This is a genomic window from Flavobacterium sp. RHBU_24, from assembly GCF_046613695.1.
Taxonomy (GTDB): domain Bacteria; phylum Bacteroidota; class Bacteroidia; order Flavobacteriales; family Flavobacteriaceae; genus Flavobacterium.
In genome coordinates, this window is sequence record NZ_JBKJHD010000001.1 from 57672 (window position 1) to 172114 (window position 114443).

117 protein-coding genes and 1 tRNA gene (2 of these 118 cut by a window edge) are annotated in these 114443 nt (G+C 42.9%); 62 read left to right on the forward strand and 56 right to left on the reverse strand.

All coding sequences use genetic code 11. The features are described 5' to 3' along the window. On the forward strand, positions 1–2352 hold the 3' portion of the coding sequence (locus tag ACLI09_RS00245) for a hypothetical protein (protein WP_411417565.1). Its footprint begins 1068 nt before the window's first position; 2352 of the gene's 3420 nt are visible here — the last part of the coding sequence; the start codon falls outside the window, past its left edge; it ends in the stop codon at positions 2350–2352. Positions 2353–2533: 181 nt separating this feature from the next. Here the strand turns inward: ACLI09_RS00245 and ACLI09_RS00250 are convergent, their stop codons facing one another. From ACLI09_RS00250 to ACLI09_RS00285, 8 genes are all read right to left on the reverse strand, one after another. After that, positions 2534–4210, reverse strand: coding sequence for a T9SS type A sorting domain-containing protein (locus tag ACLI09_RS00250; protein WP_411417566.1), 1677 nt, complete (start codon positions 4208–4210; stop codon positions 2534–2536). Positions 4211–4225: 15 nt separating this feature from the next. Then, positions 4226–4744: an ankyrin repeat domain-containing protein gene (locus tag ACLI09_RS00255; protein WP_411417567.1), complete on the reverse strand. Its 519-nt coding sequence runs from the start codon at positions 4742–4744 to the stop codon at positions 4226–4228. Between the two features lie 19 nt (positions 4745–4763). Next, on the reverse strand, positions 4764–5306 hold the full coding sequence (locus ACLI09_RS00260; protein WP_411417568.1) for a YceI family protein: 543 nt from the start codon (positions 5304–5306) through the stop codon (positions 4764–4766). Positions 5307–5313: 7 nt separating this feature from the next. Beyond that, positions 5314–5673: a cytochrome c gene (locus ACLI09_RS00265; RefSeq protein WP_411417569.1), complete on the reverse strand. Its 360-nt coding sequence runs from the start codon at positions 5671–5673 to the stop codon at positions 5314–5316. A gap of 11 nt (positions 5674–5684) precedes the next feature. Next, a complete protein-coding gene (locus tag ACLI09_RS00270) occupies positions 5685–6527 on the reverse strand; it encodes a DUF5777 family beta-barrel protein (protein ID WP_411417570.1) in 843 nt (280 codons plus the stop codon). Between the two features lie 22 nt (positions 6528–6549). After that, the gene (locus ACLI09_RS00275) at positions 6550–6936 is read right to left on the reverse strand and encodes an OB-fold protein (RefSeq protein WP_411417571.1); all 387 of its coding nucleotides are present in this window, start codon (positions 6934–6936) and stop codon (positions 6550–6552) included. A gap of 221 nt (positions 6937–7157) precedes the next feature. Further along, on the reverse strand, positions 7158–8126 hold the full coding sequence (locus ACLI09_RS00280; RefSeq protein ID WP_411417572.1) for an OmpA family protein: 969 nt from the start codon (positions 8124–8126) through the stop codon (positions 7158–7160). Positions 8127–8178: 52 nt separating this feature from the next. Further along, a complete protein-coding gene (locus ACLI09_RS00285; protein WP_411417573.1) occupies positions 8179–8940 on the reverse strand; it encodes an exodeoxyribonuclease III in 762 nt (253 codons plus the stop codon). A gap of 306 nt (positions 8941–9246) precedes the next feature. Here ACLI09_RS00285 and ACLI09_RS00290 point away from each other — a divergent pair, with 306 nt between their 5' ends. From ACLI09_RS00290 to ACLI09_RS00300, 3 genes are all read left to right on the forward strand, one after another. Continuing rightward, positions 9247–10032 carry an alpha/beta fold hydrolase gene (locus tag ACLI09_RS00290; protein WP_411417574.1) on the forward strand — a complete coding sequence of 262 codons (786 nt, stop codon included), beginning with the start codon at positions 9247–9249 and terminating at the stop codon, positions 10030–10032. A gap of 94 nt (positions 10033–10126) precedes the next feature. After that, on the forward strand, positions 10127–10846 hold the full coding sequence (locus ACLI09_RS00295; RefSeq protein WP_411417575.1) for a hypothetical protein: 720 nt from the start codon (positions 10127–10129) through the stop codon (positions 10844–10846). Positions 10847–11218: 372 nt separating this feature from the next. Then, entirely contained in the window at positions 11219–12748 is a 1530-nt protein-coding gene (locus tag ACLI09_RS00300) for a discoidin domain-containing protein (RefSeq protein WP_411417576.1), read from the forward strand. Between the two features lie 250 nt (positions 12749–12998). Here the strand turns inward: ACLI09_RS00300 and ACLI09_RS00305 are convergent, their stop codons facing one another. From ACLI09_RS00305 to ACLI09_RS00315, 3 genes are all read right to left on the reverse strand, one after another. Further along, complete coding sequence (locus tag ACLI09_RS00305; RefSeq protein ID WP_411417577.1) at positions 12999–16100, reverse strand: right-handed parallel beta-helix repeat-containing protein; 3102 nt, start codon at positions 16098–16100, stop codon at positions 12999–13001. A gap of 305 nt (positions 16101–16405) precedes the next feature. Beyond that, the gene (locus ACLI09_RS00310; protein ID WP_411418003.1) at positions 16406–17179 is read right to left on the reverse strand and encodes a zinc-dependent peptidase; all 774 of its coding nucleotides are present in this window, start codon (positions 17177–17179) and stop codon (positions 16406–16408) included. Between the two features lie 196 nt (positions 17180–17375). Next, entirely contained in the window at positions 17376–17876 is a 501-nt protein-coding gene (locus ACLI09_RS00315; RefSeq protein ID WP_411417578.1) for a copper resistance protein NlpE, read from the reverse strand. A 152-nt stretch (positions 17877–18028) separates the two neighbouring features. On the opposite strand from ACLI09_RS00315, the gene ACLI09_RS00320 reads away from it, so the two are divergent. The 8 genes from ACLI09_RS00320 to ACLI09_RS00355 all read left to right on the forward strand — a co-directional run bounded on the left by ACLI09_RS00320 (position 18029) and on the right by ACLI09_RS00355 (position 23986). Beyond that, on the forward strand, positions 18029–18436 hold the full coding sequence (locus ACLI09_RS00320; protein ID WP_411417579.1) for a hypothetical protein: 408 nt from the start codon (positions 18029–18031) through the stop codon (positions 18434–18436). Positions 18437–18459: 23 nt separating this feature from the next. Next, a complete protein-coding gene (locus ACLI09_RS00325) occupies positions 18460–18810 on the forward strand; it encodes an arsenate reductase family protein (RefSeq protein WP_411417580.1) in 351 nt (116 codons plus the stop codon). Positions 18811–18973: 163 nt separating this feature from the next. Further along, a complete protein-coding gene (locus ACLI09_RS00330; protein ID WP_411417581.1) occupies positions 18974–19834 on the forward strand; it encodes a YicC/YloC family endoribonuclease in 861 nt (286 codons plus the stop codon). A 91-nt stretch (positions 19835–19925) separates the two neighbouring features. Further along, the gene (gene gmk / locus ACLI09_RS00335) at positions 19926–20516 is read left to right on the forward strand and encodes a guanylate kinase (protein ID WP_411417582.1); all 591 of its coding nucleotides are present in this window, start codon (positions 19926–19928) and stop codon (positions 20514–20516) included. A gap of 60 nt (positions 20517–20576) precedes the next feature. Next, positions 20577–21158, forward strand: coding sequence for a nicotinate (nicotinamide) nucleotide adenylyltransferase (gene nadD, locus ACLI09_RS00340; protein WP_411417583.1), 582 nt, complete (start codon positions 20577–20579; stop codon positions 21156–21158). 29 nt (positions 21159–21187) lie between these two features. Continuing rightward, entirely contained in the window at positions 21188–21670 is a 483-nt protein-coding gene (locus ACLI09_RS00345) for a hypothetical protein (protein ID WP_411417584.1), read from the forward strand. Positions 21671–21977: 307 nt separating this feature from the next. Further along, positions 21978–22973, forward strand: coding sequence for an NAD(P)H-dependent glycerol-3-phosphate dehydrogenase (locus ACLI09_RS00350; RefSeq protein ID WP_411417585.1), 996 nt, complete (start codon positions 21978–21980; stop codon positions 22971–22973). A gap of 23 nt (positions 22974–22996) precedes the next feature. Further along, positions 22997–23986, forward strand: a complete 990-nt coding sequence (locus ACLI09_RS00355) for a TerC/Alx family metal homeostasis membrane protein (RefSeq protein ID WP_411417586.1) — start codon at positions 22997–22999, stop codon at positions 23984–23986. Here the strand turns inward: ACLI09_RS00355 and ACLI09_RS00360 are convergent, their stop codons facing one another. From ACLI09_RS00360 to ACLI09_RS00380, 5 genes are all read right to left on the reverse strand, one after another. Beyond that, complete coding sequence (locus tag ACLI09_RS00360; RefSeq protein ID WP_411417587.1) at positions 23987–24274, reverse strand: hypothetical protein; 288 nt, start codon at positions 24272–24274, stop codon at positions 23987–23989. A gap of 64 nt (positions 24275–24338) precedes the next feature. Continuing rightward, positions 24339–24620, reverse strand: coding sequence for a hypothetical protein (locus ACLI09_RS00365; protein ID WP_411417588.1), 282 nt, complete (start codon positions 24618–24620; stop codon positions 24339–24341). A 14-nt stretch (positions 24621–24634) separates the two neighbouring features. Next, a complete protein-coding gene (locus tag ACLI09_RS00370; RefSeq protein ID WP_411417589.1) occupies positions 24635–25300 on the reverse strand; it encodes a hypothetical protein in 666 nt (221 codons plus the stop codon). Positions 25301–25327: 27 nt separating this feature from the next. Continuing rightward, positions 25328–26302 (reverse strand): YpdA family putative bacillithiol disulfide reductase, encoded by a 975-nt coding sequence (locus tag ACLI09_RS00375; RefSeq protein WP_411417590.1) that lies wholly within the window; start codon positions 26300–26302, stop codon positions 25328–25330. Further along, positions 26293–26763, reverse strand: a complete 471-nt coding sequence (locus ACLI09_RS00380) for a CYTH domain-containing protein (protein WP_411417591.1) — start codon at positions 26761–26763, stop codon at positions 26293–26295. Before ACLI09_RS00380 ends, ACLI09_RS00375 begins: the two co-directional genes overlap by 10 nt. A gap of 273 nt (positions 26764–27036) precedes the next feature. On the opposite strand from ACLI09_RS00380, the gene ACLI09_RS00385 reads away from it, so the two are divergent. Further along, on the forward strand, positions 27037–28089 hold the full coding sequence (locus ACLI09_RS00385; protein WP_411417592.1) for a 2Fe-2S iron-sulfur cluster-binding protein: 1053 nt from the start codon (positions 27037–27039) through the stop codon (positions 28087–28089). A gap of 147 nt (positions 28090–28236) precedes the next feature. Here the strand turns inward: ACLI09_RS00385 and ACLI09_RS00390 are convergent, their stop codons facing one another. Together ACLI09_RS00390 and ACLI09_RS00395 are read right to left on the reverse strand one after the other, a co-directional pair. After that, positions 28237–29310: a glycosyltransferase family 9 protein gene (locus ACLI09_RS00390; RefSeq protein WP_411417593.1), complete on the reverse strand. Its 1074-nt coding sequence runs from the start codon at positions 29308–29310 to the stop codon at positions 28237–28239. Positions 29311–29396: 86 nt separating this feature from the next. Further along, entirely contained in the window at positions 29397–30002 is a 606-nt protein-coding gene (locus ACLI09_RS00395; protein ID WP_411417594.1) for a DUF4254 domain-containing protein, read from the reverse strand. Positions 30003–30065: 63 nt separating this feature from the next. On the opposite strand from ACLI09_RS00395, the gene upp reads away from it, so the two are divergent. The 3 genes from upp to ACLI09_RS00410 are packed head-to-tail and all read left to right on the forward strand — an operon-like array spanning position 30066 to position 31273. Beyond that, the gene (upp, locus tag ACLI09_RS00400; protein ID WP_411417595.1) at positions 30066–30719 is read left to right on the forward strand and encodes a uracil phosphoribosyltransferase; all 654 of its coding nucleotides are present in this window, start codon (positions 30066–30068) and stop codon (positions 30717–30719) included. 42 nt (positions 30720–30761) lie between these two features. After that, positions 30762–30992 (forward strand): hypothetical protein, encoded by a 231-nt coding sequence (locus tag ACLI09_RS00405; RefSeq protein ID WP_411417596.1) that lies wholly within the window; start codon positions 30762–30764, stop codon positions 30990–30992. After that, positions 30983–31273 carry a type II toxin-antitoxin system RelE/ParE family toxin gene (locus ACLI09_RS00410; protein ID WP_411417597.1) on the forward strand — a complete coding sequence of 97 codons (291 nt, stop codon included), beginning with the start codon at positions 30983–30985 and terminating at the stop codon, positions 31271–31273. The genes ACLI09_RS00405 and ACLI09_RS00410 overlap by 10 nt, the downstream gene beginning before the upstream one ends. Before the next feature lie 148 nt (positions 31274–31421). Here the strand turns inward: ACLI09_RS00410 and ACLI09_RS00415 are convergent, their stop codons facing one another. The 3 genes from ACLI09_RS00415 to ACLI09_RS00425 all read right to left on the reverse strand — a co-directional run bounded on the left by ACLI09_RS00415 (position 31422) and on the right by ACLI09_RS00425 (position 33947). After that, entirely contained in the window at positions 31422–31658 is a 237-nt protein-coding gene (locus ACLI09_RS00415; protein ID WP_411417598.1) for a hypothetical protein, read from the reverse strand. Between the two features lie 328 nt (positions 31659–31986). After that, complete coding sequence (locus ACLI09_RS00420; RefSeq protein WP_411417599.1) at positions 31987–32667, reverse strand: response regulator transcription factor; 681 nt, start codon at positions 32665–32667, stop codon at positions 31987–31989. Beyond that, positions 32664–33947: a sensor histidine kinase gene (locus ACLI09_RS00425; protein ID WP_411417600.1), complete on the reverse strand. Its 1284-nt coding sequence runs from the start codon at positions 33945–33947 to the stop codon at positions 32664–32666. The genes ACLI09_RS00420 and ACLI09_RS00425 overlap by 4 nt, the downstream gene beginning before the upstream one ends. A gap of 388 nt (positions 33948–34335) precedes the next feature. Between ACLI09_RS00425 and ACLI09_RS00430 the strand changes: the two genes are divergently transcribed. The 5 genes from ACLI09_RS00430 (at position 34336) to ACLI09_RS00450 (ending at position 38567) form a co-directional block, all read left to right on the forward strand. Continuing rightward, entirely contained in the window at positions 34336–35007 is a 672-nt protein-coding gene (locus ACLI09_RS00430) for a DUF1573 domain-containing protein (protein WP_411417601.1), read from the forward strand. Positions 35008–35110: 103 nt separating this feature from the next. Then, positions 35111–35584, forward strand: a complete 474-nt coding sequence (locus ACLI09_RS00435; RefSeq protein ID WP_411417602.1) for a methylated-DNA--[protein]-cysteine S-methyltransferase — start codon at positions 35111–35113, stop codon at positions 35582–35584. A gap of 288 nt (positions 35585–35872) precedes the next feature. Then, a complete protein-coding gene (locus tag ACLI09_RS00440; protein ID WP_411417603.1) occupies positions 35873–36412 on the forward strand; it encodes a 3-hydroxyanthranilate 3,4-dioxygenase in 540 nt (179 codons plus the stop codon). 64 nt (positions 36413–36476) lie between these two features. After that, positions 36477–37439 carry a DUF6438 domain-containing protein gene (locus ACLI09_RS00445; protein WP_411417604.1) on the forward strand — a complete coding sequence of 321 codons (963 nt, stop codon included), beginning with the start codon at positions 36477–36479 and terminating at the stop codon, positions 37437–37439. 198 nt (positions 37440–37637) lie between these two features. Beyond that, positions 37638–38567 (forward strand): magnesium transporter CorA family protein, encoded by a 930-nt coding sequence (locus ACLI09_RS00450; protein ID WP_411417605.1) that lies wholly within the window; start codon positions 37638–37640, stop codon positions 38565–38567. 353 nt (positions 38568–38920) lie between these two features. On the opposite strand, the gene ACLI09_RS00455 is transcribed toward ACLI09_RS00450, so the two are convergent. The 3 genes from ACLI09_RS00455 to ACLI09_RS00465 are packed head-to-tail and all read right to left on the reverse strand — an operon-like array spanning position 38921 to position 40692. Beyond that, positions 38921–40069 (reverse strand): ATP-binding protein, encoded by a 1149-nt coding sequence (locus ACLI09_RS00455; protein ID WP_411417606.1) that lies wholly within the window; start codon positions 40067–40069, stop codon positions 38921–38923. A 55-nt stretch (positions 40070–40124) separates the two neighbouring features. Continuing rightward, positions 40125–40472: a type II toxin-antitoxin system PemK/MazF family toxin gene (locus tag ACLI09_RS00460; RefSeq protein WP_411417607.1), complete on the reverse strand. Its 348-nt coding sequence runs from the start codon at positions 40470–40472 to the stop codon at positions 40125–40127. Then, a complete protein-coding gene (locus ACLI09_RS00465) occupies positions 40462–40692 on the reverse strand; it encodes a hypothetical protein (RefSeq protein WP_411417608.1) in 231 nt (76 codons plus the stop codon). The genes ACLI09_RS00460 and ACLI09_RS00465 overlap by 11 nt, the downstream gene beginning before the upstream one ends. 320 nt (positions 40693–41012) lie before the next feature. On the opposite strand from ACLI09_RS00465, the gene ACLI09_RS00470 reads away from it, so the two are divergent. The 4 genes from ACLI09_RS00470 (at position 41013) to ACLI09_RS00485 (ending at position 45519) form a co-directional block, all read left to right on the forward strand. Then, the gene (locus tag ACLI09_RS00470; RefSeq protein WP_411417609.1) at positions 41013–42200 is read left to right on the forward strand and encodes a phosphoglycerate kinase; all 1188 of its coding nucleotides are present in this window, start codon (positions 41013–41015) and stop codon (positions 42198–42200) included. A 96-nt stretch (positions 42201–42296) separates the two neighbouring features. Next, on the forward strand, positions 42297–44066 hold the full coding sequence (locus tag ACLI09_RS00475) for a LysM peptidoglycan-binding domain-containing protein (RefSeq protein ID WP_411417610.1): 1770 nt from the start codon (positions 42297–42299) through the stop codon (positions 44064–44066). 20 nt (positions 44067–44086) lie between these two features. Next, on the forward strand, positions 44087–45076 hold the full coding sequence (locus tag ACLI09_RS00480; protein WP_411417611.1) for a DUF4837 family protein: 990 nt from the start codon (positions 44087–44089) through the stop codon (positions 45074–45076). Further along, entirely contained in the window at positions 45073–45519 is a 447-nt protein-coding gene (locus ACLI09_RS00485) for a GNAT family N-acetyltransferase (protein ID WP_411417612.1), read from the forward strand. The genes ACLI09_RS00480 and ACLI09_RS00485 overlap by 4 nt, the downstream gene beginning before the upstream one ends. A gap of 510 nt (positions 45520–46029) precedes the next feature. Here ACLI09_RS00485 and ACLI09_RS00490 read toward each other — a convergent pair. Continuing rightward, positions 46030–46719: a helix-turn-helix transcriptional regulator gene (locus ACLI09_RS00490; protein WP_411417613.1), complete on the reverse strand. Its 690-nt coding sequence runs from the start codon at positions 46717–46719 to the stop codon at positions 46030–46032. Between the two features lie 132 nt (positions 46720–46851). Between ACLI09_RS00490 and ACLI09_RS00495 the strand changes: the two genes are divergently transcribed. Both ACLI09_RS00495 and ACLI09_RS00500 read left to right on the forward strand, forming a co-directional pair. Continuing rightward, entirely contained in the window at positions 46852–47244 is a 393-nt protein-coding gene (locus ACLI09_RS00495; protein WP_411417614.1) for a DoxX family protein, read from the forward strand. Positions 47245–47261: 17 nt separating this feature from the next. Beyond that, positions 47262–48782 (forward strand): T9SS type A sorting domain-containing protein, encoded by a 1521-nt coding sequence (locus ACLI09_RS00500; protein ID WP_411417615.1) that lies wholly within the window; start codon positions 47262–47264, stop codon positions 48780–48782. A gap of 11 nt (positions 48783–48793) precedes the next feature. Here ACLI09_RS00500 and ACLI09_RS00505 read toward each other — a convergent pair whose 3' ends face one another. The 7 genes from ACLI09_RS00505 to ACLI09_RS00535 form a co-directional block, all read right to left on the reverse strand. Continuing rightward, on the reverse strand, positions 48794–51070 hold the full coding sequence (locus ACLI09_RS00505; protein WP_411417616.1) for a helix-turn-helix domain-containing protein: 2277 nt from the start codon (positions 51068–51070) through the stop codon (positions 48794–48796). Between the two features lie 106 nt (positions 51071–51176). Further along, positions 51177–51761 (reverse strand): OmpH family outer membrane protein, encoded by a 585-nt coding sequence (locus ACLI09_RS00510; RefSeq protein ID WP_411417617.1) that lies wholly within the window; start codon positions 51759–51761, stop codon positions 51177–51179. 220 nt (positions 51762–51981) lie between these two features. Further along, entirely contained in the window at positions 51982–52851 is an 870-nt protein-coding gene (locus ACLI09_RS00515) for a class I SAM-dependent methyltransferase (protein ID WP_411417618.1), read from the reverse strand. After that, entirely contained in the window at positions 52851–53321 is a 471-nt protein-coding gene (locus ACLI09_RS00520) for a hypothetical protein (protein ID WP_411417619.1), read from the reverse strand. Before ACLI09_RS00520 ends, ACLI09_RS00515 begins: the two co-directional genes overlap by 1 nt. A gap of 53 nt (positions 53322–53374) precedes the next feature. Further along, entirely contained in the window at positions 53375–55246 is a 1872-nt protein-coding gene (mnmG, locus tag ACLI09_RS00525; RefSeq protein ID WP_411417620.1) for a tRNA uridine-5-carboxymethylaminomethyl(34) synthesis enzyme MnmG, read from the reverse strand. A gap of 135 nt (positions 55247–55381) precedes the next feature. Beyond that, positions 55382–55801 (reverse strand): rRNA maturation RNase YbeY, encoded by a 420-nt coding sequence (gene ybeY, locus ACLI09_RS00530; RefSeq protein WP_411417621.1) that lies wholly within the window; start codon positions 55799–55801, stop codon positions 55382–55384. After that, positions 55794–59192: a hypothetical protein gene (locus ACLI09_RS00535; RefSeq protein ID WP_411417622.1), complete on the reverse strand. Its 3399-nt coding sequence runs from the start codon at positions 59190–59192 to the stop codon at positions 55794–55796. The genes ybeY and ACLI09_RS00535 overlap by 8 nt, the downstream gene beginning before the upstream one ends. Before the next feature lie 203 nt (positions 59193–59395). Here ACLI09_RS00535 and gltX point away from each other — a divergent pair, with 203 nt between their 5' ends. The 3 genes from gltX to ACLI09_RS00550 all read left to right on the forward strand — a co-directional run bounded on the left by gltX (position 59396) and on the right by ACLI09_RS00550 (position 62439). Then, positions 59396–60907: a glutamate--tRNA ligase gene (gene gltX / locus ACLI09_RS00540; RefSeq protein WP_411417623.1), complete on the forward strand. Its 1512-nt coding sequence runs from the start codon at positions 59396–59398 to the stop codon at positions 60905–60907. 132 nt (positions 60908–61039) lie between these two features. Next, the gene (locus ACLI09_RS00545; RefSeq protein WP_411417624.1) at positions 61040–62023 is read left to right on the forward strand and encodes an SPFH domain-containing protein; all 984 of its coding nucleotides are present in this window, start codon (positions 61040–61042) and stop codon (positions 62021–62023) included. 107 nt (positions 62024–62130) lie between these two features. Further along, on the forward strand, positions 62131–62439 hold the full coding sequence (locus tag ACLI09_RS00550; RefSeq protein ID WP_411417625.1) for a hypothetical protein: 309 nt from the start codon (positions 62131–62133) through the stop codon (positions 62437–62439). A gap of 47 nt (positions 62440–62486) precedes the next feature. Here ACLI09_RS00550 and ACLI09_RS00555 read toward each other — a convergent pair whose 3' ends face one another. The 5 genes from ACLI09_RS00555 to ACLI09_RS00575 all read right to left on the reverse strand — a co-directional run bounded on the left by ACLI09_RS00555 (position 62487) and on the right by ACLI09_RS00575 (position 67034). After that, positions 62487–62726: a DUF6327 family protein gene (locus tag ACLI09_RS00555; protein WP_411417626.1), complete on the reverse strand. Its 240-nt coding sequence runs from the start codon at positions 62724–62726 to the stop codon at positions 62487–62489. Positions 62727–62728: 2 nt separating this feature from the next. Next, complete coding sequence (locus ACLI09_RS00560; RefSeq protein ID WP_411417627.1) at positions 62729–63085, reverse strand: competence protein; 357 nt, start codon at positions 63083–63085, stop codon at positions 62729–62731. 20 nt (positions 63086–63105) lie between these two features. Beyond that, a complete protein-coding gene (locus ACLI09_RS00565) occupies positions 63106–63441 on the reverse strand; it encodes a YtxH domain-containing protein (RefSeq protein ID WP_411417628.1) in 336 nt (111 codons plus the stop codon). 403 nt (positions 63442–63844) lie between these two features. Then, positions 63845–65530, reverse strand: a complete 1686-nt coding sequence (locus tag ACLI09_RS00570; RefSeq protein WP_411417629.1) for a glutamine--tRNA ligase/YqeY domain fusion protein — start codon at positions 65528–65530, stop codon at positions 63845–63847. 91 nt (positions 65531–65621) lie between these two features. Beyond that, the gene (locus ACLI09_RS00575; protein ID WP_411417630.1) at positions 65622–67034 is read right to left on the reverse strand and encodes a hypothetical protein; all 1413 of its coding nucleotides are present in this window, start codon (positions 67032–67034) and stop codon (positions 65622–65624) included. A 59-nt stretch (positions 67035–67093) separates the two neighbouring features. Between ACLI09_RS00575 and folB the strand changes: the two genes are divergently transcribed. Beyond that, a complete protein-coding gene (gene folB / locus ACLI09_RS00580) occupies positions 67094–67453 on the forward strand; it encodes a dihydroneopterin aldolase (protein WP_411417631.1) in 360 nt (119 codons plus the stop codon). Between the two features lie 115 nt (positions 67454–67568). Next, positions 67569–67639: transfer RNA gene (locus ACLI09_RS00585), tRNA-Cys, on the forward strand. An 89-nt stretch (positions 67640–67728) separates the two neighbouring features. On the opposite strand, the gene ACLI09_RS00590 is transcribed toward ACLI09_RS00585, so the two are convergent. From ACLI09_RS00590 to ACLI09_RS00600, 3 genes are all read right to left on the reverse strand, one after another. Further along, complete coding sequence (locus tag ACLI09_RS00590; protein ID WP_411417632.1) at positions 67729–68412, reverse strand: LysE family translocator; 684 nt, start codon at positions 68410–68412, stop codon at positions 67729–67731. A gap of 85 nt (positions 68413–68497) precedes the next feature. Continuing rightward, positions 68498–69142: a GIN domain-containing protein gene (locus tag ACLI09_RS00595; RefSeq protein ID WP_411417633.1), complete on the reverse strand. Its 645-nt coding sequence runs from the start codon at positions 69140–69142 to the stop codon at positions 68498–68500. Between the two features lie 132 nt (positions 69143–69274). After that, positions 69275–69946 (reverse strand): head GIN domain-containing protein, encoded by a 672-nt coding sequence (locus ACLI09_RS00600; protein WP_411417634.1) that lies wholly within the window; start codon positions 69944–69946, stop codon positions 69275–69277. Between the two features lie 228 nt (positions 69947–70174). Here ACLI09_RS00600 and ACLI09_RS00605 point away from each other — a divergent pair, with 228 nt between their 5' ends. After that, positions 70175–70612 carry a hypothetical protein gene (locus ACLI09_RS00605; RefSeq protein ID WP_411417635.1) on the forward strand — a complete coding sequence of 146 codons (438 nt, stop codon included), beginning with the start codon at positions 70175–70177 and terminating at the stop codon, positions 70610–70612. 3 nt (positions 70613–70615) lie between these two features. On the opposite strand, the gene rnr is transcribed toward ACLI09_RS00605, so the two are convergent. After that, the gene (rnr, locus tag ACLI09_RS00610) at positions 70616–72802 is read right to left on the reverse strand and encodes a ribonuclease R (protein WP_411417636.1); all 2187 of its coding nucleotides are present in this window, start codon (positions 72800–72802) and stop codon (positions 70616–70618) included. 117 nt (positions 72803–72919) lie between these two features. On the opposite strand from rnr, the gene ACLI09_RS00615 reads away from it, so the two are divergent. Both ACLI09_RS00615 and rpiB read left to right on the forward strand, forming a co-directional pair. After that, positions 72920–73159 carry a DUF2007 domain-containing protein gene (locus ACLI09_RS00615; RefSeq protein ID WP_411417637.1) on the forward strand — a complete coding sequence of 80 codons (240 nt, stop codon included), beginning with the start codon at positions 72920–72922 and terminating at the stop codon, positions 73157–73159. A 613-nt stretch (positions 73160–73772) separates the two neighbouring features. Then, a complete protein-coding gene (gene rpiB / locus ACLI09_RS00620) occupies positions 73773–74204 on the forward strand; it encodes a ribose 5-phosphate isomerase B (protein WP_411417638.1) in 432 nt (143 codons plus the stop codon). A gap of 49 nt (positions 74205–74253) precedes the next feature. Here rpiB and ACLI09_RS00625 read toward each other — a convergent pair whose 3' ends face one another. The 7 genes from ACLI09_RS00625 to ACLI09_RS00655 all read right to left on the reverse strand — a co-directional run bounded on the left by ACLI09_RS00625 (position 74254) and on the right by ACLI09_RS00655 (position 78688). Then, entirely contained in the window at positions 74254–74634 is a 381-nt protein-coding gene (locus tag ACLI09_RS00625) for a PH domain-containing protein (protein ID WP_411417639.1), read from the reverse strand. Between the two features lie 31 nt (positions 74635–74665). After that, positions 74666–75256 carry a TMEM175 family protein gene (locus ACLI09_RS00630; protein ID WP_411417640.1) on the reverse strand — a complete coding sequence of 197 codons (591 nt, stop codon included), beginning with the start codon at positions 75254–75256 and terminating at the stop codon, positions 74666–74668. A 288-nt stretch (positions 75257–75544) separates the two neighbouring features. Next, positions 75545–75862, reverse strand: coding sequence for a type II toxin-antitoxin system RelE/ParE family toxin (locus ACLI09_RS00635; protein WP_411417641.1), 318 nt, complete (start codon positions 75860–75862; stop codon positions 75545–75547). Beyond that, on the reverse strand, positions 75862–76092 hold the full coding sequence (locus ACLI09_RS00640) for a hypothetical protein (protein WP_411417642.1): 231 nt from the start codon (positions 76090–76092) through the stop codon (positions 75862–75864). Before ACLI09_RS00640 ends, ACLI09_RS00635 begins: the two co-directional genes overlap by 1 nt. A 152-nt stretch (positions 76093–76244) precedes the next feature. Then, a complete protein-coding gene (locus ACLI09_RS00645; RefSeq protein WP_411417643.1) occupies positions 76245–76577 on the reverse strand; it encodes a DUF4844 domain-containing protein in 333 nt (110 codons plus the stop codon). A gap of 270 nt (positions 76578–76847) precedes the next feature. After that, positions 76848–77771, reverse strand: a complete 924-nt coding sequence (locus ACLI09_RS00650; RefSeq protein ID WP_411417644.1) for a DNA adenine methylase — start codon at positions 77769–77771, stop codon at positions 76848–76850. Then, positions 77768–78688, reverse strand: coding sequence for a type II restriction endonuclease (locus ACLI09_RS00655; RefSeq protein WP_411417645.1), 921 nt, complete (start codon positions 78686–78688; stop codon positions 77768–77770). The genes ACLI09_RS00650 and ACLI09_RS00655 overlap by 4 nt, the downstream gene beginning before the upstream one ends. Positions 78689–78841: 153 nt before the next feature. Between ACLI09_RS00655 and ACLI09_RS00660 the strand changes: the two genes are divergently transcribed. Both ACLI09_RS00660 and ACLI09_RS00665 read left to right on the forward strand, forming a co-directional pair. Further along, a complete protein-coding gene (locus ACLI09_RS00660; RefSeq protein WP_411417646.1) occupies positions 78842–80962 on the forward strand; it encodes a Tex family protein in 2121 nt (706 codons plus the stop codon). A 106-nt stretch (positions 80963–81068) separates the two neighbouring features. Continuing rightward, the gene (locus ACLI09_RS00665) at positions 81069–81458 is read left to right on the forward strand and encodes a DUF5684 domain-containing protein (RefSeq protein ID WP_411417647.1); all 390 of its coding nucleotides are present in this window, start codon (positions 81069–81071) and stop codon (positions 81456–81458) included. A gap of 145 nt (positions 81459–81603) precedes the next feature. On the opposite strand, the gene ACLI09_RS00670 is transcribed toward ACLI09_RS00665, so the two are convergent. Continuing rightward, positions 81604–81795 (reverse strand): twin-arginine translocase TatA/TatE family subunit, encoded by a 192-nt coding sequence (locus ACLI09_RS00670; protein WP_411417648.1) that lies wholly within the window; start codon positions 81793–81795, stop codon positions 81604–81606. Positions 81796–81988: 193 nt separating this feature from the next. Between ACLI09_RS00670 and ACLI09_RS00675 the strand changes: the two genes are divergently transcribed. The 7 genes from ACLI09_RS00675 to rfbD all read left to right on the forward strand — a co-directional run bounded on the left by ACLI09_RS00675 (position 81989) and on the right by rfbD (position 89527). Then, entirely contained in the window at positions 81989–82855 is an 867-nt protein-coding gene (locus ACLI09_RS00675; RefSeq protein WP_411417649.1) for a murein hydrolase activator EnvC family protein, read from the forward strand. Continuing rightward, complete coding sequence (locus ACLI09_RS00680; RefSeq protein WP_411417650.1) at positions 82855–83205, forward strand: SdpI family protein; 351 nt, start codon at positions 82855–82857, stop codon at positions 83203–83205. The genes ACLI09_RS00675 and ACLI09_RS00680 overlap by 1 nt, the downstream gene beginning before the upstream one ends. 10 nt (positions 83206–83215) lie before the next feature. Further along, positions 83216–84700 (forward strand): GH3 auxin-responsive promoter family protein, encoded by a 1485-nt coding sequence (locus ACLI09_RS00685; RefSeq protein ID WP_411417651.1) that lies wholly within the window; start codon positions 83216–83218, stop codon positions 84698–84700. 8 nt (positions 84701–84708) lie between these two features. Further along, positions 84709–85803 carry a Fic family protein gene (locus tag ACLI09_RS00690; RefSeq protein ID WP_411417652.1) on the forward strand — a complete coding sequence of 365 codons (1095 nt, stop codon included), beginning with the start codon at positions 84709–84711 and terminating at the stop codon, positions 85801–85803. Positions 85804–85993: 190 nt separating this feature from the next. Then, entirely contained in the window at positions 85994–87682 is a 1689-nt protein-coding gene (locus tag ACLI09_RS00695) for a DUF6909 family protein (RefSeq protein WP_411417653.1), read from the forward strand. A 4-nt stretch (positions 87683–87686) separates the two neighbouring features. Beyond that, positions 87687–88670, forward strand: coding sequence for a hypothetical protein (locus tag ACLI09_RS00700; RefSeq protein ID WP_411417654.1), 984 nt, complete (start codon positions 87687–87689; stop codon positions 88668–88670). Between the two features lie 11 nt (positions 88671–88681). After that, positions 88682–89527, forward strand: a complete 846-nt coding sequence (rfbD, locus tag ACLI09_RS00705) for a dTDP-4-dehydrorhamnose reductase (RefSeq protein ID WP_411417655.1) — start codon at positions 88682–88684, stop codon at positions 89525–89527. Between the two features lie 90 nt (positions 89528–89617). On the opposite strand, the gene ACLI09_RS00710 is transcribed toward rfbD, so the two are convergent. Then, the gene (locus tag ACLI09_RS00710; RefSeq protein ID WP_411417656.1) at positions 89618–90568 is read right to left on the reverse strand and encodes a glycosyltransferase family 2 protein; all 951 of its coding nucleotides are present in this window, start codon (positions 90566–90568) and stop codon (positions 89618–89620) included. Positions 90569–90592: 24 nt separating this feature from the next. Beyond that, positions 90593–92083, reverse strand: coding sequence for a glucosyltransferase domain-containing protein (locus ACLI09_RS00715; protein ID WP_411417657.1), 1491 nt, complete (start codon positions 92081–92083; stop codon positions 90593–90595). A gap of 626 nt (positions 92084–92709) precedes the next feature. Between ACLI09_RS00715 and ACLI09_RS00720 the strand changes: the two genes are divergently transcribed. The 8 genes from ACLI09_RS00720 (at position 92710) to ACLI09_RS00755 (ending at position 100115) form a co-directional block, all read left to right on the forward strand. Continuing rightward, positions 92710–93270 carry a hypothetical protein gene (locus ACLI09_RS00720; protein ID WP_411417658.1) on the forward strand — a complete coding sequence of 187 codons (561 nt, stop codon included), beginning with the start codon at positions 92710–92712 and terminating at the stop codon, positions 93268–93270. Between the two features lie 167 nt (positions 93271–93437). Further along, the gene (locus ACLI09_RS00725) at positions 93438–94274 is read left to right on the forward strand and encodes a hypothetical protein (RefSeq protein WP_411417659.1); all 837 of its coding nucleotides are present in this window, start codon (positions 93438–93440) and stop codon (positions 94272–94274) included. Next, on the forward strand, positions 94274–95557 hold the full coding sequence (locus ACLI09_RS00730; protein WP_411417660.1) for a polysaccharide biosynthesis C-terminal domain-containing protein: 1284 nt from the start codon (positions 94274–94276) through the stop codon (positions 95555–95557). Before ACLI09_RS00725 ends, ACLI09_RS00730 begins: the two co-directional genes overlap by 1 nt. Before the next feature lie 25 nt (positions 95558–95582). Next, positions 95583–96125 carry a lipopolysaccharide biosynthesis protein gene (locus ACLI09_RS00735; protein WP_411417661.1) on the forward strand — a complete coding sequence of 181 codons (543 nt, stop codon included), beginning with the start codon at positions 95583–95585 and terminating at the stop codon, positions 96123–96125. Positions 96126–96198: 73 nt separating this feature from the next. Beyond that, positions 96199–96942, forward strand: a complete 744-nt coding sequence (locus ACLI09_RS00740; protein ID WP_411417662.1) for an FkbM family methyltransferase — start codon at positions 96199–96201, stop codon at positions 96940–96942. Beyond that, positions 96942–97754 carry a glycosyltransferase family 2 protein gene (locus ACLI09_RS00745; RefSeq protein WP_411417663.1) on the forward strand — a complete coding sequence of 271 codons (813 nt, stop codon included), beginning with the start codon at positions 96942–96944 and terminating at the stop codon, positions 97752–97754. Before ACLI09_RS00740 ends, ACLI09_RS00745 begins: the two co-directional genes overlap by 1 nt. Continuing rightward, positions 97751–99013 (forward strand): O-antigen ligase family protein, encoded by a 1263-nt coding sequence (locus ACLI09_RS00750; protein ID WP_411417664.1) that lies wholly within the window; start codon positions 97751–97753, stop codon positions 99011–99013. The genes ACLI09_RS00745 and ACLI09_RS00750 overlap by 4 nt, the downstream gene beginning before the upstream one ends. After that, positions 99000–100115, forward strand: a complete 1116-nt coding sequence (locus tag ACLI09_RS00755) for a glycosyltransferase family 4 protein (RefSeq protein WP_411417665.1) — start codon at positions 99000–99002, stop codon at positions 100113–100115. The genes ACLI09_RS00750 and ACLI09_RS00755 overlap by 14 nt, the downstream gene beginning before the upstream one ends. A 7-nt stretch (positions 100116–100122) precedes the next feature. Here the strand turns inward: ACLI09_RS00755 and ACLI09_RS00760 are convergent, their stop codons facing one another. Then, positions 100123–100899, reverse strand: a complete 777-nt coding sequence (locus ACLI09_RS00760; protein ID WP_411417666.1) for a 2OG-Fe(II) oxygenase — start codon at positions 100897–100899, stop codon at positions 100123–100125. A gap of 146 nt (positions 100900–101045) precedes the next feature. Between ACLI09_RS00760 and ACLI09_RS00765 the strand changes: the two genes are divergently transcribed. From ACLI09_RS00765 to purD, 5 genes are read left to right on the forward strand one after another with little or no spacing between them, the layout of a single operon-like run. Continuing rightward, positions 101046–102158, forward strand: a complete 1113-nt coding sequence (locus ACLI09_RS00765) for a DUF1972 domain-containing protein (RefSeq protein WP_411417667.1) — start codon at positions 101046–101048, stop codon at positions 102156–102158. After that, positions 102094–103458, forward strand: coding sequence for an O-antigen ligase family protein (locus ACLI09_RS00770; protein ID WP_411417668.1), 1365 nt, complete (start codon positions 102094–102096; stop codon positions 103456–103458). The genes ACLI09_RS00765 and ACLI09_RS00770 overlap by 65 nt, the downstream gene beginning before the upstream one ends. After that, positions 103403–104386, forward strand: coding sequence for a UDP-glucuronic acid decarboxylase family protein (locus tag ACLI09_RS00775; protein WP_411417669.1), 984 nt, complete (start codon positions 103403–103405; stop codon positions 104384–104386). Before ACLI09_RS00770 ends, ACLI09_RS00775 begins: the two co-directional genes overlap by 56 nt. A gap of 1 nt (position 104387) precedes the next feature. Further along, positions 104388–105755 carry an undecaprenyl-phosphate glucose phosphotransferase gene (locus ACLI09_RS00780; protein ID WP_411417670.1) on the forward strand — a complete coding sequence of 456 codons (1368 nt, stop codon included), beginning with the start codon at positions 104388–104390 and terminating at the stop codon, positions 105753–105755. A gap of 39 nt (positions 105756–105794) precedes the next feature. Next, complete coding sequence (gene purD / locus ACLI09_RS00785) at positions 105795–107066, forward strand: phosphoribosylamine--glycine ligase (RefSeq protein ID WP_411417671.1); 1272 nt, start codon at positions 105795–105797, stop codon at positions 107064–107066. A gap of 19 nt (positions 107067–107085) precedes the next feature. On the opposite strand, the gene ACLI09_RS00790 is transcribed toward purD, so the two are convergent. Beyond that, entirely contained in the window at positions 107086–107331 is a 246-nt protein-coding gene (locus ACLI09_RS00790) for a DUF6341 family protein (RefSeq protein WP_411417672.1), read from the reverse strand. Positions 107332–107378: 47 nt separating this feature from the next. On the opposite strand from ACLI09_RS00790, the gene ACLI09_RS00795 reads away from it, so the two are divergent. After that, on the forward strand, positions 107379–108308 hold the full coding sequence (locus tag ACLI09_RS00795; protein WP_411417673.1) for a DUF6427 family protein: 930 nt from the start codon (positions 107379–107381) through the stop codon (positions 108306–108308). A gap of 183 nt (positions 108309–108491) precedes the next feature. Further along, positions 108492–108995: a DinB family protein gene (locus ACLI09_RS00800; protein WP_411417674.1), complete on the forward strand. Its 504-nt coding sequence runs from the start codon at positions 108492–108494 to the stop codon at positions 108993–108995. A gap of 371 nt (positions 108996–109366) precedes the next feature. Here the strand turns inward: ACLI09_RS00800 and dinB are convergent, their stop codons facing one another. The 3 genes from dinB to dprA form a co-directional block, all read right to left on the reverse strand. Then, positions 109367–110461 carry a DNA polymerase IV gene (gene dinB / locus ACLI09_RS00805; protein WP_411417675.1) on the reverse strand — a complete coding sequence of 365 codons (1095 nt, stop codon included), beginning with the start codon at positions 110459–110461 and terminating at the stop codon, positions 109367–109369. Between the two features lie 128 nt (positions 110462–110589). Continuing rightward, positions 110590–110850: a type II toxin-antitoxin system ParD family antitoxin gene (locus ACLI09_RS00810; protein WP_411417676.1), complete on the reverse strand. Its 261-nt coding sequence runs from the start codon at positions 110848–110850 to the stop codon at positions 110590–110592. A gap of 54 nt (positions 110851–110904) precedes the next feature. Continuing rightward, positions 110905–112008: a DNA-processing protein DprA gene (gene dprA / locus ACLI09_RS00815; protein WP_411417677.1), complete on the reverse strand. Its 1104-nt coding sequence runs from the start codon at positions 112006–112008 to the stop codon at positions 110905–110907. Positions 112009–112106: 98 nt separating this feature from the next. Here dprA and ACLI09_RS00820 point away from each other — a divergent pair, with 98 nt between their 5' ends. From ACLI09_RS00820 to ACLI09_RS00830, 3 genes are all read left to right on the forward strand, one after another. After that, positions 112107–113039: an SPOR domain-containing protein gene (locus ACLI09_RS00820; RefSeq protein WP_411417678.1), complete on the forward strand. Its 933-nt coding sequence runs from the start codon at positions 112107–112109 to the stop codon at positions 113037–113039. Positions 113040–113131: 92 nt separating this feature from the next. Next, on the forward strand, positions 113132–113641 hold the full coding sequence (locus ACLI09_RS00825) for an acyl-CoA thioesterase (RefSeq protein ID WP_411417679.1): 510 nt from the start codon (positions 113132–113134) through the stop codon (positions 113639–113641). 316 nt (positions 113642–113957) lie between these two features. Further along, positions 113958–114443: the 5' portion of a GEVED domain-containing protein gene (locus ACLI09_RS00830; protein WP_411417680.1), read on the forward strand. 3933 nt of this gene lie beyond the right edge of the window; the window shows 486 of its 4419 coding nt (coding positions 1–486); its start codon is at positions 113958–113960; its stop codon lies beyond the right edge, outside the window.

Consider the following 114443-nt stretch of genomic DNA (forward strand, 5'->3'; position numbering starts at 1 on the left):
AGGGAAGAAGACTGGAGCATAGGCGGCTATGTATATAGCGAAAGCGACATGAAAAACCAGCCACTGCAGCAAAACCTGACCACAGAACAGGTAACCGCGCTACAGCAGGCCGGCGATGATACAGCCTTAATGACCGCGCCATCGGCGTACGTAGACAGCTACAGTGAAAATAAAATTCTGTATCGAAAAATTAATCAGGATGGGATTGAAGTATACCAATATTCTACCAACCCTGATGACGAATTGTACAACGTGCGGTTTACGTTGGTAGGTAACAATTTGGGTAACTATATTCTTAGCAACGCTGCCGCGATAGGCAAGATATATGAATATGTTTCACCTGTAAACGGCGTGCCGCAGGGCAATTATGAACCGGTGATACGGCTTACGCCCCCTGCTAAAATCCAGATTGCCACAGTCCTCGGCAAATACAACCCATCCGAAAAGACACTCGTAGATTTTGAGGCCGGCATAAGCAACAACGACATTAACCTGTATTCGCCCATAAACGACGGCAACAACACGGGCCTCGCCGCTAAATTTGACGCAAGGCAGCGCCTCTTTACCAAAGAAACATGGCTGCTGGATGCGTTTGCCAACTACCAGTTTGTGCAAAAGGATTTCCGTACCATAGAGCGGTTATTTAATATCGAGTTCAGCCGCGACTGGAACCTTACCAATATTGTTACTACCGACAATAACCAGAGTTACCTGATAGCGGGTACCCACCTGAAGCTACCCAAAAACGGCCAGGCCACCTACCAGCTTGAAAAGCTTGATTTTGGCAACGCCTTTAGCGGTACGCGGCAGGTGGTTACGGGGCAAATGAACTTTGGCAAACTGCTTGTGCAAAACAACGGCAGCTGGCTGGAAAGCGATGGAGTGTACAGCAAATCGGCGTTTATTCGCAATGAGGCGCTTTCTAAATACCATTTTGGCAAAAACTGGGTGGGAGCGAGCCTGCGCCTTGAAAACAATAAAGAAAAACTAAAAGCCACTAATGCCTACAGCACCTTAAGCCAGAGCTTTACGGAATATGGTGCCTTTATAGGCCGTGGCGACAGCACGAAAGTATATGTAGAGCTGGGCTACCTGCAACGCGCTAACGACAGCCTTGTAGGCGAAAGTCTGGACAGGGTAAATACTTCCCGCTCGTACTACCTTAAATCGCGCCTGCTGAAGACCGACAAGAGCGACCTGAGCCTGTTTGTAAACTACCGCAAGCTAAAATTTACCGACGGCATACAGCAGGACCAGCCGTCGCTCAACTCGCGCCTGTTGTATAACGACCGCTACTGGGACCAGCTTGTACAGGTTACCACCGCTTTTGAAACCCTCTCAGGCACCATTGCCCAGCAGGAGTTCACCTACGTTGAGGTAGCGCCCGGGCAGGGCGTGTACCGCTGGAACGATTATAACAGCAACGGCATACAGGAGCTTCAGGAGTTTGAGGTAGCGCCGTTCCCTGACCAGGCTATTTATGTGCGGGTTTATTTGCCCAACCAGGTGTATATAGGCACCCACCAGAATAAATTCTCTCAGTCCGTTACATTAAATCCGGGGCAGTGGCAGGGAAGCACCGGCTTTAAAAAATTCCTTTCGTACTTTTACGACCAGGCCTCTTATTTGGTAGACCGCAAGATACAGCGCGACGGCAACAATTTTGACCTTAACCCGTTTTCGCAAAGCGAAACTAACCTGCTGGGCCTTAACGAAGCTTTTCGCAACAGCATTTTTTATCATCGAGGCAAGCAAAAGCATTCCGTAACGTATACCTACCTCAACAACCGCAGCAAAACGCTGCTATCAGTAGGCAGCCAGGACAGCCGCATACTGTCGCACCAGTTGCAGTATGCCCACCTGATCCAAAAGATTTGGCTGCTCTCTCTAAACGCGCAAAAGGGCACCTCATCATCAGAGGCAGAAAATTACGGCAGCAAGAATTTTGACATCAATAATTATATCATCGGGCCGAAGGTGTCGTATATCTTTTCGCGCAATGCGAGCTGGGATGTATTTTATGAATTCCAAAATAAGGAAAATACCATAAGTGAAATGGAAAAACTCAACCAGCACCGGTTGGGTACGTCGTTTAACTATGCATCAGAAAAAGGCTTTACCGCTAATGGCGAACTTTCATTATACGACAACAAATATACCGGCAGCCAAACCAGTGCCGCGGGCTACCAGATGCTGCAGGGGCTTACCGCCGGTAAAAACACTACCTGGCGCCTGCTGCTGCAAAAAAACCTTACCCAGTTTTTAGACATTAACGTTAACTACCAGGGCCGAAAGAGCGAAACCAGTAAGGCAGTACACACCGGCAGCGTGCAGCTAAGGGCTTATTTTTAGCAGGCAGAAGCAGTAGCTTCACTAAGGGGTGTAACGATAGCGAGCCTTTACTGCGCAGCCATATGCTTAGATAAAAGTGAAGTTACTCAGCAGCTCAGAAACTCATAAAAACAACAAAGCCGCCCCTTAAGAAAGGGAGCGACTTTGCACCAACCAATATAAGAAAACCTAATATATATACTTATTGTTTTACAACACGTACTGTAGCGGTAGCGCCATTATCGGCAGTTACTTTTACAATATAAGTGCCCGCGCTTAGCTGTGCCATATTTATCTCAGCACTGTTACCCGAGGCTTTTTGTGCCAGTACCTGCTGGCCAAGCAGGTTGTGTACCTGTATTGCTGCAAGGCTGTTATTTGCTGAAATCGTAGCAATGCCGCTTACCGGGTTAGGATAGGCTTTAAGGCCGCTTATGGTAAATGTGGCCGTGCCTGCCGCCGCTGTCGCGGTAACCGCCGTATAGTCGCTTTCGCAGCCGTTAAGGGTTTGGGTTACGTAATATGTAGTGCCGCTTACCAGAGCAGTGGTTGACGGTATTGCAGTATAAGTAGTACCGTTTAAGGTATACCATTGCACAGTACTGCCTATCACGATAGAAATTTGAAGGTCGGCAACTGTTTCTCCGGCATCAAAGGTTTGCGCAGGGGCAGCGCCCGGCCCTGCAGGTATAGGATTTATAGTAACGTTTACCGTACGTATTTCGCTCTCGCAGTTCGCAGGCGTTTGTGTTACATAGTATACACCATTAGTTAAGGTTGCCGTTTGTGCAAGAGGCGTGCCGCTGTTTTCTAAGTACCATTTAAGGTTAGTCCCTGTAGCAACAAGTTCGGCCACGGTTGCGCCTTCACAAAACGACTGGTTCCCGGCTGCCCCGGGCAGTGCGGGAATATCTAAGGTAACTGTTACGGCTTTACGGGTGCTGGTGCAGTTGCCCTGTGTTTGGCTTACATAATAAGTGCCGCTACCTATTGTTGCAAACGATGATATAGGTGTTGTAGCCGAATTACTTTCATACCAGCTTACCGATGCGCCGTCTTGCAGCGTTACAGCAATATCCTGTATGGTAGCGCCGTTGCACAGCGTTTGGGCTATGGCACCCCCAGGCTCCGGTACAGAAGTTACGGTAACAACAACCGGTGTACGCGTACTTTCACACGCGCTTTGCGTTTGAGAAACATAGTAAGTGGCAGAACTTAGGGCGGTAGTACCGGTAAGGGCAGTACCGCCTGTTGCGTTTTGATACCAGCTGAATGTAGCGCCCTCTTCACCCGTAGCAGTTAGCTGGGATACGGTAGCCGGCGAACAAAAAGACTGTGCCTCTGCTGTAGGGGCATTTGGGGCAAGGCAGTTAAACGCCTGGTTTAGTTTATAGCCGCGGTTACTGCCGTGGTTAGAGAGCGAGAAACTTGCACTCGACCCCCTTGCCCAGGCAAAATCAATGTTAGCATCGGTGTAGTTAAACGTAAAATCGCCGGTGCCGCCTGCAAACGCACGGGTAGCAACTATGGTGCGTGTGGTTCCGCTTACAGTGTTGCTTGTTACTGTCCAGTCGTTAGTATCGGTTGAAGGCGCGCTGCCTATTCCGTTTTGGTTTGCGTCTATAAGGGTAGTGCCGTTGTAGTATACCACATCTGTACCGTCCTGCATGCCGCCACCGGTTGCAAATGAGCCAAATTGTAATGCTATCCAGCGGTCTTGTGGGCCAGTAAGGGTAAGGGTAGCCGTAGAAGTACCGCTGTTAAGGTCTACCTTAGCAGTCATGCCCGTGGTAAGGGTAACTGTGCCTGTAGTTTTGCTTTGGGCGAATGCTGCCCCTGCTGTAAAAGCCAGTAAGGCTGTGAGTAATACTTTTTTCATGAGCGTTTTATTTAGTTATTTGAAAAGATTAATGATCTCGGGGTTCTTTGTAAAAAGGGCATGGTCGTAAGGTGAGTGCCCTTCGTGGTCTTTTACCTTGGTATCTGCCTTATACTTTAGCAGCAGGGTGATGATTTCTTTGTTCTCAAACTGCACAGCGTATACTAAAGGCGTTACGCCCGAAGCATCAGCAATATTAGGGTTTGCCTTATTTTCCAGCAGCAGCTTAGTAAGGCCGGCGTTACCCTTTACCACCGCTGCCGCAAGTGCTGTGCCGCTGCTGCTGTTAAAGTTTATGTCTTTTACATTTGCCGCCAGGTACTGTGCCACATGCTCGTTGCCCCTGTAACACGCCAGTATAAGCGGCGAAAAGCCCATAGCGCTTACCGCATTTATGGTATCGTGGTTTTTTACAACCAGCTGTTTCATCTCATCAAGCGTACCGGTGCGGGCGGTATCAAAAACATCCTTGCCCTGCGCCATGCAAAATGCCGGGATGATAACGGTGATGAGGAGTATAACTAATCGTTCCATAGTCCTAAATTTTGAGTGGTTATTTTGTAAGCTGCAGGTTATAGGTTACTTTAATTTTGTCGGCTATTTTTTTGCTAACCACCGCGGGCACTTCTATGTCAAAATCAGCGGGCTTTACATCAAATGCCCCGGTTATAGTTAGCGTATTGCCCTGTTTTGAAACCTTGGCAGGGCCGGTAATATGTTTCGTCTTGCCGTGAAGGGTAAGGTCGCCGGCTACGGTATATGTCTTGGCTTCCGCCGAAATTTTAGAAATATCAAATCCCTCTATCTTCCCCTTAAAGGTAGCTTTTGGGTATTTATCACTCTCAACATAATTTTCATTAAAATGTTCCTCCATCAGGGCAACCTTAAACCGGAAGCCTTTAATAAGGGTAAGCACCGCGATATCGCCCGTTTCGGGTACCACAACCGCCGAAGCCGTTTTGCTTTCGCCGGCCACCTCCTCAAAAGAAGGCACACTGGCTTCAAACCTTATATTACCTGTTTTAGTGGTAAACTTCTGGGCCGCCATAACACTGCTAATTAGCAGGGTTATTAAAATTAAAATATTCTTTTTCATAGCAATTCTAGTTTTCTAATAAGCCATCATTTTCCCATTCTAAGATAATGTCTATCGTACTCTGGGGCATCCTGCCGCTTTGTGGCATTGCGCCGTCTTCGCCGTTTTGCCGCTGTATACGGTCAAGCAATCCGGCATTCTCTACCGCGTCTTTAACCTGGGTATACGTACTCAGCGGCCTGAAGGATGCCGAACCACCGGGTGTATGGCAGCTTACGCAGTTAGCGTCTATTATCGTTTTTACATTAGCGTTGTACGTTACATCGCCATCTATAACCGTGTTGTCTTGTATATCCTCATAGGTTGTAGACTCGCATGAAGCAAGCGCGACCAACAATATGGGGAATAGTATATATCTTTTTATCATTGCTGCAATTTTTAAAATACCCTGTATAAGTTAAACCCAAAGAAAAAATCGCCTTTGCCCCAGTCGCCCGCGGCAGAAGTAAGGTAACCGCTCTCGGTCATGGCCTGCGAATTAGTAAATACCATCTGGAAGATGTGGCCGCCTGTTTCTATATCAAGCCCCACTGATAGTGGATTTTTGTAATAATCTGGCTTATCAAAATTATACGCATATTCCAGGTTTAGCGACATGCGCTTGGTTAGCTTTATGCGGCCACCGGTGCCAAGTGAAAACTGGTCATTGTTTTCCAGTGTAGGTTCATACAGGTTTTTATGTATAAATGAGGGTACCAGCTCCAGCGACAGCGCCTTATTAAACTTGCGTGATATAAGCAGCTGGTGTATATATATAAGCCGGTCTGAAAATTCAAGCCCCGGATATTCGTCTTTTTCAATGAACGAGTTTACATCAATAGTGCTGTAGCCCGCAATATCTACCGGAAAATCGTTACCCTGCCGTGCCAGCCTGTATTTAAGCGAGCCCTCATACATTTTAAGCAGCGTATGGCGTGAAAAGCTTGCCGAAAGCCAGCTGTTTACACCATAAATAGCGCCCAGTTTTGTAGTGGCATTATCCAGCCCGAAAAAAGTATCAAACCCTTTTTCTACCGAACCAAAGCGGTGGGACACCACTACATACCATTCATTAGCCGCAGGCATTTTTGTGGTTTGAAGCGTTATAATTTGCAGGCCCTTAAAAGCCGCTGAAGCATAGCCGTCATCTACCTGTGTAGAGTCGAGTTCGCTAAGGAGGTCGTCCTGCCCATGTGCAAACATTGCACCCAAGAGGCAGGCAATAGATAGTAATCTTTTCATTATATTAGGTGTTATATGGTGCTTATTTAAGGGTACACTGGTCGAGCTTTACCTCGCCAAATAGCTCATCATAGCCTATGCACCTGCCTTTTATGGTAACCTCCTTACCTTCAGGTTCATTCATCTTTTTCTCGAAGCCACAAAACACCCTGTCATTTAGCGTAACAACACTGTCTGCAACGGTAGTTACTATGCCGCTTACCACTATGGTTTTGTTCAGGTACTTAGCATCGGCTGTTTGCTGCGCGGCCTGGTAATCGGCCGTAAGGCTGTCGGCGGTTATGGTATAGGCCGCTTCTTCGCTGTTAACATCACGTGTGCCTTTGTAGAGGTAGCCGTACCAAACATAAGCGCCTGCAAAGGCAGTTATTATAATGACAATCGAAATTATTAAAACCCTATTTTTCATCAACAGTTTGGTATAAAGCCCGTGGCATTGTAATTAAGTTAACGAAATTAACTATTAGCACGAAACATTTAGGAGCTATTGTGTATTGCCACGATGCGGGTTAGTATTTACGGTGTTTGGCTTAGAATTTGAAAAGTTTGATATACACACTCATCGCTATAAAAAACAAGGCTGCCGGAACTATAGTTCCGGCAGCCTTGTTTAATCTGTGTTTTATGCGCCTACTTTACTTCGTTAAGCAGCTTGCTTATTTCGTCAAGTTTCGGCGTAAGTATAATTTCTATACGGCGGTTTTTGCTTTTGCCCTCTGCGGTATCATTGCTGGCTACAGGTGCATACTCGCTGCGGCCGGCGGCCGTAAGGTTTTTAGGGTCTACTTTTTTATTCTCTTTTATAATGTTTACAATGGCCGTTGCGCGCTTGGTACTAAGATCCCAGTTATCAGACACGCCGTTGCCGCCGTTATAGGGCACGTTATCGGTATGGCCTTCTATAAGTACCGATATATCCGGGTTATCGCCTAATACTTTGGCTACTTCAACCACTGCTTTTTTACCTTCGGTGCCTACCGTCCACGACCCGGAGCCAAAGAGTAACTTATTTTCCATGCTAACATATACCTTTCCGTTTTTGTGCTCTACGGTAAGGCCTTTGCCCTCAAAGCTGTTAAGGGCCTTGCTCAGCTTGTCTTTTAGGGCACTCATGCCGGCTTCCTGCGCGGCCATCTTGCTTTCCAGTTCATTTACACGCTCGCTGCGGTCTTTCAGTTCCGCGCTTATTTTGTCAAGTCTTTCCCTTTCGGCTGCCAGGGCTTTTTCTTTTGCCTCAAGCTGGGCAAGCAGTTCGCGGTTCTTTTTTACATTAGCATCAAGGGCGCTGCTGCTGTCTTTTTCAAGTGCTGTATAGCTGGCCTTAAGGTTGTCAAGGCTGGCTTTAGTAGCGGTATAATCGGCCTGTAGCTTATCGCGCTCGGCAATGGCTTTATCCAGTTGGCTTTGCAGGTCTTTGCTTTTCAGGTCAAGTTCATTTTTTTCTTTACTCAGCGCGGCATTCTGGTCGGCAATGTCGCGGCTTTCCTTTTTAAGGTCGGCATATTTGTTTTCAAGGTCCTTGTAAACCTTTTTAGAAACACAGCTGCTGGTAGTAAGCGCAAGTGCCAGTAACCCTGCCGAAATTGTTTTGATGTTCATATTTGTGTAAATTTTTAGTGGTCAACAATTGTTCTTTTTGAGCAAAACCTCTTTAGTCAAACTCTACCAGTATGGGGCAGTGGTCGCTGTGCCTGGCCTCGGGCAATATCACGGCGCGGGTAAGGCGCTCACGCATAGGCTCGGTAGCCAGCGCATAGTCTATACGCCAGCCCTTGTTATTGTTGCGGGCATTGGCGCGGTAGCTCCACCAGCTATAATGGTGGGGGTCTTTATTAAAATGGCGGAAGGTATCTATAAACCCGCTTTTTATAAACCCGTCGAGCCAGGCGCGCTCTTCCGGCAAAAAGCCAGAAACTTTTGCATTGCGTATAGGGTCGTGAATATCTATAGCCTCATGGCAAATGTTATAATCGCCACAGATGATGAGGTTAGGATGCTCCAGCCTTAATGTGTTTATGTATTCCTGAAAATCGGCCATGTATTTAAACTTATGGTCCAGCCTGTCTATGTTAGTGCCGCTGGGCAGGTACAGGCTCATAACGCTAAAGGTATCAAAATCAAGCCGGATGTTGCGGCCTTCAAAATCCATGTGGGGTATGCTGGTACCGTATACTACATTATTAGGCTTGTGCTTGCTAAATATCGCAACGCCGCTATACCCCTTTTTCTGGGCGCTAAACCAGTAGTGGTAGGGGTAACCTGCCTCTTCTATGTGCTGCACGTCTACCTGGTCTACATTGGCCTTGGTTTCCTGAAGGCAGATAATATCCGGGTTGGCCTGCTTTAGCCAGTCTATAAATCCTTTGGTATAGGCGGCGCGTATGCCGTTTACGTTGTATGAAATGATTCTCATTTATGCAATTTGGTTTCCCAAAAATAGTTAAAATTTTTAAAAGAAAAAAATCTTATAAATATCGCGCACAACAGCCTTTGAACTCCCCTCTCCATTACTCCCCGAAAGGGAGGGAGCCAACTGACGGGTACAGTTCGCCAACAAATACTACGACATTGCGGCGAACTCGCACTCAAACATCCGAGTGAAGCTGACCCCTCCTTTTCGGGGAGGGCTGTGGAAGGGATAAATACTAAACCTTTATAAAACATATATGTCTTATGCTATAAAATCTTTAAATTTGTACCTAATGATATACCTTGAAACTTGAAACAACTATCTTACAAAAATATTTCCATAAGCTATACCGATACCGGTAAGGGTGCTTGTATAGTACTACTGCACGGTTTCCTTGAAAACCAAGCCATGTGGGATTTTTTTGTAGAGGAGTACGCTAAAAAATACAGGGTTATAACGCTTGACCTGCTGGGGCATGGTGCAACCGGCTGCCTGGGCTATATTCACACTATGGAAGACCAGGCTGATGCCGTGCATGCCGTATTACAGGAACTGCGCATCCGCAAGGCCATGGTGATGGGGCACAGCATGGGTGGTTATGTGGCGCTGGCTTTTGCCGAATTATATCCTGATGTGGTTAAAGGCCTTTTACTGCAAAACAGCAGCGCCCTTGCCGACAGCGATGAGCGCAAGGCTAACCGCGACCGTGCCGTAATAGCCGTTAAACAAAGCGCTGTTAATTTTGTGCGTATGAGCATTGCCAACCTTTTTAGCGAAGAAAACCGTGAAAAGTATGCACCCGAAATAGAACAGCTTAAGGCCGATGCGGTGCAAACCCCTGTGCAGGGCATAGTGGCCGCGCTTGAAGGGATGAAGATACGCAAAGACCGCGAGGTGCTGCTGCATTTTGCCCCCTATCCTATCCTGCTCGTTTTGGGCAAAAAAGACCAAAGCCTGGTGTACAGCGAGCACGCCCCGCAGGCAGAAGGCACTGCCGTTAAACTTGTTTCCTACCCCTACGGTCACATGGCGCATATAGAAAACCGCGACGATTTACTTAAAGAAACACTGGAATTTTTTAAAGGCGTGAAGTAGTTAATTTAAGAAAGCAGGAATTTTAACGTTTGTGCCAGTTAACTGTTATTTATATTTGGTTAATTTTAAAGGTATTAATCTTAAATGGCGAACAATGTGGTGGGAAACAAATAACCTTAATGATGCCCTTTTGCAAAAAAGGCGTAAAGCAGTTACCGAAGATGCGCTGATGGATTCCGTAAAAAGCATTCTTAACCGTGATGAAGCGGCACGGGACGCCATAAAACAACAGCTGTGCAACGGTGAAGGGACTGATGAAAACCTGTTTGTCTTTGACCTTCTGGAATCAGACAGTATTTTCCATATCAACCAGATTAAGGCTATTTGTATCGATTACCGCCTACGGTTTTTAGGAAGCCATCTGTATAAAAGCGCCATTCCCCACGAAGCTGTCTCGAAAATAAAGCACCTCGAAAAACAACATCGCACTACACTACAGGGTTTTAAGATTGTGGCACCGTCAAGCCAGTTTCATCTTGAAAATTATGACGACCCGCTACTGTTTGCGCCTATCGGCAACGGTTATTACTACCTCATACATAAGTGGGGCAACGACCTCAGCAAGTTCCGTAAAGTTATGGTACGCCCCATGCGCGATTTTGGCTCGCTTCTGGCGTTTCTTGCCCTTGCCAGCCTGGTGTTTACTGCACTTATTACAAAGCTGCTTTTTACCGGTACGCATACAGGCCAGTTTATGCTCTTAGGCTTCCTGTTTAGCTTTAAAGCATTTTGCGGCATAGCACTGTATTACTGTTTTTGGAAAGGAAAAAACTTTAACGCCTACATTTGGGACAGCCCCTATTACAACAAATAAAAAATCCTCCTGAGCAGAACGCCGGAGGATTATTTGTTTCACTGGTTGGTGTGATTAACTGTCATTTAAACAGGAGCCAAATTACACCCCAAACGCATGCTGCGCAATACCCATTAATGGGTATTTTTTGATAAAACTGAAATTTAGTTTCATCGCTATTATCCGGCAATCACTATACAACCCCACCATCTTTACTATATCGATATAGTGAAAATGTAAATTTTTGTTGTTTTTACCTATACAACACTACACATGCACCTCTACAATATATGGTTTATTAATAATTTCGCAGTAAACAAGTGCTAATTATTATTATAATCACTAGCCTTTCCAAAAACTTTTTGAATTACCAAATAACCAAAATCTTGCATTATGAAAAAAAATTACTGTTTTGCATTACTTATTTTAGGGATGTGGCAGGCAAACGCACTGCCGCTTGTTAATGCCCATGGTGCTGTCGCTACGGTAGCGCCGCCGGACTGCGAACTCGTTACACCTGTTTCGGCAACTGCAACTACCGGAAATGCCGCCGCGGCAATAGACGGCAATAGCGCCACCCGCTGGGAGAGTGAAGCCGCCGACCCCCAAAGCCTTACAATAGACCTGGGCGCGCTAAGCGATGTTAATGCAATTACCATAGAATGGGAAACCGCAAATGCTAAAGAGTACTACCTGCGCGGTAGTGTAGACGGCACTAACTGGGTAGATATTGTATATAAAACTGATATGCCTGCCGGGCAGCGTACCGATATTATAGAAGGCATTAACGCCCAGTACCAATGGTTAAAAATTGACGGCATTACACGCACTACCCCTTACGGCTATAGCATATATGAGGTTAATATATGCAGCACGGCAATAGTACCGCCACCGGTATGCAACGCGATAACCGCAGCGGCAGCAGAGGCAAGCACAGGAATTGCTACCCTTGCTATAGACGGCAACATGGCGTCACGCTGGGAGAGCGAAGCTGCAGATCCACAAAGCCTTACGGTAGACCTGGGTATTACTACCATGGTGCACGGCGTAAATATAAGCTGGGAAACTGCCAACGCAAAAGAATATTACCTGCGTGGTAGTAACGATGGCGAAAACTGGACGGATATAGAACACCTTACCGATATGGCCCCCGGCCCGCGTACTGATGCCATTTTTGGTATTGATGCCGAATACCGCTGGCTAAGGATGGACGGCGTAAGCCGCAATACGCCTTATGGCTATAGTATATACGAGTTTGAAGTATGTGGGGAAGAAACAACCACCCCTGTTGAGTATATCGAAATTCCGGCCCTTATACAGGCAGAAGATTTTGCTGCCATGAGCGGTGTGCAAACCGAAGCTACTACTGATGAAGGCGGTGGCGAATCTGTAGGGTATACCGATGCAGGCGATTATATGGACTATAATATTAACGTACCTGCTAACGGAACCTATACTATAGCCCTACGCGTAGCGAGCGCCATAGATACCGGCGAAATACAGTTGATGATAGATGGTGAGGCACTTACTATTGATAATATAAACGTACCCAATACCGGTGGCTGGCAGGTATGGCAAACTATAAGCACGTCGCTGGCGCTTACTGAGGGCAACCACGTGCTGAGGCTGCTTACTGTAGCAGCGGCTTATAACATCAACTGGATAGATATTACCGAAGGCAGCACCAGCGGCACACAGCAATTTGGCAAACAAAACCTTAGCCTGTACCCTAATCCGGCACATGGGGTTATAAACATTACTGCCTTAAATACTACTACAGTAAATATTTACAACCAGTATGGTGCCCTGGTGCATAAGCAGTATGTTTCCGCGGGAGACACCGCCGTAAACATTAGCGGGCTTGCTACCGGCATTTATATTGTAACAGCCGATGGCCATAGCACTAAGCTCATCGTCAAGTAAGAAAGCGTTTTTTTAGTAATAATTTTTTGAATTTTAACCCTCCGAAATTAGGAATGCCGGAGGGTTTTTTTTTGTTGATTCGTAGATGTGTTAATTCGGTAATTCGAGTAGTAGTACTTTGCTACCATTGAATGAAGCTGCTCTCCTTTCTTTTACAGAGGGGTCGGGGTGAGGCTTATATAACAAAACCGGCTGCCCTTTAATCAGGCGGCCGGTTTTCTTTATATGGGGTATTTTAAAAACCAAATAATTACCTGCCAACGATAACCTTATGGGTTTCGGTGGTAGTATCTGAAACAATTTTCATGATATAAGTGCCAGAGGCTACATTTTGCAGGTCTAGTGCAGTGGTTCCCGTACCTATATTTATAGTTTGTATAAGTTTGCCGGTAGCAAGCTCATAAATGGCAATACTGGCTTCGGCACTATGGTTTTGCGAAAGTTGTATGTTAACCAAACCATTTACAGACGGGTTAGGGAAAATCCTGCTTTTAAGCGAGGTAAAATCGGCAACAGCTGCCACGGCGCACTCTTCCTGGGCTTCAAAAGCACCTATGTCGCGCCTGCCGTTAAATACAGCCATACCCAGCTGGTCGTTAAAGGTACTATCCGGGTCGCCCATATCTGCGGCATCGCTTGGACAGTCAAACGGGTGATAAGGCACACCATCTTCATCGTCTTCTAAAGCAAGCAGGCTTGCCGATTGCGGATTGGCTACGGTACCGGTAATGTCGTTTTCATTTTCCGTAAAATCATCGGTATCAATTCCTATCAGGTTATACCCTGCTGAAGTGATGCTGCCGGTTTCGCTAAACACATCCGCACCGCCCAATAAGGCAAGGTTGCCCGATGCAATGGTGTTTTTTACTGTTGCCGCAGTAGCGGAATTATTATAGATACCTCCTCCGTTAACAGTAGCTGTGTTTAGCGTAATCGTGTTTGCGTTAACTGTAAGCGTACCTGTGTTGTAAATACCACCCGCATTGGCAACGGACGTGTTTCCCGATATAGTGCTCCTGAATAACGTTGCTGTACCGCCGTTTATGTGTATACCGCCGCCACGGCCAAACAAGCCCGTAGCCGTATTTGCTGTAATTGCAGACGCGTTTACCGAAAGTGTACCGCCGTTGTTAAAGATACCGCCGCCGCCATCGGTTGTAGTACCGCCTGTAGCCGTATTGCCCGATATTGTTGCATTATTTACAGTCATGGTACCGGTGCCGTTCCATAAGCCGCCTCCTTCTACAGCGGTGTTGCCGCTAATGGTACCACCTGTTATGGTAGCACTGCCAAGGCCTGTAATATGAAGCCCGCCGCCGTTGCCCGGTGCCGTGCCCGCTGAGTTTCCGGTAAGGTCTACATCAGTAAGCACTATGGTGCTGGTGCCTGAGTTATCTTCAATACCACCGCCAGCGCGGTTTGCTGAGTTACCCGAAATTTCGGTATCTGTAATGGTAAGCATACTGCCCACATCGTTAAGGATACCGCCGCCGCTGCCCGCCGTTCCGGTAGCCGAGTTATCGCTTATAACAGCATTTGTTATGGTAAGGGTACCGCCATTAAGGTTGTAGATACCACCACCGCCCTGGTCGGGGCCATCGCCATCGGCTGTATTGCCTGTTATCTCGGTACCGCTTATAGTCATGGTGCCTGTACCGTTCCATAAGCCACCACCTTCGGCGCCTGCGGTGTTATCTGCAACGGTTCCGCCTGTAATGTTTACAGTACCCGCACCCGTTACGTGCAGGCCGCCGCCATTACCTGGTGAGGTAAATGTAGTATTGCCGGTAAGATCTACGTTAGTAAGCGTCACCATTCCTGTAGCACCCGAATTATCTTCAATACCACCACCGGCACGGTTTGCCGTGTTACCCGAAATTTCAGTATCGGTAATGGTTAGCTGCGAGCCTGCATCGTTAAGGATGCCTCCGCCGCTTCCTGAAGCGCCCGTAGCCGTATTATTGCTTATTGTAGCATCGGTAATAGTAAGGGTACCGCCATTAAGGTTGTAAATTCCGCCACCACCCTGGTCGGCGCCTGCGCCGCCGGCTGTGTTACCGGTTATCTCGGTACCGTCTATGGTCATGGTACCTGTACCGTTCCATAAACCTCCGCCTTCTGCGCCTGCACTGTTGCCGGAAATTGTACCGCCTGTAATGTTAACGGTACCGGCACCCGTTACGTGAAGGCCACCGCCATTGCCCGGAGATGTATTTGTAACGTTATCTGAAAGGGTTACATTAGTTAGGGTTACCATACCTGTAGCACCTGAATTATCTTCTATACCACCGCCGGCACGGTTACTGGTATTGCCGCTTATTTCGGTATTGGTAATGGTTAACATACTGCCCACATCGTTAAGGATACCGCCGCCGCTTCCGGCTGCTCCATCAGCAGTATTATCGGTTATAACCGAGTTGTTGATGTTTATCGTACCGCCATTAAGGTTATAAATACCGCCGCCGCCCTGGTCTGCACCTGCGCCGCTTGCTGTATTGCCTGTAATGTTTACGTTCTGTATGGTCATGGTACCGGTACCGTTCCACAATCCGCCGCCTTCTGCTGCTGCGGTATTGTCAGTAACTGTACAGCCGGTAAGCGTAGTGTTTCCGGCTCCGGTAATGTGCAGTCCGCCTCCGTTTCCGGGGTTTGCGCCAGCGCTGTTGTCGTCAAGTATTACCTCGGTTAGTGCTACGGTAGTGCCCGCGCCGCTGTTGCCCTCAATTGCGCCGCCGGCCCTCACAGCACTGTTGCCGGTAAAGGTAGCGCCGTTAATAGTAAGGTTTGCACCGGTGCCTACAAATACCGCACCGCCACTGCCCGATGTGCCTGTGGCCGAGTTATCGGTAAAATCTGTTGAGTTTACCGTTACGGTACCGCCATCAATAAAAATAGCGCCACCACCCTGTGTTGCCGCTGCTCCGGTAGCTTCGTTGTCTGCAAATGCAGCATTGTAAATAAGCAGCGTAGAGGATGTGGAAAGAATAGCCCCACCATTATCTGTCGACATGCCATTAATAAAGCCTGCGTTGTTAATGGTTAGCATACCTACGCCTGTAACGGTAAGGATGCGGGTAGTACCACCGCCGCTGAAAACGGTATCGTCATCGCCGTTACCGTTTATGGTAATATTTTTGTCGATGGTTACTGCCGATTGCAGCGTGATAGTGCCATTGGCCGAAGCGTCAAACAGGATGGTTCCGCCTGCCGCGATATCGGCTACTGCCTGCCTGAAAGAGCCTGCACCGGTGTCGTTAGTGTTAGTCACCGTTATAGATTGCGCATTGGCAGTAAGCCCGGCAAGCATAAAGATGAAAAACAGATTTTTGAAGAGAGTAACTGTTTTTTTCATAAATGTTGTTTGTTATGTATTACATCTCTAAGCTACGACAACGGGTTCTTAAGGGTTTCTTAATACACATTGCAAACTATATAATTTTTGGACAAATATCTCTGGTATAGCTTGTGGTTACTGGAGTTTTTAAAAAATAAACACAATATGGGTTTAACAAAACTTTATAATTTTTTAATCTTTTTAAGCAGGAATAGCCCTCCTAAATAAGTGTTAAGGTACTACATTAAAAAATGAAGCTATCAGTTCTGATAGCTTCATTTTTTAATAATTCCCTATTTCGGGCAACGCTAATTTGCTATGCTTTACCCATGTGTCTTCGGGTTAAAGCACGCAAGCATCATTTTGTATAATTCGGGGTGCTTAATGCGGAGCAGGTCAGGCCGTTCAAAAAAATATTCGGCAGCTACGGCAAAGAATTCGGCCTGGCTTGTACCGCCATAGTGCCGTATGTCTGATGTATCATCATTTATAGCCTCCATACTTTTGTGCATCAGCTTTAGCCAGGGTACTGCATACTGGTGTGGCAGCAAAGCCTCTGGAATACCATCAACAAGGCCGTCCATTTTATCTATAAGGTGCACAAACTCGTGTATGCCCGTATTGCCCTTATCGGTGGTATTATCAAAGCCGTGGTACAGCGCCCTGCGTGAAAGTATCATCTGGTTTTCAAACCGGCCGCTTCCCACCATGCCGCCTATGTTGCGTGAATCGGCACCATCGGCAAATTCAAGGTCGTGGTTAAAATGGTCCGGGTAGAGCAGCACGCCACTCAGGTTGGTGTACTGCCATTCGGCAAAGCCAAATACAGGAATTACCGCACTGCTGGCTATCAGTATTTTATCAAAATCAGTAAGCTCGGTTTGCACACCTTCAATATATACTTCGCTAAGAAATTTCATTATACGCTGCTGAAATTCCTGCTGCCTTTGCTGATTAAGCTTCCTGTAAAAGTTTACGTTCTCCAGTAAAAGCTCCTGCCATTGGGCCGGGAATGGTTGCACTATTGCTTTTTTTGGTTTCCTGAAAATAAGAACACCTGCCCCAATAATAAACAGCAGTAAAACAACGTAGGCAATCATCTGATTAAATTTGAGGACAAAGATACTTATTTTACACTCGCGTTACGCCGCCGGCTATTTGAGGAGCGGCTGATAGTACAGTAAGAAGAACACCCTAAATCTCGGCTAATCCGCGACTAAAACAGTAGCAAAGCTGCTATTTACTCCCCGGGAATAGTAAATTAATATGGCAAAGTTTAAGGGTTAAGGCTCCCTACGCCATCTTATGCAAAAAATACCGCGCTGCCGGGCCACCTTTTTCGGGATCGCCAAATTTATCCAGCTTTACGAGCATCTCGTCCTCTGCCTTTACCAAAAATTTAAGGTGGTCGCCCTCGGCATCCAGCGTTACAATTTTTTTATCGTCAAGGTTATAGGTGCCTTTGTAAATGTTTGGCTTGTTCTCCTTACCTAAATACTGCGAAGACAGCATATAGGTATTATCAGCGTTAAGGGTTAGTTTTGTGAGTATGCCCTTGCAGTCGCCGCAAGGGAGGCTACCGCTGTAGCTGCCGTACCATACCGGTTTTTCGGTATTGGCGGCAACGGTATCGGCGGTCATGGTATCCAGCACCTGCGGCGGTATGGTATCTACTGTAGAGTTGGGCAGTGTACCCTGTTCCTGCTGTTGTATGGTATTTTTATTTTCTGCATCCTTACAGCCTGTTGCAAATAATAGCAGTGCACCCAGGCAGGGTATAAGTACTTTTTTCATGGTTATATTTTTTAGTTATTTAAAGGTAAAATTTTTAAAATCGTGGCAGTGCCAAAAATTTCATAAACCTGCATATCGAGCAACCATTATTGGCGTAAAAATGAAACGATGTTTCCGTAACTTTGCGGCCTTGTTTTTAATATTAATAACTGATGAAAAAAGATATAATAATACCAAAAGTTGAAAACGTATACGTGGCTGCACTACAGGAATGGAACGACGACTTTATGGAAAAAACCTGGTATGCGTACCTTATAAACAACGGTACCGAACCCCTGGAGAGCGTGATAATAGTAAGCAGCGCTTACGGGCTTATAGATGGCGAAGAGCGTAAAACCAGCAGCCTGCGCCACGCATTTGTAGAAGTGCTGCCCGGTACCGCCGTAAAAATAGAACTTATAGAAACCAGCGTAGTGGCGCTTAATAACGCGTTTATGGTTACATTTTTTAAAGGCAACACGTTATATGATAATAAGTTTGTGTTTAAAGCCGGGAGTATTAATGAAGAGAATGTAACTGAACTGCCTGTGCTGTTTAAGGATGGCATTTTAGTGAGGTAGTTAACATCTTAAAGTCGAAAATTATGAAAAAAATATACCACCTTAAAACCTGTTCCACCTGTGCTAAGATACTAAAGCAAATTCCGCATTTGGAAACTTTTGTGGTGCAGGATATAAAAACGGAGCCTATAACCGGGGACCAGCTTACCGAAATGCACAAGATGGCCGGCAGTTATGAGGCGCTTTTTAGCCGTAACGCTACCCTCTACAAAGAGCGCGGCCTTAAGGACAAGCCCCTTACCGAAACAGATTATAAAGACCTCATCCTGGAGCATTATACTTTTTTAAAGCGCCCGGTTATTATTGCCGGGGATAAAATATTCATTGGCAATAAGCCAAAAACGGTGGAAGATGCGGTGGCTTACCTGAAATAGCAACACAGATGACACTGATTTAATGGATTTGCACTGATTTGATTGAAATGTTTATAAATTAACGCATTTGAGGTCAAAAATCTGTGTAAATCTGTGTTTGCAAAGCATCTGTGTCATCCGTGTTCCTTAATTTTATTACCTTTGGCACAACAAAATTCGTTTCATGATACAGTCTATGACAGGCTTTGGCAAGGCATCTTTGCAACTGCCAACAAAAAAAATTACCGTAGAAATAAAGTCGCTTAACAGTAAAGGCCTTGACCTTAATGTGCGCATGCCCGGCAACCTCCGGGAAATGGAACTGGGGCTCCGTAATATTATCTCTCAAAAGCTGGAACGCGGCAAGGTAGATTTTTCGCTGTATGTAGAAATTACCGCAGAAGAGACTTCGTCTAAAATAAATGTGCCCATTGTAAAGGCCTACATCGCCCAAATGAGAGAGGTAATACCCAATGGTGATGACACCGAACTGATGAAGATGGCCGTGCGTATGCCGGATGCCCTGAAAACAGAGCGCGAGGAAATAGACGAATCTGAATGGGAACAGATACAAGAGGTTATAAACGAGGCGCTGCAAAACATCCAAAACTTCCGCGTTAGCGAAGGTGTATCTCTGGAAAAGGAATTCCTGATGCGTATTAGCAACATTATGAGGCTGATGCACGAAACGGTAGCCTTTGATAACGAGCGCATAGCCAATGTAAAAGACCGCCTGCGTGGCAGCATCGCCGAGCTTGAGGTTAATGTAGACGAAAACCGCTTTGAGCAGGAACTTATTTTCTATCTTGAGAAAATGGACATTACCGAAGAAAAGGTACGCCTTGAAACCCACCTTAACTATTTTATAGAAACCCTTGCCGGCAGTGAGGCTAATGGCCGTAAGCTGGGCTTTATAGGGCAGGAAATGGGCCGCGAAATAAACACCATGGGCAGTAAGGCAAACCACAGCGGTATGCAAAAGCTGGTGGTGCAAATGAAAGACGAACTTGAAAAGATAAAAGAGCAGGTTTTAAATGTTCTTTAAATTTCAAGAAACAAATAACAAACAACAATACGGCGAGTGAAGCTGCACCCTCTCCTTTGGAGAGGGCTGGGGTGAGGCCAACACAACACAAATGAACAAAGGAAAACTACTTGTATTCTCGGCGCCTTCCGGGTCGGGAAAAACCACTATAGTACGCCATTTGCTGGGGCACCCTGAGCTTAACCTGGCATTCTCAGTATCTGCCGCCACGCGTGAGGCGAGGGAGGGCGAGATTGACGGCGAGCACTACCATTTTATTTCACTTGAAGAGTTTAAAAAACACATTAAGGCCGACGATTTTATAGAATGGGAAGAAGTATACCGCGATAATTTTTACGGTACGCTTAAAAGCGAAATAGAGCGCATCTGGGCCATGGGCAAGAACGTGATATTTGATATAGACGTAGCCGGGGGGCTGCGCATAAAGCGTAAATTTCCTGAGGAAACCCTGGCGGTATTTGTAAAGCCGCCCAGTATAGACGAACTTAAGATCCGCCTTAAAAAACGCAGTACCGAGAGTGATGACAAGATAAACATGCGCATCGCCAAGGCGTCGGTAGAGCTGGCCACGGCACCACAGTTTGATACCATCATAAAAAACTATGACCTTGATACGGCCAAGCAGGAAGCGTATGAGCTGGTGAAGAATTTTATCGCCCCCCATCCCCCAAGGGAGGAGTAATCACCGGGCAGTACTTGCTAAGCAACTCAGAATCTCAGAATCTCAGCAGCTTCAAAGAAAATGAAAATAGGGCTTTACTTCGGGACGTTTAACCCCATACATGCCGGGCATCTAATAATCGCCAACCATATGGCAGAGTACAGCGGCCTCGACCAGGTGTGGCTAATGGTAACGCCGCACAACCCGCTCAAAAAGAAGAGTACATTGCTTGATGACCATCACCGCCTGCAAATGGTGTTCCTGGCTACCGAAGAGTACCCTAAGCTTAAGCCCAGCGATATAGAGTTTCGCTTGCCGCAGCCCAATTATACCGTAAACACGCTGGCGCACCTGCAGGAAAAATTCCCCACGCACGAGTTTTCGCTGATAATGGGCGAAGACAACCTTAATTCCCTCCACAAATGGAAGAATTATGAGGTGCTGCTGCAAAACCACGACATTTATGTGTATCCCCGCATTAATACCGAAGTTATATCGCCCGAAATTGCTACTGCGGCACGCATTCACCGCATTGATGCACCGGTTATAGAGATATCATCTACGTTCATTCGCAACAGCATTAAGGAAGGTAAAAACGTGCGCCCCCTGCTGCCGGAAAAGGTGTGGCAGTATGTAACGCATAATTTGTTTTATAAAAAATAATCACTACCTTAATCTTCCGATATAATGCTATGGAAGAAGACCACGATTTTTCAGAATTTGAGGCTATAAAAACCACCTACCGCCGGGCGTTGCTGCCCTGGTGGATATGGGCCATGCTTTTATTGTATGCCGGGTTTAATGCGCTCTACCTTATATCAGATGTTTACAGCCTGCTAAACGGCTACGTGTTTGTATATGATATGCTGCGTGCCAATGTGCTTATCCCATATCCCTATTACCCTATGCTTTCGGTATTTTTATACCTGTTTATGCTTATTACCGTTTTCCTGCTTTGGCTTGAAAAGAAAAAGGCTGCCACCATTGGGTTATGGTGCTTTGGCCTCCTGCTGGCGCTGTGCGCGGCTATTTTAGCAAAAGGGTTGTTAACTGGGCATTTTTACCTGCGGATTGAAATGATTATTTTTATCGACCTGGTACTGCGCCTGTATGACCTGCGGACAGAATGGGAAACGCAGGCAATATCGCGAAAGAAAATAGCTGACATAAAGTAACTTAACATTCTTTTACAAGTACTGATTAGGTAAATTTCATACTTTGGTATAAAATAAAAGGCATCCGTGCGGTGCACAAATGCCTTTTAAAACACCAAAAACAAAAAATTTAACTAACCTTGTTGTAAATCCAATTTAAGGAAGTAAACAAAATCAATAGCATAACGTGTTAAGCCAACCATTCATTGCGCAAACCGTCATAATAAAATGTTAATATTTAAAAGGCGTTGCTAATGCTTAACAACAGCAACTGGCTACAGTATCCTAAAATGATGTATTTTTGGCACACCTAAACAAAGAAACAAGAATGAGTGACTCACCAAAGTTCGCGGTAATAGGCGGCGGAAGCTGGGCAACGGCAATAGCTAAAATGCTTTGTGTAAACGTGGGCCAGATAGCCTGGTACATGCGTAGCACGTATGCGCTTGAACACCTGAAACTGCAAAAACACAACCCTAATTACCTAAGTTCGGTAGAATTTGATACTAAAAAATTACTGCTTACTAACGATATAAACGAGGCTGTTGCCTTTGCCGATTATGTAATATTTGCCATACCGTCGGCTTTTTTAAGCGCAGAACTTGAAAAACTTACTGTAAGCCTTAAAGATAAGGTAATTTTTAGCGCCATTAAAGGCATTGTGCCCGAAACCAGCCTTATTGTAGGAGAGCACTTTCATGAGACGTATAGCATTGATTATGATAACATTGGCGTAATTACCGGCCCCTGCCATGCTGAAGAAGTGGCGTTAGAGCGGCTTAGTTACCTTACCATAGCCTGCACTAACGAAAAAACAGCAAAGGTAATGGCTAAGAACCTGAACAGCCACTATATAAAAACAAAAATATCTGACGACATTGTAGGTACGGAATATGCCGCGATGCTAAAAAATATCTATGCCATAGCGGCCGGCATTGCCCACGGCCTTGGCTACGGAGACAACTTTCAGGCGTTGCTGATGAGCAACGCGGTGCGCGAGATGAAAAAATTTATACGTAAGGTGCATAAAATGAAGCGTAACATTAACGACTCTGCCTACCTGGGCGACCTTTTAGTAACCGGGTACTCGGTATTTTCCCGCAACCGTATGTTTGGTAACATGATAGGTAAAGGGTATACCGTAAAAAGCGCCATTATGGAAATGAGCATGGTGGCCGAAGGGTACTATGCGGCTAACAGTGCCTACGACCTCAACAAGGAATATGGCGCAAAAACGCCTATTATAGATGCCGTATACTTCATATTATATGAAGGCAAAGATGCCAAACAGGTATTTAAAAAACTGACTGATAAGCTCGACTAATATAACTCTACCACACAAGCACCATGAAGCACGACCAACTGATAAACCACCCCGCCGTACTGATAGGTTTTGGCATACTGGTAGTAATAATGCTACTGCTGGACCTTGGCGTTTTCAACAAGAAAAGCCATGAGGTTAGCAATAAAGAAGCAATAGCCTGGACCTCGGTATGGATAGGGCTTAGCATGTTGTTTAGCGGAGTTATTTATTATGTAATGGGATTTGATGGCTTTGCAAAATTCCAGAGCGCATACTGGATAGAGAAGGCATTATCTGTAGATAACCTTTTTGTATTTATTATGGTTTTTGGGTTCTTTAATGTGCCCAAGTACCTGCACCATAAGGTATTGTTTTGGGGTATTATAGGGGCGCTCGTGTTCCGGGCTATATTTATATTTACCGGCGTGGGCCTTATCAACATTACCTACCTTCCTGAAATGAAAATCTTTGGCGAAAATGTAAAGATAAACGTGGTGCTTACCTTATTTGGGTTGTTCCTTATAGGCGCGGGCATAAAGTCGTGGGGCACACAGGAAGATGACGACGAAAATAAAGACTTTTCTAAAAGCCCCGGGGCACGCCTGGTGCATAAATTTTTTAATGTAACCAACAGCTTTGACAGCGGTAACTTCTTTACCATAGAGAACGGCAAGCGCCTTGCCACGCCACTGCTTGTAGTAGTTGCGGTTATTGAATTTTCTGACCTCATTTTTGCGGTAGACAGCATACCGGCTATTTTTGCCATAGCGCCAAAAGACCCGTTCATACTCTATACCAGTAATATATTTGCCATCCTGGGGCTGCGGGCTTTATATTTTCTGTTGGCCAACTTTATGCACATGTTCAGCAAGCTGCATTACGGCCTTGCGGTGATACTGGCATTCATAGGCGTAAAAATGCTTATCAGCCCGTTTATACACATTTCATCGCCGGTATCGCTGGCGGTAGTGGGCGGGGTGTTGCTTATTGCGGTAGTGGCGAGTTTTGTGTTTAAGGGGGAGGAGGTTAACTAATTATCCGCTGTTAGCGCATCCCATGCAGTAGAGGTGCTGTAGTTTATATGCCCACATCACTAAACTTAGTGCAATAGCAAACAAAAACAGTAACATGCTGTGTTGTTTCCAAAATTTTATTATCGTGATAAGGGCTACAATAAGTGCCGTAAAATAAAATACATAGCCTAAATTAGGGCCTATATTAATGTGGCTGTTTGCCGTTCCCTGAGCATACGGCACAATAAGAAATGCACACAATAGGTTAGTGGCGATTAAACAGGCAAGTAAGATTAGTGTTTGTTTCATTGTAAGCAGGGTTTCATTAATCAAGCATGGCTTAGGTTGTATGTAATGGCAAAAAGTTAACTAATCAGTTTCTCGAGCATAATTCGCAAACCAGGTTTTGTATTTTATAACCCCAGATTGCAAAGCACAGGGCATACGCCAGTAGTATAAGCAGCAACTTATAGTTTTTCCGGAATTTAATAATTGCTGTTAAAGCTATAATAATCGCCATCGGGTAAAGCATAATTGCCAGTAATGAACCGCGCATGTGCTGGGTTGCCATTTCTTGTTCGTAAGGCAAAAGCGAAAAATAAAAGCCCAGGTTAAGCAAAACTAATATTGACAGAAGTATAATCGTGATTTTCATGCCCATCTAATTAGCTACTTTGCCACATAAACCCAGTCTATAAACGGGAAACGCTTAGCATTATTAGTATCGTCAAGATCTGTTTCATTAACTACAAGCCTCAAAAAACTCACCTGTTTTTCTTTGCCTAACTTTAAGGTTTCGCCATCTTTCCGGCGTATCAGCACATAGTGTACCGGTTTCTCGTTGTAATTAACGGGAGTACTAAGGTGTGCCAGCAGCCAGTTTTTTTCATCTTCAATAACCACCCTCTTTATTAGCGTTGCCGTAACCGGAAAAACATTGCCCAGGCTGCTTTCGCGAAATTGGTAAATCGTGGCGGTCCTTCCCGCAAGGCTGGCGGTTGCCAGTAACCGGGCGGTACCCAGCATTGCAATAGCGATGAAGTTTACGTGCAGTTCAGAATTGTTATTTCCTACCGACATAACAAGGTTAAATCCCTGTGAGAGGTCAAAAGCAGGCGGAAAGGATACGATTTGCACAATAATCCAGGCATATATAATCTTAGGCGCTATGGGATTTCTCATAAAAAATAGCACCGCCCCGGTGATGCCCACAACCGATACCAGTACTGACAGCGACAGCATATCATTAAAGCTGGCAGAGATATTCATGAGGCTCAGCACAATCACGATTACAGGAAATATTGCATCGGTAGTAAACACAGGTTGTTTTGTCATTGGTTGGAAAAATTTTAACAAATATAACTATTGTTGAATATTTGCCACAATCATCTCCGCGTGTACCCTACTGTTCTCTATAAACCATTTGTGGGTTTCCATACCGCCGCATACCACACCGGCAAGGTACAGGCCGGGCACGTTGGTTTCCATAGTATCGGGGTTGTAGGTTGGGGTACAAAGGTTATCATCGCTAACGGCAATGCCGCACTTTTTAAGGAAATCAATATCAGGGCGGTAACCGGTAAGGGCCAATACAAAGTCGGCCTGCAGGGTTAACGCGCCATCGGTGGTAAAAATATCCACCTCATTTTCCCTGATTTCGGTAATGCTCGAATAAAAGTATGCTTTAATGCTACCCTCTGCAATACGGTTCTCAATATCAGGCTTTATCCAGTATTTTACGCGGTCGTTAATTTCGCCCCGGCGGATAACCATGGTAACATCAGCGCCCTTATGCCAGCATTCCAGCGCGGCGTCTACGCTGCTGTTGTTAGCGCCTACTACCACCACTTTTTTAAATGCATACTCATGCGCCTCCTTGTAATAGTGGCGCACGTGTGGCAGATTTTCACCCGGCACATCCATATACACGGGAATGTCATAGAACCCCGTCGCTATAACCACGTTTTTTGCGTTGTACCAGCCTTTTTCGCTGTGCACGACAAACTTGCCCGACTCCTGCTTATTAACCGAAATAACGCGCTCAAAAAGCCGTATATTCAGGTTAAAGTGCTTTTGTATGTTGCGGTAATATTCCAGCGCCTCCTGCCGGCCCGGCTTGGGTGCAATACAGCTAAAGGGCACATTGCCTACCTCCAGGCGCTCGGCGGTACTAAAGAACGTCATGTACAACGGGTAGTTATACAGGCTGTTTACCAGCGCGCCTTTCTCCAGGATAATATAGCTCAGCCCTTTAGTTTTAGCCTCAATGGCACAGGCCATGCCTATGGGCCCGCCGCCGATGATGAGCAGGTCGCAGGTATCGTTAGTTACTTCCATGTGTTGTAGGGGTTGCGGCTCAGGTAAGCGTTGTAGTATTTTTCGGTGCCAGTTACTTCTTCACCCAGCCATTGTGGCTTTTCAAAATCTTCATACTCGTCGGCCAACTCAATTTCAGCAATAACCAGCCCTTCATTTTCACCAAAAAATTCGTCCACTTCATACACATGGCTGCCCACCTTCACTTCGTAGCGCACCTTATCAATGGCGCCGGGTTCGCAAATGGCCAGCAATTGTTCGGCTTCAGCAACCGGAATTTCTTTCTCCCACTCCAAGCGGGTAGTGCCGCTTGCGTTGCCGCGGCCTTTTATGGTAAGGTAGCCTTTTTCTCCTTTAATACGCACACGTACGGTACGGTCGGGCACTGAGCTCAAGTAACCCTGGGTAATGCGTTTGTGGGTGTAAGATTCGGTTTTATAGGTGTCTGCAAGTACAAGGAACTTGCGTTCTGTTTCGGTCATAAGGTGTAAAAATTGTAACGGCAAGTTACGGAATTATATAGTCAGTACCGTTGACGTTTTACCAGATGATTTTAGATAATTTATTTTTAAAACGGTGTAGAAAAACAGAGTTGCCACCTAAAATTTACAAATATTTTTGACAGCCATCAATTCTGCATTGTATAGTAGTAACCATCTATATTATCAACGCCTGCTACCCGGCATATACATTTTAGCCTCCAATATTTCCTTCCCTTTTGCGGAATGCGTATTTTTGCAGGAAATTTGTTAGAAATGTCAAGATTTTATCCTCTTATAATAAAAGATATAAAACGTGAAACCCCACACGCGGTTTCCATAGCCTTTGCCGTACCGGAAAGCCTCCGCGAGGCATATACCTTTACAGCAGGGCAGTATATAAATATTAAAACCCAGTACCAAGGAGAGGAAGTGCGCAAGGCATATTCCATTTGTTCAGCTCCGGGCAGCGGCGAGTTGCGGGTAGCCATTAAGGCAGTTAAGAACGGCGGTTTTTCGGCATTTGCCAATGAAAGCCTCGCCGTAGGCGATACCATGGAAGTAGGCGTGCCCGAAGGTAATTTTACCTTTGAGCCCAGGCCCGAGCGCCAGCGCAGCTATGCTGCTTTTGCTGCCGGCAGCGGCATTACGCCGGTAATGGCCATCATCCATTCGGTTTTAATAAACGAACCCAAAAGCTCGTTTGTGCTGGTATACGGAAACAAAACGCCCGAGGAAACTATTTTCCACGACCAGCTGCACGAACTCCAGGAAAAATACCTGGGGCGCTTTTTTGTACAGTTTGTTTACAGCAAGGCACATGCCGAAGGGGCGCTCTTTGGACGTGTAGACCGTGCAGCCGTTAACTATGTGCTTAAAAACAAGCACAAGGAAAAGGAATTTGCCAAATTTTACCTGTGTGGGCCGGAGGAAATGATACTACTGGTAAACGAGGTGCTTAAGGAAAGCAATGTGCCCGATAAGAGCATTAAATTTGAACTGTTCTCTACCCCTATTGCCGAAAAAACAATTGAAGCCGACCTTAGCGGCCAGACCAGGGTAACGGTGCTGGTAGATGATGAGGAAACCACCTTTTTAATGCCGAAGGAAATTACGTTGCTTGACGCGGCCCTTAAACAGGGTGTAGATGCCCCTTACTCCTGCCAGGGCGGTATATGCAGCAGCTGTATGGCCCGTATTAAAAACGGCAGTGCCGAAATGAAAAAGAACGCCATACTTACCGATGGTGAAATAGCAGAAGGCCTGATACTTACCTGCCAGGCACACCCTACATCAGCCGAGATATATATTGATTTTGATGATGTGTAATTGAGTCGAAAGTTGTAAAGTTGTAAAGTCTTAAAGCCCGGGATCGGATATGACATTCCTGGAATACAAATAGAAAACCCGTAGAACGATTATGTTCTACGGGTTTTCTATTTGTTTTACTTTTTTACGGCGCCACTTCTTTCGACTTTAAGACTTTAGACCTTCGGCTAAAAGGCTTTCGACTTTAGAAATTACCATTTGCGGTGTAATAGTATGCATAGCATCCTCATAACCCGGCACGTTTTTATTGCCGTATACAGATGTAGGCAGAAGGGGGTATTGGCCCCTGTCCGCAGTAAGCGAGTTACTTAGCGGCTGGTTAAATGGCGCGAAACCGGCATACGGGTGCGTGGCGCCCCACAGTGAAATTACCTTAACCCCATACATGGCTGCAAGGTGGCCGTTCCCGCTGTCCATACTCAGCATTACATCAAGGTTGCTTATTATTTGCAATTCCTGTTTCATGGAGAGTTTATTGCCTGCTGCCACCAGTACATTGGGCATGCCTTCGGCAAACTTCTTAAGTTGGTGCTCCTCGTCCCTACCCCCGCCAAAAAGGAATATCTTAGTGCCGGGCCGTATTGCGAGGCCGCTAATAACCTCCTGCATCAGTTCTCTTGGGTACACTTTGCTGCGGTGTTGCGCAAAAGGCGCTATGCCTATCCACATTTCGTTATGATGGCCTGTGTAAGCAAGCACATCTTCAGAAAGCGTAAGCGCGGGGCGTATAGCCCTGGCATCAAGTGTTACGGGAAAGCCCAGTTGTGCCACTGTAATGGCATGACGCTCTATTACTGCCGGTATGGGCTCAAAACGCTTATTTTTTTCTGCGGTTAACGCCTTACGGGCTTCGCGCATCTTATCTGTAGTAGCGGTTTTTTTACCCCTGCGTTTAAACAGGAATGTTATTACTTTACTGCGCAGCACATTGTGCAGGTCGGCCACGGCATATACATGCAGCCCACGCAGCTCCCTATACAAGCGCCAAAGCCCCATAAGGCCCTTGTGCTGCTTATCAAAGTTAGTTTCGTACACCGCTACATTAGGCATACCTTCAAAAAAACTTTTAAAGGAAGCCCGTGTCACTACGGTAATTTTCAGGTCGGGGTATTGTGCTGCCAGTGCGCTGACTAAAGGTACAGTCATAGCAACATCGCCCATAGCAGAAAACCTGAGTAACAGCAGGTGTTTTCTGGTGCCTTTCTTTTTGGTGTGTGGCATTATGTGTTGGTTTTTGCCTGTTGTTTCATCCTGGGGGACTACAACAAAAAAATCCTGCCGTGGTTAAAAGCAGGATTTCTAATTTCTTACTTTTTTGTCTGGTACAACACCGGGTTTAATTCCTCGTCGTTATACATTTTCATTTGCTTATACACCTTCATGTATTTGTTGCCGCTTTCTATATCGGCAAGCAGGTCGTCTATTGCGGTACTAAGGTCTTTTTTCTGTTCCAGCAATACATTTAATTTTTCCTGGCATTTGGCACGGTGCTCCGGCGATGCGTCTTCGCGCGTAGCTTCCTCTGCCATGTGGTAAATTTTAAGCGCCAGTATGCTCAGGCGGTCTATGGCCCAGGCAGGGCTCTCTGAGTTTATTTTTGCCTCAGCCTTAGGTTGTATCTCTTTATACTGCTCAAGGAAATAGCTGTCTATATATTCTACCATATCAGTACGCACCTGGTTGCTGGCATCTATCTTGCGTTTCAGGTCGAGCGCGGCTACAGGGTCTATGTTTGGGTCGCGCACTATGTCTTCATAATGCCACTGCACGGTATCTACCCAGTTTTTGGCATATAAAAGGTGTTCTATTTTATCTTTACGGAACGGGTTATTTATAGGCTGGGCAATATCGTCGTACTGGTGATAGTCTTTAATACTCTGCTCAAAAACAGGGAATGCAATGCTTGAAAACATGTTTAAATTTTTTTACAAATATAGTTTTAATACTTTTATCTTACCAAAACAAAATTTATCGCTATGATTGTCCATAATTTATATAAAGATAACAGCATCCTCAACCACTTTGTATCGCAGCTGCGCGACGTAACCCTACAACGCGACAGCATGCGTTTCCGTAAAAATATTCACCGCATAGGCGAGGTACTTGCATACGAAATAAGTAAAACGCTACCCTTTACACCCCAAACCGTTGCTACGCCACTGGGTATAAAAGAAACTACTAAGCTGGCAGACGGCATAGTAGTATGTTCTGTGCTGCGTGCCGGGTTGGCGCTGCATGAGGGTCTTATCTCTTTTTTTGATGATGCTGAGAATGCGTTTATATCCGCGTTTCGCAACCATCCTAACAATGATGACTACTTTGAAATTGTGATGGAATACAAAGCGGCGCCATCGCTAACCGGGAAAACGGTAATTATTGCCGACCCTATGCTGGCCACCGGGATGTCGCTTGTAGCGGCCTGTGATAAATTACTTGAAAACGAAACCCCAAAAGACGTACACTTAGCGGTGGTAATCGCCGCGCCCGAAGGCATTGCTTACCTTGAGGAACACCTGCCGGATAACTTCCATCTCTGGATAGCGGACACTGACAGCCACCTGAACGAGAAAAAATATATAGTGCCCGGCCTGGGCGATGCCGGTGATTTAGCGTATGGTGTAAAGTTGTAGCATCTAAAAATATTTTTGTATATTTGTTATTATCACTATACCATGGATTTGGCAGCACGGAAATATCATTTTATTCAGGAGTTAGCAAATGCCGATGAAAATTTGCTGGATAAACTTGAGAGCCTGTTAAGGTTGTATAAAAAACAAACGGATTGGGCCGATGAGTTGAGCGATGAAGAACTTGCTGAAATTGATGAAGGTATTGCTGATATAGAAAACGGCAATGTTTTTGAACATGAAGAAGTGATGAAACTTTTTGACAAATGGCGCTAAAAATTATTTGGTCGGCCAAAGCAAAAAGCGGATTATCAAAGGTTATTGAGTATCTTCAAAAAGAATGGACGCAAAGAGAAATAACTAATCTTGAAGAGAATATAACATCCACATTATCTGCAATCTCATCTAATCCTGAAATTTTTCCGAAATCATCCGTCAAGTCATCGTATAGAGCACTTGTGGATAAAAACAATTATCTGATATATAATATAGATTTGAAGAAATCATGTATTAACATAATTAACTTCAGGGGAACAAAACAGAACCCGAAGTATTAGTTACAACTGCAGCAAAAATATCCAAAAATCGCTTTAACAACTAAAAACCCCTGATTGTTGTGCATCAGGGGTTGCTTTAAAACAGGCAAAATAGATAGGAAAACCTGTTTTAAAATATAAATAGGCGCTAAAAAGTCTGCGGTAGTGTTTATTTGGATTTCTTAGCAGGGTCGGCTTTTTTAGGCACGGTACTTTCTTCTTTTGTAGTAGCCTCAGTTTTTGTGGTAGACTGGGTAGGTACAGTGGTAGACGTGGCCGTACTATCAGAGGCCGGCCTTGTTGTAGTAGTAGTTTGTGTTTTGGTTTTCGATTCTTTTTTTACGGGTTCCTGAGCTGTGGCCAGTAAACCTGTTAGCAGTAGTGCACTTAAAAATAAATTTTTCATAATCTCGGTTTTTTATATGTCTTGTTTTTTATTACGTTTTGTGAAAAGTATAAAACAAGATTGATGCCAACGGAAGATTGAAAGATTCAACTATTGAAAGATTTAAATAGTAAAGCACTTTAAATCATAGTTTTAAATCCTAGAAATTGTTTTGGCACAAACATTTGTTACGTGCACCAAAACCTGTTGCTTGTGTAGAAAGCTGGGGAATATTGTTGCCTAAAAATTGGGGAAGCGGGGTTTTATGAGATAATATCCGAGTGAAGCTGCTCCCTCTCCTTTGGAGAGGGTTGGGGAGAGGCCTGCCGCTGACCACTGATCACTAAAACTAAGGTGCTATAAGCTTAAAGCCCACGCGCGGTATATTTTCTATACGGATGCTCTCATCATCCCTGAAAATTTTGCGCAGCCTCGAGATAAATACATCCATACTGCGGCCCATGAAGTAGTCATCGGTACCCCAAAGGGCAGTAAGTATTTTTTCGCGCTTTAAAACGATGTTCTTGTTATCTATAAAGAGTTTCAGCAGGGCGCTTTCCCTCTCGGTAAGCTGTATGGTCTCGCCGTTTCTTTCAAGGGCATAATTATCGGGGTCAAAGCTAAAAGAGCCTACAGGGCACACGCGGCTTAAGGTAGTAGTGCGTTTCTGGCTGCGCTGTAAAAACACCTCTATCTTTAAAATCAACTCCTCAATGCTATAGGGTTTCACCAGGTAATCGTCAGCACCCAGTTTAAGCCCTTTTATACGGTCTTCCTTAAGCGTTTTTGCCGAAAGGAATATAATGGGCACCTCAACATCCAGTTCACGTATAGCGGCTGCCAGTTCAAAGCCGTCCATTTCGGGCAGCATGACGTCAAGGATACACAGGTCATAGGGGCCTTTCTTAAAAGCATCAAAAGCCTCCTTGCCATTGGTAAAATGTATCACGTCATAATGCTGCTCCAGGTTATCAGAGGTTAGGAACGCCAGTGTGCTGTCGTCTTCTACGTAAAGTATCTTTTTTTTCATGCAAAGCTGCTTTTTGGTATCACTATGCTTACGGTAAGTCCGGGCTTGCCGGTATTGTTTTTCAGGGTTATTTTCCACCCGTGAAGTTCACAAATCTTTTTCACATAAAAAAGCCCTATGCCAAATCCCTCTATATCGGTTTTGTTTTCGCGGGGAACACGGTAAAAACGGTCAAACACAAAATCAATATGTTCCGGCGGTATGCCCGGGCCATTATCGGCTATTTCTACCAACACACCTTTGGGCTGCGGGGTAACGCTTATGACTACCTCAGGGTTTGCCGGGCCGTACTTAATGGCGTTTTCTACCACGTTGAATAAGATATTATATACATGGAATTCATCGGCCAGTATAGTGTATTTATTATCAGGGGCGTTAAGGGTAATGTGTGCCTTTTCAAATTTTATCGAGGCGTTTTCCTTTATCAGTTCCAGGGTATCAGTAAGCCCAAAGGGTATTTTTTGGAGCCTCCCTATGCCACTGTCATTTTTAGCTACCGAAAGGATGCGCTCTACATGCTGGTTAAGCTTGTTGCCCTGTTCTACTATTATTTTCAGGTAACGGTTCAGCTTGGGGTTATCTTCTATCTCCGGCTGTTTTGCAGCATAGTTTCCCGCGATAAGTATTGACGATAATGGTGTTTTAAACTCATGCGTCATGTTATTTATAAAGTCTTTTTGCAGCTCGGTATAGCGCTTTTGCTTAAGCAGCAGGAACACCGAATATACATATATTACCAGCACCAGGAACAGCACACCGGTATATATCCAGTACTGGCCCAGGGAGTTCAGGTAGCTGTGTGTCATCTTTGGGAAACGCACCGCAAAGTAGTACACCAGGCCGGGACGTTTGGTAAAGCAGTTTACACACTTCATGCTCTGGTTTTCTACCGTCTGGCCTTCCATGTTAATATATTCACCATACACCATGGCATCGCCGGAGCAGTCGTATATGGCATATTCATAATCCAGGTCGAGCTTGGCCTTTATAAACTCATTTTTAAGATAGTACTCTAATATTGAAGCCTCAAAAACATCGTTTACATTAACTACATAGTAATCGTCGCTAACCTTTTTAATGGGGCTGTCTACCGGGGCCTCGGTGCTGTTGTCAAGGTAAATTTTAGTAACCACATCCTGAAGGGCAAAGTGAATTTTTTCGGCTACTTCCTTTCGCTCAAATTTATAGGCTTCACTAAGCATTACCAGCTGCATGGTAATAACTCCCACAATGCCCACAAGGCCTATAAAAACAATTATGTTGAGTGTGTTGAATTTCAATTCCTTACTAAATTTGGTATACAAATATGTGCCTGAAAAGGCATAAATATACTATAGAACCAAGCCTTTAACAGTTAGTTAACAAGCCTTTGAAAGCAGTTAACAAAGTTACACATACTTATGGTTATTTTTGTAATGTTGTATTTACATAGTCTACGGTATAAAATAAACTATAGAAGCGCGTTCGTTAAAGTTTTAATTTTTTGGAACAATATTTGTTTATTTGCAAACACAATGAGTATTACAATTTTACCAGACGCTATTAACAACTCATTAACAAGAGTTTGAAAGCGGTTAACAAAAGCGTACACAGAAGGTGATATATTTGTGATATCAAAATATTTTAACGTAAAAAAAAATTTATTAACTAAATAGTAATTAAGTAATTATGAAAAACCTTAAACTAACTTTATTTACTGCTGTAGGCGCCCTTATGCTTTCTGCAACGGTACATGCCCAGGAAGCTGCGAAACCGGCTACTGAGGTTAAAGAACAAAAACCTACAGGCCTTACCTTTAAAGAAGATTCTTTTAACTTTGGCGATATAGAAAAAGGAAAGCCTGCTACACACGAGTTTACGTTTAAAAACACGTCTGACCAAACGATACTTATCACTAACGTAAAAGCGTCTTGCGGCTGTACTACACCAAGCTGGACAAAAACCCCTATTAAACCGGGAGAGTCTGGTAATGTAACCGCTACCTATAACGCCGCACACCCCGGCGCGTTTACTAAAACAGTTACCGTTACCACTAACGACACAGACCAGAATAAAATACTAAGCATTAAAGGTAAAGTAATAGGTGAAGAAACTCCTGCACCGGCACCGGCAACTACTACTAATGTAGCCGCTGCACCTGTTAAAACACAGCCAGCAGTTGCTACACCGGGTGTGCAACTACATACTGTAGCCGAAGGAGAAACACTTTCGCTAATTGCTAAAAAATATTATGGCGATATCCATAAGTATGATGTAATTTATAACGCTAACAAAGGTGCGATTCCTGCTTCAAAAGTTATCCGTACCGGCCAGGTTATAAAAATACCTTCTGCTAAATAAGCCATAGGTAAAATACTATACTAAAGAGCCGTCACGATTGTGGCGGCTTTTTTTGTGCTTAACCGTGTGTTTTGAATAAATTTGTACACAGTTTCACAATAAAATGCAGCAGGCTTATATAAAAACACCATTAGGTACGGCACTTATTGAGGGCGACGAATATGGCATTTCTAAAATCAGTATGCTAGACGGCGATGTGCCGGTATCTGATGCCGTACCGGAAATTTTGTACCCGGCCGCACGCGAGCTTACTGAGTATTTTGAAGGCAGGCGCCGCAATTTTACATTCACAATGAATCCGCATGGTACTGATTTCCAAAAAAAAGTATGGCAGGCCCTGCTGCAAATACCGTTTGGCTCTACCACCTCGTACCAGGAATTATCTATAAAGCTGGGCGATGTAAAAGCCATCCGTGCCGTAGCCTCTGCCAATGGCAAAAATCCGCTTTGGATTGTGGTGCCCTGCCACCGTGTTATAGGGTCAGATGGGTCGCTTACCGGCTATGCGGGCGGCCTGTGGCGTAAAAAGTGGCTGCTGGAGCATGAAACCCCGCCGGTGCAGCAAAGCCTTTTTTAGGCCTTTCCGAAGCCCCTCACCTATGTTAGGTTACTTTCCGGAAGCCCCTATCATATCCCAGCCCTCTCCGAAAGAGAGGGAGCAGCTTCACTCTGATGTTTTGATTACCGATTAGCAGTGGTTTATAGCATTCGTTACCGAACTGTACCCGTACGTTGAAGCCCCTCTCCGAAGGAGAAGGGTCGGCGGAGAGGAAAAAAACTGACAAATATCAGCGCTACTCTTACCATAAAGCCGTAATTTTATTTCATGGATGTTTCCATCCGCGATAATTTAAAATTTAAAAATATGCCTACTACTAAGCCTTTCAACCTTAATAAATGGATTGATGAAAACCGCCACCTGCTAAAGCCGCCCGTGGGGAATAAGAACATCTACCCGCTGTCTGAAGATTATATTGTTATGGTAGTAGCCGGCCCCAATGCCCGTAAAGACTACCACTATAACGAAACCGAAGAGCTTTTTTACCAGCTGGAAGGCAACATAAAGGTTATAGTGCAGGAAAATGGCGAACGCAAAGAAATGGAACTCAGTGCCGGCGATATGTACCTGCACCCCGCCCGCACCCCGCACAGCCCCGTGCGCAGCGAAGGCTCTATTGGGTTGGTAATAGAGCGGGTGCGTGCCGGCCGCGGCTTTACCGATGGCCTGCTGTGGTTTTGCGAAAACTGCAACCACAAGCTGTATGAGGTATTTTTTGAGCTGCACGATATTGAAAAGGACTTTTTGCCGCACTTTAAGCATTTTTATAATTCTGAGGCGTTGCGCACCTGCGACTGCTGCGGGCATGTATTGCCTGTGGATGAGCGGTATGTGGAGCGGGGGTAAAATTAAAAACGATTAAAACTTAAATTTAGTAACTTGGCCTTTCAACCATCTAACTAATTATACAATGAAAGGTCAATTATTAAAAGTTAAAACTCTGCTTCTTTTTATAGTCAATATTTTATTAAATCCTGTGGTATATGCCCAAAAATTAAATGTTGATAACGTAACGTCCGAACGCTTAGCAGAAAAATTTATACATCGTATTGATAAGGATTATGAGTCTTTCAAAATACGGAAAATAGCATCCTTTACTAATTACCACAGAGAAACTAAAAAGTCATGTAAATACATTGCCGATTCCTTAGGTATTACTGAATCATTTTATAAGGCTGATTTTGACAGAAATGGTTTGACCGATCTTTTAGTCACAGGAGAATTTGGTGATTTCGCCGTTTTAGTAGCGCTTAATCAAGGGAAAAATTCATTCAAGATTAAGCAACTTACCAGGCGGAGCTTTCAGGATTGTGTGTTCCCGAAAATTTTAAATGACAGCGTCATCCGCTATTATTATTTAAGCGAAAACTATGGATTAGATAAAGAGGAAGCTGGATTATTATTTAAAGACCTCATTTTAAAATTCAATGATTTTGTTGAGTTTAATCCGTCACCTAAAAAACATGATATTGAAAAAATTGAATACCAAACCTCAATGTGCTATGGCATTTGTCCAAAATTCTATATCAAGATAAATAAAAACCGGGCTGCTATATTTAAGGCTGAAAAATATAATGTTGAGAACTGGAAATCAAAACCATCAAAATCCATCAGCGGAACTTTTAGCGGAGAAATCGATGAAAAATCATTTTCTGATATAGTTAGCCTGCTTGACTATATAGATTTCCCTAACTTAAAAGACAGCTATTCAGTAAACTGGACTGATGATCAAACCTGTACCTTAAAAGTAACCTATAACAACGGGACGGTTAAAGAAATAAAAGATTACGGGCTAGTAGGTACCTCTGGTTTAAACCGGTTATATCAACTGTTTTTTGAATTGCGGTTTAATCAGAAATGGAATGAAGATTAATGAATATTTCATTAAAAATGGCTATTGTATTTAAAAATCCTCAAAGCCGGCTATCTTCCGGCGTCACAATTGTTTATCTTTGCAAAAAATTTGTTCCACCCATGGACGACTACCGACAGAAAATACAAGTAATAACCTTTCAGGGATAGTATAACCATGGCTTTTCCCTGTAGCTAAACATTTGAGGGAAAAGTAATTATGGTAACCTTTTACACCAAAGACAACTGCGGCCTTACCACAGCAAAATCGGCAAACGATGCCACCTGGATAAGCGCCCTTAAACCCACCGAGGCCGATAAACACTACCTTATTAGCGAGCTGGGCATACCCGAGGCTTTTTATAACGATATTGAAGATATAGACGAGCGCCCCCGCATAGAGTTTGAAGACGGGTGGTGCCTTATCATACTGCGGATGCCCCTGAAGCACAACGACCCCCGCCTGCCCTATACCACAGCGCCGCTGGGCGTAGTATTTAAAGGTGACACGTTTGTGTCGATATGCTTTGAGCAAAACGATATGATAAGCGATTTCATTACCTATTCGCAAAAAAAGAGCATCCGGCCCGAAGGCCATTTTGACCTCGTGCTGCGCCTGCTGATATCGTCGAGCATCTGGTTCCAGAAGTACCTGAAACAGGTTAACCAGCTCATAAAGAGCGCCGAAGACAACCTCGAGAAGTCCATCCGGAATGAAGACCTGCAACAACTCCTGCAAATAGAAAAATGCCTGGTATATTTTATAACGTCCATCAAGGGTAACGAGATGCTGTTTTACCGCATCCGCAACCTTAAAGGCTACCGCGACACTTTTGACCCGGACCTGATTGAAGATGTAGAAATAGAGCTGCGCCAGGCCCAGGACACGACCAATATATACAGCGACATCCTTACCGGCACCATGGATGCCTACGCCAGCGTGATTTCTAACAACCTTAATGTCATCATGAAACGGCTTACATCTATTTCAATAATATTGATGATACCCACGCTTATTGCCAGTTTTTACGGCATGAACGTACCAAACAGCCTGCAAAATAATAACTACGGGCTATGGATTATCGCATTGGTGTCATTTTTAATATCGTTAATAGGGGTATTAATGTTTAAGAAAAAAAATCTATTTTAAGAAATACTGTTGCGGATGCCCCCAATTTTTTTCTGCCGGATTATTTTGGGCATCCGCAAATTTTTTTATTCCCTCCTTGCCAACCCAAAAATTTGTTCTGCAAAATTACGCCAATACAGCAGGTGGAGTACTGAAGGCATTCGTTCAGTAAAATAATATTGTACAGTTTTTTAATCGATTGTGGAATATAAAAATTAACTGACTGAAAAGCAACTACTTAATTTTTGGCGTTTTTCACCGTTTTCTTCAACAAAGTGGAAAGAGAGACTACCCAATGTGGAACACTCCAGGTTAAAAAAAAAGTTATCAACAGTTGCCGGTTTACTGCAAACTGCGACTGCAAAAACTGAGCACTATTTCTTATGGATAAGCCGCGTTAGTTTTATGCTTAAATCTGTAAGTATAATCTTAGCATTGCCATTCCGCTCTATGTGGTACAGGGCATCGCTAAGCTCTTTAAAAATGTCGTTAATGTTGTTGCCGTTTACAAAAGGGGCAAAATTTTCCAGCTTAAATTTATCAACCGCGGGCTCCATAAACACAAGTGGCTTAGCGTTATAGTTAAGCAGCAGCGCCTGCCGGAACATATCGATACAAAACGTAAGGAACTGTTTTTGCGCCTCACGGCCTATGCCGGCTATCTGTTCGCTCCAGCTAATAAGGTCGTGTATGGCCGCAGCGTTGCCCTTAGCTCTAAAGGCGGCACGCACCCATTGCGCAAACCACTCTTCAAACGGCAGGCCGTCGTCGGTTTTGTGCAGTAAATGCAGGGCTTTATTGTAGTTGCCCTGTGCCTGGTGGGCAAGCTTCATCGCGGTATTCGGGTCGATATTTTCCCTGGAAACCAGTGCGTTAGCAATTACCTGCTCGGGCAGGCCGTTAAAGTGCAGCACCTGGCAGCGGCTCAGTATGGTTTGCAGTATATCATCCTCACTTTCAGCGATTAGCAGGAACACCGTTTTTTGTGGCGGCTCTTCCAGCAGCTTCAGGAGCTTGTTTGCCGTGGCAGTATTCATGCGGTCGGCCATCCAAATGATCATCACCTTATAGCCGCCCTCATACGCTTTGAGCGACAGCGACTTAACAATCTCTGTAGCTTCGTCAACGCCTATCTGCCCCTGCTTGTTTGCAATATCAATTTTCTTGTACCAGTCAAACAGGCTGCCGTAAGGCGTTTGGGCCACAAACTCGCGCCATTGCTTTAAGAAGTTGGCGCTCACTGGGTGGCTTTTTACCTCGCCGTTAGCTGCCACCGGAAACACAAAGTGCAAATCAGGGTGCGACAGGTTTTGGAACTTAAGGTTACAGGCCGCGTTGCCGCCCTCGTTTTCGCCGCCGGTATTTGCACATAAAATATATTGCGCATAGGCTATGGCCAATGGCAAAGTACCTGATCCTTCGGGGCCTATAAACAGCTGGGCGTGAGGTATACGGCCACTCGTGGCGCTGGCGGCCAGGTGGTTCTTGATGTGTATTTGCCCTAAGATTTCTGAAAAAAGCATGGGGCAAAGATAAAGAAAGTTGCTTAGGTGCTGAGTTGCTAAGAGACTTAGTTTTTCATTCCATATCCAGAATAACAGATAAGTTTTCTTTCACGCTATCTACCAGATTTAGAGGTAGCGCGCCAATCTTTTTTATCAGGCGTTTGTTATCTATCGCACGCAATTGATCTAACATTATATCACAATTTTCTAAAAGATTTCCTGTGCCTTTTTTTAAATGTATCCTCAATATTTCTGATTCTTTCTGAACATTAGTGGTTATTGGGCATATAATTGTTGATGGATGCGAAATGTGGTTGAGTATATTTGTCTGAATAACTACTACAGGTCTCGTTTTTCCAGGCTCGGTACCCACCCTTGGATTTAAGTCGGCTAACCAAATCTCATATTGATTAATCTGCATAATCAATATTTTCAAATTCAGACAATATTTTAATAGACTCCTGCCTCACAAGAAGTGATTCCCGTTGAAGCTTTTCTTCCAGTAATTTACGCTTCTGAATTTTATTATAATAATCTAAAGCTTCATTTATATACCTGTTTCTGGTAGTTTTAATGTTTATGAGGATTTTTTCCGTTTCACCGAAAATAGAATCATCAATTTTTAGAGATACTGTTTTCATAGCTAAATTGTTTACTCAAAAGTATATCTTTTTTTTATATTAAAAAAGTGTATTTTTTAACGAATGCAATTATTTGCGTTATCCTGTATAAAAAAATCTATATCCTCTCGCAACCGTTTTCGCCTTTCTCCGCCCTACCCATCTCATTACAAAAAACTACCGCCTTGTGCAGGATTTTAAAATTTAACACTTAAATAATCAGCTGTAAAACAATTAATTGCTATCATTGTAACCCGCTTCAAAAAAAGATATTTATATAATTATTAACAGAAAAAACTATATTTGCCTTTCACCAAAACGTAAATAAACATATACCCTTTATGAAAACCCTTTCAGACATCGATTTTAAAGACAAAAAAGCTGTAATCCGTGTTGACTTTAATGTACCTCTTGATGAGCACTTTAACGTAACTGACGATAACCGTATTACCGCTGCTAAACCTACAATTGATAAGATACTGAAAGACGGCGGAAGCGCTATTCTTATGAGCCACCTGGGCCGCCCGAAAGGCAAAGAGGAAAAGTATTCGCTTAAACACATCCTTGCCAAGGTAAGCGAGGTGCTGGGTGTAGCAGTTAAGTTTGCCGAAGACTGCATAGGCGACGTTGCCGAAAAAGCGGCGGCCGACCTTAAGCCGGGTGAAGTGTTACTTTTAGAGAACCTTCGTTTTTACAGCGAAGAAGAAGCGGGTGACAAAGAATTTGCGGGCAAGCTTGCAAAACTGGGCGATGTATATGTAAACGATGCCTTTGGTACCGCGCACCGTGCACACGCTTCTACCACCATTATTGCTGAATTTTTCCCGGAGGCTAAGGTTTTCGGCGCGCTGCTTGCTAAAGAGATAGAAAGTTTAGACAAGGTGCTAAAAAACAGCGAGAAGCCGGTTACTGCCATATTGGGCGGTAGTAAAGTTTCTACAAAAATTACCGTTATAGAGAACATCCTTACTAAAATAGACCACCTTATCGTAGGCGGCGGTATGACCTACACCTTCATTAAAGCCCTGGGCGGTAACGTGGGCGACTCTATCTGCGAGCTTGATAAGCTTGACCTCGCGCTTGAAATACTTGAAAAAGCCAAAGCCAATAACGTACAGGTACACATACCGGTAGACGTGGTTGCCGCAGATGACTTTAGCAACAATGCCAATACTAAAGTTGTTGACGTAAATGATATTCCTGACGGATGGCAGGGTCTTGACGCGGGTCCTAAAACCCTTGAGAACTTTAAGAAAGTAATACTGGAAAGTAAAACAATACTTTGGAACGGCCCGATAGGCGTGTTCGAGATGGAAAAATTTGCCAATGGTACCATTACCCTTGGCGAGTTTATAGCTGAGGCTACTGCAAACGGCGCGTTCTCACTTGTGGGCGGCGGCGACTCGGTAGCGGCGGTTAAACAATTTGGCCTTGAGCCAAAAATGAGTTATGTATCTACAGGTGGCGGCGCCATGCTGGAGATGCTTGAAGGGAAAACACTTCCCGGCATTGCTGCTATTTTAGACTAAGCAGTGTTAAAGGTTGCAATATAAATTAAAAGTTAAAGTTATACTCTACATTGTTGCTTTGCAATACGTTGTATTTAACTTACCATAAGGTTAATTATGAATAAAAAAAGAACATTGTTTTTTGCGTTATCGCTACTGTCTATGGGTGCTTTTGCCCAGGAACTGGCATTAACATCAGATGTACCACAGCCCATTGTAAAACTATCGTACCTTGATTCAGTCAAGTCTACGTTTGTTCGTAACCAGGATATGGCCCGTATCGACAGCCTCTGGATGAACGAACTTACAAACGAAGACCTTTTTGCAGACATGCAGGCCGACCTCAAAACCATCGACCCTGATGTAGAGGTAGACTACAACCTGTCTACAACGGTATTAAAACAAAGGCTTGCGGCACTTGATGCAAAATCTCCCTTTAATATTGAATACAGTAAAGGCCTGGAGAACATTATAAAGTCGTTCCTTAAAAACCGCCACAACAGCTACGAGAGGCTAATGGCGATAAGCGAGTATTACTTCCCGATGTTTGAAGAGCGCCTTGCACAATATAACGTTCCGCTTGAGCTTAAGTACCTTGCCATTATAGAGAGTGCACTAAATCCGAGGGCTAAAAGCCCGGTAGGCGCTTCAGGCCTATGGCAATTTATGTACCCTACAGGGAAGCAGTATAACCTGAATGTAGACAGTTATGTAGACGAGCGCTTAGACCCGCTTAAAGCCACCGAAGCAGCCTGCCAGTACCTTAGCAGCCTATATAACATCTTTGGCGACTGGGACCTTGTTCTTGCCTCTTACAACGCAGGGCCGGGCAACGTAACCAAGGCCATCCGCCGTAGCGGAAGCTATAAAAACTACTGGAACATCCGTAAAAACCTGCCTAAGGAAACACAGGCGTATAACCCTACCTTCCTGGCTACCATGTACATATATGAGTATGCAAGGGAGCACGGTATTAATGGCAAAAGGGCTAAAACAACGTATTTTGAAACTGATACCATAATGGTAAAGCGCAAAATGTCGTTTAAGCAAATTGCCAGCCTGGTAGACGTACCGGTAAGCGAACTACAGTTCCTTAACCCTACCTATAAACTTGACGTGATACCCCATACCGAGGGTAAAGCGCATTTCCTGCGCCTGCCGAAGGATAAAGTTGCCTTGTTTGTAAGCAACGAAAATTCCATTTACGCTTACATAGACCATGAGGAAGCACAGCGCGAAAGGCCCTACTGGGTAAACGGAAGGGAAGAATCTGTAGCGGCATATACACCAAAACGCAGTAAAAACAGCAGGAATACAAAAACAACCTATAAAACGCACACCGTAAAAAGTGGCGATGCCCTGGGTTCTATTGCCGATAAGTATGGTGTAAGCCTGGCGGAGCTACGTAAATGGAACCGCATTAAAGGCAACATGATACACCCCGGCCAGAAACTTAAGATTCAAAAAACAATTACCGTTAAAGAAACCCTTGCTGTAGAGGAGCCGGAACAGGCTATCGCCGCTACGGTTGCTAAAGACTCTACCCCTGCTAAAAAAGTTGTGGTGCCTACAGGTAAAACAGCGCTGGCTGCAACAACTGCTAAAGATGCAGCCGACACTAACCCGCAGGTGGCTGCTAATGATGACAATCAGACCAATGATGGTGACGCCACAACGGCTACAGAGGCTAAAACCGGCATAGCTACCGTTAAAAAACGTGAAACAAGCTATGAAGAGGCTGCCCTGTATATTGTTCAGAAAGGTGATTCACTGTTCAGCATTGCCAGGCAGCACCCGGGCGTAACGGTCGAGAACCTCAAAACGTGGAACAAAATAAACGGCGAGAGCATAAAGCCGGGCATGAAACTGAAAATAGGCGATAACTAACGCCGGTAAACATATTTTTTATGAAAAGAGTGCAGCAAATAGTAGCCCTGGCTTTACTTATTAGCTGCACTTTTTCATGTAAAAAAGATACTGTAGCCAAAGCCGTAAGCGAAGGGAACCTCAATGAGGTAAATATCATAATGAGCGACGCGCTCTGGAACGGGCAGGTAGGCGACAGCCTCCGTAAAAAATTTGCCGCCCCGGTAGACGGCCTTACGCAGGAAGAGCCGCTTTTTACGCTAAACCAGTACCGTGGCCAGGCATTTGACGTAGACGGCGACATCAAAAAAGGCCGCAACATAATTTTTGTTGAAAAGGGAGACAGCATTAACCAGGGGTACAGGTACCGGCAGAACAACTATTGCACCCCTCAAAATGTATTTACCATTAGCGGTAAAAACACCCCCGAACTGCTCGAAGCCATCCGGATGTACAGCGACGAGATCATAAAGGCCATACACCTGGGCGAAATTGCAGTAAGCCAAAAACGGAATGTAGCTGAAGGCCTTATCGACTCTACCTTTTTTATGAAACGCTACGGCATAAAAATGCAGGTACCTGTAAGCTACAGATTTGCGTTAAAAAATGAAGTGTTTACCTGGCTTAAAAAAGAAATTCCGGGCGGCAATACAAGTGTGTTGCTCTATAAAGTGCCCTATACTACGCTGGAACGCAACAAGGAAATGCTAAACAACATCATTGCAATGCGCGACAGCATCGGAAGCCTGTACATACACGGCAGGGAGGCAGATACCTACATGATAACCGAGCAAGCCTATTCGCCCTCTATGTTTATGACCAGTTTTAAAGACCACGGCGCTTTTGAAACCCGCGGCAACTGGGAGATGAAGAATGATTTTATGGGAGGCCCGTTTATTAACTACGCCATTCGCGACGATAAGCACGGCAACTACCTGGTTATCGAAGGTTTTATATACAGCCCGTCATCACCTAAGCGCGACCTGATACTCGAACTGGAAAGCATTATACGATCGGCACAATTCAAATGAGCATTACATTCCAAATAAAGCGTTTTAACGCGCTTTCTACCGAAGAGTTATATCAATCCCTGCAATTGCGCGCAAATGTGTTTGTGGTGGAGCAAAATTGCATATACCCGGATATTGACGGAAAAGACGGCAAGGCACTACACCTCCTGGGGATTTTCAACGGCGAGGTGGTAGCATACGCCCGGCTATTCGCTCCGGGCTATTATTTTGATAATGCCTCAATAGGACGCGTAGTTGTATCAGCAGACTACCGCCACCGCAAGTGGGGCCACGAACTGATGTGTGCAGCCATAGCCGGAATACAGGAGCATTACGGAACTGATGCCATAACAATTTCGGCACAGGAATACCTGAAGAAATTTTATGAAAGACATGGGTTTGTACAGGAAGGGGCCGGCTATCTGGAAGACGATATCCCGCACATCAGGATGCATAAAGTCTAGTCTCAGGTTTACTTCGCCTGTTTACCCTCTCAGGTCACGTTTTTTTGATGACTGCAATAACACAATTTACTAGTGCAAATAACTGTATCAAGATAAAAAATAATACAAACAGTAGCATTACAAGAACTGAATTTATTGCATCTTCAAAAGCATAAGAGGAGTTTGTATAATAGCGTTCTGGTAAAAATACGGGAGGATACATTAGCCTGAGCAGGTAAATTAAAAAAGCTATACTACCCCAAACATGTAAATACACAGGCCACTTGTACAGCTTTCTCTTCAGAAAAACCGGAAGCAAATATGGCAATCCAATAACAAAATACAACATTGCTAAAAGCAGATAAGCATGGCTGTACCTAATAACGTAGTAGGCATCGTGAACGTTGATATCCAAAGTACTATCAGACGAGGAATAGCATAAAAGACTAACCAGGCATAAAACACTTATTGCCCACAAATACAGGTAAGGATGTTTCATATGCAGTTATAGTTGCGATATAAAGTATCGCCTTAAAACATCGAATTAATCCTGATGCTACCCTTAACCAAGCCCATAGCCCGCACGGCCGCGAGCGGGACTTCCTTAGGCGAGTGGGCCGGGTTTTCGCTTACCAGCCTTAAATGATCGGGCTCTTCGCTGCGGTGTATGTACTTTACGGTAATATATTCATCGCCGCCCAGGTCGAGGCCCAGCAGGTACATTTCGCCGTAAAAAATACTGTTCTTAATATCATCTATTATCTTGTACATCACGATGTCGCCACTGTTCAGGATGGGGCGCATACTGTCGCCCGTAACGTATACCGCGCCATCGCACTTAGGCAGGTGGGGCACTGATATATAATCTGCTGGTTTTGTGGAAGCAGCATTGCCAAACAAGGGTACAATACCTGCCACAGCCTCAAGATTATATAAGGGGATCCGCTGGTTTTCTATGATATTATCCGTACGCAGGCGGTATTGTTTTATACCTGTGTCGGCACTACCTTCTATAAACATCTCACCGTTTCCTGTAAGGAGCCAGTCCGGGTTAAGTTGCGGGAAATGTATGAGTATCTTTTCCAGCACATTACTCCCTATGCTTTTTTCATCTTTCACTGCTTTACTTATGGCGCCACGGCTTGCACCTATGGTATTTTCAAATGCGTAGTAGCTTATGCCTACCGCTTCTATAAATTCGCCTAATCGTGTAGAAACCATACAAGTATTTTTTACAAATATAAGAAAATAATCGCCGTGGTGATTTTAATAGGCAAAAAATTCCCACATAAGCAAAACTTCTGTATAACAAAGTTTTACTACATTTGAGCAACCAATAAACAAAAATAGCAAATGGAAACACCTTTACAAACCGCTATATTGCTGATACTTGCATTCTACGCGGTTACCTTTATACAAAGCGGTTACGATAAAATAATGGACTGGACCGGCAACGTAACCTGGCTAAAAAGCCACTTTGCGGCCACGCCAATTAAAAATATAGTTCCGGCAGCGGTAGTGCTTATCCTGGTTTTAGAAGTGCTTTCCGGGGCATTTTCGGTTATCGGTATGATAAAAATATGGATGGGCGAAAGCACACATTTTGCATATTATGCCAGTGTATTAAGTGGAATTACGCTACTGTTCCTACTGCTGGGCCAACGCCTGGCAAAGGATTATGACGGTGCCCGTACCATAGCCATTTACTTCGTGCCATGCGTATTGTTACTCAGCTGGCTTCAATAACCTAAACCTTACATGTCATGAAAAAACACCTTTGCATATTACTGCTCTCCTCATTTTCGGCTTTTGCACAACTGCCGGGTATTGCCTGGCAAAATACCTACGGCGGAACTGGTAGCGATGGCTTATTCTGTACCACCCAAACGGCTGATGGCGGCTACATTACATCCGGCACAGCCTATTCTGCAGATGGCGATATTACCCAGAATTTTGGCGAAAGCGACGGATGGGTGGCTAAACTGGATGAAACCGGGGCCATAGAATGGCAAAAAAGTTATGGCGGTAGCCTTAACGAACAGATATACAAAATTTTACAAACACCTGATGGTGGCTACATATTTGCAGGATATTCTGATTCTGTCGACGGCGAATTCTCTGCGGCGCACGGTACCGGGGATATATGGGTTGCCAAAATAGATGCCGCCGGAACCGTACAATGGCAGCAGCTATTGGGCGGTGGCTACTACGACTGGGCAAACGACATTACAATAGCGGCAGACGGCGGCTTTGTTGTCGCAGGCCACAGCCAGTTCCAGGATGGGGAATTTATACAGCAGAATGTGTTTATCGTGAAACTTGATACGCAGGGAGCCATCGTTTGGCAAAAATCGTATGGCGGGTCGCTGTCTGAAGTGGCATATGGCATAGAAAATACTACTGATGGCGGCTATATTATTGCGGGCGCTACCCAATCTAACGACGGCGATGTGACCGGTTTTCATTATACTGAAGAAGAAGGGCTTATAACCCTTGATGCCTGGATACTTAAGCTTGACGGCGATGGTAACCTGCAATGGCAAAAAGCACTGGGCGGCTACCAGGACGATATGGCCTTTACCATAAAGCAAACGGCTGATGGCGGCTATATAACTGCGGCGCAAACCACCTCTTACAATGGTGACGTTACCCAGGCTTATGGCAGCTATGATTACTGGATTGTAAAGCTTGATGCATCTGGTGCTATTACCTGGCAAAAATCATTGGGCGGCAATGGCTATGACGAAGCACACGGTGTTACAGAAACCGCCGATGGCTATATTGTGGGCGGTATGACATATTCCCTTACTGATGACGTTACCGCTAATTATGGCGGTGGCGACGTGTGGCTGGTAAAGCTTGGGCTTAGCGGTGCGATGGTTTGGGAGAAAAACTTTGGCGGTACCCTAACGGATTATGCTTATGATATTTATACCAATACCGAAGGAAATTTTATAGTAACCGGCTATACCCATTCTGCCGATATGGATGTTACCGATAATTATGGCAATGGCGATGGCTGGATTTTAAATATTGCCCCGGATGCATTAGGTTTAGTGCAAAATGTTTTTACGGAAAGCCTTTTATCTCCTAACCCCGCATCTGACACGATTTCCCTTTCGGGTATTGCTGTAAATTCTGTAAACTATACCATTACTGATATCTCTGGCCGTGCAGTAGCCACCGGAACAGTACAGGAAAGCATTGATGTAAAAAACCTTTCTGCCGGGATATACCTACTTACAACACCGGGCGGGCAAAGAAAAAAATTCATTAAAAAATAATTTACCCTGGGCTAACGGTTCCTGTCTAATTCCCCCTTATAAATTCGCAGCTCTCCATAGGTAAATGCATCGCCCACTTTTTCCTTAAGCGGGCCAAGGGCTTCACCCTCAAAACCTTCAAAAGCCTTAGCAAGTGCGGCTATTTTTTCTTCCGGAAGCAAATCGGTAATGGCTATTTTGCCCCGCTGCACCAGGCTGGCCAGGTGGCTTTGTATGGTGGTTTCGGTAAGTTTTCGGGCTTCGGCTATTTCTTTAATACTCATTTTCTGTTGCCATAACTCAAATGTTTCCAGTTGGGTAGACCCTTTTGGTTTCTTTTCCTTTTTAGGGGCATAACGGTCTTCATACACATCTTCGTCCTCTTCAACCAGGCTTACCGGGCTGTTTTTAAGTATGGCACGTATGGCATCTATCTTATCCGATTTATACGTTTGCATTTCAGGCGTAAGCAACGATTCCTTCGTGATATCCTGCCCGGCAGCCAGTACTTCGGCCAGTTTTTTGGCACGCAGCATTTTAAGCATCGCATTGGTTTGCAGTTCTTCCAAGGCGGCGAGCTCGTCATAAAAAGCCTTGGCACGCCTTAGTCGCCGTACTTCTTCTACCTTGGTATACAGGCTGGTAGCAATGTTATCCATCACCGGGAAAAAATAACCTACGGCTGCCACTACCCTTTCCTGTACAAAACCCCTGTCTACAGGATTAGTGCTAAACAGTTTATCCAGCTGGGCTGCAAATTTTGCCGCCGCGCCAAGCAGCGCGTGAATGCGGTCTTCCTGCTGGGCAGCCCACTGGCGGTGGGGTGTTTTTATAGCCTTTTCACCTTCCTGCAGGTAGCTCATTTTGTGCTGTTGCCATTGGTTAGCGAGGCGTACCCAGTTAAAACTCTCTTTAAGATAATTAGCCGCAAAGCGCAAGGTTTCCTGTTCGAGTGAGTCGGCCAGTTCCTCCTCTCCTGCCCTGCCCTCGGCATATTGCATTACATCTTCGTCATTATTAATGCCGTTCATACGCATTGGAGAAAGCAAAATAAGCCCTTCTAACGAGCGCAGACGGCTCAGGGCCACGTATGCCTGCCCCGGCATGAAAACCTGGCTTACATCAAGCACGGCTTTGTCAAACGTTAAGCCCTGGCTCTTGTGCACGGTTATGGCCCACGCCAAGCGCAGCGGATAGTGCACAAATGTACCCAGCACCTCTTCTTTTACCTCTTTGGTATTCGGGTCAACGGTATACTTGATATTCTCCCACTCATATTTTTCGACCTCAATGGTATAATTATCATCGGGAAAATGCACGCGGATTTCATCCTTTGTAAGCGATTCTATAATGCCAATTTTACCGTTAAAATAACGCTTCTCGGGCGAAAGGTCATTTTTTATGAACATTACCTGCGCACCTTTTTTCAGCTTAAGCGATTGTTCCACGGGATAAATCTTTTCCGGGAACTCGCCTACTATATCGGGCATATATATAAACCCTTTACCGGCAAGGTCTTCAAGCGCCCTGGCGTTCATGGTGTCGGCCTTGGCATTGTGCGTGGTAAGAGTTATATAGCCCGGATGGTCTTTAAGCTCAAACGCAGGGTTTACAAAATCGTTTAATATCTTAATATCAACATTGGTTATAACGTTGTTTCTAAGGTTATTAAGTACTCCTATAAAGCGTCCGTCGCTCTGGCGGTAAATTTTATCCAGTTCAATATACACGGGCGGACTTTCCTGTACCACATGGCTGTGAAAGAAAAACTTACCCTTATAGAAGTTACGCAGTACATCCCACTCTTCGTTACGCACCACGGGCGGAAGCTGCAAAAGGTCGCCTATGTACAGCACCTGCACACCACCAAAAGGCGTATTGCGCTGCCGGATACTGCGCAGCATATAATCGATGGCATCGAGCAGGTCGGCACGCAGCATGCTTACCTCGTCTATTACCAGCAACTCCATATTTTGTATGACGCCTTTCTTTTCGCCGCGCATGGTAAAATGCCTACGGAGCGAATTTTTGTTCTCAAACCGTACACTATCAGATACATATTCTTGCGAAGAAGTAGGTAAAAATCCTGCAAATGGCAACTGAAACATGCTGTGTATCGTAACTCCGCCCGCATTAAGCGCGGCAATACCCGTAGGGGCTACCACAACCACATTTTTATGTGTAGTGCGGATTATTTCCTTAAGCAGGGTAGTTTTACCCGTGCCTGCTTTACCGGTAAGGAATACGGAACGGTTAGTCTGGTTGATAAACCGCATGGCATACTCGGCGGTTGGAGAAAGTTGTTGCATGGTAGTGGCACTGTGAAAAAGTGCAATTTAAGAAAATAATCTTATGTTTATAAAATAAAAATACCCTTGTTTCCAAGGGCATTTTCATGATAATTCAATTAATTAATTATTCAGCTTCTTCCTTAGCGGGTTCTGTAGCTGCCGACTCCTCTTTTTTAGCAGATCCTTTAAACTTGTCGTTCAGCTGTTTAAGTATCTCTTTAGTAATGTCATAGCTGTCTTTTGCATACAATATGCTGGCCGCGTCGCCTGTACCATATACATAGTCATATCCTTTTTTCTTACCAAATTCTTTTATCAGCGTCTTCATCTGGCTAACTATGGTATCACGCTTTACGCCAAACTCTTTAGAAAATTCTTCTTGCATGGCTTGCTGCTTCACTTGCAAATCACGCTCTCGTTTTTGCAGGTCCTGGCCGCGGAGCTGCGCCCACTGCTCACCCTTAACCATTGCTTCTTTCTGGAAGCTGGCAGCATCAAGCTGTAGCTGGCGTGCTTCCTGTTGTAATTCCCTGCCCAGTTCCTCCTCTTTAACTTTCGCTTTTGCCTCAAGGTCTTTAAGCTCTTCTGATTCTTCAACAAGTTTTGCAGTGTCTACATAAGCCGTTTTAAATCCTTCTGGGGCTGCGGCTTCTTTATTACACGAAATCATTGCAAGGGCAGCACCCAGTATTAAAAGTGATTTTTTCATTTTCTGAAATTAGTTTGTTTTAAATATTTGGTAAAAATAGTAATTCCGCACAATGTACCAAAAATGCGGCATTTTTTTAATGATTTCTCAATATCAATTATATCTATTGGTTTAACGTTATCAATAACCAGGAACAATAAAAACCTGCTTTTTATTATGCATTCTATTACATTTTCTTTTTTTCGCCAATAAAAGCCATAGCCTTGACCCTAAAAGTCTCTTAAATCGCCTTATTTTGATTTTTAGCGTTTTTTATTACATAAATATGGGAAGAATACTCCATGTTTTTTCCTGCTTTGGTATTTGAAACCAATCCGCGCCAAAACCCGTTAAAAAAATTCATTTTCCCCGTTTTATATTTTTCAGACAAAAGGCTCACATAAAAACTGTCAAATTTCATCGGAAGTATATTCATCAATTCCATATCCTCCTCTGCAAAAAGTTTTTTGATAGCCATTTTACTAAAATGCCAAAGATGCCTGGGCACATCATAAGCGGCCCAATAACTGCCATAATATTTAGCATCATGTGAATTGAAATTTGGCACCGCAATAAACACAACACCATCTTCTTTTAATATGCGCTTAAGTTCTGCTATGTGGGTACGAACATCCGGCACATGTTCTAAAACATGCCACATAGTAATTACATCCTTACTATGTGAAGGCACATCTTGTATACTTCCCGTAAATGGAACGCTTTTTAATGATGCTATACCCCTTGCCTTCTCGCTGGGTTCTATCCCGGTAATGTTCCAGTGATGGTTTTTAGCCACTACAAGGAAATCGCCTGTTCCGGCACCAATATCCAGCAATTCGCCTTTCGATGGTTTAAAGCGCTGCACCAGGCTTATCTTGTCTCGAAGCGCTTTTTGCTTTACGGCATGGTATAGTTTCTCAAATAAGGAACGCTTTCCATCAGTATGTGATATGTAATCGTCGCTTTCATAATAACGCCCTAAGTTTTCCAGGGCCGGTTGAGGATGCGTTTTCAGTAGGTCGAAGTTTTCGTCGCGTAATAATTGGAACGTCTCCCCCGATACCGAATAGTCTTTTACCGTGAGGTACGTATTGTCTTCTTTAAAATCCATTATAGATTGTAGTATTCGTCTTTTAAACTTTTAAGGTAGGTGGTAGCTATTTTATTAAATAGTGACTTTTCGTCAAGGCAATCTTCATTAGCATCGGTTATCATCGAGAGGCCAATAAATTTTTCGGTTGAGCCTACTATGTTTTGGGTAGTTTCCTGTTGGGTAACCATAAACTGTCCCATGTCAAAATATTTTTGCAATTCATCACTGTCATATACAAATACCTTAAACCGGTAACCATCCACGGTTACCCAGTAGCTAACATCTACATATTGGCCCACGCCATATTTGTTGGCGGCAAACTGAACAAACGGTACCTTTTGAGGATTATTCTCAAAGATAAACGCTGTAAGCCCTTTCTCTTTGCCAAGTATTTGTTTTCCGTTTGACACCAATATATAATCTTGTATCTCTACCGTGTGGCGTGGTGTGCCGCAAGAAGTGAATAAAACAGTTGTTATAAATGCCAAAAACCCTTTTCTAAAAAGGGTTTTAAATTTCGTTTGTTCCACGTGAAACAACATTAGCGTCCCATGTGTATTAAAAGCACCGAAACATCAGACGGAGACACACCACTAATGCGTGATGCCTGCGAAATAGTTACAGGGCGTATTTTCTTCATCTTCTCACGGGCTTCGAAGGATAGCGACTTTATTTTGTCGTAATCAAAACTTTCAGGAATTTTTACATCCTCCAGCCTGTTGAGCTTATCGGCATTATTTTTTTCCTTTTCTATATAGCCGGAATATTTAACCTGTATTTCTGCCTGTTCTACCACTTCCCTGTCAAGGTTATGCTCGGCGATATACTCTGCGACTTTCTCAAACTTTAAAATATCCTCAAGCTCCAGTTGAGGGCGTGAGAATACTTTAAACATCTTATCGGTTTGCGACATAGGAGACGACCCTTTCTCTTCGAGTATAGGATTAGCCTCTGCCGCTGTTACGCTTGTTTCTTTAAAGAAATTTACAAACGCATCACTTGCATCACGTTTCTTCTCCATTCGGCGTAGGCGGTCCACTTTGGCTAAGCCTATCTCATATGAGAGCGGCGTAAGCCTGAAATCGGCATTATCCTGACGTAGCAGCGTGCGGTATTCGGCACGGCTGGTAAACATACGGTATGGTTCTTCGGTTCCTTTAGTGATAAGGTCGTCGATAAGTACACCTATGTAAGCCTCATTACGTTTAAGTACAAACGGTTCCTTATCCTGTACCTTAAGCGCGGCATTGATGCCCGCCATCAAGCCTTGTGAGGCTGCTTCTTCATATCCCGTTGTGCCGTTTATTTGACCGGCAAAATACAAACCTTCCACAAGCTTGGTTTCAAGCGAATGCTTAAGCTGTGTAGGCGGGAAATAATCGTACTCTATAGCGTAGCCTGGACGGAAGAATTTAACCTTCTCAAAACCCTCTACACTACGCAGCGCTTTAAATTGTATATCCTCAGGAAGTGAAGTGCTAAAGCCGTTTACATACACTTCTACAGTATCCCAACCTTCAGGCTCTACAAAAAGCTGGTGGCGGTCTTTATCGGCAAAACGGTTTATTTTATCTTCAATAGATGGGCAGTACCGTGGCCCGAGGCTTTTGATGCGCCCATTAAACATAGGCGAACGATCAAAACCTTCACGCAATACATCGTGCACCAATTCGCTGGTATACGTCATATAACAGGAGCGCTGTTCAACCAACGGCTTCGTAATATCCATATATGAGAACTTATCGGGGTTTACGTCGCCCGGCTGTTCTATCATTTTGCTATAATCGAGTGAGCGTCCATCAACACGTGGCGGGGTACCGGTTTTCATCCTTCCGGAAGTAAATCCGGCCTTAACCAGGTCTTCGGTAATGCCATAAGACGCACCCTCTCCTGCCCTGCCGCCGCCAAATTGTTTCTCCCCAATATGGATTAAGCCATTCAGGAACGTGCCGTTGGTAAGCACCACGGTCTTACCTTTTATCTCCAAACCAAGCGACGTACGTATGCCTTTTACCACGCCATTTTCAATAATAATCCCCTTTACCATTTCCTGGTAAAAATCGAGGTTTGGTGTGCGCTCCAGCATCAGCCTCCACTCTTCAGCAAACCGCATCCGGTCACTTTGTGCGCGCGGGCTCCACATAGCGGGCCCCTTGCTCTTATTCAGCATACGGAACTGGATAGCTGTCTTGTCTGTCACGATACCCGAATAACCACCAAGGGCATCAATTTCGCGCACTATCTGCCCTTTTGCAATACCGCCCATAGCCGGGTTGCACGACATTTGGGCTATGTTTTGCAGGCTCATGGTAACCAGCAGCGTACTGCAACCCATATTTGCAGCGGCCGCAGCAGCTTCGCTGCCTGCGTGCCCGGCACCAACAACAATTACATCATATACTTCCTGAAACATTCTTTTTTCCTTTCAAAGCTGTTCCACGTGGAACAGCTTATTTTGTTTTATATAAATTTGTTCCACGTGGAACGAAATGCAAATTCGATTGTAATATGTTTCACGTGGAACATAGGTTACAGTCAAAACATTTAATTACTGTTCCACGTGGAACAGCTTCATTTTTTCCTCTTCTTTAGCACGCATTTCCTGCTCGCCTTCTTCGGTCTTATCGGTATAACCACAATAATGCAATACACCGTGCGCCATTACGCGACGTAGCTCCTCTTCGAAAAGCACATTAAACTCAACCGCATTTTCCTTTACACGCTCTACCGAAATAAAGATATCACCACTAATAAGGTTACCCATGGTATAGTCAAAGCTAATGATATCGGTAAGCGTATCGTGGTTCAAAAATTCAATATTCTTTTCAAGCAGGTAAGCATCATCACAAAATATGTAATTGATTTCGCCTTCTGTTTTATCTTCACTCTCAATAACCTCAGCAAGCCAAGCCTCATACTTTGCTTCATCGGTTAATTCAAAGCCAGTTTCGTAGTTAAAACTAATCATTGCTCTTAAAGTAGGTCTGCACCTTTTGGTTAAAATTCGGGCGCAAAGGTAGTGTTTGTCTGTTTAATATCTCTACGCTGTTCAGATAATCTTTTACGGCCTGCGGCAGCTCGTTAGCTGTATTATTAAATTCCTTTTTATTGGTTTCACTCTGCCTTTTATTGTCCTGCCCCTGTTGCAGCATCGCCTTATCAAGCTTCAGTAAATCCTGCTTAAGGTTCTGCATGCGCTGAAGAGTTTCGTTCTTAAAGCCTTTATCCAGCAGTTGTTTTTCGATGGCTTTCATTTCGCGGAGCGCATTCTGGCCGTTACCGCCCATGCCCTGCTTATCCAGCAACTGCTGTAACTGCTCACGCAGTTGCTGCTGCTCTTTATATATGTCTAATAACTTTTCGGCATTGCCTTCGCCACCGTTTCCGTCACCATCACCTTGCCCTTCGCCCTGGCCTGACTTACCCTGACCCTGCTTGCCGCCGGGTTGCTCACCGCCGGGTTTGTCACCCTTTTGCTTGCCGCCTTCTTTTTGGCCTTCACCATCTTTTTCACCTTCCTTCTCTCCTTTGCCCTGTCCGGGAGAACTGCCCTGCTGCATCTTTTTAGCAAGCCCTTCCTGCTTTTTGATGATATCGCTAAGCTGTACATCCTGTCCTGATTTGCCCTTACCTTTACCCTGTCCCATACCTGCGCCGCTCATTTCCATCTGCATATTATTAAGTGCGTCACTCAAAAAATCGGCCAGCTTATTAGCCGATGTAATGGCATACTGCTGGTTAGACACGCCGCGTGGCACTATGTTTTCGGCAAGGTCCTCAAGCGCTTTGTCTACATAGTAATGCACATTACCTACCTCCTTAGTAATCTCCTCTGTTATCTTAGGGTTACGTAAAGACATGGCAAAAATACTATCGTCAACGTGGTTAAACTGTATCTTCAAATCCTGTTGTTTTTTAAGGTGTTTGGCAAAATTAGCCGTGCGCCCGTTAGCGTTTTTAAACTGGCCCATATTATCCTCCTGAGAGAATGAATAGGCAAGCAGGTTATCCAATATCTGGCGCAGCATTTTTACGTCTTCTTCCAGTTGCTCCGACTCGCCACCCTGCATAGAACTTTGCATCTTCTGCCCCATTTGCTTCATCTTGCTCGCGGCATTTTTTTGCTTTGGTTTAGCCTTGCTTTGCTTGCTCTTTTGGTCGGCATTTTCTTTTTGCAGTTCCTCTTTTGCATCCTGCATATCCTCCTCTATATTCTTTTCCTCTTTCTCATCAACCGGAACCTCCATAGGTTTTTTCAGCTCCTGGTTCTGCTTGTCAAGCTCTCGCATTTCTTCCTGAAGTTTGTCAAATTCCTTGTTGATTTCGTCCTGCTTTTTAGCATCGTTATCTTTACTTTCGGCAAGCTTATCCTGTTTATCGGCGAGCTTATCCAGCTTCTCAGCAACCTGCTCGGCTTTTTTTTCCACATAAAAACGCTTGGTAAGTTCTACCAGCTGCTCCAGGCTCTTGTTCTGGCTTTTGCTCTGGTTTTTCAGTTGGTCTACTTTATCAAACAGTTCTTCTTCCTTCAGCTTATTGGTAAGTTCTTTTAGCTCATCCAACAACTTTTTATTCTTTTCACTTTCTTTTTCATTCTTCTCAAGGCGCTTCATAAGCTCCTCCTTGAACTCGTCTTTCTTCTCAGGAAGGAACTGCTCCAGGTTCTCCTGAAGTTTCTTATTAAGCTCTTGTTTCTGCTGCTCCAGTTGTTGCTGCTTATTGATAAAATCCTGGACTTTCTTCTGGTCTTTAAAATCCATGTTCGATTTCTCTTTGCCCATCTGCTTCAGCTTATCCAGCTCAGCATCTTGCTTGTCCTGGTTCTTTAAAGATTTCTCTAATCCGCTAATGCTGCTGTTTTGTTCCTGTAGCGCCTTATCCTGCTGCTCGTCCTTGGTAAGTTCCCTGTGCGAGAATACTGATGACTTCGTGCTCTTAAACCCGTGTACCGCATCGTTATCAAAAACTTCAAAATAGTATTCGTAGTTTACGCCCTCCTGCACCTTTAGCCCTTGTGGGAAGGTATAGTAAAAGCGGTCTACCGTTTGCTGCTTAACAGGGAGTGTTCCACGTTTGGCAGCGTCAGGATTATCCTGCGGATAGTATACAATCTGCAATCTACTAAGCCCGTTGTCATCGCTAAGCTGGCCCAGTATAATCTCTTTCTTAAGCTTCAGGCTATCCGGAGCAGCCTGTACGGTAATGCTGGGGTACTGGTCTTTAATGGTTGTGATCTGGTACTGCAGCTTTTCGTGGTTTTTTACCTTAGCATTTGAGGTAAGAATTTGATATTCTGTATTTTGCAGTATATTTTTTGAAAGGCTGTAGCTATTTTCGCTATTGGTGAATGCTGTAGCACCATTTTCACCTACCCAGTTAATGTTAGTCGTAGCAAGCGCATCAATTTTCCAGGTAACTTTAGTACCCTCGGGCACTACAGCGTTCCCGCTGCCTTTAACCACTTCTGACTTTTTGCCAAGGTAAGATGGGAATTGTAACAGCATTTCAAAGTTGGCAATGGTGGGTACTGCCACCACCTCAAGTTCATAAGGTTGTGAAAAAACTTCATTAGCTGAAAGCTGAAAGCTGATCGCTTTACCCGGCTTATCAAAACGGTAGGTAAACACCCCTGGCTTTTCGCTTTCCAGGTAATAGGTTTCATCTCCTATGGTTATCATGGCATTCTCCGGCACTACACTACCCTGCGTTTTTACCTGCAATACAAAATCAGTATCCTGCTGCGCTGTAAGCGATTTATTAAGCACCACAAATTCAAACGGTGCCGGTGGCGCATAGTGGGTATTGTAATTAACCACGCGGCTAAAGCTGTTGGTTATAACCGAAGTATTTCCGCTTATCAGGAAAACCAAAATAAGCAGCACCGGTATGGCAGCATAAGGCACATACTTCATGTTCTTTTTAAAATTCACGGCATTGGTAAACGGCACCGGCTGCAAATTGTTTGCCTTTTGTTCTATCGATGCCAGTAGCAGTTCGCTTTGCTGTGGTGTATCGCTCAACTGAAGGAAGTTGGTAAGCTTATCACTCACCTCGCTAAAGTGGCTGCCAATGATGGCCGATGCCTGTTTATAGTCCAAACCTTTTTGCAGCTTGAATAATTTAAACAGTGGGAACAAAATAAACCGTGCCAGGAGAATCGCCTCTACTAAAATAAAAATATAGAAAAGCGCTGTACGGCCTTTTTCGGGCAGCCATAAAAAGTATTCAATAAGGAACGTGATTATGAAGTACAATAATCCCAGCCCCACGAAAAATATTGTTCCACGAATAACTTCGTTAGTGTAATACTTTTTAATAAAGGCTTCGAGCTTGGCGTATATGATGTTTTTTGCTTCCAAAATGTTTATAAAATACTGGTAATTGTTTATAACCGATAAAAATACAAATTCTTATGATGCGATGCTGTTAATTTTTATTGTTCAGTATTCAGTCGCAGTTAGCAGTAGCTTCACTCCTGCCCGCTTGACGTTCAGTTTGTTTTTGAAAATTGCTTTTTGAAATTTTATTAATTCTATCTTTGCGCCTTAAAATCGATAAAGAAATGTCAAGACCGGTACGCGTGCGATTTGCACCCAGCCCTACTGGCCCGCTGCACATAGGTGGCGTGCGCACAGCACTATTTAATTACTTGTTTGCCAAAAAACACGGCGGTACCTTTTATCTGCGTATAGAGGATACCGACCAAAACCGCTTTGTGCCGGGTGCAGAAGAATATATTGTTGAGGCGCTTAACTGGCTGGGCATACCCTTTGACGAAGGCGTGGGCAAGAACGAAAAGTTTGGCCCCTACCGCCAGAGCGAACGTAAAGAAATATACAAAGATTATGCACAACAGCTTATAGACAGCGGCTGGGCCTACTATGCTTTTGATACTCCCGAAGTGCTTGATGAACTACGCAAAGCCGATGAAGCCGAAGGCAAAACCTTTATATACAACCACGCCAACCGTGGAACACTGGATAATTCGCTTAACCTTTCAGGCGAGGAAGTACAACAGCGTATTGCCAATGGCGAGCATTATGTAGTGCGTTTTAAAACACCTGTAGATGAAACGCTGCATTTAAAGGACATCATACGTGGAGATATAAAGTTTGAAACCAACCTGCTTGACGATAAGGTTTTGTACAAAAGCGATGGCATGCCTACCTACCACCTGGCCAATATTGTGGATGACCACCTTATGGAAACCAGCCACGTTATACGTGGCGAAGAATGGCTGCCAAGTATGCCGCTACACGAGTTATTGTATAGAGCCTTTGGATGGGAAGCACCGCAGTTTGCCCACCTCCCACTTATATTAAAACCAGTAGGCAACGGTAAGCTGAGCAAGCGCGATGGCGATAAGCTGGGCTTCCCTGTATTCCCATTGGAATGGAAAAACGCTGATGGAACGTCGTCTATGGGGTACCGTGAGCAGGGCTTTTTGCCGGAAGCGGTAGTTAATTTCCTGGCACTTTTGGGATGGAACCCTGGTACTGACCAGGAGTTGTTTACGCTTGATGAGCTGGTGCAATTGTTCGACCTTGAAAGGGTACATAAGGCAGGTGCTAAATTTGACCCGGAGAAGAACAAGTGGTTTAATCACCAGTATTTCCAGAGGGAAGATAATACCAGGCTGGCACACTACTTGTCGCATATATTACTGGAAAAAGGCATCAACAAGCCTATTGAATCCGTTACAAGGATTGTAGGCCTGGTTAAAGAGCGCGCTACGTTTGCCAGCGAATTGTGGAGTTTGAGCGATTACTTTTTTGTAACGCCAACAGCTTATGAAGAAAAAGCCGTTGCCAAACAATGGAAACCAGAAACCGGCGAAATATTAAAAGAGCTGAGTACTGTACTGCAAAACACCCTTGATTTTACTTCTGCTAATACAGAAAGCGTTGTAAAAGCCTGGATTGAGCAAAAAGGCTTAGGGATGGGCAAAGTGATGCCTCCGCTACGATTAGCGCTTGTAGGCGATTTAAAAGGCCCTCACCTGTTTGATATTATCGAACTGATAGGCCGGGATGAAACCATAAAGCGTATTACTAAAGCTGCCGAAACTTTATAACATGAAGCTCCCCTCACCGGGAGCTTTTTTATTGGAACACATACTTGTAACGTTTACTTATTTTAAACTACTAATAAAGTGCGGTATATAAATCGTAACTTTACTTTTTAAACAATTTAAACCAATATAAACATGGGAACAATTTTTCTCGTTATCATCCTGTTTTTCGGGATTATTATTTTCTTTTCATCCTTCTTTACCGTAAAGCAGCAAACTGTAGTTATTGTAGAGCGCTTTGGTAAGTTTACAGGAATCCGCCACGCCGGCCTTCAGCTTAAACTGCCTATCATAGATAAAATTGCGGGCCGCCTTAACCTTAAGATACAGCAGCTTGATGTTATCATCGAGACCAAAACTAAAGAAAACGTATTTGTAAAAATGAAGGTTTCGGTACAGTTTGTGGTAATACAGGATAAAGCCTATGAGGCATTTTATAAATTGCAATACCCGCACGACCAGATAACATCATATGTATTTGACGTGGTGCGCGCCGAGGTGCCCAAGCTAAAGCTGGACGATGTTTTTGAGCGTAAGGATGATATAGCGGTTGCAGTAAAGCGCGAACTAAACGAAGCTATGGCTACCTATGGTTACGATATTATTAATGCCCTGATTACCGATATTGACCCGGACCCACAGGTGAAACACGCCATGAACCGTATTAATGCCGCTGACCGCGAAAAAAGTGCCGCCGAATATGAAGCCGAAGCACAGCGCATACGCATAGTTGCCAAAGCTAAAGCGGAGGCGGAAAGTAAAAGGCTGCAAGGACAGGGTATTGCCGACCAGCGCCGTGAAATAGCACGAGGCCTTGTAGAAAGTGTAGATGTGCTTAACAAAGTGGGCATTAACAGCCAGGAGGCATCGGCGCTTATAGTGGTAACCCAGCACTATGATACCCTGCAGTCTATAGGCAGTGAAACCAACAGTAACCTGATACTGCTGCCAAACTCGCCGCAGGCGGCCACCGATATGCTTAATAACATGATTGTTTCATTTGCCGCCAGTAACAAAGTAGGCGAAACGATGAAACATGAAAACAAGAAAAAAGCGGATGCTACTGCCGGTAAGCAATTACCCCAGCTGCCATCATCTGAAGGTACTGAAGAAGCATAAAAATTAAGAAGGCTGCCGAAGGGCAGCTTTTTTTTATTATTTTTATTTTCAGGATATTAAACCATAATAAAAACCAACAGTCTTACAACAACTAAAAACGTATAATTATGATAAAGAAACTTTTTAAAGTAATGGTACTGGGTGCCATACTTGCCACAACAGGGTCTTATGCCCAGGAAGCGCAACAATTGCAGGAGCGTAAAAAAGGTCAGCGTGATCCGCAGGAAATGTTTAACAAGCTGGATGCTGATAAGGATGGTAAGCTAAGCCTGACGGAAGTAGAACAGGCAAAAAAAGGTAAACTGAAGGAAAATTTTGCCTCCATTGATACAAACAAAGACTCGTTTCTTGATAAAGAAGAACTTATTGCCTACCGTAAGGAGCAAAAAGCTAAAAGAAAAATTGACCGTAAATAAAAGAAAAGGCTGCCTCCCGGTAGCCTTACTTATTTATGTAAAAGTTTTTAAAATAACTTCTTAAATATCCAGGTCAGGGCTGCGCTCTTGAGCGGGCCGGAAAATGCACCTAAAGTATTTATTATCTTCATAGGGGTTTCGCCTATCATGTTCTCCGGTTTAATGCTTTCCTTAGTTTGGTCAAGGTCTTTTTTAAACCTCAGGTAAGCAAGGTCGCGCTCTATCTTAAGGATTTTAAGATCGAGATTTATTTCATCAAAGGTGCGGTAAACTTTAGTAATGGGCATGGCTATTCATATTTTTTAAAAAATAATTTAGAAAAAGTAGCAATAAGCGGCCCTTCAACTATCTTATCCTGAACTTTAAATATTACTATGGCTAATACAAGGTATATAAGCCCTACAGTTAAAAAACCGTATGCAAAATTATCAAACCAGTAACCAAAAGCAAGTGCCAGGGCAATTGAGAAAAAAAGGGTTACTATAACAAGCATGGTTGCCAGCATAAACAGCTTGAGCATCATGGCGGTAGACTTCATTGCAATTTTAAAGCCCCATAGCTTATAGTACTCTATATTAGCATCTATAAGCCTCTTGGCTTCATTCTTTAAATCTTCCGCGTTTTCCTTTATTTCTTCAAATGCCATAGCACAGGTTTATTTTATCATTAGTTAGCAGACGGCGCTGATGCCTTAGCTTTATCTTTAAGCTCTTCCAGTTTTCTTTCAAGGGTAGATATTACCTCGTCTGCTTTGTTTTCCACATTAGCCACAAGGGTATCAAGGCCTGCCTGAATGTCTTCTTTGGCAAAGCCAAATTTAGATTTTACAGTTTCGGTAAACTCGCCTACTTTTTCTTTAAGGTCTTCAGCTTTGCTCGCCGCACCGTCTTTAATTTTCTGCCTTGTTTTTTTTCCTTCTTCCGGGGCAAATAGTACACCCAGAGCTGCTCCAATGGCCGCACCTGCAAGTACGGCAACGATTGTTCCTGTTTTACCAGCCATAATTATTTTTTTTAATGGTTAAAATTCTTCTTTCTGTAACGTGTTATAAAGATAGTGCATTTTAACATTTGGGTGATGTTAAGGTGTAGTTAATTGAAAGCCAAATATTACAAAAATTATTTAGCTGCGATTTCCTGTATTTTTACGGCCACACATAACTAATACCATTGGGTAAATTTTAAAAGCCCTTAAAATAAGGATATGAGAGCTATTTTTTATAGTTTACTATTATGAAATATAAAATTACAATTGAATATTTAAATGATAGACAAAATTTATCAAATAACCTCTTAGTCATCGGGTTTCTAACGTACTTGGTAATAATCTTGGATGCACAAAAAACCGGAAGCGTCAACTTCCGGTTCTGTTCTATCTAATCAACTAAGTGCCTAAGCACCTTTCCTTACTCTTTACTCTCTATCTTCGCCCAGGTATCCCTCAGCCCTACAGTTTTATTAAATACAATTTTTTCTGCATTGGTATCCCTGTCTACACAAAAATAGCCCAGGCGCTGAAACTGGTAATGCTCGCCGTCTACTGCGCTTTTTAAAGAAGGTTCTAAATAACCAGTAATAACCTCGAGCGAATTAGGGTTAATGTAACTCTTAAAATCGACATCTTTATCTCCATCGGGATTTTCGTGGGTAAACAGCCTGTCATAAATACGCACCTCTGCTTTAACCGCATGGGGTACCGATACCCAGTGTATGGTACCTTTTATCTTGCGGAGGCTTGCCTCGCTGCCGCTACCGCTTTTAGAATCGGTATCATACGTAGCATGAATTTCAGTAATATTGCCTTCTGAATCTTTTACAACACTTTCTCCTTTAATAATATAGGCGTTTTTAAGGCGCACTTCTTTACCTAATGTAAGGCGGAAATATTTGCTGTTAGCGTTCTCCATAAAGTCTTCGCGCTCTATATATAGTTCGCGGCTAAACGGTATTTCGCGGAAGCCGGCACTTTCATCTTCAGGGTTGTTCTCGGCCTCTAGCCATTCCTCCTGCCCTTCCGGGTAATTAGTAATGATAAGCTTAACAGGGTCGAGCACCGCCATTACCCGAGGTGCAATTTTATTAAGGTCTTCGCGTACGCAAAACTCAAGCACGCTAACATCTACCAGGTTAGTGCGCTTTGCAATACCTATGGTATCGGCAAAGTTGCGTATGGCCGCCGGTGTATAACCCCTGCGGCGCATACCGCTTATGGTGCTCATGCGTGGGTCGTCCCAGCCGGTAACGTGTTTTTCCTGTACCAGCTGCAACAATTTACGCTTGCTTACCACGGTGTGGCTAAGGTTGCGTCGGGCAAATTCGCGCTGTTTAGGGCGTGTTTTTGTCTCATCATATATCTGGTCAAGGAACCAGTCATAAAGTTCCCTGTGCATAAGGAATTCAAGCGTACACAGCGAGTGGCTTACCTGCTCCAGGTAGTCGCTTTCGCCATGGGCCCAGTCGTACATGGGGTATATGCACCAGTTGTTATCCGTACGGTGGTGTTTTTCGTGCAAAATGCGGTACATGATAGGGTCGCGCATCAGCATATTGCTACTGGCCATATCTATCTTAGCACGCAGGATGTGCGCCCCGTTAGGGAACTCCCCTGCCCTCATTTTTTCAAACAATTCAAGGTTTTCTTCTACAGAGCGGTCGCGGTACGGGCTGGCCGTTCCCGGATGGGTAGGTGTACCCTTTTGCCTCGCAATTTCGTCACTGCCCTGGCTGTCTACATATGCAACGCCTTTTTTTATAAACACTACAGCCCAGTCATACAGTTCCTGAAAATAGTCTGACGCATACAGCTCTTTGTCCCATTTGTAACCCAGCCATTCTACATCACGCTTTATGGCATCTACATACTCCTGCTCTTCTTTTGCAGGGTTTGTATCGTCAAAACGCAGGTTTACAGGCGCGTTGTATTTAAGGCCAAGGCCAAAGTTAAGGCAGATGGAACTGGCATGGCCCACATGCAGGTAACCGTTGGGCTCCGGTGGAAAACGAAAGCGCAGCTTGTCCTGAGCGAATCCTTTTGCCAGGTCGTCTTCTATAATTTGCTCTATAAAATTGAGTGATCTATCTTCGGTAGACATAGTTTTTTGTATAAGTGTGGCAAAGGTAATTAATTTAGTCTAAAAAAGGCTCTGAGGAACTTAGGTTCTAAGAAGCTTAGAATGAAACTTACTACAAAATTTTGTAGCCTAAAAGTACAGATACGGCTCCATTTGTATCGTTATATTGTAGTTTCTTTGATACATAATAATTGATACCAACGCTATACTTTTCTTTAAATGTATAACCTGCTCCTAATCTGATTACAGACTGGCTTGATTTATCAGTTTTGTAATAAACACGAAATCCTGATGGATACACATCGTCATCATCCTTTTTATATATAAATTTTGGCTGAGTACCTACATTTATTAATGTTCCATAAGCAGCATTTATATTTAATGAAGAATTCCTATTCAATATAAAATAATACCTAAGCCCAAAAGGAACTTCTATGTATGAATGGCTGCTAAGTACTGCAGTACCGTTATAAGTAATACGGTGGGTGGCTTCGCTGGGGGGTAAACTATGGTCATATATAAAAAAATCAGTTTTACGCGAGATGCTTTGCGAAAATTCGCTCTGCGTATTATAAGTAGGAACAATGAAAATTGCCCATTTTCTATGGTTAAATGGAATTCTTAGCTCTGCTTCAAACCCTGCTACAAAATTATTTTTTGGATTGCTTTGCAAGTTAACCTTTTCATCCGATCCGAATGATTCGAAATCACTTTGGTAGTACCTTGTAACAATCTGCATATTAGTATTTATACTGTAAAAATTTGCCCCCGCGACGAGTTTTATATTAAAATCAATATTAGACTTTTGAGATTTAAAATTTTTAGATTCCCCACCCTGGCAGTTATTATATTCATTTACAACACTAATCAACTGCTTATCAGTATATCTTAATTTTTTAAAATCTGCTAATTCAAGGCTCTCGCATTTAAGGGTATTATACAGCTCTAAACGAAACGCTACGTTTTCTTCAAAGGTATCGCCGTTGATATACTTTTTATAAATAAGGGGTTTAAGCATTTCTCCCTCAAGGGCTAAAATGTAAATACCATCATTGCTTTTCAATAAAGATGCTTTACCTTCAACCAAAACTTTTAATAATTGCGGGCCTGATTTTACAAACACATCGCCTTTTTGTATGCCTATAATAGGCACATCATACATCTTGTAATTATGCGATGTACCGTAAATATAAAATGAGTTAAGCTGGGATGCAGGCATTGTTGAGACCTCGTCATTCTCGTTAATTTTATACTCTATCTCTTTCGGGATGAATGCCCAGTCGTAGTTTTTAATAAAACATTCTACAGCATTGCCTTGTTTGTTTACAAAATTGCTTTTTTCAAAAGTGGTTTGGGCATTTATGTTAATGCCTAACATAAATGCTAATAGTAGCATAGTTTTTTTCATGGTTAAAACGGGCCGGTTTTTATAACGGTAACTGGTTTGTGGTTTTTCTAAAGACTGCAAAACTAAAAAATTATCAATACAACCTGCATTAAGCTTGTGTAAAAAACTTAAACTCATTATCTCTTTGCAAATGATAACTCAGTAACTTAGCGCCTCAGAACCTAATTACCTTAAACATGAGTTCTATAAAACTTAAAAACATACGCACTTTTTCGTACCACGGCTGCCTGGTGGAAGAAAGCAAAATAGGCAGCGACTACAGCGTAGACCTTGAAATAAAGACCGACCTGCGAAAAAGCATGCTTAGTGACAACCTTGCCGATACGGTTGACTACGTGCAACTTAACCGCATAGTGGTAGAAGAAATGGCCGTACGTTCTAACCTCCTGGAGCATGTGGCGCAACGTATTATTAAGCGTGTTTTTAATGAACTGCCGCAAGTAAGCCGCATATTGCTGCAGGTTTCTAAACTTAACCCACCCATAGGCGGAGATGTTGAAGCTGTAACTATTGAAGTTGAAGAATTTAGGGCATAAGTACAATTGAAAGATTAAGTATGGTAGGGTGAGAATCTTTAAATCTCTTAAATTTTTAAATCTTTCAATAAAAAATTTAAATTTTTCCTTACATTTGCCATCCGAATAAATACCGGGCATCTTGGCCGAGTGGCTAGGCACAGGTCTGCAAAACCTGCTACAGCGGTTCGAATCCGCTAGATGCCTCGCAATAAAAACGCTTTCAGTTACTGAAAGCGTTTTTTGTGTAATATTTTTAAGACTATGGTAACCAAAGACTTAAGTAACCTCTAGCTTCAGTGGCTTTCCATATGCTGCACCTCATCAATAGCTTTTTCCATTTTCCCTGGAAACCACCCCTGAAACACTAGTGCAATCCCAAACACCATTAAAATAATACTTATTACCTGTTTCATTCTCATAATATTACGTGTGGTGAGGCTGTTGCGCAATTGCTTGGCCAGGGTTATCTTTCCAAAATCGATGGCAAAATAAGTGAGAATTATCGAAAGGAAGAATATAAACATACGGTACGGGTTCAAATCTAATTTTGGCCCCCAGGCGATGATAACCGTGAGCCAGAAGCCTAATACCCCAATGTTGATAAAATTAAGCAGGAAACCCTTTATAAACAGGTTCAGGTAGGTTTTGCGCACTATATCTTTACCGGCGTTGCTTATAAGTTCTTTTCGGGATGTTTTTTTTACCTGGAAAAGAGAAACACCACCATAAACCAATAAAATAAGCCCACCGAATATAAACAGGGCGGGCTCATCTTTTACTTTTTCAAGCAGTTTATAGCTGCTGAAATAAGCTATAAGTATAAATATAACGTCTGATAAAATAGCACCAAGGTCAAAAGCTACGGCAGCTTTAAAACCTTTTATAACACTGGTTTCAAGAAGTACAAAAAAAACGGCCCCTGGCATTATGCTTAATATAAACCCTATAGGGATGGCACTGAAAATATCCTGTATCATTAAATACTTTTAATTAATGCAAGATACTATTTTATATCTAAACTTAAAAAAAGGTAATTTAGTTGCCTTTTTATTATAAATAACTTTATTTAACCACTACAACCCGTGCGTCGCTGCCGGTTACCTGGTTTACCTTTTTAGGGTTGCCATATATTTTTAATGAAGCGTCTGAAGATACTGTAGCATTTACATTACCCTTAACAGTAATATCACCGGAGGCATCTGAAGACATTACAATATCGGTATTATGTGTAGTAAGTTCTTTAGCATTAAGCTGCGCGTCTGAAGCATAGGTAGCGGCATGATTATCTGCCTTTCCACTAAGGGTTACCTGCGCATCAGAACCTGCTGCTGTATTTAGGTTTTTTACATTTACTGTAAGTGTAACCCGCGCGTCAGAGCCTGCTGTTACTGTCAGCGTGGCCGACTTAATTTCATCAGTTGTGGTAATTACAGCATCTGACCCGGCAACAATGCTTTCAAGAGCGCCGTTGTAATATACAGTAATGGTGCCTGCTTCGCCGTCAAGTACCAGGTTATCACCATTATTTTGCACGTGTAGCTCTTCCTCTTCATACATCGCAACAAGTTTGTTTTCGTTAGATTTTACAAGGGTAACGTGAAGGTCTGCCCCTACGGTAAGTTCTTTAAATTCGTTAAGTACAGTGGTTTTTTGGGCAGAAGCCAGGTTAAATGCGGCCAAGGCAGCAAATGCTAAAAGAGTTTTCATATCGTTTCTTATTAAAATTATTTAATCTGTTGATATAAAGACAGTAGTTTTTAAAGGATGTTACAGTTGCTATAAAAAAATAACCCTATGAGATTTATATTTCATAGGGTTATTATAGCTGCGTTTAAAGTATTAGCCTTTTATATTTATAGACCCTCCTGCAAAGGTTTTCTGGTTTACCTGTTTAGGGTCGCCATATACATTTATATCGCCGCCTGCCTTGGTTTTTGCATCAACAAATTCGCTTGCATATACCGCTGCCTCGCCGCCTACGCTTATACTAACAGACGTTTGTGTGGTAGAGAGTTCCCTGCCCTTAAATATACCACCCGACGTAATACTGAGGTCGTGGTTTGTGGCTTTACCTGTAATTTCAAGTATTCCCCCGGAATTTGCTTTAGATTTCAGCCTGGCTACATCAAGGTTTAGCTTTATGTTAGCGCCCTCTTTAGCGTTAAGTTCAAAAGCAGTAGCTTTAAATGTATCCTGCGAGCCTACAAACGAACCTTCGCTGGCTTCTACATTGTCAATTACCCCACTATAGTATACTATAGCTTCTATATCTTCTCCATTAAGCAGTTTGCTTAGCTTCATGCGTACTTTAAGGTCGCGGTTTTTAGTAACTACCTCTACATCCCCTGCCCTGGTGCCATTAATTACAATTTTATTTTCAGACGATTTCACCAGGGTAACGCTTATCCTGTCAAACACGCGTACAGCAGTAAAGTCGCCCAGTTTTTGAGTAACCTGTGCCGATATAGCCTGTGTTATGCCTAAAACAGCAAGTAATAATACTTTTTTCATGATGTCCCTTTTTAATTATTGTATGATTTACGTTACAAAGTAACTACTTATACAAAGACAGTGCCGTTAAAGGTTTGTTACACTAACATATAAAAATTAAATTTTAACAACCGTTTGACGTTACAAAAACGTTACTTACCGAAACAAATGACGGTTTTAACTATTATGGCTTGATAATGGTTTTATAAAAGATATTTTTGTCTGTCAATACCACAACCACACAATAAAATGAGCACTTTATATACCGGACAGATTTTTTTAATAGATGCAGACTTTGAGCGTGCCGAAAACTTTAAGAAAAAAATAAATGCTTTAAATAATTCTATCTTTTTTAATTACTTTCCTAGTATTATTGAAGCTTTTAACATGGTGCTTGATGAGAACTTTATCTCACCGGAATTTATTTATGTACATGTATCATTAGCCAGTTTTGAAGCTAAAGATATACTTAAAAAACTCCGGAAGATCAATAAAACCCAGTTTACAAAAGTTATAGTTTTTGGCGAAACAATTACCGATGCACATATAGCAGCAGCAGCTAAATATGATTTTACAATAATTAAAACCTTCCCTAACGACAACCAGGATAAATGTGCCCTTTTCAGTACTAAATTAACCAGTGAAAATCGTGTTATGGTTTGTTCGACAGAATGTAAATGCTGTTAAGCTCTATTCATTTTTCCGGAGAAAAGTAAAATCGAGCTGTTTCTTAACCAGGTCGGCATTTTTTACCTTTACATATACTTCGTCGCCCAGCTGTAATAAACTCCCTGAAACTTCTCCTACAAGTGCATATTGTTTGTCGTCAAAGGTGTAGTAATCGTCTTTTATTTCGCGTATGCGGCACATGCCCTCACATTTGTTAGACACAATCTCTACATAAATACCCCACTCTGTAACTCCGGATATTACACCAAGGAACTCCTGGTCTTTATGGTCCAGCATGTACTTAACCTGCATGTACTTAACGCTGTCGCGCTCGGCATTGGCGGCAAGGCCTTCCATGCTAGATGAATGTACGCACATCTCTTCATAATGCTCTTTATTCGCCGAAGTACCGCCATCAATATAATGCTGTAATAAACGGTGTGCCATAACATCAGGGTACCTGCGGATGGGCGATGTAAAATGCGAATAATAATCAAACGCCAGGCCATAGTGGCCTATGTTATCGGTACTGTATTTTGCCTTGCTCATACTGCGTATGGCCAGGGTATCTACAAGGTTTTGCTCTTTTTTACCCTGAACATCCGTTAGTAACTGGTTCAGCGATTTAGAAATATCACCTTTGTTGCGGAAGTCTATTTTATAGCCAAATTTAGAGATAACCGTTTGCAGGTTGATAAGCTTGTCTTCATCCGGCTCGTCGTGAATACGGTACACAAAGGTTTTCTCCGGGCGTTGTTTACCTATAAATTCTGCCACCTTGCGGTTGGCCAGCAGCATAAATTCTTCAATAAGGTGGTTGGCATCCTTGGCTACTTTAAAGTACACGCCAGTAGGTTCTGCGTTTTCATCAAGGTGGAATTTTACCTCTACCTTATCAAATGAAATAGCGCCGGCTGCCATGCGCTTGCGTCGCAGTATTTTAGATAATTCGTTAAGCTTAAGGGTTGCAAATTGTATTTCGGGCGAAACGGTGTACTCCTCCCCTGTTATTGATATGTCTACAGGTATTGTGTCGCCTTCGGTTTCTATAATGTGCTGGGCTTCTTCATACGCAAAGCGCTGGTCTGAGTAAATAACCGTACGGCCAAACCACTGGTTTTTAACCTCGGCTTTTTCATTTAGCTCAAATATGGCCGAAAAGGTATATTTCTCCTCATGCGGGCGTAGCGAACAGGCAAAGTTACTCAACACTTCCGGAAGCATGGGCACTACCCTATCCACCAGGTAAACTGATGTGGCCCTCTTGTAGGCTTCGGCATCCAATATGGTGCCTTCCTCAAGGTAATGCGATACGTCGGCAATGTGTATGCCTATTTCATAATTACCATTTTCCAGCTTTTGGAATGACAATGCATCATCAAAATCTTTGGCATCCTTAGGATCTATGGTAAATGTCAACACATTGCGCATATCCCTCCTACGGGCTATTTCTTCAGGATGTATCTCGGTATCAAGCTTTTGTGCAAATACCTCTACATCCACCGGAAAATCACTTGGTAGCCCATATTCGGCGAGTATAGCGTGTATCTCAGTATTGTGCTCACCGGGCTTGCCCAATACGCGTATTACGGTACCAAAAGGACTGTCTGCCTTAGCCGGCCAGTCATCCATCTTTACCAGTACAACATCACCATTTTCTGCATCGCCCAGCTTATTTTTTGGGATAAAAATATCGGTATACATCTTGGCGTTTGCCGTGCTTACAAAGGCAAAATTCTTTTGTATGTCTATAACGCCCACAAACTCGGTTTTATGGCGCTCAATAATCTCTACTACCTCACCTTCGGGCCTCCTGCCCTTCCTACGGTTATAGATATAAACCTTAACCTTGTCTTTATCAAGTGCTTTATTAAGGTTATTAGTAGGTATAAAAACATCTTCTTCCAGCTCCGGCGATACAAAATAAGCCGTTTTCCGGCTGGTCATGTCTATTTTTCCTTCTATATATTCCGCATTGGTTACTACACGGTAGGTGCCTCTCTCTGTTTCTTCAATCTGCTCCCTGGCAGCAAGGAGTTTAAGTTCTTTAATAATTTCGTTCCTGCTTTGTGTGTCGTCAAGTTCCAGTACTGCTGCAATTTGTTTATAGTTGTAAGACTTGTTTGGGTCTTTTGCAAGTATCTTGTAAATTTTGTGCGAAAAGTCTTTTTCTTTTTTAACCGACGGTTTTCCGTGTCTCTTCTTCATACATATATTAATATGCCTGAAAATTACGAATAACTAACAGATTATAAACGGTTTTAATGAAATAATAACGTATTATTGCTTACTTTTATACAGGTATTGCCTAATAATACTCTCAATATGAAGCATTTTGTTACCGCCGCCGTATTTACCTATCCTTATGAAACCGCTATACTAAAACACCTGCTACAGGACGCCGGTCTGCAATTTTACTTTGAAAACGAATTTATGGCAAGCGTAGTACCAATGTATGGCCTGGCACTGGGCGGCATAAAACTTAAGGTACACAAAAATGACCTTGATACCGTAAATCAAATACTGGAAGACTTTAATTTTAATAACCATCTAAAAATTGTCTGAGGTTTAAAAGTTGTTATCAACATATATTAATAACCAATTCTTCTTTTCTTTAAAAATTTAAAAAATCATGGTGGTTATTATTGCCTGTTAATAGTGGCTATAACTTTATACTGAAAGCCTTGTATAACAACTTTTACAATCTTATACAAATGTTTCAACAATGTTAAGTAAATGTAAATTTTTAAAAATCAGTTACTTTAGTGCTTTTTAAAAAAGGTTATCAACAGCGGTTAATTACTGTTTACAGGGTATTTTTATGGATAACTTTACGTGTTAATATATGTTAACAAACTGTTACGTATTGCTGATAACTTTGATGTAAAAAATGAAAAGTAAATTTGGTTATTACGTTTTCGTTTCGTCTTATAAAAATTTGCTTCCCGTTGCAAAAAATCTTTCTTTTTCCATTATAGAGTTATCAACAAAGTTGTTCAAAACGCAGGTCCTTTGTTTTCAGGCGCTTTTAAAACTTACTAACACCGTAGGATTTTAACAATTTTATTTGTAAGTTATACGCAAGGCAGCTAAGTAGCTAACCCCTAATTATTTGACGTTTTTCTATTCGCATACCGCCAAATTGTGGTAAATTTGTACTTAATAACACATAATAACTATGAAAATTTCTATTGGTAACGACCACGCTGGCCCCGAGTATAAAAAAGCTATAGCTGCCCACCTGGAGGCTAAAGGATATGAAATAATAAACCACGGTACAGATAGTGCAGACAGCGTAGACTATGCCGATTTTGTACACCCTGTGGCGAATGATGTAGAAAATGGTGTGGTAGATTTTGGCATCATCATCTGCGGAAGCGGAAACGGCGCGGCGATGACGGCAAACAAGCACCAGAAAATTCGCGCTGCCCTGTGCTGGACCAAAGAAATTGTCGAACTCGCACGCCAGCACAACGATGCCAACATACTAAGCATACCGGCACGCTACACCAGCAAAGAGCAGGCCATAGCCATGGTGGATACTTTTTTAAGTACCGAATTTGAAGGCGGCCGACACCAGACACGTATTGACAAAATGCCGTGCATGTAAGCATTTATATGCGATAAAAAAATCCGCCGGCCGGCGGATTTTTTTTGTTTTATCCCAGCACGTGCTGCGCCAGTACTTTTTGCACGTCGTAAATGTTTACGCTCTTGTTGAACTTTTTAGTAATGCTGGGCATAGTTTCGCTCGATACCCATATTTTAAGCTCGGCATCAAGGTCAAACGTACCGGCAGTTTCTATGCTAAAGCGCGAAATGCTTTTGTAAGAGATTGACATATACTCGGTTTTTTTACCGGTAAGCCCCTGAACATCAATAATAATCAGGCGCTTGTTAGTAAAAATAAAGGTATCGCGTATCAGCTTAAAGCCTATTTCAATAGCCTCGCCATCGGCCAGGAGCTTACCAAATTCGTCTTGCAGTTTTGCCTGGTCTACCACGCCGGCATTGCCCAGTAATGAAGAAAAAATTCCCATAAAGTTATATTTTAGTTGTTTTTAATGTTAGTTATTGGTGCCCTTCCCTACCCATAATACGCTCTATGCGCTTATCAGGTATGAGCCACATAAGGGCCACGGCTACATAAAAAATCGCGGCTATAGTGCTGTTTATAAAGCCGGAAGCAATGCCCAGGCTATACAGCACCGGCGACAGCTTTCCCTTAATATCGCTGCCTATGGCGTGCTTTAGCAGCGAGTTTTCGCCCTGCGATTTTATAATCTGGTTTTGCAGGATAACATAAGCTATACCGCTCATAAGCAATATAAAGCCGTACAGCGCCATCGTTTCGGGGGCAAAGTGGTTCTCCCCCATCCACCCGGTTACAAACGGCACCAGCGACAGCCAGAACAGCAAATGGTGGTTTGCCCACAGTATGGGTCCGTTTACTTTAGTAACCGTATGCATCATGTGGTGGTGGTTGTTCCAGTAAATACCTATGTATAAGAAACTTAGCACGTAGCTAAGGAACACCGGCAGCAGCGGAAGCAGGTCGGCAAAGTGTTCCTTATCGTGTGGAACCTTGATTTCCAGCACCATAATGGTAATAATAATGGCGAGTACGCCATCGCTAAATGCTTCTAACCGGCCTTTTTGCATTGGGTTATATCAGTAATTTTAGTTGGCTTAAACCTACAAAATTTTTTTGAACGCCACACCTCAAATTATCTTCCACATTTACCTTTACAAAAGAGCCTTTTTATTACACATTCCGGGTGTTTTATTGCACATTGTAAGGTACGGAGTGTAAGGTATTGCAAAATATAAAAATACTGAACAAACCCCTTCAGTACGTTGTATTACTTTTTAAGTCTTGGTTTTTACTGAACAAATGCCTTCAGTACTTTGAGAGAAAAGCCGGCGTAATTTTGCAGCGTGGTTGATGGGTTATTTAGTCCGCTTTATTTTTAAAGGATTTTGCCTTGTATCAAATACATCGGTAATATTAATGTGATTCAAATTTTTATCAACCGAATATATTAGTTTGTAATTGTCGCAAACTAAGTAGTAATATTTGTTTTCACGGTCAAATAATAATTCTTCACGCGGGCTTATTTCAGGATCATTAATTAACCTGCTTGGTTCGTCTAAAATTTTCTGAATTATTTTTTTCGCAATAGTTATACTGGCATGCTCACAGTAGTAGATAAAAATTTTATGAATCTCATTTTCAGCAAAATCAGACCATTTTACATTATAAGCCATTATCTGTATTTATCCAGTAATTCTTCAGTAGATTTATACCTGCCGTTTTTAAAATCGTCTTCAGATTTGTCAATCCTTGCATTGAGTTCATCAATGGTCATAGGCTTAAAAGCATCTTCAGTGTTGGCAGTTTGCTGTTTCATTACAACTTCCAAAATAGCCACGATTTCTTCGTTTTCCAACTTTAGAAACTCCTGAACAAATTCTATTTTCCTGGTTTGTAAATCCATAGCGTTATTATTTATTTCAAATATACAAAATTTTTAAGTTCAGTCATTAACGTGAGCGCGGTTCTTCCATCGGGCAATGCCCTCGGGTCGAGCACAGCTTCCGGAGTCGAGACACCGAAGGTTCAACGAAGTTAAACCTCGTTTTATTCAATTTACTTATACATAAAATCACTCAGCTGCCCATCAGAACTTTCGAGCCCTACAATATCCATAAGTTCTTCGAAGTAGGTGCATACCCTTTCCCGGTCTTCCGTATCAATGTTGAGATAAATATCAGAAAATCTATCTAAGCCTTTTCCTATTGCTTCCTGGTAGGCCTTTTCGGTAGGTTCGTTGCCGGAAGCTACTTGTGCAAAATCATCTGCCGCGAGGTTAATCCGTTCCGTCAGTTGTTTTTTAATCTGTTCATTTTGCGCACCGGGATAATACGACGTTGCATCTTTAATAAACTTTTCTTTGCTTTTAAATGCCTCAAATTTAGTCATGGTTGTGGTATTAGTTGGAAGTTTTTTATTGGTGCAGGAAATTAGGAATGAGATTGCTAATAGTAGGGATAGTGTGGTTTTCATCATTGTTGGGGTTTGTAGTGCGAGCGCGGTTCTTCCATTTCGAGAGCAGCCTGCGGAGTCGAGAAATCTCGTTTGCTGCTGCGAGCGTCGCGCTCGTATCTTTTGTTGTGGGCACGAGCAAGATGGTCGCGCGAGCTGGACTCAATTAAGTGCATTATTTTGAATAATTTATACCTAATGCTTAGTTCACGTTGTCCAATCGATTTCCAACTGATTTTGTTTTATTTTCTCTTTCTGACCGTGATTATGTTGGTCAAAATGATTAGTATTGAAGTTACAAACTAAAGCTTCTACGACAGTTCTTCTATTTTCGATGCTACCACCATTATGATAGAAATGATCTTTTGTTACAACATTGAATTTACCCCAAAATTTTTCAATCATTTCATTTTTTCTCCAATCATTGTGATGCCAAGTCGAAAGAATAAATTTTGCTTTTGTTTCGCTTAATAAGTTGAATAAAAGCTCTTCGTCTTCTTCTGTCCATCCATTGAAGTAGTCAACATTTCTACCATAATAAGGAGGGTCACAATAAATAAGATCATTTTCCGTCGCTAATGGAATGATGTCAGCAAATGATTTATTGTGAAAAGTCCAGTTTGGTTCGTCTTGAATAATTTGTGACGTTACAGAGACTTGATTTGTGATTTTTGTTATGTAGGCTTGTGCAAATCTTTCCGGTTTTTTACAGAATGGAATATTCCAATGCCCTTTTTTATTAAATCGCATCATTCCATTAAATCCTGCTCTCGAAAGAAAAATAAAGTCATAGGAGGAAAATTCGCCAGAATTAAAACGAGAACGAACATTTAAATAATGCTCATAACCGTTATTTTCTGCTTGACTTAATATTGCCCCTTCTTGTTCAAGATAATGTTTCATTAAAGGTGCAGTAATTTCTTTTCGTTGAATACCTTTATAAAAATTAATGATGTGAGGATTAGTATCATTTAAAATGGCATTTTTGTAGCCAGAGTTTAAAGCAACAACACCTGTTCCAAGAAATGGTTCTATCCATTTTCCTTGAGTTTTTGGTGCAAGATCCATAATCCAAGGTACGAGTTTAGTTTTAATGCCTTGGCTTTTGATAGGAGGAATTACTACTTTCATTTTGAATCTTTTTTATAGGTTTTTCTTGATACAATCTTATCCCATAAATCAATTCTTCCTTTAAATTCTAAAAAGTCTTTAAGCGTTGTTATTTTTGTCGGTTTGCCATCTTTTACCATTGTAGCAGAACCGTGATTAATCCAATATTCATCAAACCATTCTTCGCCTAATTGACTAAAAATGCCGTTCTCATTCCTTAAGTCCTCAATGCTAAGCGTCGAACCGATATTTGCAGTATTCCCGGAACCTTGTTTGTCGCTTGCAATTTTCCATTTCTCTGCTGCGAAAAAGTCAAAATCCTTAATTACAGACGTTATTGATTTTAAATTATCAACCGTTGTAACTTCTCGATCTCCTACTTTTTTATTAGATGTCTCATATTCTTCTTTAAGCTCTTGAACCTGATAAATTTCTGTTTCAGAGATATCATCGTTAAAGTCTGTCCTTGTATAAATAACTCCTAAGCAAAAATGTGCTAAATATTGGTTATAAGGAAATTGAATGTTTTTCTTTTTTTCTCTTTCTTTAAAATAACTTCCATGGCTACCTAACGTAAAACTCGAAATTCCATTTTTCTTTCTATATGTAGTTTTTAAATCTACTGCAAATTTCACATCTTCATTTTCCTTATCAATGAATGTTAGATCAGGATAATAGTTTTGATGTTCAGTTAAAATAATATTATAGCCATTTTCTTCTGCAAACTGTAAAATCTGAGGAAAAATATGAATTTCAAGTATTTTTGAAACAATTTTAGTATCCGACGAAATGGTATAAATATTTTTATAAACGTCAATAAATCCTTTTACAGACCAGTCACCATTTTCAGTTGAAACATATTTTTCGAGTTTTTCAGTAAAAATATCTAATGCTTTTTTAAACTCTATTTTATATTTAGTTTTTTCCTTTAAATCCATGAGGCAAAGTTATAATTTTAATCTTGTACAGTTCGTTAATAATTTTTTTCTTTAGGGCAATTATAAACCACCAAAATACAAAAATCCCTCTCAAAAAAACACTTTAAAACTTCCAATTTAATCTCCATATTTGCATCCCATATTCTCAAAACCATGACAAACATCCAGTATATATCCGGCCAGGTTTCGGCCCCGGTTAAAGGCATAGAAGCAACCCTTAAACTCCTGGCCGAAGACTGCACCATACCCTTTATTTCCCGCTACCGCAAGGATGCCACCGGCAATCTCGATGAAGTAGTTATTGAGCAAATTGCCAAACTAAGCCAGGCCTACGACGCCATTGTAAAGCGCAAGGATGCCATTATAAAGAGCATACAGGAGCAAAACGCCCTGTCGCCGGAGCTGGGCACTAAGATTAACCAAAGCTTCGACCTCACCGAGTTAGAAGACCTGTACCTGCCCTACAAAAAGAAAAAGAAAACCCGCGCCGATGCCGCCCGCGAAAAAGGGCTGGAGCCCCTCGCCAAAATAATCATGGCGCAAAATGCCGATGATGTTGATTACCTCGCCGCCAAGTACCTGAACGATAAGGTAGCCAACGAAGACGAGGCACTGCAGGGCGCGCGCGACATTATAGCCGAATGGATAAACGAGAACGTGTACATACGCAAATCGCTGCGCCGGATTTTTGGCCGCAAAGCGGTCATTACCACAAAACCCGCCAAGGACGCCGACCCGGAGAAGGCCAAAAAATTTGAGCAGTACCTCGACTGGAGCGAGAACCTGACCAAGGCGCCGTCGCACCGCCTGCTGGCCATGCTGCGTGCCGAAAACGAGGGCGTGATAAAATTTAAGGTTGAGGTAGATAACGAGGAAGCCATCGGCCTGATGGAGCAAACCATTATCAAGAACAAGCGCGACACGGCAGTCCAACTCAAAAAAGCCATAGACGACAGCTATAAGCGCCTGTTGGCTCCCGCCATAAGCAACGAGGTGTTAGCCGAAGCCAAAGCCAAAGCCGATGCCACCGCCATACAGGTATTTGCCGGCAACCTGGGGCAGCTGCTGCTCGCACCGCCGTTGGGCCAAAAGCGCATCCTGGCTATCGACCCGGGCTTCCGCAGCGGGTGTAAAATTGTGTGCCTTGACGAGCAGGGCGGGCTGCTGTATAACGAAACGGTATATCCGCACGCGCCGCAAAACGAGAGCGCCATTGCCATGAAAAAGATTCGCTCTATGGTTAACGCCTACAAGATTGACGCGATATCCATTGGCAACGGTACCGCCAGCCGCGAAACGGAGCACTTCATCAAAAAAATAGCGTGGGACAAGCCCGTGCAGGTATTCATTGTGAGTGAGGCGGGGGCTTCGGTATATTCGGCGTCAAAAATTGCGAGGGATGAATTCCCCAAGTACGACGTTACCGTGAGGGGTGCCGTGAGCATAGGCCGCCGCCTGAGCGACCCTTTGGCCGAACTCGTTAAGATAGAGCCTAAAGCCATAGGGGTGGGGCAGTACCAGCACGACGTAGACCAGGGCCTCCTAAAAGACGAGCTCGATACCGTGGTGATGCGCTGCGTGAACTCCGTTGGTGTGAACCTTAACACGGCGAGTAAGTCGCTGTTGGGCTACGTATCGGGAATAGGGGAGAAGCTGGCCGAGAATATAGTAAACTACCGCGCCGAAAACGGCCCGTTTGAAGACCGCAAGCAACTTAAGAAAGTGCCCAGGCTGGGGGAGAAGGCCTACCAGCAGGCTGCGGCGTTTGTGCGCATACCCAATGCTAAAAATCCGCTTGATAACAGCGCCGTACACCCGGAAGCCTACACCATAGTAGAGAAAATGGCGAAAGACTTAAAGCTGAAAACCAGTGATTTGGTTTCCAACAAAGAGGCCATTAAAAAGATAAATGTAGACAGCTATGTTACGCCCGAAATAGGCAAGCTTACGCTCCAGGATATACTCAAAGAACTTGAAAAACCGGGGCTTGACCCCCGCAAAGCCGCCAAGGTGTTTGAGTTTGACCCCAACGTAAAATCAATTACCGACCTGCGCACGGGTATGATACTGCCGGGCATCGTGAACAATATTACCAACTTTGGCTGCTTTGTAGACCTCGGCATCAAGGAGAGCGGCCTGGTGCACATCTCCCAACTCAAAGAGGGCTTTGTAAGCGATGTAAACGAAGTGGTAACCCTGCACCAGCACGTTACGGTTAAAGTCACTGAAATTGATGTGGAGCGGAAACGGGTGGCGCTGACGATGATTTTATAGGCCCCACCCGGCACATCTTAATATTTTTAACATTTCCTTAAGAAATATAAAAATATTTTATATATTAGCTATCAGTCTATTAACCTTTAAAACCAAATCACATATTATGGAAGGACTTATTACTATTTTGTTTATTTTGTTTTTCGGTATTTTAATACTGATGATTATTAGCCAATGGAAAATTTATGAAAAAGCGGGTAAACCGGGATGGGCAGTATTAGTGCCCATATACAGCACAATTGTACTGATAGAAATTATTAAAAAACCAGGCATTTGGCTGTTGTGGTTTCTTATTCCGGGTGTAAATATCATATTCGCCATTTGGGCCATTAACCTTTTATCAAAATCATTTGGCAAGTCAGAGGGTTTTACCATCGGCCTGCTATTTTTACCGTATATATTTTACCCAATACTGGCATTTGATAAATCAATCCAGTACATTTACGGTAATAACGGCGACGATATCAACGAAATAGGTTCTCCGGAAGTAGTATAAAAACTAATTTTAGTTTCACTATAAAAGCCCTTTTGTTCATTCAAAGGGGCTTTTTGCTTACGCTTTATCTTGGTTTTATTATAAACAAAAAAAACCTCCCAAGCACTAAGCCTGAAAGGTTGTATTTATAACGGAAAATATGTTATTACAGTTTATTTTCTTCCTGCGCTTTTTTAGGGTTGTTAGCTTCGTGTTCCCCATCTTTAGCCGCGTTTTTAAATTCTTTAATACCGGTACCCAATCCTTTCATAAGTTCGGGGATTTTTCTTCCACCAAACAGCAATAATACCACACCAAGTATTAGAAGTATTTCTGTTAAACCAAATTTACCACCCATGATAGCTATACTTTAAATTATTAAACAAAGTTATGTATTAAAAAATAATATACATCTATTTACGGCAAATATTTGTTTTTGGTTTGCGTTAAAGTATCAAAAATATACAGGTGTATATTTTTACATAGCGTTTACTACACCATAAACAGTAAAATAGGGCAGGTTTAGTATATTTGTCCATTAAAGAGTAAATATGTCTGCAAAGAGGCTACGGAAACAGATTATACGTAAAAAACTGTTCAATAAAAACCGCCTGGTGATATTGAACGAAGATACTTTTGAAGAAATTTTTTCGCTCAGGCTAAACCTTATGAATGTGTTTGTATGGCTTACCAGCATAAGCATTGTCATGATAGCGCTAACCACCTACATAATAGCCTTTACCCCCCTGCGTGAGTACATACCCGGCTACGCCAGTACCAAGCTGAAACAGCAGGCTACCGAGAACGCGATTAAATCAGACTCGCTTGTAAAAGTCCTGCAGGATGAAAAGGTATACCTCGCTTCAATAAAAAAAGTACTAACGGGCGAACTTGATAAAACCATGCTGAGCCGTGACAGTATTGTTGTTTCTGAACAAAAGGAACTTACCGAGGCCGAAATGAAGCCCAATGAGGCCGACCAGAAACTGCGCGAGCAGGTAGCCCACGAAGACAAGTACAACCTGTTTGAAAAGGCGACCCCACGCGTTAGCCAGGTGCTTTTTGCGCCGGTAAGGGGAACGATAACCAAGCCCTATAATGCATCTAAAAAGCAATTTTTTATAGAGATAGCGGTAGCCAATAACACCCCGGTTAAAGCCATTGCCGCCGGTACCGTAGTGCTGGCCGACTGGACGCCCACAAACGGCAACGTAATGGTGGTGCGCCATAACGACGGTATTATATCGGTATATAAGCAAATGGCACAGCTTACTAAAGAACAGGGCGACGTGGTAAAAAGCGGTGAAGTGCTGGCACTGGCCGGCGCAGGCGATAAAAGCGGCGGCGCCATGCTACACTTTGAACTCTGGAAAGACGGCTACCCCATTAACCCCACACAGTTTATCGATTTTGAATAATGGATGAGTTTATAGTAAATATTACATTTCCTTCATTCCTGTGCGGTATCATTTTTATGGTAGCAGGTGGTTTTATGTACCTGTTTCCGCCTAAAAAAATCAATTATCTATACGGCTATCGTACGGGTAACTCTATGCAGTCGCAGGAGCGGTGGGACTTTGCTCAAAAATTTTCGGCGGCGTTAATGGTAAAATCAGCTATGGTAATGGTGGTGCTTTCCGCATTGTCATACTTTATTCCTGTCGAAGCAGAGCCTAAGATGATTGCCGGTATAGCTATGGTACTGGTGTGCGCGTTGTACCTGTTTATAACCACCGAGCGCGCCATCAAAAACCAATTTAAAAACTAACATCCGCACAATGTCACTAAAAACATTAGGAGCTAAGATATTCGCGAAAATCATTCACCTGCAAACCCAAAAGTGGGCGAAGAACCCTGTGGCAACCCAGCAAAAGGTGTTCAACCAACTTTTGGCTGCGGCCAAAGGAACCCGCTTTGGGCAGGAGCATGATTTTTATAAAATAAACACCTACGCTGACTTTGCGGCTAAAGTGCCCGTGCGCGATTACGAAGGCCTTAAAACCTATGTAGACCGCGTGGTGCATGGAGAGGAAGATGTGCTGTGGCCGGGCAAGCCGCTGTATTTTGCCAAGACATCGGGTACTACCAGCGGGGCCAAGTATATTCCGCTTACCGCCGAAAGCATGCCCTACCACATTACCGCCGCTCGTAATGCCATACTGAGCTACATTCACGAAACAGGCAATGCCGGTTTTGTAGACGGCAAAATGATTTTCCTGCAGGGCAGCCCGGAGCTGGACGAAAAGCACGGTATTAAATTTGGCCGCCTCAGCGGTATCGTGGCGCACTTTGTACCCGCCTACCTGCAAAAGAACCGCATGCCCAGCTGGGAAACCAACGTTATAGACGACTGGGAAACCAAGGTAGATGCCATAGTAGCCGAAACCATTAATGAGGATATGGCTGTAATATCAGGCATACCCAGCTGGGTGCAGATGTATTTTGAAAAGCTGCGCCAAAAAGGAGGCAGGCCAGTGGGCGATATCTTCAAAAATTTTAACTTGTTTATCTACGGCGGGGTTAATTACGAGCCGTACCGCGCCAGGTTCGAAAGCCTGATAGGCCGCAGGGTAGACAGCATAGAATTGTTTCCCGCGAGCGAAGGTTTTTTTGCCTACCAGGATAGCCAAACGGAACCTGGCATGCTGTTGCTGCTCAACGCCGGCATTTTTTACGAATTTATAAAAGCCGACGAGTTTTTTACCAATAATCCGCGCCGCTACACCATAGGCGAAGTGGAGCTGGGCGTAAACTATGCGCTCATTATTTCAACTAATGCAGGGCTATGGGCCTACAATATAGGCGATACCGTGGCGTTTACGTCGCTGGCGCCGTACAGGGTGGTGGTTACCGGCAGGATAAAGCACTACATATCGGCGTTTGGCGAGCACGTAATAGGCAAGGAGGTAGAGAGCGCCCTTAAAGAAGCTATGGAGGGCACGGAGGTGAGCGTAAACGAATTTACCGTTGCCCCGCAGATAAACCCCGAAAGTGGCCTGCCGTACCACGAATGGCTGATAGAATTTGGCAACGAGCCAAATGACCTCGATGCCTTTGCCCTAAAAATAGATGCCGCCATGCGCAAGCAGAATGTATATTATGACGACCTCATTGTGGGCAATGTGCTGCGCACGGTGGTGATAACCAACGTGGCTACGAACGGCTTTCAGGACTATATGAAAAGCATAGGCAAGCTTGGTGGGCAAAACAAGCTGCCACGGCTAAGCAACGACAGGAAGATTGCTGATTATTTTAAGTATTAAAAACAATTATGAAGCAGAATTATAAAATACCAAAGTTACCATTAGCGGAAGATATTGAAACTAAAGGCGTATTAAAAAAAGTTACAGAGGCGCGTGCGGCGTTGGCAGAACTAAAAGGTATTCATGCTTCAGTGCCAAATGTTGGTATTTTATTAAATACATTAGCACTACAAGAAGCAAAAGATAGTTCTGCAGTGGAGAATATTATTACCACACACGATGAACTTTTTAAAGCAGAACTGGACTTAAATTTAGTCAAGAATATCTCTGCTAAAGAGGTACAAAGATATTCAATGGCTTTAAGACAGGGATTTGAATTGGTTCAGAAAAACAGGTTAATCACAAACTCAATTGTACTTTCCATACACCGGGTTTTAGAACAAAATGATGCGGGATATAGAAAAGTACCAGGAACCGATTTAAAAAACGACAAGACAGGCGAGGTAATTTATACCCCTCCGCAATCGTTAATGGAAATACAGTCATCAATGACTGAGCTTATAGAATATATCAATGATGACTCTCTAGATGACTATGATTATCTCATAAAACTTGCAATTATCCACCACCAGTTTGAAAGCATACATCCTTTTTATGATGGTAATGGGAGGTTAGGGCGTATCATTAATATTTTATATTTGATCTCGAAAGGCCTGCTTGATTATCCTACGCTTTATCTAAGTAGATATATCATTCAAAATAAATCGGAGTACTACAGGTTGCTTCAGGAAGTAAGGGATACAGGAAGTTGGGAAGGCTGGATTTTATATATATTAGAGGCAGTAATTAGTGTTTCAAAACAAAGTTCCTCACTTATAAAAGAGATTAAATTTGTAATGCAATCATATAAAAACACCATACGAAGCAAATACCCTAAAATTTATACACAGGATTTGTTGAACAATATATTTAAGCATCCGTATACAAAAATCGATTTTTTGCAGGAAGATTTAAATATAACCAGGCAAACGGCATCAAAATATCTAGATACTATAGCAAAAGATGAAGCTAATTTATTAACTAAAGTGAAGATTGGTCGAGATAACTATTTTATTAATGACGGGTTAATGAATCTATTTACGCAATATGATTACAAATTATGAAAACTGCAAAATAAAACATGTTAACCAAGTGGCATTTCGTTAACACGTTTCAAAAACATGTTAACCAAAGTGGCATTTCGTTAACACGTTTTAAAAATACGTTAACCAAAGCAGCTTTTCGTTTACATATTGCTGTCTATAACATAAATTCAACTAAAAATAAAAAACCTACATTTGCCAAAAGTATACTATGCAGGGAACTAAAAACATAACACGTTCGCGCGCGCAGGAATCGTCAGCAGCTATAGAGCGGCTGTATATTACCATGCGCCACCTTTTTAACCGCGGTTTTTATAAGCCTATGGGTATTAGTGGCGAATCGCTTCGTGAGGCGCTGCTGGCACTTCGCCCTGAAATATATGGGTCTATTGCCGAAGAAAAAGCCGAACTTAACGGGCTGCTGTATGTTATAGAGCGCCTGCCCGTGGGTATAGAGCAGTGCTGTTTTATAAACCTTACCAGCGATGAAGGCTATGGCAAAAGCCATTTTAAGGCCATAGTGCCGCCCAAGCGTAAGCGCAACTGCTACCGTATAGACGAGGAGCAGATGAACGTGGAGATAACCCGGGGGCGCAGCGATATCTATGACATCCTTACGCACCTTACCTTTATTTACATAGAAGCCGATAAGATAAAAAGCCGTGTGCTGATAGACGACAACGGCGAAATAGCACGCGACTGGATAAAGCTGGAGCAGATAATAGCCAGTGAACAAAAGCTGCCGCTGGAAGGGCGTGAGCAGGCCATAAGCCATGTGAGCAACATACTGGGCCGCACGTTTTCTGAAATTACCGATATATACGACGGCTTTGGAACCAAGGCTGACCCTGATCGTTTTTTGCGCGTTATTTACTGGCTTGGCAAGGTGGCGATTGATGAGGCCATGGGCGGGCAAAAACGCACCATAACCTTTACACCCATACTGCGCGAAAGGCTGGGCCACCACATACATGGCGAGATATGGGCAGATAATATCAAGTCGGTGCTAAAACAGAACGGGCTTTTGCAAAGGCCCATACATATTATAAGCGCTAACATGCACAGCGTGATGAATTCGCTGTTTGCGCCGGTGCTGCTAAAATCAAGGTATAAAGATAAAGATGAGTTTTTTATCTACGAAGAACTGAGCAAATCGGGTAATGACCCCATGCGCGAAAAGGTGCAGGATTTTGCCATGAAAAACGGCATGATTTATATGCCCGATACATCGGGAACCAACATCGACGTACAAATTTTTGATACCGATAAAATAGATTTCAGTAAAACAGCGTTTCCTAAGGCAGTGCTTGGTGAAAATAAGCCGGTTATTATTGTAATGGACTACGCTTTTGGCGAGCAGGCTTATGAAACTATTGATGAGTTACTGAAACCGTATAAGGAGAATGACGTTAAAACTTTTATGGATGTAGAGTCGGTTTCTATAATGGGAAAGGCAGGTATACTTGAGGGTGGCAAGGGCGACATTATGATACCTTCGGCGCATATAAATGAGGGTACGGGCGATAATTACCCGTTTGAGAACGAGCTGACGGCAGAAATGTTTGCCGGGCAGGGCATACCCGTATACAGCGGCCCTATGGTAAGTGTGCTGGGTACATCGCTGCAAAATAAAGACCTGCTAAAGTTTTTTAACGAAAGTACCTGGGGTGTTATAGGCCTGGAGATGGAAGGCGCATACTACCAGAAAGCCATACAAAGCGCCAGCAAGATACGCAAGAGTATTGCCCCCGATGTTAAGGTGCGCTATGCCTACTACGCGAGTGACAATCCGCTCGAAACAGGCAGCACACTTGCCAGCGGCGGCCTGGGCACCACCGGTGTAAAACCCACTTATTTAATTACAATAAAAATACTCGAACAAATATTTAATATCCGTTAACCTAATGGAAAACCAGAACACAAGCCAAAACCAGGATATAGACTTAAATGCTGTAAAACAACAATTAAAAAGCTATTTTACAAAGGTAAACGATTCTTTTTTTGACATTATACTGTTTATAAAAAGATATAGTATAGCCATAATAATATTGTTTATAATAGGCGTGGGCCTGGGCATATTTCTCGACATGAGTTCTAAGGTATATTCGCAGAAAATTTTTGTTACGCCAAATTTTGGAAGTGTAGACTACCTGTATGAAGAAGTAGGCCTTATGAATGCAAAGCTTAAGGAGCATGACACGCTGTACCTAAAAAAAATGGGTATAAATAAGGTAAAATCAATAGCAAAAATAGAGATAGAGCCTATTGTAGATATCTATGACTTTATTAACGATCGCGTACCAGGCAAGGACAATAACAAGATAGACCTGTTTAAAATTATTTCTGAAAACGGGGAGGTAGAAAAGATTATTGAAGAAAAAACAATAAGCAGATATTACAAATACCACGTTATTACCATTACTACAAAAGAAAAATTTAACGATAAAAGCCTGGTTGCCCCCATTCTTGATGCGCTAAACTCTAACCCATACTGGCTACAGGTGCAAAAAGAAACACTTAATAACCTAAGGGTTAAAATGCAGGCAAATACAGTAATGCTGGAGCAGGTAGATAAAATACTTGCAGATTATGGCAACATACAGGCAGGCACATCGGGTGTAACGCTACGCACTGATAATACAAACATAGCCGATATCTTTAATTTTAAAAATTCGTTTATAGCAGACCAGGCGCTAAACAGGTTAAATGAAATTGATTACCAGAAAATAATTAAAGACAGGGGGATAGTCTTAAATATACGCGAAACCAATGTTACCTCTGGAAAAATGAAAATAATATTACCGTTGCTGCTGCTTATTTTGTTTACAGCAGGTATAAAATTCAGGGACTATTACCGTTCTCAAATGGCTAAACGCAGCCTTAAATAAACAGTTTTGTTTTGAAAAAAGTACTTATAACGGGGGCAAACGGGCAGCTGGGGCAGGCACTTAAAAAAGCAGCTGTAAACTACGCAGGCCTTGAGTTTTATTTCGCAGGGTCTGCCGATGCAGATATTACATCTGCCGGGAGCCTTGCCGCTATATTTAATAAAGTACAGCCCCATTTTTGCATTAACACTGCGGCTTACACAGCTGTAGATAAAGCAGAAAGCGAACCAGAAAAGGCCCATGCGGTAAATACCCTTGGCGCTAAAAACCTGGCGCAGGCTTGTAAAAAGCACGGCACAGTGCTGTTGCACATTTCAACCGATTTTGTTTTTGATGGCAGTAAAAACAGCCCCTATACAGAGCAGGATGTCACCGCTCCACTGGGTGTATATGGCAAAACCAAGCTTGACGGCGAAAATGAGGTTATTAAAAACCTTGATGCCTATTATATTATAAGGACCTCCTGGGTATACAGCGAGTTTAGCAATAACTTTATGAAAACCATGCTGCGCCTTGCCGCCGAACGGGATAGCCTTAACGTAGTAAGCGACCAGCACGGCACACCCACTAATGCTAATGACCTGGCTGAGGTACTTATTACTATTATACAAAGTAACAAGCAGGCGTATGGCATTTATAATTATAGTAACGAAGGCGAAACCACATGGTACGATTTTGCACGTAAAATATTTGAGGTAAACAATGTTTCTATCCATTTACAACCTATACCCACTACGGCATACCCCACACCGGCTAAAAGGCCCGCCTATAGTGTGCTTGATAAATCTAAGATCAAACAAACCTTTGGCATCATGATACCCAAATGGGGGGAGAGCCTTAAACAGGTTACAGTCTAAAGAAAAAATCAGCAACTGATATTTTGAATGATATTGTGCCATCGAAACATCTGGAAACCTGCCATTTCAGTTTCGGGATCTTTAAAAACTTTAATCAATACGTTTTTCAATAAAGTAATTTGGCCGTTTTTTTACTTCAAGATATATTTTGCCTACATACTCGCCAATAATACCAAAGCAAAAAAGCTGTACTCCGCCTAAAAAATACATGGGTAATACAGTAGATACCCACCCGGGCACTATCTTGCCAAATAAATAAGAACCCACTGCGTAGCCGCTCATTAAAAGGCATAAGAAAAAAATAATAAAGCCTGTAATTGTAACCAGTTTAAGCGGATAGTTACTAAATGAAGTAATACCGTTCCATGCAAAAGAGGCCATTTTATGGAATGGGTATTTAGATTCGCCGGCCTTGCGTTCCAGGCGGTCATAATACACCCTACCGCTACTAAATCCGATAGTAGGTATAATTCCCCTTAAAAAAAGGTTTACCTCGCCAAATTCGCTAAGAGCGGCTAGTACCCTCCTGCTGCATAGCCTGTAATCGGCATGGTTATATACTATATTTATACGCATTTTTTTCATTATGTTATAAAATATCAACGCAGTATTTCGCTTAAAAAAGGTATCGGTAGTGCGCTCACGCCTTACGCCATACACCACATCGGTACCGTTTTTAAACAGTTGCACCATGTCTTCTACTACAGTTATATCATCCTGCAGGTCAGCATCAATAGATATTAAGGCGTCGGCCTCCTGCGTAAAACAGAGAAGCCCCGCCAACAATGCCTTTTGATGCCCCACGTTGCCCGAAAGTTTCAGCCCTTTTACATAGCTGTACTCAGCTGCCTTAAGTGCTATAAGCTGCCATGTGGCATCTGTACTTCCGTCATCTACAAACACAGCAAAACTTTTTGAGGAAATAACGCCCCGTGCCACAAGCCCATCAATAAGCCTGTTTATGCTTACTGTAGTTTCAGGTAGCATTTGGGCTTCGTTATAGCAGGGTAAAACAATTCCTATTATCGGTAATTTATCCATATACTAAAAATAAGGCAATGATAGTTATTCTACCCAAAGGGCAGACCCTTTCTGATTACCAAGTTTTACTACTACTACATTACCCATTCGTTTTACAGAATTTGGTTTTGGCCAAACAGCCATTTCCGCTATAGAATCTTTAACATAGAGGTAAGACTCTTTGTTGTCTATAATCTTATAATTAGCTACTCCGGTATAGTTTATAAAGCCGTTTATACGGTAATTATTTCCACCATCCCACTGGAGTATAGAACCCGAAAAAATTTCAGAATTTTCAAGGCGGAATTTTTTGAAGTTATTGTCTGAAACTTTTCCGTAAAAGTAAACATAGTCACGTCCCGGATCAAAATCAGGGTAGAGCGCCCTTATTCTATCGTCAATTTTATAAACCGTGGTATAGTCACTGTTATAAATTTGCTGGTGTGACACGTATAGCCGCGTAATAAAGTATATATTTAGCATGACCACGACAAATACCCCGGTGTAATAAACCTGATAGAATTTAATTTGCGACAGGAAGTGCGCTATAAAAAAAGCGAACACAATACCCGAAGTTACATAAATGCGCGGGGGATGATAGTAACCCAAACCCGTTATAAACAATGAAATTAAAAAAGGTACTACCAGTAGAAAAAGCATTACAAGCGCACGCGGCCAAAAGGTTTTACGGTCTTTAATAAACGAAAAAACTAACGTGGCAATGCAAAGTACAGAAGCAAATATAAAAGCCTTATCACCATAAAAGTAATCGCCCCGAATATTGTCCACCACTATATTATAAAAATCTACAAAACGGCTGTCTGTATTACCGGAAGCGTATGAAGCCAGATAGCCTCCCTTGCCCAAATTTGGGCAAAGCACAGGAAGCGATAACAGATAAAACCCGAGGCCTGTAACCATAAGCAGGCCAAATAATAATGTAACCCTTAACTGGTACTTAAAAGAAAAATCATCGCGATAAGTATTTTGAAACAACATCACAAGGTAAATAACTACGGGTATAAATACCAGTGCCTGGTATATTGCTATAACACACATTATAAGTAATGCGGAAGCAATAAAAATTGCAGCAGAAATTTTACTTAATCCACGCTTTATAGCGTTATTAAAAAGCATTACTGCACAAGCCGATAGCACAAAACTCAATGTTACGGCTACAGACTGCATACTAAAATACAGTTGATAAGCCATTTGTGGAAATGTTATAAAAAGAGCACAAAAAGCATATGCCGTATAGCTCTTAAAACGAAACATGCGCGCCAAAATTACACTGCTTGCACTAAGTAATATGAGAGAGAGTAAAAGCGTAAAATATGGAGTAATGCCATGAAAAACCTGATAGGTTATCAGGTTTGTACCCCAACGGCCCAAATCTAACGACATGGATTTGTCAAAGGGCACTTCGCTATCTATAGTTATAGTAAAGTTAGTAAGATAATAACCATAAGAAATAAGGCTTACAGCAACACTAAAAAACAAGAGATTAATTTGTTTTCGGGAAATTTGATCAGGCATTATGCGGTTTTTTTGATTTGACTGTAAATGTAAAGATTTTAAAATATGTTTATTTAATTCAAGTTGCTAGTTAGAAAACAAAAAAGTAAGCACCAAAAGTGAGAAATTTGGTTTACCACAACTAAACACTCACCGGTATGATGCTTACAAGAGACAAAATTATTTCTATTTTTTTGTTTAATTGATGATATTTTGAAAGGAATTGGACACCAAAGATATAAGGCGGCAAGTAAGTGACAGCGAAATTATACTAACCGCTATTGTTTCCTCCACGAGTTTTTATGGAAACCATTCCTCTGCTATTGAGTTTATGAAGCTTTGGAAAGAAAAGCGATTTTGTTGAAAATCCAAAGGAAGTCAAACTCTAAAAGAATAGATACACTGGAACAAAAACTTGAAAAATTAAAAATGAGAAAAAGAGTAGAAACAACTATCAGCGATATTAAGAAACTATTTCCAAGAACAATACATGCCGTAACATTGGAGGGATTCCTAATAAAGCTAACACTATTTGTTTTTGGATTGCAATTAAGCAAAGCACTAAAATAGCAACTTGAATTATTTATAAATCTAAAAAGAAAATAGAAACAAAAACAATTATATTTGCCCAAAAAATTAACCATACAATGAAAGCAAAAACTATACTCGTAGGAATTTTTTCCCTTAGCATGCTGATGGCGTGTAAAATTGACAATAAAGAAAACAACGTACAACAGCCCACGGCACAGCCGGTAGAGCCGCAAAGTACAGGCGAAGTTACTGTAGTAATTAATGCTATTGTACCTGCTAACGACAATTTTCAGCTGTTTTATGGCGAAACTGCTTCGCTTGATTTTGACCAAAATATGGTTGTTCCTGTAACCGGAAAGCCCGAAGCCCAGGACATTACCTTTAACCTGCCCGATGATGCCCTGCCTGCTACAGTAAGGATAGACCCGGGAGATAGCAAAACCCAGGGCAAGCTTACCTTTAATAGCGTTACCATTAAGTATTACGATAAATCATTTGTAGTAAAGGGTGGAGAAGAGTTTCTTAAATACCTGCAACCGGGTAACCTTGAAAAAGTCGCTTCAGATGCTACCTCTATAACCTTTGTGCCCAAGCAAATATCCGATGGCGGTTACGACCCTATGTTTTACCCCAGCGGAGACCTTTTAAACGCTCTTCATGGCATACTTGTAAAGTAATATAGTAAACCGTTATATAAACAAACCCTACGGGCCGATACAGGCGGCCGTGGGGTTTGTTGTTTACAAACTAAAAGTACTTATTACATGTAGGGTTAGCCAATATCCTCCGCTGCCAAATAAAATTACTACCTTTGTAATTGCTGTATATACCACCTGATTTTTAAATGGAAAACGCTACTGACAATTATCCAAGGATAAACATAATTTTTCGCTCGTGCGATTCCGTAACCGCGGTACATCACGCACCAAGGCCCTTTAACCTGGACAAAAAAACACTTATAAAGATTTGTTTTAAAAGCCTGCACAATGCCATACAAGCCTACAACTGCCGCATTATAGTACTGGGCGACAACCTTTCTGATGAAATGAAGCAGTTTTTCCTGAGTTATAATACAGAGCTGCGCGAAGGCATTTTTGGTAATGATAATTCTATCCGCGAAACCGTAAAAATAGCACAGGAATTTAATGACGACGAGTGGGTATATTTTTGCGAAGACGACTATTTGCATACCCCCGATGCCATTCATAAAATATGCACCCTTATAAAAGAAAAACATACCGTAATACCCCCAAGCATAACTATTAAAAAAAGGCTTAGGAAAAAGGAACTCACCCTGCTCTCGGTACCGCGGTTTATGAGCGAACCCGAAATAACAATTTTCCCGGCAGATTACCCTGACAGGTATAATATCGTTCACAACAGGCCCCGGTTTATTTTTCACACATCAGATAGCCACTGGCGCCAGGTGACAGACATTACCTTTACCTTTTTAATGAAGGTGTCGTCTGCCCGTAAGCATAAAAACACACTAATAAAGGCTGCCCGGGGCGCTAATGACCGTTATTTGAGTGAAAAGCTGCTAAGCAGGTCATTCTTTTTTACTAAAATGCTGTGTGTGTCGCCCCTGCCCTCATTATCCACGCATATGCACACCCATACTATGTCTCCGCTTGTACACTGGGAAGCGCTTGCCATGGCATTAAAAAATAAAGTAGCCTAATGATAAAAAAACTGTGGGCACAACGCGGCAGCCCGGGTAAAATACTGGCAAAGGGCGGCATAACATTTTTTTTCAGGATTGTTGCCATGCTATTTAGTTTTGGTATAATGTGGTTTATTACTAACTACTTTGGCGACAGCGTTTTCGGGCTGTATTCTTTGGGGTTAACCATATTGCAGTTTGCCGTACTGGTGTTTGCCATGGGCGTACCTAATGCTTTTATAAGCTTTACGGGTGGTTTTAGCGGCACGCATGAGCATGTCGGTTTTCTGCTTAAAGCTGTTAAGACGGTACTGGTTGCTGCTGCCTTACCATTGCTGGTGCTTACACTGAGTTCAGGCTTTATTTCAGAATACATATTTAATAAACCAAACCTTTGGCCCTTTTTGGTTGTAGCAGGCCTTGGCACGCCCGTGCTTATACTGCACGAGCTGCTGTGTTTTTATTTCATATCGGTAAAACGCTTTACCCTTTACGGGTTATTTATATTTATAATACCAAATGTACTTTTTGCTGCATTCCTGCTAATGGCATATTACAGCGCAGCTTCGCCATACATTATATTTGGGTCTTATGTGGCCGCTTATGTTATAAATATAACTATAGGTTTTACAGCCGCTTTTTATAAGGTAGGTGCAGTTGCCTATCCCGCTATTACAACCCGCCACTTACTCCGCAAGGCACTGCCCATGATGATGGGCGGCGTTTTTTTAATGCTGCTTAACTGGACGGATATTTTAATACTGGGCCGGTACGAAACCGAGGCAAACATAGGAATATATAATGCCGCTTTCAGAATAGGGTACCTGGTGCTGTTTTTTGTATCTACAATGAACGTAATTATACTGCCCAAAATTTCTGAATTATACTATCAAAAAGATTTTGCAGGCATGAAAAAAGCCGTAAACAGCTTTACCCAAATGGTGGGTCTTGCCACAATACCTCTTGCTGCAGCAATAATTTTTTTTAGTTCTTACATACTAAGTTTTTTAGGAAAAGACTTTAACACGGGCAGCACAGCGCTTACACTTATAACGTTAGGAGGGCTGTATAATGCAATGACCGGAAATGTAGACCAGATATTAAATATGACTGATAACCAAACTATGGTTAGTAAAATACTTTTTGCTGGTTTTTTTCTGAATGTATTGCTTAATTTGTATCTGGTGCCACAATATGGCATTAACGGTGCCGCGTGGGCCAGCCTGTTGTCTAATATTTTTGTAAATACGGTTTTTGTAATCGTAATAAAAAAGAAATTAGGCTTCTGGACTTTTATTTAAAAGCTTTTGACACACTAATATAAAAATGGAAACGTTAGCAGTATCGGTTATTATAGTTAACTACAACGGGATGGCCTATAAGCTGGCATCGCTTTGCATGCTTTTTATAATATCTATGAACGTAGTGCTGGCGCCCCGTGTGGCTGCATTACACAACCGTGGAAAAATGGGAGAGCTGCATAAAACCCTGCGCAAAATTACCCATATAATAATTGGCCTTACCATACCGTTGATAATGCTCATAATATTACTTTCTAATTACCTCCTGGCATTATTTGGGCATGGCTTTACAGGCGGCAGGCAGGCGCTTATAATAATAAGTATTGGATTTTTGCTCAATGCAATTACCGGAAATGTAGACCAGATACTTAACATGACGGGAAACCAGAAAATACTGCAAAATATTACTATGGCCGGCTTTGCGCTTAATGTGTTGCTAAACCTTGTGCTTATACCCCGTTATGGCATAAACGCGGCAGCAACAGCCAGCCTTTTAACTAACGTGTTGTTTAACGCGGCCTGCATCTTTTACATTAAAAAGAAGCTTGGTTTTTATACCTTTATATAAAATGAGACGTTTAAAAATTTTAATTTTCTGGCTTTTTGCAGCAAAAAACAATGTCGCTTTTAAAGAGCTGATTATGTTTTTAATAAAGCCTACCATTACCGTAACGGCAAAAAAGTACCTAACGTCGCTTAAGGAAGAGGCAAATGATTATAAGGCTACCTTTAAGGGGCTGGCACATCCGCTGTACTGGCCTAAAAACTTTTCGCTTTACCGCTTTAACCAGGTTATATCAGAAACGTTTGATGTTAATGACTGGCATTATTACCAAAAATTACATACTGAAATACAGCCTGGCGAAATTTTATTAGATATAGGCGCTTCAGAAGGGCTTTTTGCGCTTACCGTAGCCGATACCTGCGCACATATGTATCTTGTAGAGCCGGGAACAACCTTTAATAAAGCGCTACAAAAAACTATGGCTCCTTATGCAGATAAGGTAACAATATTAAATTCTGCAGTGGGTGACCAGGACGGCGAAATTTATTTTAGCGACGATTCTCTGGAAGGCAAGGTTGCCGATGGAGTATCAGATACCGCACAGAAAATAAACATTAATAAAATAGATACCCTTATTGGCACCAACAGGATTACCTACCTTAAGGCCGATATAGAGGGCTTTGAGCTCGAAATGCTAAAAGGGGCAGCAAATACTATAAGGACTAACAAGCCTAAAATTGCAATAACCACTTACCACGACCAAAACAACCCAGGCGAGATAATAGCGCTTATAAAAAGTTATGTTCCTGAATACAATCATTATGTAAAAGGTATTTACGAAAAAAATCCTAAGCCGGTGCTAATTCATTTTTGGGTATAATGAAAGAAATAACATTATCAGTAATAATTGTAAACTATAACGGGCTGCCGTTTTTAAAAGATTGTTTTGATTCGATTGCAAAACAGCTTGATGGCATATCCCATGAAATAATTGTTACAGATAATAACTCTGCCGATGGTAGCTGCGACTATATTATACAGCATTTTCCTGATGTTATCTTAATACCTTCTTCCGAAAACCTCGGCTTTGGCAAAGGAAATAATACAGCTGTGCAAAAAGCATCAGGGGAGTATATATTACTACTTAATAATGATACCATATTGCAAAGCCATTTATCTCCCGCTTTGCATGTACTTAAAGCCAATAGCAATATAGGGGCACTGGGCATAAACATGTTTAACGCAAAAGGGGAGTATCTTAAGGCAGGCGGCAGGTTCCCGTCCGTATTAAATTTAATTCGCCTCAAAAATATAACCTGGCTGGGGCCGGAATTTAGCACAGGCGTATTCTCAAAAAACCTGTATGACATAGATTGGCTTACCGGATCTTTTTTGCTGATGCCAAAAAGAGTATATGAGCAGGTAGGCGGTTTTGATGAAGACTACTTTATGTATGTTGAAGATGTAGACTTATGCAAAAAAACAGCCTTAGCGGGCTATCGCAGGGTTTTTATGCCGGGCCTTAGTTATACACATTTTGTGGGCTACAATGCCGCAAAAGACTTCCTTATAATTAAGGGCCTTGAAACCTATATAGATAAACATGCTAAAGGCATAGATCATTTTTTTATGCATTGTGCGTTAAGGATTAATAAGATTGTTAAAAAAATAAAGAAAAAAAAGCAAGTATGAAAATAGCAGCGCAAAAAATTTACTTGCCCCTGTTTGTTACACTGCTGCTGTTGCAAATCTATTTACCCTCATTTAAGGCAAATGTTTTTTTACAGGTTGCCGCCCTTGGCGTTTTATTGTTTATAGATAATGTGCGGTTTTCTGTGCAGTTTTTAAAACAATTGCTACCGCTAATAATATTGTTATTTATAGGTTTTATAGGTACAATGTTCCACCGCTACGCCCTATATAACATTATTAAAGATGTATTTCACTTCGTAAAACCTGTATTAGGGCTGCTTATAGGTTATATTATAGCCAGAAAGTTAAACAATGTAGGTTTTTTTATAAAAGGTATAGTAGCAGCGTCAGTAATCTCGGCAATTATACATTTTCTTATTATAATATTCCTCGTTCGCGATTTTACCCGTATAGAGGATATCAGGCAGTTTACTAAAGACAACTTTCTCGAAATGTTTGGCTTGTTTTTTATCATATATTTTAAAAAGTTCGAAGGCCGGGAGCTGGTGCGTAACATATGGTATAAGCGTGTTTTTATTGTTTTATTAACTTTTTCGTGTCTTCTCTATTTTTCACGCACTATGTTTGTGCTCGCCTTTATAATAGTTATGGCAGCACACGGCTATACAAAAATAAGGGCCGCAACCGTAAAAGTATTGGTGATCATGCTGTTTTGCATTACAGGCTTGTTTATATATCTTAATACGGCCAACATAAAAAGGGACGGAAAAGGTTTAGAAATTTTTTTATATAAAATTAAAAACGCCCCGGCCGAAATTTTTGAAACAAAGGTAGACCGTGAAAACCATGCCGCCCTGTGGGACCACTGGAGGGCCTATGAAGCAAAAAGGGCTGTAGCACTCATGAATTCTGAGCCGGAAAGCTATATATACGGTACAGGGTACGGATCGTTAGTAAACCTTAAATTTTTCGCCCCGCTTACCGGCGATAAAAAAGGCATACGCTACATTTCAGACTTACACAACGGGTACATAAATATTTTATATAAAACAGGCCTTATAGGAATTATTATATATGTTATTATGCTTGCCAGATTATATTGGTACATCAGCCGTGGTTTTAGTTTTGCTAATATAATAGTATCATCAATAGGGATTATATATATTATTACATCTTTAATGATAACAGGTATATATAATAGCCGCGACATAATAATATTTTTACTTGGCGGAATGCTTTATTACAGCGAGCGGCAACGCCGGCTAAATAAATTTTTGACAGCGCATGAAGAGAGATAAAAAGTTAAAAGTATTTGTAGACTGCCATGTGTTTGATGAAGGCTTTCAGGGAACCAGGACCTATATCGAAGGAGTTTATAAAGAACTGATAAAAGACACCACGAGGCAGTTTTACCTTGCCGCCGGCAATATAGATAACCTTGCCTCCATATTTGGCCAACACAGCAATGTTGTGTATATTAAGTACCGTATACATAATAAAATATTCAGGCTGTTGGGTTATTTGCCCTGGCTTATTGTAAAGCATGGTATTGATGTGGCGCATTTTCAGTACCGGGTGCCGCCATTAAAATTTTGTAAATACATGGTTACCACGCACGATGTGCTTTTTGAAGATTTTCCGGAGTATTTTCCAAAAATAGGCCGCAAAGTAAGCTATTACACCTATAAAATCAGCGCGAAGCTGGCAGATGTGGTCTTTACAGTATCTCCCTATTCTCGCAAAGCAATAGTGCAGCACCTGGGTATAAAAGAGGCACGGGTTACCCCAAACGGTATTGATACTATTTTTTTTGAAAAGTATGATAAAGTAGTGATGGTGCAGCTTGCGGCCGAAAAGTTTAAGATAAACAATTATCTGCTTTATATAAGCCGCTGGGAACCCCGAAAAAACCAGCACATGATTTTAAAGGCGTTTAACGAGCTTAAATTATATGAAAGCTATAACCTGGTGTTTGCCGGAGAAACCACGTTTAAAAACCCTGAATACGATGCATATTACGCCGCCCTTCCCCATACGGTAAAACAAAAGGTGGTAAGGCTGGGCAGGATAAATTTTGCAGATATGCTTATGGTACTGCGTGGCGCCCGCCTTTTTGTATATCCATCTATTGCCGAGGGGTTTGGCATACCGCCACTTGAGGCCCTTGCCGCCGGTGTACCTACAATATCATCTAATGCCACGGCAATGGAAGATTATATACATTTTATGGGGCAATGGCAATTTGACCCGCAAAATTATACTGAATTTAAAGATGTATTACTTAAAGCACTTAACAATCCGGAGCAAATGGATATTTCCGGCATAAAAAACGAAATAAAAACCCGGTACAGCTGGAATATAGCCGCCCGCGTTATAAGCGGGTATTTAAATACCGTATAGTATAGACTTACTGGTTTTTTGCTGTTGCGCTGCCAAAAAATTTGTTTTTGGTAAGTACCATAAAGTTATAGTTTTTTGCAAACAGTTTTTTAAGCGCAGAGGCATCTTCTTTCGGGAACCAGTCTGTAGTACGCGGCTGCTCAATAAGGCGCTCGTGTACCTGGTAGGCATAGGTGGCAATGCTGGTGCGGTAATTGCCCTCAGGAAAATTTGTCATGTCGTAGCCATGTAGTGTATAAGGGGCGCACTGCTGAATAATCATCCTGTTAAATGGCACAGCAAGCGCAGCTTCTTCATTGGTCCTTAAATCTTTTATTTTAAGTTCCCCGCCATATTCGGGTTTCCAGCCTTTGTTAAGATAAAGCAGCAGGTTTAGCTCGCGGTACCAGTTTTTGTTTATAGGATGGTAATTAAAATCAAGGTGCATGTCTAAAAAACTGTTCTTTTTGCCCTGGTGCAGTCCCCCGCCAAAGTTTTTTGGGTCTACAAATGTTTTTTTTGCGGTAATAAAGGCCAGTATCTTATTAAAACGGTCAGAAGCAAGATCATTATAAAACTCGGCAAACTCAGGGCAAATTTCTTTGTAATTCGATTTTTCAAACTTATTGTTGGCAAAAGCATAATCACGGCTTTTATTAGCCAGCTCAGGAACGCTTTCATAGGCTTTATTCAGCTTTTCCTCATCGCAAAAATTATCCAGTATAAGGTGCGGAAAAGGCTGTGCGGTAAGATATTTAATCCGAAGCTCTTCTAAATTGTTCTCTAAGTTTTCAAAGTTGATCATGGTTCCTCAAAATTTATGCGTCAACAAAAATAACCAAAAAAAGGTTTTAAAGCTTATTTAGAATCGTTAAAACGGCAACAGAAAAGTATTGCTTATTTTTTTTAAATAATTGTGTACTTTTGCCCGATAACCTATGGATTTTTTAAATGAAAATAGCTATAGTAGGTACCCGGGGCATACCCAATCATTATAGTGGTTTTGAGCAGTTTGCTGAATATTTCTCAGTATACCTGGCAGAAAAGGGGCATGATGTATATGTATACAACTCGCACAACCACCAGTACCAGGAAAAAACCTTTAAGGGGGTAAACCTTATACACAAGCACGACCCGGAATATAAATACGGAACCTTTGGGCAGTTTATATACGACTATAATTGTATAAAAGACTCGCGTAAGCATAATTTTGATGTAGTGCTGCAGCTGGGCTATACCAGCAACTCGGTATGGTTTTTTATGCTGCCGAAAAAAGCCGTAACCATAACCAATATGGACGGGCTCGAGTGGAAGCGCAGCAAGTACTCTAAGCCGGTACAGCAGTTCCTTAAGTTTGCCGAAAGGCTGGCCGCCATGAGCAGCGACTACCTGGTGGCCGACTCGCTGGGCATACAGTCGTTCCTGAAGAGAAAGTACAATAAAGACAGCGCTTACATACCGTATGGCGCGCATCCGTTTAGCACGCCGGATGATGCCATACTAAAAGAATATGGCGTAGAGAAAGGAATGTATAACATGATTATTGCCCGCTTTGAGCCCGAAAACAATATAGACATGGTGTTGCAGGGTATAGTAGATGCCGGAAATACTACCACCATACTTGTAGTGGGCAACCATAAAACAAAATATGGCGAATATCTTAAAGATAAATATAAGGCGCAAGCCAACATCCGTTTTACAGGCGGTATTTTTAATATAAGTTTTTTAAATAACCTGCGTTATTATTCGGGGCTGTATTTTCACGGGCATTCGGTGGGGGGTACAAACCCATCATTACTTGAGGCTATGGCCAGCCGCGCGTTTATACTGGCGCACAACAACGATTTTAATAAGGCGATATTAAAAGATAATGCTTATTATTTTTCAAACCCGGCCGAGGTGGCAGCACTGGTAAAACAACTAAAGAAAGAAGATAACCTGCAAAAGGTAGAAAACAATTATAATGCAATAGTGCACGATTTTAACTGGGATAAAGTTAATGGCCAATATCTACAATTTTTCGAGGAATGCTTTGCTAAAAAGAATAGGGCTCACGCCGGGTAAAAAACTGCTCGTATTCCTTATTTCGCTTGTTGCGCTTACCATACCCCTGGGCTATGTGTATAACAGTGTTGCTGTAATATTTTTTGTTGCATGTTCAATACTCTCCGCCCGCAGGCAGGATTTTTCGCTAAAGTTGCATCTTGTACTTCCTGCTGCCCTTTTTGTGCTTATGCTGGTATCGGTACTATGGTCTTTAACCCCTCACGAATCGCTAAAGGCACTTGGTAAAGAAGCCGGGCTGTTTTTTATACCCATAGCTTTTATGCTTAACCGGCGGCTAAATAGCCGAGGGGTTAACGATATACTCAAAAACTTTAGCCTGGGCATGTGCATTATTGGCGCTTATTTTCTGATAAGGGCGGTGGTGCGTTATATAGCATCGGGCAATGTTGATGTGTTTTTTTACCATGAGCTTGCCACAATACAGGTAAATGCGGTATACCTCTCTGTAGTAATGTCTATGGCGTTTGTAGTGTTTCTTGCAAAGAAAGGTAAAACGCTCTGGGGCTACGCGGCTATGGGCTTTTTGCTGTTGCTTATCTTTTTGCTGTCGTCTAAAAACCTTATTATTATAGATATAGCGCTTGTGTTGCTATATTATATTTTTTATTCACAGCTGCCTAAAAAGGCCAGGGTAGGGGTACTGCTTGCCTTTACTGCCTTAGTGTTGGTTATGGGCTATTCCGGCCGCATATATGAGCGTATCCTGCATGAAACCCAGGCCGCAAGCCATGATGAACAGGCAGACGGCATACATTATGTAACGATAAGCGAAGCTGCCACCCGCAAGCAGTTTAATGAAAACTGCTACTTTAACGGTACCGCCTTTCGCACGTACCAGGCCCGTATTTTTACCGAAATGCTCCAGGAAGACCCTATATTCTTTACCGGCTACGGGCTTAACGCAAGTGCTGTTAAAGTAGAGCAAAAAGGGCTGGAGCATAATATATACCATAAAAACGATGATGAGATGGCTTACAATAAGCTTAATTTTCACAACCAGTATGTGCAGGTTTTTGCAGATCTGGGCATTTTCGGGTTTCTTATAGTTGTTATAATGCTTGCAATAAATTTAAAAAAAGGCTTACAAAACAAATATTTTATACACATTGCTTTCGCAATTCTTATGATAAGTGTATTTTTGACGGAGTCCTTCTTATGGAGGCAGAGAGGCGTAGTGCTGTTTAGCATTTTTTATTGCCTTTTTAATGATATGCTGCCGTTTGTGGCAAAACGAAAACCAAATGAAAACGATACTTATAACGGGAGCGGCAGGATTTCTGGGCTCACATCTTTGTGACAGGTTTATAAAAGAAGGCTATTATGTTATAGGGATGGACAATCTTATAACCGGCGACCTTAAAAACATACAGCATCTGTTTAAACTTGAAAATTTTGAGTTTTACCACCACGATGTTACAAAATATGTAAGTATACCGGGCAACCTTGACTATATACTGCACTTTGCATCGCCCGCAAGCCCTATAGATTATTTAAAGATACCCATACAAACCCTTAAGGTAGGCTCGCTGGGCACGCACAACCTGCTCGGACTGGCACGTGCCAAAAAAGCGCGTATACTTATAGCCAGCACCTCTGAGGTGTATGGCGACCCGCTGGTGCACCCGCAAACCGAAGATTACTACGGCAATGTAAACACCATAGGCCCGCGCGGCGTATATGATGAGGCAAAGCGCTTCCAGGAGTCCATCACTATGGCGTATCATACATTTCACGGCGTAGATACCCGCATTGTACGCATATTTAATACATACGGCCCGCGCATGAGGCTAAACGACGGCCGTGTAATACCTGCATTCATCGGCCAGGCACTTCGTGGCGAAGACCTTACCGTTTTTGGCGACGGAAGCCAAACGCGTTCTTTTTGCTTTGTAACAGACCAGGTTGAAGGCATTTTCCGCCTGCTGCACTCAGATTATATTTACCCGGTAAACATTGGCAACCCCGATGAAATTACAATCCGTGATTTTGCCGAAGAAATCATAAAGCTAACCGGTACCACCCAAAAAGTTATTTACAAGCCGCTACCCGTAAACGACCCGCTGCAACGCCAGCCGGATACTACCCTTGCTAAAAAACTGCTGGGATGGGAAGCTAAGGTAGGCAGGGAAGAAGGGATGAAAATTACTTACGAGTATTTTAAGTCGCTTTCCAGCGAAGAACTTCTTAAGGAAGAACATAAAGATTTTTCAGGATACATTAGATAATATGGCTGAAACGACCGGGCAGGGATATTCAAAATACTTAAGGCTTATCAATATTGTTTTTGACCTGTTGATACTCAACCTTGTTTTTCCCCCTCTTTTTTCCGGGCTTAATGTAAACACCCTGCACTTTGCACTATACATAAACGTGTGCTGGGGTGCTATAGCTTATTTTTCAGGATTTTATGAGGTATACCGCTATACCCCCATAGTCCAGGTGTTGTCAAAAATCATAAAGCAGGGGCTGCTGTTTGCATTAGTCACCATAGCCTTTTTCCCGTTTTCTAAGCATACTGTCTTTGACAGAGATGCTGTACTTACCTATATTGCCATTGTAGTAAGCGTTGTAGCCCTATTTAAGATAGCAAAGTTTTACTACCTTAAAAGCTATCGCCTTAGCACGGGCAGTAATTACCGTAAAGCCATCATAATAGGCCATACAGAGGCATCGGTTAGGCTAAAGGAGTTTTTTGAGGGAAACCCTGCCTATGGGTACCGCTTTCAGGGCTTTTTCTCTAACAATAACAACCATGCTGATGTAAAAGGCGCCATACCGGAAGTAAAGCATTATGCTGAACAAAATAATATCGACGAAATTTACTGTTCTCTTAATGAACTCTCCGGCCCGGAGCTTAAAGACCTTGTAGATTTTGCCGAAAGTAAAAATAAAACCATAAAATTTATACCGGATACGAAAGATATTTTTTCAAAAAACCTACGTATAGATTATTACGAAATGTTTCCGGTACTGTCACTGCGCAAAACCGCGCTGGACGAACCTGTAGCACAGTTGGTAAAGCGTGTTTTTGATATTGCTTTTTCGCTTGTGGTTATCGTGTTAGTGTTGTCGTGGCTCACACCGCTACTCTCAATGCTTATAAAACTGGAGTCTAAAGGGCCTGTTTTTTTTAAGCAAAGCCGCCCCGGCATTGATGAAAAGGAGTTCTTTTGCTATAAATTCCGTTCGATGCAAATAAATGAAACTACCGAACAATCGGTAACGCGAAATGACCCGCGTGTAACCCGTATAGGCAAGTTTATCCGTAAAACGAGTATAGACGAGCTCCCCCAGTTTCTTAATGTGCTTAAGGGCGAAATGAGTATTGTAGGCCCACGCCCCCACCTCTGGAGCCAAAACAATCTTTATGGGGCTACAATTAAAAAGTATATGGTGCGCCTCTATGTAAAGCCCGGCATTACCGGCCTGGCTCAGGTAAGGGGATACCGCGGTGAAATAGCTACCGACGAGGATATGATAAACCGTATAAAATATGATGTGTTTTATATACAAAACTGGTCGATGCTGCTCGACCTTAAAATTATAGTACAAACGGTGGTAAACATTTTTATGGGTGAGGATAAAGCCTATTAAAATGTTACCTTTGCACCATTATAAACACACAACAAAGCAATGAATATTTTACTGTTAGGTTCGGGCGGCAGGGAGCATGCCCTTGCATGGAAAATGCTGCAAAGCCCGCTTTGCGACACCCTTTTTGTAGCCCCGGGCAATGCCGGTACCGCTGCCATAGCTACTAATGTAAACATAAGCCCGCTTAACTTTGAAGCGGTTAAGCAAACCGTTTTAAACAACAATATTACCATGGTTGTTGTAGGCCCGGAAGACCCACTGGTTAATGGCATTTACGATTTTTTCAAGAATGACGCGCAGCTTGCTCACGTTCCTGTAATAGGCCCGTCGCAACACGGTGCGCAACTGGAAGGCAGTAAAGAGTTTGCTAAAAAATTCCTGATTAAAAACAACATACCTACTGCCGCTTACGACAGCTTTACAAAAGATACGGTAGAGGAGGGCTGTAAGTTTCTTGAAACTTTAAAAGCCCCTTATGTGCTTAAAGCCGATGGCCTTGCCGCCGGAAAAGGCGTGCTGATTTTAAACACCCTTGAAGAGGCACAGCACGAACTGCGTAGTATGCTTGTAGATGCCAAGTTTGGCGATGCGAGCGCGAAGGTGGTTATAGAAGAGTTTCTGGATGGTATAGAGCTTAGCGTGTTTGTACTTACCGATGGCAACAGTTATAAACTATTGCCAACCGCTAAAGACTATAAGCGCATAGGCGAAGGCGATACAGGCCTAAACACGGGTGGTATGGGCGCTGTAAGCCCCGTTCCGTTTGCCGATGCCGGGTTTATGGAGAAGATAGAAACCCGTATTGTAAAGCCTACCATACAAGGCCTTAAAAATGATAATATCGACTATACCGGCTTTGTGTTTATAGGGTTAATAAAAGTAGGTAACGACCCGTTTGTAATAGAATATAACGTGCGCATGGGCGACCCTGAAACCGAAGTGGTAATACCCAGGCTAAAGAGCGACCTTGTAGAAATATTTATAGCCATGGCCGATGGCACGCTGGATGAAGTAGGCTTTGAAATTGATGAGCGCAGCGCCACTACAGTAATGCTGGTATCTGGAGGATATCCGGAAGACTACGAAAAGGGTATGGAGATAACCGGGCTTGAAAATGTAGAAGGCAGTATAGCCTTTCATGCCGGTACTACGCTGAAAGACGGCAAGGTAGTAACCGCCGGAGGCCGTGTAATAGCCGTAACATCGTATGATAACGACTTTAGGGAGGCCATAAAAAAATCTTATCAAAATATAGATAAGCTACATTTTGATAAGATGTATTATAGAAAAGATATCGGCTTTGACCTTTAAAAAGTAACCGGGGCTTTAATTAGCCCTGGGTATTTTTACCAAGGAATGAGTGGGCCGTAGTATCCTGTACGTCATCGTTGTTCTCTTTGTATATTTTTAGTTGTTTCATCCAGTATACAAAGGCGCCGCAGCAAATAATGATGAATATCCAGGTAATGATGTTGGCAGTCCACCAGTTTATAAGTTCAAGCCTGCGGAAAAAATCAAGCGGGATGAATAGGAAATCAGTAAACAGAGATCCAAGCCCTTCAAAAAATGCTGTCATTTTTATTAAGTATTATATTAACAGTCACAAAAGTATAAAATTATCGCATGCTGGCAAGTATTTTTAGTAAAACAAGGCCCATTAATTATCTTTTATTAGGTACTACCCTGATATTGTTTTACGTACTGTACCTGTTAACGGATACGGCATGGGCATCAGGCCCGCTTACCATAGGTTTAAAGGTGGCCATACTGCTGCTTTTGGCCGGTTCGGTGTTGCTGGTAGGCTTTGTTGCCCTCCGTAACACCCTTACCCGGGCTAACAGTTATGCGCTGCTACTGTTTTTAATGTTCCTGTTGCTTTTTCCTACCTTATTATCAAATACAAAAATTATTGTAGCAAACTTTTTTCTACTACTGGCCCTGCGCAGGCTTATATCGCTGCAATCGCTAATTAGCCCCAAGGAAAAAATATTTGATGCTTCCTTTTGGATTATCGCTGCGGCGCTGTTCCACTTTTGGTGTATTATTTACCTGGTTTTAGTATTTATTTCAATAGTTTTTCACGTATCGCGCGACTACCGAAACTGGATAATACCGTTTGTGGCCTGTGCCGCTGTGGCAGTCATCTACATGATGTTTGGTCTTATGGTAGGCCACGGCCTTTTTGAGCAACTGCTGGACGAGATGAAGCCCAGCTTTGATTTTATGTATTTTGAAAACATCTATCAAAATATAGCCCTCTCACTTTTCGCGCCGGTGGCGTTATTGTTTGCGGTGCCTTATACCTTCTCTATTAGCGGTAAGCCGCTTAACCTGCAATCGGGCCATAAAAAGATACTCTATTCGTTTCTTATAGGGGTGGCTATTTATATGCTCTCAAACCACAAAAACAACAGTTTCCTGGCATTTACCTTTGCGCCGCTTGCCATTATGGGAGCTAACTTTATAGAAAGCCAGGAAAGCAAATGGACCCGCGAGGCTATTGTATGGAGCGTGGTGGTTATTTGTGTACTGATATTTTTACTGCAGTTGTAAACCGGTTTATAACTGCCACACCCCAGGGCCCAATCACTGGGCTATGCAATCTGTGTGGTAAACAACAAAAGCGTATAACAGGATAATTTTTTTAAAATTTTACACTTTTTAAAAACACTGCTGACATACTGCTGTCATAAACCGGGTTTACCTTTGCCATATAAATCAAAAAACAATTTTATTATGGAAAATGTACAGGCACCCACAGCAGCGCTTTTAACCCCGGAAACTTTATTAAAACACTGGCAGGGGCACCGCGGCCTTACCCGCAGGGTTATTGAAGCCTTCCCGGAAAAAGACCTTTTTGAGTTTGCCATAGGCGGTATGCGCACCTTTGCCGTGCTGGCCATGGAAATTATAGACCTAACAGGCCCGGGTATTAAAGGCCTTGCCACCGGCGAATGGAGCCAGGGGCCAATGCCCCACCACAGTGGAGAAGGAATGTCAAAAACAAAGGAAGAACTGCTTACCCTTTGGGATGAGACTACCAAAAGGCTCGAAATTTACTGGCCACAGATACCCGTTGAAAAATTTGACGACAAGGTAAAAGCATTTGGCATGTATGATGGCACAATACTAAGCAGCATACTTTATTTTATGGACAACGAAGTACACCACCGTGCCCAGGGCTATGTATACCTGCGTGCGCTGGGTATAGAGCCGCCTGCGTTTTGGGACAGGCCATAAGCACAGGGTTCATCATCAATTATAAACATAAGCACCACTAAAAGTGGTGTTTCTGCATTTTATGGCATAGCTGTTTTGGCTGTACAGGCAATTTACGAAAACGTTTTAACCTTTGTAATCCACACATCTAAACTTTTTATCCATTCGCCGAAACATATCCAATCTCTTGTCTAAAAGAATGAGGCGTTAATTAAAGCATGGCTACATTTGTAGTGTAAAAATTAGTAGTTTGATTTGCGGCCGGTCAGCCGCAGCTATGGTTAAGCTTTAATAATTTTTGCATCTTCAATTTGGCATTATCCAAGTTTACTGCACTTTAATTTTATTAATGCCGTGATATAAACCTGTCGCCCCCGGCAGGTTTATTTTTTTTAAAAGTCGAACTTTAACTGCACCGCAACCGCTTTCTTTTGCCCGGCCTCATTGTTAAGGTTGGCCAGTGATATGCCCAGCAGCCGCACCGATTCTTTCGGGCGTTCCTGGTACAGCAGTTCTTTAACGGTTTCCATAATAAGGCTTTTATCCGAAATAAAATAGGGCATGGTCTTGCTCCGGGTTTGCACGGTAAAGTCAGAGTACTTTATTTTAAGGGTAACGGTTTTGCCCGCTATTTTTTTCTTCTTTAAACGGCGTTCCAGCTCATCAGCAATGCGTTCCAGCTTTTCGAGCATAAAAACTTCAGACACGAGGTTCTCATTAAAGGTATGCTCTGTACCCACCGATTTAGCAATGCGGTGTGGCTTTACCTCGCTATTGTGTATGCCGCGCACCACACGGAAATAATAGGCACCGCTTTTGCCAAAATGCTGGGTAAGGTATTCCTCGGTTTTTTCTTTGAGGTCTTTACCTGTAAAGATGCCCAGCTGGTACATACGCTCTGTAGTAACCTTGCCCACGCCATAAAACTTGCCAATCGGCAGGTCTTCGAGAAATTGCAGTACTTCGTCCGGGTTTACGGTTTTCTGGCCATTGGGCTTGTTGTAGTCGCTGGCTACCTTGGCAATAAATTTATTAATACTTATACCCGCCGATGCAGTTAGCCCGGTTTCCTCTAAAATCCGCTGGCGGATTTCGGATGCAATAAGGGTGGCGCTGGGGTTGCCCTTTTTGTTAACGGTAACGTCGAGGTAGGCTTCATCAAGCGAAAGCGGCTCCACAAGGTCGGTAAACTCATGGAACACCTCGCGTATCTTTCCGCTAATTTCGGTATAGCGTTCAAACCGGGGTTTTACAAAGATAAGGTGCGGGCAGCGCTTTTTGGCAAGGTAACCGCTCATGGCGCTACGCACGCCAAACTTGCGCGCCTCGTAGCTTGCCGCGCTTACCACACCACGGGTTTCGCCACCGCCCACCGCAATGGCCTTGCCGCGCAGCCCGGGGTTATCCAGCTGCTCTACAGACGCGTAAAACGCGTCCATATCTACATGGATAATTTTTCGCTGCGGTTTAGGGGCCTCCTCTTCCATAGCGTAAAATTACAGAAAAAAGAAGAGCCTCACCCCCAGCCCCTCTCCGAAAGAGAGGGGAGCAGCTTCACTCAGCCACACTATACCCGTAGCCGTCATTGCGAGCGGAGGAACGGAGCGCGGCAATCTTATAAATTATTTATAGTGCGTTTGCTGCGCTTCTTTAAAAACTCAAGAAACTTATCACGGTCAAAATCTTCGGCAATACCACTATCTCTTCCTTCCTGGATTGCTTTACGTAATGCGATGATTTTATTTTCTTCATCTTCAAGCAGGCGAAGCCCTGCACGCACCACTTCGCTGGCATTACTAAACCTACCATTTATAATTGTACTTTCAATGAAATCTTCAAAATGACTTCCCAATGAAATTGATGTGTTTTTTCCCATCGTAAATAAATTTAATCTAAGTTACCAAAATTTGGTAACACATCAAAATATATTTTATACCGCCTCAAACAACTTACCCGGCAATGGCCGAATCAACCCCTTAAGCTCCATAGTAAGCAGCAATGATGACAGTTTAAATACCGGCATTTCGCAGTGGAGCGCTATGATGTCCATAAGTTCCTTGCCGTTTTGCTGCAGGTAGTCGTATACCTTTTGCTCATCAGGTTCCAGGGTTACGAAGAGTTGTTTTTGCACCGGGGCCTTCTTCTTTTCGTCCAGCTCCCAGTTCAGCATATAAATAAGGTCGGCAGCACTGGTAAGCAGGTTGGCACGCTGGCTTTTTATCAGGTTATTGCAGCCCATGCTGTATTTATCGGTAACGCGGCCGGGCACGGCAAACACATCGCGGTTATAATCGTTAGCCACATTGGCCGTAATGAGCGACCCTCCCTTATCGGCGCTTTCTATAATAATGGTCGCCTCGCTAATGCCGGCCACAATACGGTTTCGCTTTACAAAATTCTCCTTATCGGGATTACTGCTGCTCCAGAACTCGGTCATGAAACCGCCGTTCTCTTCCATTTTGGCTACATACTTTTTGTGCACTTTTGGGTATACCTGGTTAAGCCCGTGGGCTACTATACCTACGGTTTGCAGGTTATTTTCCATGGCAACCAGGTGGGCGTGAATGTCTACCCCATAAGCAAAACCGCTTATAATAACCGGGTTTAGCGGTGCGAGGTCTTCCAGTAGCTTACGGCAAAAGTCGGCGCCGTAGGCTGTCATCTGGCGGGTGCCCACTATACTTATGGTTTTTCGGCTTTCAAAGTCAATCTTCCCGGTGCTGAATAATAGTACCGGCCCGTCTATGCAGTGCTTTAGCCTTTCAGGGTAACCCGCTTCCTGGTAATAGAGCGCCTTTATATTATTTTGCCTGATGAAGTTCATCTCGGCTTCGGCGAGCTTATAAACACTTTGCTCCTGCAGGTTCCGATAGAGCACTTCGCCCACGCCTTCTATGGCTAAAATTTGCTTGCGGTTGGCCCGGAGCACGGCTTCGGCGCTGCCCAGGTGGCTTATCAGCTTTTTAGCCACGATGTCGCCCACGCCCTCTACCCGCATCAAAGCCAGGGTATTAAATAATTCTGATTCTGTCATTAAAAATATAAATGGCAGTGCATAAGCACGTTACTATTGTTAATAAAATTTGTGGATAATTTTTCTGTTTGCTCATCTCAATACTTACTTTTGTAACTATGACGATCGAGAAACACATATCCGCTTTACTCTACCGCTATCAGTGCGTAACGGTTCCCGCTTTTGGGGCCTTCCTTACCGAAGTGCGTGCTGCCCGGCTCGATTCCGCTTCACACACGTTCTACCCGCCGGTAAAAGTGGTTTCATTTAATGCGAATGTAAAAAATAATGACGGGCTTTTAGCCAATCATATCGCGCAGCAGGAAAAAATATCTTACGATGCCGCTATTGCCGCGATTGCCACTAATGTGCAGGAGTGGAAAGCCACGCTGGAAAACCTTGATATCATCTTTTTAAAGAACATAGGCCAGATGGGGCTTAACGCCGAAGGCAGCCTTGTGTTTACGCCCGATACCCCGGTTAACTACCTTGCGGAGGCTTTTGGCCTGGGAAAAGTGGTTTCTGCCGAGATAAAGCGTGAGGTATATAAAGCCGAAGTGGAAGCCCTGGAGGAACGGGCGCCGATAGCCTTTACGCCCGGGCGCAGGCGCAACTTTAGCCTACTGAAATATGCCGCTGTTTTTGCCCTGATTACAGGGATAGGCACCGTAGCCTTTAAAAATTACTATGATTATAAAATTGCCGCCGATACACTGGCGGTGCAAAATAACGTACAGGCCAGGGTAGAGCAGCACATGCAATCGGCATCTTTTATGCTGGACCCCTTGCCGGCGGTGGTGCTTCCTGTAAAACATGAAGTAATAAGCCAACCCTACCATGTAGTGGCCGGTGCCTATAAAAGCGCAGAAAACGCAGATACCGCAGTGGCAGGGCTTATTAAGGCAGGATACAAAGCGCACAGGCTGGAACTAAATAAACACCACTTATACCCTGTAGTATATGGAAGTTTTGAAACGTATGAAGAAGCCCGCCAAAGCATGAATGAAATACACAGCACCGGCGACAGGGATGCATGGCTACTGATACAATAAGTAAGACAATTACAAGTTATTCCCCCGTTTTTTGCGGGGGATTTTTTTTGCCCGCCCACACAGCCTATCTTTGCAGGAAACTAAAATACGCAATGCAGCCAAAATACCCCTCAGATTCGGTAACTGTTATGACCGATATTATATTACCGGGAGAGACCAATCCGCTTAATAACCTTTTTGGAGGCGAACTGCTGGCCCGTATGGACCGTGCCGCGAGCATAGCCGCACGCAGGCATAGCGGCCGTATTGTGGTAACGGCATCGGTAAACCATGTTGCCTTTAACCGCGCTATACCATTAGGAAGTGTGGTAACCATTGAGGCAAAAGTGAGCCGTACCTTTACATCGAGCATGGAAACTTTTATAGACGTGTGGCTGGAAGACCGTGTTAGCGGCGTACGCTCTAAGGCCAATGAGGCAATATATACCTTTGTAGCGGTAGACGAAACCGGTAAGCCCACTGCCGTACCGCCGCTGGAGCCACAAACTGAAATCGAAAAGGAACGTTTTGATGCCGCACTGCGCCGCAAGCAGCTCAGCCTGGTGCTGGCAGGTAAGATGAAGCCCCACGATGCCACCGAGCTTAAGGCCTTATTTATGTAATATACCGACCACCTTTAACAGGGTGGTTTTTTCTTTATACCCTGCAGGTACTATTACTAAGCACGATTAAGAGTCGTAATGCCTATTTAAACAAAAATTAAATATTTGTTAAAAAAATAACTATGTTTAGCGCTTATTTTGAGTTAAAACATAAATAATGCTTTAAGTTATATAATGTTCATAAAATAAGTTATTTGTGATATCTTATAACTAATTAACTTTTTCATAAAAAATTAGGTACTTTTAGAGAATATCAATATCCGGCTGAGAGTATTTATACAGCTATTTCAGCCAAAAGTTTAAACCAAATATATTTATGAAAAAAAATCTACGCTATCTTTTTGGGTCGGCATTACTCTTTGTGGGGGTAAGTGCTTTTGCCCAAACTTACCAGCCGCTGGCCGTAACAGGCTTTAACCAGGACGTAATTGCCAATGGTATCGGGGCGGCCAGCACCTCTACAACCACATCGGTAGACGCGCAAAATGTCAACGCTAATTTTGCCTACCTGGCATTAGACTTTCAGCTCGACGCAACATCGGCGTTGCCTACTGTAGGGCTCCCGTTAAACGGACAACTTACAAGCCCTAACATTCCCGGGCTAACGTTTAGCCTTATGCCTTACTCGGGCAATAACTCGCTAAAACTGCCTAACCAAAATGATTCGGGTACACTTACGCTTACTACACCGGTGGCAGTATCGGCACTTTACCTTGCCACCACTTCGGGTGATGGTGGCTCTACAATCTCAGTGCAGGTTAACTTTACCGACGGCACATCACAAACAGTATCCGGCCTTCCG

Excerpts from the sequence above, each read along its gene's own strand:
- ACLI09_RS00780 (WP_411417670.1), top strand. The coding sequence starts at position 104,388 with ATGGCTGAAACGACCGGGCAGGGATATTCAAAATACTTAAGGCTTATC.
- ACLI09_RS00280 (WP_411417572.1), bottom strand. The coding sequence starts at position 8,126 with ATGAACATCAAAACAATTTCGGCAGGGTTACTGGCACTTGCGCTTACT.
- ACLI09_RS00365 (WP_411417588.1), bottom strand. The coding sequence starts at position 24,620 with ATGAAAATCACGATTATACTTCTGTCAATATTAGTTTTGCTTAACCTG.
- ACLI09_RS00350 (WP_411417585.1), top strand. The coding sequence starts at position 21,978 with ATGAGTGACTCACCAAAGTTCGCGGTAATAGGCGGCGGAAGCTGGGCA.
- ACLI09_RS00415 (WP_411417598.1), bottom strand. The coding sequence starts at position 31,658 with ATGAAAAATTTATTTTTAAGTGCACTACTGCTAACAGGTTTACTGGCC.
- ACLI09_RS00500 (WP_411417615.1), top strand. The coding sequence starts at position 47,262 with ATGAAAAAACACCTTTGCATATTACTGCTCTCCTCATTTTCGGCTTTT.
- rpiB (WP_411417638.1), top strand. The coding sequence starts at position 73,773 with ATGAAAATTTCTATTGGTAACGACCACGCTGGCCCCGAGTATAAAAAA.
- ACLI09_RS00325 (WP_411417580.1), top strand. The coding sequence starts at position 18,460 with ATGAAAAAAATATACCACCTTAAAACCTGTTCCACCTGTGCTAAGATA.
- ACLI09_RS00470 (WP_411417609.1), top strand. The coding sequence starts at position 41,013 with ATGAAAACCCTTTCAGACATCGATTTTAAAGACAAAAAAGCTGTAATC.
- ACLI09_RS00690 (WP_411417652.1), top strand. The coding sequence starts at position 84,709 with ATGAAGCAGAATTATAAAATACCAAAGTTACCATTAGCGGAAGATATT.
- ACLI09_RS00590 (WP_411417632.1), bottom strand. The coding sequence starts at position 68,412 with ATGATACAGGATATTTTCAGTGCCATCCCTATAGGGTTTATATTAAGC.
- ACLI09_RS00570 (WP_411417629.1), bottom strand. The coding sequence starts at position 65,530 with ATGTCTACCGAAGATAGATCACTCAATTTTATAGAGCAAATTATAGAA.
- ACLI09_RS00495 (WP_411417614.1), top strand. The coding sequence starts at position 46,852 with ATGGAAACACCTTTACAAACCGCTATATTGCTGATACTTGCATTCTAC.
- ACLI09_RS00435 (WP_411417602.1), top strand. The coding sequence starts at position 35,111 with ATGCAGCAGGCTTATATAAAAACACCATTAGGTACGGCACTTATTGAG.
- ACLI09_RS00405 (WP_411417596.1), top strand. The coding sequence starts at position 30,762 with ATGGATTTGGCAGCACGGAAATATCATTTTATTCAGGAGTTAGCAAAT.
- ACLI09_RS00800 (WP_411417674.1), top strand. The coding sequence starts at position 108,492 with ATGGAAAATGTACAGGCACCCACAGCAGCGCTTTTAACCCCGGAAACT.
- ACLI09_RS00295 (WP_411417575.1), top strand. The coding sequence starts at position 10,127 with ATGTGGTGGGAAACAAATAACCTTAATGATGCCCTTTTGCAAAAAAGG.
- ACLI09_RS00565 (WP_411417628.1), bottom strand. The coding sequence starts at position 63,441 with ATGGCTGGTAAAACAGGAACAATCGTTGCCGTACTTGCAGGTGCGGCC.
- ACLI09_RS00475 (WP_411417610.1), top strand. The coding sequence starts at position 42,297 with ATGAATAAAAAAAGAACATTGTTTTTTGCGTTATCGCTACTGTCTATG.
- nadD (WP_411417583.1), top strand. The coding sequence starts at position 20,577 with ATGAAAATAGGGCTTTACTTCGGGACGTTTAACCCCATACATGCCGGG.
- ACLI09_RS00720 (WP_411417658.1), top strand. The coding sequence starts at position 92,710 with ATGAAAGCAAAAACTATACTCGTAGGAATTTTTTCCCTTAGCATGCTG.
- ACLI09_RS00375 (WP_411417590.1), bottom strand. The coding sequence starts at position 26,302 with ATGGAAGTAACTAACGATACCTGCGACCTGCTCATCATCGGCGGCGGG.
- ACLI09_RS00575 (WP_411417630.1), bottom strand. The coding sequence starts at position 67,034 with ATGAGTTTAAGTTTTTTACACAAGCTTAATGCAGGTTGTATTGATAAT.
- ACLI09_RS00680 (WP_411417650.1), top strand. The coding sequence starts at position 82,855 with ATGGATGAGTTTATAGTAAATATTACATTTCCTTCATTCCTGTGCGGT.
- ACLI09_RS00745 (WP_411417663.1), top strand. The coding sequence starts at position 96,942 with ATGAAAGAAATAACATTATCAGTAATAATTGTAAACTATAACGGGCTG.
- ACLI09_RS00630 (WP_411417640.1), bottom strand. The coding sequence starts at position 75,256 with ATGCAAAAAGGCCGGTTAGAAGCATTTAGCGATGGCGTACTCGCCATT.
- dprA (WP_411417677.1), bottom strand. The coding sequence starts at position 112,008 with ATGACAGAATCAGAATTATTTAATACCCTGGCTTTGATGCGGGTAGAG.
- ACLI09_RS00820 (WP_411417678.1), top strand. The coding sequence starts at position 112,107 with ATGACGATCGAGAAACACATATCCGCTTTACTCTACCGCTATCAGTGC.
- ACLI09_RS00825 (WP_411417679.1), top strand. The coding sequence starts at position 113,132 with ATGCAGCCAAAATACCCCTCAGATTCGGTAACTGTTATGACCGATATT.
- ACLI09_RS00440 (WP_411417603.1), top strand. The coding sequence starts at position 35,873 with ATGCCTACTACTAAGCCTTTCAACCTTAATAAATGGATTGATGAAAAC.
- ACLI09_RS00700 (WP_411417654.1), top strand. The coding sequence starts at position 87,687 with ATGGAAAACCAGAACACAAGCCAAAACCAGGATATAGACTTAAATGCT.
- ACLI09_RS00285 (WP_411417573.1), bottom strand. The coding sequence starts at position 8,940 with ATGAGAATCATTTCATACAACGTAAACGGCATACGCGCCGCCTATACC.
- ACLI09_RS00560 (WP_411417627.1), bottom strand. The coding sequence starts at position 63,085 with ATGGCATTTGAAGAAATAAAGGAAAACGCGGAAGATTTAAAGAATGAA.
- ACLI09_RS00655 (WP_411417645.1), bottom strand. The coding sequence starts at position 78,688 with ATGGATTTAAAGGAAAAAACTAAATATAAAATAGAGTTTAAAAAAGCA.
- ACLI09_RS00465 (WP_411417608.1), bottom strand. The coding sequence starts at position 40,692 with ATGAAAACAGTATCTCTAAAAATTGATGATTCTATTTTCGGTGAAACG.
- ACLI09_RS00755 (WP_411417665.1), top strand. The coding sequence starts at position 99,000 with ATGAAGAGAGATAAAAAGTTAAAAGTATTTGTAGACTGCCATGTGTTT.
- ACLI09_RS00810 (WP_411417676.1), bottom strand. The coding sequence starts at position 110,850 with ATGGGAAAAAACACATCAATTTCATTGGGAAGTCATTTTGAAGATTTC.
- ACLI09_RS00675 (WP_411417649.1), top strand. The coding sequence starts at position 81,989 with ATGTCTGCAAAGAGGCTACGGAAACAGATTATACGTAAAAAACTGTTC.
- ACLI09_RS00715 (WP_411417657.1), bottom strand. The coding sequence starts at position 92,083 with ATGCCTGATCAAATTTCCCGAAAACAAATTAATCTCTTGTTTTTTAGT.
- ACLI09_RS00600 (WP_411417634.1), bottom strand. The coding sequence starts at position 69,946 with ATGAAAAAAGTATTATTACTTGCTGTTTTAGGCATAACACAGGCTATA.
- ACLI09_RS00320 (WP_411417579.1), top strand. The coding sequence starts at position 18,029 with ATGAAAAAAGATATAATAATACCAAAAGTTGAAAACGTATACGTGGCT.
- ACLI09_RS00300 (WP_411417576.1), top strand. The coding sequence starts at position 11,219 with ATGAAAAAAAATTACTGTTTTGCATTACTTATTTTAGGGATGTGGCAG.
- ACLI09_RS00455 (WP_411417606.1), bottom strand. The coding sequence starts at position 40,069 with ATGCTTTTTTCAGAAATCTTAGGGCAAATACACATCAAGAACCACCTG.
- ACLI09_RS00760 (WP_411417666.1), bottom strand. The coding sequence starts at position 100,899 with ATGATCAACTTTGAAAACTTAGAGAACAATTTAGAAGAGCTTCGGATT.
- gltX (WP_411417623.1), top strand. The coding sequence starts at position 59,396 with ATGTCAAGACCGGTACGCGTGCGATTTGCACCCAGCCCTACTGGCCCG.
- ACLI09_RS00360 (WP_411417587.1), bottom strand. The coding sequence starts at position 24,274 with ATGAAACAAACACTAATCTTACTTGCCTGTTTAATCGCCACTAACCTA.
- ACLI09_RS00505 (WP_411417616.1), bottom strand. The coding sequence starts at position 51,070 with ATGCAACAACTTTCTCCAACCGCCGAGTATGCCATGCGGTTTATCAAC.
- ACLI09_RS00695 (WP_411417653.1), top strand. The coding sequence starts at position 85,994 with ATGCAGGGAACTAAAAACATAACACGTTCGCGCGCGCAGGAATCGTCA.
- ACLI09_RS00380 (WP_411417591.1), bottom strand. The coding sequence starts at position 26,763 with ATGACCGAAACAGAACGCAAGTTCCTTGTACTTGCAGACACCTATAAA.
- ACLI09_RS00750 (WP_411417664.1), top strand. The coding sequence starts at position 97,751 with ATGAAAATAGCAGCGCAAAAAATTTACTTGCCCCTGTTTGTTACACTG.
- ACLI09_RS00685 (WP_411417651.1), top strand. The coding sequence starts at position 83,216 with ATGTCACTAAAAACATTAGGAGCTAAGATATTCGCGAAAATCATTCAC.
- ACLI09_RS00315 (WP_411417578.1), bottom strand. The coding sequence starts at position 17,876 with ATGAAAAAAGTACTTATACCCTGCCTGGGTGCACTGCTATTATTTGCA.
- ACLI09_RS00770 (WP_411417668.1), top strand. The coding sequence starts at position 102,094 with ATGGCCAATATCTACAATTTTTCGAGGAATGCTTTGCTAAAAAGAATA.
- mnmG (WP_411417620.1), bottom strand. The coding sequence starts at position 55,246 with ATGTTTCAGGAAGTATATGATGTAATTGTTGTTGGTGCCGGGCACGCA.
- ACLI09_RS00740 (WP_411417662.1), top strand. The coding sequence starts at position 96,199 with ATGTTTTTAATAAAGCCTACCATTACCGTAACGGCAAAAAAGTACCTA.
- ACLI09_RS00355 (WP_411417586.1), top strand. The coding sequence starts at position 22,997 with ATGAAGCACGACCAACTGATAAACCACCCCGCCGTACTGATAGGTTTT.
- ybeY (WP_411417621.1), bottom strand. The coding sequence starts at position 55,801 with ATGATTAGTTTTAACTACGAAACTGGCTTTGAATTAACCGATGAAGCA.
- ACLI09_RS00735 (WP_411417661.1), top strand. The coding sequence starts at position 95,583 with ATGGAAACGTTAGCAGTATCGGTTATTATAGTTAACTACAACGGGATG.
- ACLI09_RS00670 (WP_411417648.1), bottom strand. The coding sequence starts at position 81,795 with ATGGGTGGTAAATTTGGTTTAACAGAAATACTTCTAATACTTGGTGTG.
- ACLI09_RS00265 (WP_411417569.1), bottom strand. The coding sequence starts at position 5,673 with ATGATAAAAAGATATATACTATTCCCCATATTGTTGGTCGCGCTTGCT.
- ACLI09_RS00550 (WP_411417625.1), top strand. The coding sequence starts at position 62,131 with ATGATAAAGAAACTTTTTAAAGTAATGGTACTGGGTGCCATACTTGCC.
- ACLI09_RS00625 (WP_411417639.1), bottom strand. The coding sequence starts at position 74,634 with ATGGGAATTTTTTCTTCATTACTGGGCAATGCCGGCGTGGTAGACCAG.
- ACLI09_RS00545 (WP_411417624.1), top strand. The coding sequence starts at position 61,040 with ATGGGAACAATTTTTCTCGTTATCATCCTGTTTTTCGGGATTATTATT.
- ACLI09_RS00420 (WP_411417599.1), bottom strand. The coding sequence starts at position 32,667 with ATGAAAAAAAAGATACTTTACGTAGAAGACGACAGCACACTGGCGTTC.
- ACLI09_RS00480 (WP_411417611.1), top strand. The coding sequence starts at position 44,087 with ATGAAAAGAGTGCAGCAAATAGTAGCCCTGGCTTTACTTATTAGCTGC.
- gmk (WP_411417582.1), top strand. The coding sequence starts at position 19,926 with ATGAACAAAGGAAAACTACTTGTATTCTCGGCGCCTTCCGGGTCGGGA.
- ACLI09_RS00795 (WP_411417673.1), top strand. The coding sequence starts at position 107,379 with ATGCTGGCAAGTATTTTTAGTAAAACAAGGCCCATTAATTATCTTTTA.
- ACLI09_RS00650 (WP_411417644.1), bottom strand. The coding sequence starts at position 77,771 with ATGAAAGTAGTAATTCCTCCTATCAAAAGCCAAGGCATTAAAACTAAA.
- ACLI09_RS00765 (WP_411417667.1), top strand. The coding sequence starts at position 101,046 with ATGAAAATAGCTATAGTAGGTACCCGGGGCATACCCAATCATTATAGT.
- ACLI09_RS00775 (WP_411417669.1), top strand. The coding sequence starts at position 103,403 with ATGAAAACGATACTTATAACGGGAGCGGCAGGATTTCTGGGCTCACAT.
- ACLI09_RS00430 (WP_411417601.1), top strand. The coding sequence starts at position 34,336 with ATGAAAAACCTTAAACTAACTTTATTTACTGCTGTAGGCGCCCTTATG.
- ACLI09_RS00250 (WP_411417566.1), bottom strand. The coding sequence starts at position 4,210 with ATGAAAAAAGTATTACTCACAGCCTTACTGGCTTTTACAGCAGGGGCA.
- ACLI09_RS00710 (WP_411417656.1), bottom strand. The coding sequence starts at position 90,568 with ATGGATAAATTACCGATAATAGGAATTGTTTTACCCTGCTATAACGAA.
- ACLI09_RS00255 (WP_411417567.1), bottom strand. The coding sequence starts at position 4,744 with ATGGAACGATTAGTTATACTCCTCATCACCGTTATCATCCCGGCATTT.
- rnr (WP_411417636.1), bottom strand. The coding sequence starts at position 72,802 with ATGAAGAAGAGACACGGAAAACCGTCGGTTAAAAAAGAAAAAGACTTT.
- ACLI09_RS00510 (WP_411417617.1), bottom strand. The coding sequence starts at position 51,761 with ATGAAAAAATCACTTTTAATACTGGGTGCTGCCCTTGCAATGATTTCG.
- ACLI09_RS00445 (WP_411417604.1), top strand. The coding sequence starts at position 36,477 with ATGAAAGGTCAATTATTAAAAGTTAAAACTCTGCTTCTTTTTATAGTC.
- ACLI09_RS00490 (WP_411417613.1), bottom strand. The coding sequence starts at position 46,719 with ATGGTTTCTACACGATTAGGCGAATTTATAGAAGCGGTAGGCATAAGC.
- ACLI09_RS00410 (WP_411417597.1), top strand. The coding sequence starts at position 30,983 with ATGGCGCTAAAAATTATTTGGTCGGCCAAAGCAAAAAGCGGATTATCA.
- ACLI09_RS00725 (WP_411417659.1), top strand. The coding sequence starts at position 93,438 with ATGGAAAACGCTACTGACAATTATCCAAGGATAAACATAATTTTTCGC.
- ACLI09_RS00635 (WP_411417641.1), bottom strand. The coding sequence starts at position 75,862 with ATGGCTTATAATGTAAAATGGTCTGATTTTGCTGAAAATGAGATTCAT.
- folB (WP_411417631.1), top strand. The coding sequence starts at position 67,094 with ATGAGTTCTATAAAACTTAAAAACATACGCACTTTTTCGTACCACGGC.
- ACLI09_RS00385 (WP_411417592.1), top strand. The coding sequence starts at position 27,037 with ATGTCAAGATTTTATCCTCTTATAATAAAAGATATAAAACGTGAAACC.
- ACLI09_RS00660 (WP_411417646.1), top strand. The coding sequence starts at position 78,842 with ATGACAAACATCCAGTATATATCCGGCCAGGTTTCGGCCCCGGTTAAA.
- ACLI09_RS00395 (WP_411417594.1), bottom strand. The coding sequence starts at position 30,002 with ATGTTTTCAAGCATTGCATTCCCTGTTTTTGAGCAGAGTATTAAAGAC.
- ACLI09_RS00390 (WP_411417593.1), bottom strand. The coding sequence starts at position 29,310 with ATGCCACACACCAAAAAGAAAGGCACCAGAAAACACCTGCTGTTACTC.
- ACLI09_RS00515 (WP_411417618.1), bottom strand. The coding sequence starts at position 52,851 with ATGGATTTTAAAGAAGACAATACGTACCTCACGGTAAAAGACTATTCG.
- ACLI09_RS00730 (WP_411417660.1), top strand. The coding sequence starts at position 94,274 with ATGATAAAAAAACTGTGGGCACAACGCGGCAGCCCGGGTAAAATACTG.
- ACLI09_RS00460 (WP_411417607.1), bottom strand. The coding sequence starts at position 40,472 with ATGCAGATTAATCAATATGAGATTTGGTTAGCCGACTTAAATCCAAGG.
- ACLI09_RS00645 (WP_411417643.1), bottom strand. The coding sequence starts at position 76,577 with ATGACTAAATTTGAGGCATTTAAAAGCAAAGAAAAGTTTATTAAAGAT.
- ACLI09_RS00450 (WP_411417605.1), top strand. The coding sequence starts at position 37,638 with ATGGTAACCTTTTACACCAAAGACAACTGCGGCCTTACCACAGCAAAA.
- ACLI09_RS00640 (WP_411417642.1), bottom strand. The coding sequence starts at position 76,092 with ATGGATTTACAAACCAGGAAAATAGAATTTGTTCAGGAGTTTCTAAAG.
- ACLI09_RS00370 (WP_411417589.1), bottom strand. The coding sequence starts at position 25,300 with ATGACAAAACAACCTGTGTTTACTACCGATGCAATATTTCCTGTAATC.
- ACLI09_RS00345 (WP_411417584.1), top strand. The coding sequence starts at position 21,188 with ATGGAAGAAGACCACGATTTTTCAGAATTTGAGGCTATAAAAACCACC.
- ACLI09_RS00555 (WP_411417626.1), bottom strand. The coding sequence starts at position 62,726 with ATGCCCATTACTAAAGTTTACCGCACCTTTGATGAAATAAATCTCGAT.
- ACLI09_RS00665 (WP_411417647.1), top strand. The coding sequence starts at position 81,069 with ATGGAAGGACTTATTACTATTTTGTTTATTTTGTTTTTCGGTATTTTA.
- ACLI09_RS00305 (WP_411417577.1), bottom strand. The coding sequence starts at position 16,100 with ATGAAAAAAACAGTTACTCTCTTCAAAAATCTGTTTTTCATCTTTATG.
- ACLI09_RS00275 (WP_411417571.1), bottom strand. The coding sequence starts at position 6,936 with ATGAAAAATAGGGTTTTAATAATTTCGATTGTCATTATAATAACTGCC.
- ACLI09_RS00270 (WP_411417570.1), bottom strand. The coding sequence starts at position 6,527 with ATGAAAAGATTACTATCTATTGCCTGCCTCTTGGGTGCAATGTTTGCA.
- ACLI09_RS00615 (WP_411417637.1), top strand. The coding sequence starts at position 72,920 with ATGAAGCATTTTGTTACCGCCGCCGTATTTACCTATCCTTATGAAACC.
- purD (WP_411417671.1), top strand. The coding sequence starts at position 105,795 with ATGAATATTTTACTGTTAGGTTCGGGCGGCAGGGAGCATGCCCTTGCA.
- dinB (WP_411417675.1), bottom strand. The coding sequence starts at position 110,461 with ATGGAAGAGGAGGCCCCTAAACCGCAGCGAAAAATTATCCATGTAGAT.
- upp (WP_411417595.1), top strand. The coding sequence starts at position 30,066 with ATGATTGTCCATAATTTATATAAAGATAACAGCATCCTCAACCACTTT.
- ACLI09_RS00485 (WP_411417612.1), top strand. The coding sequence starts at position 45,073 with ATGAGCATTACATTCCAAATAAAGCGTTTTAACGCGCTTTCTACCGAA.
- ACLI09_RS00260 (WP_411417568.1), bottom strand. The coding sequence starts at position 5,306 with ATGAAAAAGAATATTTTAATTTTAATAACCCTGCTAATTAGCAGTGTT.
- ACLI09_RS00605 (WP_411417635.1), top strand. The coding sequence starts at position 70,175 with ATGAGCACTTTATATACCGGACAGATTTTTTTAATAGATGCAGACTTT.
- ACLI09_RS00790 (WP_411417672.1), bottom strand. The coding sequence starts at position 107,331 with ATGACAGCATTTTTTGAAGGGCTTGGATCTCTGTTTACTGATTTCCTA.
- ACLI09_RS00330 (WP_411417581.1), top strand. The coding sequence starts at position 18,974 with ATGATACAGTCTATGACAGGCTTTGGCAAGGCATCTTTGCAACTGCCA.
- ACLI09_RS00595 (WP_411417633.1), bottom strand. The coding sequence starts at position 69,142 with ATGAAAACTCTTTTAGCATTTGCTGCCTTGGCCGCATTTAACCTGGCT.